The 110,813-nt window shown below is 58.9% G+C and carries 114 protein-coding genes, 4 tRNA genes and 1 pseudogene (2 of these 119 cut by a window edge); 68 read left to right on the plus strand and 51 right to left on the minus strand.

The window, feature by feature from the left end; translation table 11 throughout:
- The 3 genes in view from ACR0JA_RS04760 to ACR0JA_RS04770 are tightly spaced (at most 25 nt apart) and all read right to left on the minus strand, a layout consistent with a single transcriptional unit that may run on beyond the window.
- Positions 1 to 363, minus strand: the 5' portion of a protein-coding gene (locus ACR0JA_RS04760) for a hypothetical protein (RefSeq protein ID WP_480571157.1). The gene continues 252 nt to the left of window position 1, outside the view; the window shows 363 of its 615 coding nt (coding positions 1-363); it begins with the start codon at positions 361 to 363; the stop codon falls past the left edge of the window.
- Between the two features lie 25 nt (positions 364 to 388).
- Complete coding sequence (locus ACR0JA_RS04765) at positions 389 to 1,369, minus strand: alpha/beta hydrolase (RefSeq protein ID WP_480570684.1); 981 nt, start codon at positions 1,367 to 1,369, stop codon at positions 389 to 391.
- Entirely contained in the window at positions 1,369 to 2,118 is a 750-nt protein-coding gene (locus ACR0JA_RS04770) for an alpha/beta fold hydrolase (RefSeq protein WP_480570687.1), read from the minus strand. Before ACR0JA_RS04770 ends, ACR0JA_RS04765 begins: the two co-directional genes overlap by 1 nt.
- 211 nt (positions 2,119 to 2,329) lie before the next feature.
- Between ACR0JA_RS04770 and thrS the strand changes: the two genes are divergently transcribed.
- The 5 genes from thrS to ACR0JA_RS04795 all read left to right on the plus strand — a co-directional run bounded on the left by thrS (position 2,330) and on the right by ACR0JA_RS04795 (position 7,008).
- The gene (gene thrS / locus ACR0JA_RS04775) at positions 2,330 to 4,288 is read left to right on the plus strand and encodes a threonine--tRNA ligase (protein WP_480570690.1); all 1,959 of its coding nucleotides are present in this window, start codon (positions 2,330 to 2,332) and stop codon (positions 4,286 to 4,288) included.
- Between the two features lie 221 nt (positions 4,289 to 4,509).
- The gene (locus ACR0JA_RS04780) at positions 4,510 to 4,797 is read left to right on the plus strand and encodes a BufA1 family periplasmic bufferin-type metallophore (RefSeq protein ID WP_039531480.1); all 288 of its coding nucleotides are present in this window, start codon (positions 4,510 to 4,512) and stop codon (positions 4,795 to 4,797) included.
- 71 nt (positions 4,798 to 4,868) lie between these two features.
- Complete coding sequence (gene bufB / locus ACR0JA_RS04785; RefSeq protein ID WP_480570693.1) at positions 4,869 to 5,726, plus strand: MNIO family bufferin maturase; 858 nt, start codon at positions 4,869 to 4,871, stop codon at positions 5,724 to 5,726.
- On the plus strand, positions 5,723 to 6,484 hold the full coding sequence (locus ACR0JA_RS04790; protein ID WP_480570696.1) for an HvfC/BufC N-terminal domain-containing protein: 762 nt from the start codon (positions 5,723 to 5,725) through the stop codon (positions 6,482 to 6,484). The genes bufB and ACR0JA_RS04790 overlap by 4 nt, the downstream gene beginning before the upstream one ends.
- Positions 6,481 to 7,008, plus strand: coding sequence for a hypothetical protein (locus ACR0JA_RS04795; RefSeq protein ID WP_480570699.1), 528 nt, complete (start codon positions 6,481 to 6,483; stop codon positions 7,006 to 7,008). The genes ACR0JA_RS04790 and ACR0JA_RS04795 overlap by 4 nt, the downstream gene beginning before the upstream one ends.
- 1 nt (position 7,009) lies before the next feature.
- Here ACR0JA_RS04795 and ACR0JA_RS04800 read toward each other — a convergent pair whose 3' ends face one another.
- Entirely contained in the window at positions 7,010 to 7,378 is a 369-nt protein-coding gene (locus ACR0JA_RS04800) for a hypothetical protein (protein WP_480570702.1), read from the minus strand.
- 41 nt (positions 7,379 to 7,419) lie between these two features.
- Positions 7,420 to 7,737 (minus strand): ArsC/Spx/MgsR family protein, encoded by a 318-nt coding sequence (locus ACR0JA_RS04805; RefSeq protein WP_480570705.1) that lies wholly within the window; start codon positions 7,735 to 7,737, stop codon positions 7,420 to 7,422.
- 213 nt (positions 7,738 to 7,950) lie between these two features.
- Between ACR0JA_RS04805 and ACR0JA_RS04810 the strand changes: the two genes are divergently transcribed.
- Complete coding sequence (locus ACR0JA_RS04810; protein ID WP_008758035.1) at positions 7,951 to 8,157, plus strand: cold-shock protein; 207 nt, start codon at positions 7,951 to 7,953, stop codon at positions 8,155 to 8,157.
- Positions 8,158 to 8,233: 76 nt separating this feature from the next.
- Here the strand turns inward: ACR0JA_RS04810 and ACR0JA_RS04815 are convergent, their stop codons facing one another.
- Together ACR0JA_RS04815 and thyX are read right to left on the minus strand one after the other, a co-directional pair.
- Positions 8,234 to 8,542 carry a hypothetical protein gene (locus ACR0JA_RS04815; RefSeq protein WP_480570708.1) on the minus strand — a complete coding sequence of 103 codons (309 nt, stop codon included), beginning with the start codon at positions 8,540 to 8,542 and terminating at the stop codon, positions 8,234 to 8,236.
- Between the two features lie 53 nt (positions 8,543 to 8,595).
- Positions 8,596 to 9,507, minus strand: coding sequence for an FAD-dependent thymidylate synthase (gene thyX, locus ACR0JA_RS04820; RefSeq protein ID WP_480570711.1), 912 nt, complete (start codon positions 9,505 to 9,507; stop codon positions 8,596 to 8,598).
- Positions 9,508 to 9,684: 177 nt separating this feature from the next.
- On the opposite strand from thyX, the gene ACR0JA_RS04825 reads away from it, so the two are divergent.
- A complete protein-coding gene (locus ACR0JA_RS04825; protein WP_480570714.1) occupies positions 9,685 to 10,113 on the plus strand; it encodes a VOC family protein in 429 nt (142 codons plus the stop codon).
- A 39-nt stretch (positions 10,114 to 10,152) separates the two neighbouring features.
- Here ACR0JA_RS04825 and ACR0JA_RS04830 read toward each other — a convergent pair whose 3' ends face one another.
- The 3 genes from ACR0JA_RS04830 to ACR0JA_RS04840 all read right to left on the minus strand — a co-directional run bounded on the left by ACR0JA_RS04830 (position 10,153) and on the right by ACR0JA_RS04840 (position 11,374).
- Positions 10,153 to 10,650: a MarR family winged helix-turn-helix transcriptional regulator gene (locus ACR0JA_RS04830; RefSeq protein ID WP_480570716.1), complete on the minus strand. Its 498-nt coding sequence runs from the start codon at positions 10,648 to 10,650 to the stop codon at positions 10,153 to 10,155.
- Positions 10,651 to 10,727: 77 nt separating this feature from the next.
- Positions 10,728 to 10,985: an FAD assembly factor SdhE gene (locus tag ACR0JA_RS04835; RefSeq protein ID WP_480570719.1), complete on the minus strand. Its 258-nt coding sequence runs from the start codon at positions 10,983 to 10,985 to the stop codon at positions 10,728 to 10,730.
- Positions 10,982 to 11,374, minus strand: coding sequence for a helix-turn-helix domain-containing protein (locus ACR0JA_RS04840; protein ID WP_480570722.1), 393 nt, complete (start codon positions 11,372 to 11,374; stop codon positions 10,982 to 10,984). The genes ACR0JA_RS04835 and ACR0JA_RS04840 overlap by 4 nt, the downstream gene beginning before the upstream one ends.
- Positions 11,375 to 11,465: 91 nt before the next feature.
- Here ACR0JA_RS04840 and ACR0JA_RS04845 point away from each other — a divergent pair, with 91 nt between their 5' ends.
- Together ACR0JA_RS04845 and ACR0JA_RS04850 are read left to right on the plus strand one after the other, a co-directional pair.
- A complete protein-coding gene (locus tag ACR0JA_RS04845; RefSeq protein WP_480570725.1) occupies positions 11,466 to 12,668 on the plus strand; it encodes a pyridoxal phosphate-dependent aminotransferase in 1,203 nt (400 codons plus the stop codon).
- 16 nt (positions 12,669 to 12,684) lie between these two features.
- Complete coding sequence (locus ACR0JA_RS04850; protein ID WP_480570728.1) at positions 12,685 to 13,086, plus strand: hypothetical protein; 402 nt, start codon at positions 12,685 to 12,687, stop codon at positions 13,084 to 13,086.
- Between the two features lie 6 nt (positions 13,087 to 13,092).
- On the opposite strand, the gene ACR0JA_RS04855 is transcribed toward ACR0JA_RS04850, so the two are convergent.
- The 3 genes from ACR0JA_RS04855 to ACR0JA_RS04865 all read right to left on the minus strand — a co-directional run bounded on the left by ACR0JA_RS04855 (position 13,093) and on the right by ACR0JA_RS04865 (position 16,305).
- Entirely contained in the window at positions 13,093 to 14,445 is a 1,353-nt protein-coding gene (locus ACR0JA_RS04855) for an MATE family efflux transporter (protein ID WP_480570731.1), read from the minus strand.
- Positions 14,446 to 14,587: 142 nt separating this feature from the next.
- Positions 14,588 to 15,517 (minus strand): polyphosphate kinase 2, encoded by a 930-nt coding sequence (gene ppk2 / locus ACR0JA_RS04860; RefSeq protein ID WP_480570734.1) that lies wholly within the window; start codon positions 15,515 to 15,517, stop codon positions 14,588 to 14,590.
- Positions 15,518 to 15,696: 179 nt separating this feature from the next.
- Entirely contained in the window at positions 15,697 to 16,305 is a 609-nt protein-coding gene (locus ACR0JA_RS04865; RefSeq protein ID WP_480570737.1) for a carboxymuconolactone decarboxylase family protein, read from the minus strand.
- Between the two features lie 216 nt (positions 16,306 to 16,521).
- Here ACR0JA_RS04865 and ACR0JA_RS04870 point away from each other — a divergent pair, with 216 nt between their 5' ends.
- The 3 genes from ACR0JA_RS04870 (at position 16,522) to ACR0JA_RS04880 (ending at position 19,954) form a co-directional block, all read left to right on the plus strand.
- Complete coding sequence (locus ACR0JA_RS04870; RefSeq protein ID WP_480570740.1) at positions 16,522 to 16,980, plus strand: NYN domain-containing protein; 459 nt, start codon at positions 16,522 to 16,524, stop codon at positions 16,978 to 16,980.
- A 126-nt stretch (positions 16,981 to 17,106) separates the two neighbouring features.
- Positions 17,107 to 19,065, plus strand: coding sequence for a DNA topoisomerase IV subunit B (gene parE / locus ACR0JA_RS04875; protein WP_480570743.1), 1,959 nt, complete (start codon positions 17,107 to 17,109; stop codon positions 19,063 to 19,065).
- A gap of 82 nt (positions 19,066 to 19,147) precedes the next feature.
- Positions 19,148 to 19,954 carry a hypothetical protein gene (locus ACR0JA_RS04880; protein WP_480570746.1) on the plus strand — a complete coding sequence of 269 codons (807 nt, stop codon included), beginning with the start codon at positions 19,148 to 19,150 and terminating at the stop codon, positions 19,952 to 19,954.
- Between the two features lie 462 nt (positions 19,955 to 20,416).
- Here the strand turns inward: ACR0JA_RS04880 and ACR0JA_RS04885 are convergent, their stop codons facing one another.
- Positions 20,417 to 21,187, minus strand: coding sequence for an alpha/beta hydrolase (locus tag ACR0JA_RS04885; RefSeq protein ID WP_480570749.1), 771 nt, complete (start codon positions 21,185 to 21,187; stop codon positions 20,417 to 20,419).
- Between the two features lie 163 nt (positions 21,188 to 21,350).
- Between ACR0JA_RS04885 and ACR0JA_RS04890 the strand changes: the two are divergent.
- Positions 21,351 to 22,106, plus strand: a pseudogene (locus ACR0JA_RS04890) (hypothetical protein); the annotation flags it as partial.
- 7 nt (positions 22,107 to 22,113) lie between these two features.
- Here the strand turns inward: ACR0JA_RS04890 and ACR0JA_RS04895 are convergent.
- On the minus strand, positions 22,114 to 22,788 hold the full coding sequence (locus ACR0JA_RS04895; RefSeq protein ID WP_480570752.1) for a TIGR04283 family arsenosugar biosynthesis glycosyltransferase: 675 nt from the start codon (positions 22,786 to 22,788) through the stop codon (positions 22,114 to 22,116).
- A gap of 73 nt (positions 22,789 to 22,861) precedes the next feature.
- On the opposite strand from ACR0JA_RS04895, the gene ygfZ reads away from it, so the two are divergent.
- Together ygfZ and ACR0JA_RS04905 are read left to right on the plus strand one after the other, a co-directional pair.
- Complete coding sequence (gene ygfZ / locus ACR0JA_RS04900) at positions 22,862 to 23,599, plus strand: CAF17-like 4Fe-4S cluster assembly/insertion protein YgfZ (RefSeq protein WP_480570755.1); 738 nt, start codon at positions 22,862 to 22,864, stop codon at positions 23,597 to 23,599.
- A 97-nt stretch (positions 23,600 to 23,696) separates the two neighbouring features.
- Positions 23,697 to 24,641, plus strand: coding sequence for an ABC transporter transmembrane domain-containing protein (locus ACR0JA_RS04905; protein ID WP_480570758.1), 945 nt, complete (start codon positions 23,697 to 23,699; stop codon positions 24,639 to 24,641).
- 44 nt (positions 24,642 to 24,685) lie between these two features.
- Here the strand turns inward: ACR0JA_RS04905 and efp are convergent, their stop codons facing one another.
- Positions 24,686 to 25,249: an elongation factor P gene (efp, locus tag ACR0JA_RS04910; RefSeq protein ID WP_170391801.1), complete on the minus strand. Its 564-nt coding sequence runs from the start codon at positions 25,247 to 25,249 to the stop codon at positions 24,686 to 24,688.
- A 218-nt stretch (positions 25,250 to 25,467) separates the two neighbouring features.
- Between efp and ACR0JA_RS04915 the strand changes: the two genes are divergently transcribed.
- Positions 25,468 to 25,788 (plus strand): DUF6280 family protein, encoded by a 321-nt coding sequence (locus tag ACR0JA_RS04915; RefSeq protein WP_170715318.1) that lies wholly within the window; start codon positions 25,468 to 25,470, stop codon positions 25,786 to 25,788.
- Between the two features lie 71 nt (positions 25,789 to 25,859).
- Here the strand turns inward: ACR0JA_RS04915 and ACR0JA_RS04920 are convergent, their stop codons facing one another.
- On the minus strand, positions 25,860 to 26,429 hold the full coding sequence (locus ACR0JA_RS04920) for a cobalamin biosynthesis protein CobQ (RefSeq protein WP_480570761.1): 570 nt from the start codon (positions 26,427 to 26,429) through the stop codon (positions 25,860 to 25,862).
- 60 nt (positions 26,430 to 26,489) lie between these two features.
- On the opposite strand from ACR0JA_RS04920, the gene ACR0JA_RS04925 reads away from it, so the two are divergent.
- Entirely contained in the window at positions 26,490 to 27,947 is a 1,458-nt protein-coding gene (locus ACR0JA_RS04925; protein ID WP_480570764.1) for a cobyric acid synthase, read from the plus strand.
- A gap of 3 nt (positions 27,948 to 27,950) precedes the next feature.
- Here the strand turns inward: ACR0JA_RS04925 and ACR0JA_RS04930 are convergent, their stop codons facing one another.
- The 3 genes from ACR0JA_RS04930 to ACR0JA_RS04940 all read right to left on the minus strand — a co-directional run bounded on the left by ACR0JA_RS04930 (position 27,951) and on the right by ACR0JA_RS04940 (position 30,949).
- The gene (locus ACR0JA_RS04930) at positions 27,951 to 28,706 is read right to left on the minus strand and encodes a hypothetical protein (RefSeq protein WP_480570767.1); all 756 of its coding nucleotides are present in this window, start codon (positions 28,704 to 28,706) and stop codon (positions 27,951 to 27,953) included.
- A 75-nt stretch (positions 28,707 to 28,781) separates the two neighbouring features.
- Entirely contained in the window at positions 28,782 to 30,200 is a 1,419-nt protein-coding gene (locus ACR0JA_RS04935; protein ID WP_480570770.1) for a TolC family outer membrane protein, read from the minus strand.
- A gap of 95 nt (positions 30,201 to 30,295) precedes the next feature.
- On the minus strand, positions 30,296 to 30,949 hold the full coding sequence (locus ACR0JA_RS04940; protein WP_480570773.1) for a protein-L-isoaspartate O-methyltransferase family protein: 654 nt from the start codon (positions 30,947 to 30,949) through the stop codon (positions 30,296 to 30,298).
- Positions 30,950 to 31,170: 221 nt separating this feature from the next.
- On the opposite strand from ACR0JA_RS04940, the gene ACR0JA_RS04945 reads away from it, so the two are divergent.
- Positions 31,171 to 31,244 (plus strand) — tRNA-Cys (locus tag ACR0JA_RS04945).
- Between the two features lie 932 nt (positions 31,245 to 32,176).
- On the opposite strand, the gene ACR0JA_RS04950 is transcribed toward ACR0JA_RS04945, so the two are convergent.
- Positions 32,177 to 32,875 (minus strand): Crp/Fnr family transcriptional regulator, encoded by a 699-nt coding sequence (locus ACR0JA_RS04950; RefSeq protein WP_480570776.1) that lies wholly within the window; start codon positions 32,873 to 32,875, stop codon positions 32,177 to 32,179.
- A 181-nt stretch (positions 32,876 to 33,056) separates the two neighbouring features.
- Here ACR0JA_RS04950 and hemA point away from each other — a divergent pair, with 181 nt between their 5' ends.
- Positions 33,057 to 34,280: a 5-aminolevulinate synthase gene (hemA, locus tag ACR0JA_RS04955; RefSeq protein WP_480570779.1), complete on the plus strand. Its 1,224-nt coding sequence runs from the start codon at positions 33,057 to 33,059 to the stop codon at positions 34,278 to 34,280.
- 160 nt (positions 34,281 to 34,440) lie between these two features.
- Here the strand turns inward: hemA and ACR0JA_RS04960 are convergent, their stop codons facing one another.
- The 5 genes from ACR0JA_RS04960 to ACR0JA_RS04980 all read right to left on the minus strand — a co-directional run bounded on the left by ACR0JA_RS04960 (position 34,441) and on the right by ACR0JA_RS04980 (position 40,301).
- The gene (locus ACR0JA_RS04960; protein ID WP_480570782.1) at positions 34,441 to 36,363 is read right to left on the minus strand and encodes a nitric oxide reductase activation protein NorD; all 1,923 of its coding nucleotides are present in this window, start codon (positions 36,361 to 36,363) and stop codon (positions 34,441 to 34,443) included.
- A 9-nt stretch (positions 36,364 to 36,372) separates the two neighbouring features.
- Positions 36,373 to 37,188 (minus strand): AAA family ATPase, encoded by an 816-nt coding sequence (locus ACR0JA_RS04965; protein ID WP_480570784.1) that lies wholly within the window; start codon positions 37,186 to 37,188, stop codon positions 36,373 to 36,375.
- Positions 37,188 to 38,555: a cbb3-type cytochrome c oxidase subunit I gene (locus ACR0JA_RS04970; protein ID WP_480570787.1), complete on the minus strand. Its 1,368-nt coding sequence runs from the start codon at positions 38,553 to 38,555 to the stop codon at positions 37,188 to 37,190. Before ACR0JA_RS04970 ends, ACR0JA_RS04965 begins: the two co-directional genes overlap by 1 nt.
- Before the next feature lie 16 nt (positions 38,556 to 38,571).
- Complete coding sequence (locus tag ACR0JA_RS04975; protein ID WP_480570790.1) at positions 38,572 to 39,021, minus strand: c-type cytochrome; 450 nt, start codon at positions 39,019 to 39,021, stop codon at positions 38,572 to 38,574.
- 98 nt (positions 39,022 to 39,119) lie between these two features.
- Complete coding sequence (locus tag ACR0JA_RS04980) at positions 39,120 to 40,301, minus strand: NnrS family protein (protein WP_480570794.1); 1,182 nt, start codon at positions 40,299 to 40,301, stop codon at positions 39,120 to 39,122.
- 235 nt (positions 40,302 to 40,536) lie between these two features.
- Here ACR0JA_RS04980 and ACR0JA_RS04985 point away from each other — a divergent pair, with 235 nt between their 5' ends.
- From ACR0JA_RS04985 to ACR0JA_RS05080, 20 genes are all read left to right on the plus strand, one after another.
- Positions 40,537 to 42,213, plus strand: coding sequence for a cytochrome D1 domain-containing protein (locus ACR0JA_RS04985; protein ID WP_480570797.1), 1,677 nt, complete (start codon positions 40,537 to 40,539; stop codon positions 42,211 to 42,213).
- 123 nt (positions 42,214 to 42,336) lie between these two features.
- Entirely contained in the window at positions 42,337 to 44,118 is a 1,782-nt protein-coding gene (locus tag ACR0JA_RS04990) for a NapC/NirT family cytochrome c (RefSeq protein ID WP_480570799.1), read from the plus strand.
- 54 nt (positions 44,119 to 44,172) lie between these two features.
- A complete protein-coding gene (locus tag ACR0JA_RS04995; RefSeq protein ID WP_480570802.1) occupies positions 44,173 to 44,577 on the plus strand; it encodes a cupredoxin domain-containing protein in 405 nt (134 codons plus the stop codon).
- 188 nt (positions 44,578 to 44,765) lie between these two features.
- Positions 44,766 to 45,527: a uroporphyrinogen-III C-methyltransferase gene (cobA, locus tag ACR0JA_RS05000; RefSeq protein WP_480570805.1), complete on the plus strand. Its 762-nt coding sequence runs from the start codon at positions 44,766 to 44,768 to the stop codon at positions 45,525 to 45,527.
- Positions 45,520 to 45,894: a c-type cytochrome gene (locus ACR0JA_RS05005; protein WP_480570808.1), complete on the plus strand. Its 375-nt coding sequence runs from the start codon at positions 45,520 to 45,522 to the stop codon at positions 45,892 to 45,894. Before cobA ends, ACR0JA_RS05005 begins: the two co-directional genes overlap by 8 nt.
- Positions 45,891 to 47,036, plus strand: a complete 1,146-nt coding sequence (locus ACR0JA_RS05010; RefSeq protein WP_480570810.1) for a cytochrome D1 domain-containing protein — start codon at positions 45,891 to 45,893, stop codon at positions 47,034 to 47,036. Before ACR0JA_RS05005 ends, ACR0JA_RS05010 begins: the two co-directional genes overlap by 4 nt.
- Before the next feature lie 3 nt (positions 47,037 to 47,039).
- Positions 47,040 to 48,029 (plus strand): siroheme decarboxylase subunit beta, encoded by a 990-nt coding sequence (gene ahbB / locus ACR0JA_RS05015; protein WP_480570813.1) that lies wholly within the window; start codon positions 47,040 to 47,042, stop codon positions 48,027 to 48,029.
- A complete protein-coding gene (locus tag ACR0JA_RS05020) occupies positions 48,026 to 48,475 on the plus strand; it encodes an Lrp/AsnC family transcriptional regulator (RefSeq protein ID WP_480570816.1) in 450 nt (149 codons plus the stop codon). Before ahbB (ACR0JA_RS05015) ends, ACR0JA_RS05020 begins: the two co-directional genes overlap by 4 nt.
- On the plus strand, positions 48,472 to 48,954 hold the full coding sequence (gene ahbB, locus ACR0JA_RS05025) for a siroheme decarboxylase subunit beta (RefSeq protein ID WP_480570819.1): 483 nt from the start codon (positions 48,472 to 48,474) through the stop codon (positions 48,952 to 48,954). Before ACR0JA_RS05020 ends, ahbB (ACR0JA_RS05025) begins: the two co-directional genes overlap by 4 nt.
- A 3-nt stretch (positions 48,955 to 48,957) precedes the next feature.
- Positions 48,958 to 50,172: a heme d1 biosynthesis radical SAM protein NirJ gene (nirJ, locus tag ACR0JA_RS05030; protein ID WP_480570822.1), complete on the plus strand. Its 1,215-nt coding sequence runs from the start codon at positions 48,958 to 48,960 to the stop codon at positions 50,170 to 50,172.
- A 76-nt stretch (positions 50,173 to 50,248) separates the two neighbouring features.
- Positions 50,249 to 51,772, plus strand: a complete 1,524-nt coding sequence (locus tag ACR0JA_RS05035; RefSeq protein WP_480571160.1) for a cytochrome D1 domain-containing protein — start codon at positions 50,249 to 50,251, stop codon at positions 51,770 to 51,772.
- 31 nt (positions 51,773 to 51,803) lie between these two features.
- Positions 51,804 to 51,992, plus strand: coding sequence for a hypothetical protein (locus ACR0JA_RS05040; RefSeq protein ID WP_480570825.1), 189 nt, complete (start codon positions 51,804 to 51,806; stop codon positions 51,990 to 51,992).
- Positions 51,993 to 52,096: 104 nt separating this feature from the next.
- Complete coding sequence (locus ACR0JA_RS05045; protein WP_480570828.1) at positions 52,097 to 52,561, plus strand: hypothetical protein; 465 nt, start codon at positions 52,097 to 52,099, stop codon at positions 52,559 to 52,561.
- Positions 52,562 to 52,605: 44 nt separating this feature from the next.
- A complete protein-coding gene (locus ACR0JA_RS05050) occupies positions 52,606 to 54,669 on the plus strand; it encodes a 4Fe-4S binding protein (protein WP_480571164.1) in 2,064 nt (687 codons plus the stop codon).
- 75 nt (positions 54,670 to 54,744) lie between these two features.
- On the plus strand, positions 54,745 to 56,652 hold the full coding sequence (gene nosZ, locus ACR0JA_RS05055) for a TAT-dependent nitrous-oxide reductase (RefSeq protein WP_480570831.1): 1,908 nt from the start codon (positions 54,745 to 54,747) through the stop codon (positions 56,650 to 56,652).
- 1 nt (position 56,653) lies between these two features.
- The gene (locus ACR0JA_RS05060) at positions 56,654 to 57,910 is read left to right on the plus strand and encodes a nitrous oxide reductase family maturation protein NosD (protein WP_480570834.1); all 1,257 of its coding nucleotides are present in this window, start codon (positions 56,654 to 56,656) and stop codon (positions 57,908 to 57,910) included.
- Positions 57,900 to 58,793 (plus strand): ABC transporter ATP-binding protein, encoded by an 894-nt coding sequence (locus ACR0JA_RS05065; protein ID WP_480570837.1) that lies wholly within the window; start codon positions 57,900 to 57,902, stop codon positions 58,791 to 58,793. Before ACR0JA_RS05060 ends, ACR0JA_RS05065 begins: the two co-directional genes overlap by 11 nt.
- Positions 58,790 to 59,611 (plus strand): ABC transporter permease, encoded by an 822-nt coding sequence (locus tag ACR0JA_RS05070; protein ID WP_480570840.1) that lies wholly within the window; start codon positions 58,790 to 58,792, stop codon positions 59,609 to 59,611. Before ACR0JA_RS05065 ends, ACR0JA_RS05070 begins: the two co-directional genes overlap by 4 nt.
- Complete coding sequence (locus tag ACR0JA_RS05075) at positions 59,608 to 60,123, plus strand: nitrous oxide reductase accessory protein NosL (RefSeq protein ID WP_480570844.1); 516 nt, start codon at positions 59,608 to 59,610, stop codon at positions 60,121 to 60,123. The genes ACR0JA_RS05070 and ACR0JA_RS05075 overlap by 4 nt, the downstream gene beginning before the upstream one ends.
- The gene (locus tag ACR0JA_RS05080; RefSeq protein ID WP_480570847.1) at positions 60,120 to 61,022 is read left to right on the plus strand and encodes an FAD:protein FMN transferase; all 903 of its coding nucleotides are present in this window, start codon (positions 60,120 to 60,122) and stop codon (positions 61,020 to 61,022) included. The genes ACR0JA_RS05075 and ACR0JA_RS05080 overlap by 4 nt, the downstream gene beginning before the upstream one ends.
- Before the next feature lie 68 nt (positions 61,023 to 61,090).
- Here the strand turns inward: ACR0JA_RS05080 and ACR0JA_RS05085 are convergent.
- A tRNA-His gene (locus tag ACR0JA_RS05085) sits at positions 61,091 to 61,167 on the minus strand.
- A gap of 47 nt (positions 61,168 to 61,214) precedes the next feature.
- On the minus strand, positions 61,215 to 61,697 hold the full coding sequence (locus ACR0JA_RS05090) for an N-acetyltransferase family protein (protein ID WP_480570850.1): 483 nt from the start codon (positions 61,695 to 61,697) through the stop codon (positions 61,215 to 61,217).
- 78 nt (positions 61,698 to 61,775) lie between these two features.
- On the opposite strand from ACR0JA_RS05090, the gene ACR0JA_RS05095 reads away from it, so the two are divergent.
- On the plus strand, positions 61,776 to 61,964 hold the full coding sequence (locus ACR0JA_RS05095; RefSeq protein ID WP_480570853.1) for a DUF6324 family protein: 189 nt from the start codon (positions 61,776 to 61,778) through the stop codon (positions 61,962 to 61,964).
- A 4-nt stretch (positions 61,965 to 61,968) separates the two neighbouring features.
- Here the strand turns inward: ACR0JA_RS05095 and ACR0JA_RS05100 are convergent, their stop codons facing one another.
- Positions 61,969 to 62,400 carry an MmcB family DNA repair protein gene (locus tag ACR0JA_RS05100; RefSeq protein ID WP_480570856.1) on the minus strand — a complete coding sequence of 144 codons (432 nt, stop codon included), beginning with the start codon at positions 62,398 to 62,400 and terminating at the stop codon, positions 61,969 to 61,971.
- A 113-nt stretch (positions 62,401 to 62,513) separates the two neighbouring features.
- Between ACR0JA_RS05100 and ACR0JA_RS05105 the strand changes: the two genes are divergently transcribed.
- Positions 62,514 to 62,834, plus strand: a complete 321-nt coding sequence (locus tag ACR0JA_RS05105; protein ID WP_480570859.1) for an ArsR/SmtB family transcription factor — start codon at positions 62,514 to 62,516, stop codon at positions 62,832 to 62,834.
- The gene (locus tag ACR0JA_RS05110; protein WP_480570862.1) at positions 62,831 to 63,256 is read left to right on the plus strand and encodes an SRPBCC family protein; all 426 of its coding nucleotides are present in this window, start codon (positions 62,831 to 62,833) and stop codon (positions 63,254 to 63,256) included. The genes ACR0JA_RS05105 and ACR0JA_RS05110 overlap by 4 nt, the downstream gene beginning before the upstream one ends.
- 227 nt (positions 63,257 to 63,483) lie before the next feature.
- Here ACR0JA_RS05110 and ACR0JA_RS05115 read toward each other — a convergent pair whose 3' ends face one another.
- The 5 genes from ACR0JA_RS05115 to ACR0JA_RS05135 all read right to left on the minus strand — a co-directional run bounded on the left by ACR0JA_RS05115 (position 63,484) and on the right by ACR0JA_RS05135 (position 66,702).
- Positions 63,484 to 63,789 (minus strand): hypothetical protein, encoded by a 306-nt coding sequence (locus tag ACR0JA_RS05115; protein WP_480570865.1) that lies wholly within the window; start codon positions 63,787 to 63,789, stop codon positions 63,484 to 63,486.
- 59 nt (positions 63,790 to 63,848) lie between these two features.
- Positions 63,849 to 64,331: a transcription antitermination factor NusB gene (gene nusB, locus ACR0JA_RS05120; protein ID WP_480570868.1), complete on the minus strand. Its 483-nt coding sequence runs from the start codon at positions 64,329 to 64,331 to the stop codon at positions 63,849 to 63,851.
- Positions 64,328 to 64,879 carry a 6,7-dimethyl-8-ribityllumazine synthase gene (locus ACR0JA_RS05125; protein ID WP_480570871.1) on the minus strand — a complete coding sequence of 184 codons (552 nt, stop codon included), beginning with the start codon at positions 64,877 to 64,879 and terminating at the stop codon, positions 64,328 to 64,330. The genes nusB and ACR0JA_RS05125 overlap by 4 nt, the downstream gene beginning before the upstream one ends.
- A 2-nt stretch (positions 64,880 to 64,881) precedes the next feature.
- Positions 64,882 to 66,003 carry a 3,4-dihydroxy-2-butanone-4-phosphate synthase gene (gene ribB / locus ACR0JA_RS05130; RefSeq protein ID WP_480570874.1) on the minus strand — a complete coding sequence of 374 codons (1,122 nt, stop codon included), beginning with the start codon at positions 66,001 to 66,003 and terminating at the stop codon, positions 64,882 to 64,884.
- A gap of 111 nt (positions 66,004 to 66,114) precedes the next feature.
- Positions 66,115 to 66,702 (minus strand): riboflavin synthase, encoded by a 588-nt coding sequence (locus tag ACR0JA_RS05135; protein WP_480570877.1) that lies wholly within the window; start codon positions 66,700 to 66,702, stop codon positions 66,115 to 66,117.
- Between the two features lie 138 nt (positions 66,703 to 66,840).
- Here ACR0JA_RS05135 and ACR0JA_RS05140 point away from each other — a divergent pair, with 138 nt between their 5' ends.
- The 3 genes from ACR0JA_RS05140 to ACR0JA_RS05150 all read left to right on the plus strand — a co-directional run bounded on the left by ACR0JA_RS05140 (position 66,841) and on the right by ACR0JA_RS05150 (position 71,358).
- On the plus strand, positions 66,841 to 68,139 hold the full coding sequence (locus tag ACR0JA_RS05140; protein WP_480570880.1) for a capsule biosynthesis protein: 1,299 nt from the start codon (positions 66,841 to 66,843) through the stop codon (positions 68,137 to 68,139).
- Positions 68,140 to 68,220: 81 nt separating this feature from the next.
- On the plus strand, positions 68,221 to 69,354 hold the full coding sequence (locus tag ACR0JA_RS05145; protein ID WP_480570883.1) for a polysaccharide biosynthesis/export family protein: 1,134 nt from the start codon (positions 68,221 to 68,223) through the stop codon (positions 69,352 to 69,354).
- 3 nt (positions 69,355 to 69,357) lie between these two features.
- A complete protein-coding gene (locus ACR0JA_RS05150) occupies positions 69,358 to 71,358 on the plus strand; it encodes a capsular polysaccharide biosynthesis protein (protein ID WP_480570886.1) in 2,001 nt (666 codons plus the stop codon).
- Here the strand turns inward: ACR0JA_RS05150 and ribD are convergent.
- The 6 genes from ribD to ACR0JA_RS05180 form a co-directional block, all read right to left on the minus strand.
- Positions 71,319 to 72,461: a bifunctional diaminohydroxyphosphoribosylaminopyrimidine deaminase/5-amino-6-(5-phosphoribosylamino)uracil reductase RibD gene (gene ribD, locus ACR0JA_RS05155; RefSeq protein ID WP_480570889.1), complete on the minus strand. Its 1,143-nt coding sequence runs from the start codon at positions 72,459 to 72,461 to the stop codon at positions 71,319 to 71,321. The genes ACR0JA_RS05150 and ribD overlap by 40 nt on opposite strands.
- The gene (gene nrdR, locus ACR0JA_RS05160; protein ID WP_039525240.1) at positions 72,458 to 72,928 is read right to left on the minus strand and encodes a transcriptional regulator NrdR; all 471 of its coding nucleotides are present in this window, start codon (positions 72,926 to 72,928) and stop codon (positions 72,458 to 72,460) included. Before nrdR ends, ribD begins: the two co-directional genes overlap by 4 nt.
- 120 nt (positions 72,929 to 73,048) lie before the next feature.
- Entirely contained in the window at positions 73,049 to 73,462 is a 414-nt protein-coding gene (locus ACR0JA_RS05165; RefSeq protein WP_480570892.1) for a secondary thiamine-phosphate synthase enzyme YjbQ, read from the minus strand.
- 2 nt (positions 73,463 to 73,464) lie between these two features.
- Complete coding sequence (locus tag ACR0JA_RS05170) at positions 73,465 to 73,863, minus strand: hypothetical protein (protein ID WP_480570895.1); 399 nt, start codon at positions 73,861 to 73,863, stop codon at positions 73,465 to 73,467.
- A 78-nt stretch (positions 73,864 to 73,941) separates the two neighbouring features.
- The gene (locus tag ACR0JA_RS05175; RefSeq protein WP_480570898.1) at positions 73,942 to 74,487 is read right to left on the minus strand and encodes a DUF4166 domain-containing protein; all 546 of its coding nucleotides are present in this window, start codon (positions 74,485 to 74,487) and stop codon (positions 73,942 to 73,944) included.
- Between the two features lie 4 nt (positions 74,488 to 74,491).
- Positions 74,492 to 74,953 carry a thiol-disulfide oxidoreductase DCC family protein gene (locus ACR0JA_RS05180; RefSeq protein WP_480570900.1) on the minus strand — a complete coding sequence of 154 codons (462 nt, stop codon included), beginning with the start codon at positions 74,951 to 74,953 and terminating at the stop codon, positions 74,492 to 74,494.
- A 327-nt stretch (positions 74,954 to 75,280) separates the two neighbouring features.
- On the opposite strand from ACR0JA_RS05180, the gene ACR0JA_RS05185 reads away from it, so the two are divergent.
- On the plus strand, positions 75,281 to 76,303 hold the full coding sequence (locus tag ACR0JA_RS05185) for a helix-turn-helix domain-containing protein (protein ID WP_480570903.1): 1,023 nt from the start codon (positions 75,281 to 75,283) through the stop codon (positions 76,301 to 76,303).
- Between the two features lie 179 nt (positions 76,304 to 76,482).
- Here the strand turns inward: ACR0JA_RS05185 and rpoD are convergent, their stop codons facing one another.
- From rpoD to ACR0JA_RS05225, 8 genes are all read right to left on the minus strand, one after another.
- Positions 76,483 to 78,474, minus strand: a complete 1,992-nt coding sequence (gene rpoD, locus ACR0JA_RS05190; protein WP_480570906.1) for an RNA polymerase sigma factor RpoD — start codon at positions 78,472 to 78,474, stop codon at positions 76,483 to 76,485.
- Between the two features lie 114 nt (positions 78,475 to 78,588).
- Complete coding sequence (dnaG, locus tag ACR0JA_RS05195) at positions 78,589 to 80,535, minus strand: DNA primase (protein ID WP_480570909.1); 1,947 nt, start codon at positions 80,533 to 80,535, stop codon at positions 78,589 to 78,591.
- Positions 80,536 to 80,615: 80 nt separating this feature from the next.
- Positions 80,616 to 80,912 carry a hypothetical protein gene (locus tag ACR0JA_RS05200; protein WP_480570911.1) on the minus strand — a complete coding sequence of 99 codons (297 nt, stop codon included), beginning with the start codon at positions 80,910 to 80,912 and terminating at the stop codon, positions 80,616 to 80,618.
- A 35-nt stretch (positions 80,913 to 80,947) separates the two neighbouring features.
- Positions 80,948 to 81,493, minus strand: coding sequence for a sarcosine oxidase subunit gamma (locus tag ACR0JA_RS05205; protein WP_480570914.1), 546 nt, complete (start codon positions 81,491 to 81,493; stop codon positions 80,948 to 80,950).
- Positions 81,486 to 84,419 carry a sarcosine oxidase subunit alpha family protein gene (locus tag ACR0JA_RS05210; RefSeq protein WP_480570916.1) on the minus strand — a complete coding sequence of 978 codons (2,934 nt, stop codon included), beginning with the start codon at positions 84,417 to 84,419 and terminating at the stop codon, positions 81,486 to 81,488. Before ACR0JA_RS05210 ends, ACR0JA_RS05205 begins: the two co-directional genes overlap by 8 nt.
- Positions 84,416 to 84,679: a sarcosine oxidase subunit delta gene (locus ACR0JA_RS05215; RefSeq protein WP_480570919.1), complete on the minus strand. Its 264-nt coding sequence runs from the start codon at positions 84,677 to 84,679 to the stop codon at positions 84,416 to 84,418. Before ACR0JA_RS05215 ends, ACR0JA_RS05210 begins: the two co-directional genes overlap by 4 nt.
- A 56-nt stretch (positions 84,680 to 84,735) precedes the next feature.
- Positions 84,736 to 85,989 (minus strand): sarcosine oxidase subunit beta family protein, encoded by a 1,254-nt coding sequence (locus tag ACR0JA_RS05220; RefSeq protein ID WP_480570922.1) that lies wholly within the window; start codon positions 85,987 to 85,989, stop codon positions 84,736 to 84,738.
- A 218-nt stretch (positions 85,990 to 86,207) separates the two neighbouring features.
- A complete protein-coding gene (locus ACR0JA_RS05225) occupies positions 86,208 to 87,638 on the minus strand; it encodes a Glu/Leu/Phe/Val family dehydrogenase (RefSeq protein WP_480570925.1) in 1,431 nt (476 codons plus the stop codon).
- A gap of 322 nt (positions 87,639 to 87,960) precedes the next feature.
- On the opposite strand from ACR0JA_RS05225, the gene ACR0JA_RS05230 reads away from it, so the two are divergent.
- From ACR0JA_RS05230 to ACR0JA_RS05240, 3 genes are read left to right on the plus strand one after another with little or no spacing between them, the layout of a single operon-like run.
- Complete coding sequence (locus tag ACR0JA_RS05230; RefSeq protein ID WP_480570926.1) at positions 87,961 to 89,784, plus strand: pilus assembly protein TadG-related protein; 1,824 nt, start codon at positions 87,961 to 87,963, stop codon at positions 89,782 to 89,784.
- Positions 89,781 to 90,413, plus strand: coding sequence for a TadE/TadG family type IV pilus assembly protein (locus tag ACR0JA_RS05235; RefSeq protein WP_480570928.1), 633 nt, complete (start codon positions 89,781 to 89,783; stop codon positions 90,411 to 90,413). Before ACR0JA_RS05230 ends, ACR0JA_RS05235 begins: the two co-directional genes overlap by 4 nt.
- A complete protein-coding gene (locus tag ACR0JA_RS05240) occupies positions 90,400 to 90,999 on the plus strand; it encodes a TadE/TadG family type IV pilus assembly protein (protein ID WP_480570931.1) in 600 nt (199 codons plus the stop codon). The genes ACR0JA_RS05235 and ACR0JA_RS05240 overlap by 14 nt, the downstream gene beginning before the upstream one ends.
- 12 nt (positions 91,000 to 91,011) lie before the next feature.
- Here the strand turns inward: ACR0JA_RS05240 and ACR0JA_RS05245 are convergent, their stop codons facing one another.
- Positions 91,012 to 91,491 (minus strand): hypothetical protein, encoded by a 480-nt coding sequence (locus ACR0JA_RS05245; protein ID WP_480570934.1) that lies wholly within the window; start codon positions 91,489 to 91,491, stop codon positions 91,012 to 91,014.
- A 162-nt stretch (positions 91,492 to 91,653) separates the two neighbouring features.
- On the opposite strand from ACR0JA_RS05245, the gene ACR0JA_RS05250 reads away from it, so the two are divergent.
- Positions 91,654 to 92,565 carry a pirin family protein gene (locus ACR0JA_RS05250; protein ID WP_480570937.1) on the plus strand — a complete coding sequence of 304 codons (912 nt, stop codon included), beginning with the start codon at positions 91,654 to 91,656 and terminating at the stop codon, positions 92,563 to 92,565.
- A gap of 23 nt (positions 92,566 to 92,588) precedes the next feature.
- Here the strand turns inward: ACR0JA_RS05250 and ACR0JA_RS05255 are convergent, their stop codons facing one another.
- Positions 92,589 to 93,176 carry a TetR/AcrR family transcriptional regulator gene (locus tag ACR0JA_RS05255; RefSeq protein ID WP_480570940.1) on the minus strand — a complete coding sequence of 196 codons (588 nt, stop codon included), beginning with the start codon at positions 93,174 to 93,176 and terminating at the stop codon, positions 92,589 to 92,591.
- Between the two features lie 99 nt (positions 93,177 to 93,275).
- Between ACR0JA_RS05255 and ACR0JA_RS05260 the strand changes: the two genes are divergently transcribed.
- From ACR0JA_RS05260 to ACR0JA_RS05285, 6 genes are all read left to right on the plus strand, one after another.
- A complete protein-coding gene (locus ACR0JA_RS05260) occupies positions 93,276 to 93,524 on the plus strand; it encodes a hypothetical protein (RefSeq protein ID WP_480570943.1) in 249 nt (82 codons plus the stop codon).
- 138 nt (positions 93,525 to 93,662) lie between these two features.
- Positions 93,663 to 94,949 (plus strand): homoserine dehydrogenase, encoded by a 1,287-nt coding sequence (locus ACR0JA_RS05265; RefSeq protein ID WP_480570946.1) that lies wholly within the window; start codon positions 93,663 to 93,665, stop codon positions 94,947 to 94,949.
- A 70-nt stretch (positions 94,950 to 95,019) separates the two neighbouring features.
- Positions 95,020 to 96,003: a class II fructose-bisphosphatase gene (gene glpX / locus ACR0JA_RS05270; protein ID WP_480570949.1), complete on the plus strand. Its 984-nt coding sequence runs from the start codon at positions 95,020 to 95,022 to the stop codon at positions 96,001 to 96,003.
- A 93-nt stretch (positions 96,004 to 96,096) separates the two neighbouring features.
- Positions 96,097 to 97,839: a single-stranded-DNA-specific exonuclease RecJ gene (recJ, locus tag ACR0JA_RS05275; protein WP_480570952.1), complete on the plus strand. Its 1,743-nt coding sequence runs from the start codon at positions 96,097 to 96,099 to the stop codon at positions 97,837 to 97,839.
- Positions 97,840 to 97,948: 109 nt separating this feature from the next.
- Positions 97,949 to 98,023, plus strand: a tRNA-Glu gene (locus tag ACR0JA_RS05280).
- A 22-nt stretch (positions 98,024 to 98,045) separates the two neighbouring features.
- A tRNA-Glu gene (locus ACR0JA_RS05285) sits at positions 98,046 to 98,120 on the plus strand.
- Between the two features lie 181 nt (positions 98,121 to 98,301).
- On the opposite strand, the gene ACR0JA_RS05290 is transcribed toward ACR0JA_RS05285, so the two are convergent.
- Positions 98,302 to 99,321, minus strand: coding sequence for a LacI family DNA-binding transcriptional regulator (locus tag ACR0JA_RS05290; RefSeq protein WP_480570954.1), 1,020 nt, complete (start codon positions 99,319 to 99,321; stop codon positions 98,302 to 98,304).
- Between the two features lie 135 nt (positions 99,322 to 99,456).
- Between ACR0JA_RS05290 and ACR0JA_RS05295 the strand changes: the two genes are divergently transcribed.
- The 12 genes from ACR0JA_RS05295 to ACR0JA_RS05350 all read left to right on the plus strand — a co-directional run.
- Positions 99,457 to 99,642 (plus strand): hypothetical protein, encoded by a 186-nt coding sequence (locus ACR0JA_RS05295; protein ID WP_480570957.1) that lies wholly within the window; start codon positions 99,457 to 99,459, stop codon positions 99,640 to 99,642.
- A 22-nt stretch (positions 99,643 to 99,664) separates the two neighbouring features.
- Positions 99,665 to 100,810, plus strand: a complete 1,146-nt coding sequence (locus ACR0JA_RS05300) for a TRAP transporter substrate-binding protein (protein WP_480570960.1) — start codon at positions 99,665 to 99,667, stop codon at positions 100,808 to 100,810.
- 112 nt (positions 100,811 to 100,922) lie between these two features.
- Complete coding sequence (locus ACR0JA_RS05305) at positions 100,923 to 101,435, plus strand: TRAP transporter small permease (protein WP_480570962.1); 513 nt, start codon at positions 100,923 to 100,925, stop codon at positions 101,433 to 101,435.
- Positions 101,436 to 101,446: 11 nt separating this feature from the next.
- Entirely contained in the window at positions 101,447 to 102,775 is a 1,329-nt protein-coding gene (locus ACR0JA_RS05310; protein WP_480570965.1) for a TRAP transporter large permease, read from the plus strand.
- Positions 102,776 to 102,787: 12 nt separating this feature from the next.
- Complete coding sequence (hisD, locus tag ACR0JA_RS05315) at positions 102,788 to 104,095, plus strand: histidinol dehydrogenase (RefSeq protein ID WP_480570968.1); 1,308 nt, start codon at positions 102,788 to 102,790, stop codon at positions 104,093 to 104,095.
- Positions 104,088 to 104,849 (plus strand): SDR family NAD(P)-dependent oxidoreductase, encoded by a 762-nt coding sequence (locus ACR0JA_RS05320; protein ID WP_480570970.1) that lies wholly within the window; start codon positions 104,088 to 104,090, stop codon positions 104,847 to 104,849. The genes hisD and ACR0JA_RS05320 overlap by 8 nt, the downstream gene beginning before the upstream one ends.
- Positions 104,846 to 105,826: an alcohol dehydrogenase catalytic domain-containing protein gene (locus ACR0JA_RS05325; protein ID WP_480570973.1), complete on the plus strand. Its 981-nt coding sequence runs from the start codon at positions 104,846 to 104,848 to the stop codon at positions 105,824 to 105,826. The genes ACR0JA_RS05320 and ACR0JA_RS05325 overlap by 4 nt, the downstream gene beginning before the upstream one ends.
- 23 nt (positions 105,827 to 105,849) lie before the next feature.
- A complete protein-coding gene (locus ACR0JA_RS05330) occupies positions 105,850 to 106,260 on the plus strand; it encodes a universal stress protein (RefSeq protein ID WP_480570976.1) in 411 nt (136 codons plus the stop codon).
- Positions 106,261 to 106,308: 48 nt separating this feature from the next.
- Positions 106,309 to 106,815, plus strand: a complete 507-nt coding sequence (gene comD, locus ACR0JA_RS05335; protein WP_480570979.1) for a sulfopyruvate decarboxylase subunit alpha — start codon at positions 106,309 to 106,311, stop codon at positions 106,813 to 106,815.
- Positions 106,812 to 107,366 carry a sulfopyruvate decarboxylase subunit beta gene (gene comE, locus ACR0JA_RS05340; RefSeq protein ID WP_480570981.1) on the plus strand — a complete coding sequence of 185 codons (555 nt, stop codon included), beginning with the start codon at positions 106,812 to 106,814 and terminating at the stop codon, positions 107,364 to 107,366. The genes comD and comE overlap by 4 nt, the downstream gene beginning before the upstream one ends.
- Positions 107,366 to 108,475 carry an alpha-hydroxy acid oxidase gene (locus ACR0JA_RS05345; protein WP_480570984.1) on the plus strand — a complete coding sequence of 370 codons (1,110 nt, stop codon included), beginning with the start codon at positions 107,366 to 107,368 and terminating at the stop codon, positions 108,473 to 108,475. Before comE ends, ACR0JA_RS05345 begins: the two co-directional genes overlap by 1 nt.
- Before the next feature lie 91 nt (positions 108,476 to 108,566).
- Positions 108,567 to 110,813, plus strand: partial view of a fatty acid cis/trans isomerase gene (locus tag ACR0JA_RS05350; protein WP_480570986.1) — the 5' portion only. Its footprint extends 105 nt past the window's final position; 2,247 of the gene's 2,352 nt are visible here — the first part of the coding sequence; the start codon lies at positions 108,567 to 108,569; its stop codon lies beyond the right edge, outside the window.

Consider the following 110,813-nt stretch of genomic DNA (forward strand, 5'->3'; position numbering starts at 1 on the left):
ATACCTGTCTGCAAACCAGGGTACAATGATCGACGCGCCGGCGATCCTTGCATCACCCACACCCCGGTCCCAGATGTGGCACTCCAGCGGATTATCATTTCGCGCGCAGTTCAGCTTGTTTTCATTCCCGAACCGGTTCAGCGACGGCGAACGGTAGCCCGAGCGCACAGCGATGCGACCAAAGGTTTCTTCGAGCGGGTCCAGCAAGGTTTCGCAAAACACCCGGCCAGTCTCGATCGCGAGGTCCGGATTGTCGGGAATATTCTGCACCTGGTGGAAATTGCCGATCTCGGAATACAGAAAATCCCGCATGTAAAAGTGCCGGGACAGACGCACCCGTCCCAGGGTTTCAAGGCTCCACATGCTGGCCGGTTTACGCATCAGATCGCTACTCTATTCCTTGTTCAGCCAGCCATTCGAGTATTCCGGTAACCGTCGCATCGGTTTGCCCCGGTGACATCAATCGCCCGGCCACCACATGCGAGGACGGATCGTCCCCCGGCCCCATCGTTACCAGATGAACCTCGGACGGCGCACCCCATGCTGCGGCGATCTCATGAGTCCGTTCGGGACGCACAACTTGATCCTGATCGGAAAACCAGAACAGCGTCGGCACCCGCGCCTGCGAAAAGTCCAGTCCCAGCACCGCGTAGACCAGCGAGGACATCGGCACCACGGCTTCCCACGGATAGGTCAGGGTCCAGAACCTGCCCTGTTCCGGATTTGTGGCCGAGGCAGTCCGCTCCTGCCCCATCAGCATCGGCAACCAGATCCGGGCCCATGGCAATGTCGGCAGCCATTCTCCAGCGGTGTTCACGCCGAAATTCGGAGAGATCATGACCATCGCCGCAACCCCGTCACTCAGATCAGGGTCGACAGCGGCGGCAGCAGCCAATGTTCCACCGGTCGAGGTTGATATGACAATCACACGATCCCCCACTGCGCGCGCAGCCGCCAGAGCCTCGGCCATATCACGCATCCACCCCGAAGCTGTCGCCTCGGCCATGGCTGCGCCGGTCCGGCCGTGCCCCTGCAACCGGGTGTAGACCAGATTGGCCCCCAGCGCCTCGGCGATCCTGTCAGGTACGGGGCGGATTTCTTCTGAAGTGGCTGAAAACCCATGCACATACAGAACCGAGTACGGCGTTCGGCGCTCTTTGAAATCCGCCTGCCAGATCACTCGCTTCTGCACGCCGGGCCTAATATCGTCATAGGCGGATTCGACTGACTCGAAATAGACCTGCACGCCTTCGCCGAATTTACGAGGTTCGAAGGTCGGCTTCAGATCGACCTGCTCACGCGGGCCGAACAGGTAAACCAATGCCCCAAGCAATAGCACGGCCAGAATGATCCATCCCAGCACCCGCATCATTCAGTCCCGATGACATCCAAAATCGCATCCTCGATCATCGCAAGACAGCACTCGTCTGAAAAGCGGTGATCGGCATCTTTGACCAGCAGCAGCCGCATATCGGGCCCGGCCGCGTGATCCAGCAGCCGTACCGCCGTTTCGGTCAACACCGCCGTATCGGCCGTGCCCTGCAGAAACCGAACCGGAAACGGCAGGTTCAGAGCGTCCCGCAACACCAGTTGCTGCCGCCCGTCTTCGATCAATCGCTTGGTTATGACATAGGGCTCCATATAGTCCGAAGGCAACTCGACCGATCCCACAGATTCCAGAGCGGCCTTCTGCTCGTCACTGAACGACGCCCAATACCCGTCTTCGGTAAAATCCGGTGCGGCCGCGATCGTGACCATGCCCGCAATTCGCTCAGGAAGTGCCTTAGCCAACAACAGTGCCTGCCACCCCCCCATGGACGAGCCGACAATCACCAGTGGCCCGTCCGTCAGGTCAGAAACAGCCGCAATCGTGTCCTGATGCCAGTCGCCGATACTGCCTTCCTCGAATGTTCCTGAACTTTCCCCATGACCTGAGTAATCAAACCGCAGAAACGCCTGCCCGCGCGCCTGCGCCCAGGCCTCAAGATGAACTGCCTTGGTGCCTTCCATATCCGACTTCAGCCCACCCAGAAACACGATGGTCGGCGCCGCCCCCTTGCTTTTGTGATAAGCCAGCCGCCGCCCTTGTGGTGTTTCCAGAAAATCCGCCTCTGCCATGAACCCTCTCCGATTTTTTCCTACATCATGCACGACTGCCCAGCACTCGCAATTCCAACTTCATCTTTTCCGAAATACTCCGGGGAGCGCGAGGGGCAGCGCCCCTCGCTCCGACCCTTGACACAGACACCTCCACCTGCCACATGAGCCGAACACACATAACCCGCAACCGGGCGTTCAGTGGGCGCCAAACCGACGAGGAGAGCCAACCATGGCTTTGGACGCACAGTCAGTCTCCCTTACTTTTCCCGATGGCAATTCCCGATCCTACGACGCAGGCGTGACGCCCGCGCAGGTGGCTGCCGATATCTCGACCTCGCTCGCCAAAAAGGCGATCTCGGCCACTGTGAATGGCCAGCATTGGGACCTGCAATGGCCCATCGAGGCCGATGCGCAGATCGCGCTTCACACCATGAAGGACGAAGAGCAGGCGAACGAGTTGATCCGCCACGATCTGGCGCATGTGATGGCACGTGCGGTGCAGGAAATCTGGCCCGACACCAAGGTCACCATCGGCCCGGTGATCGAAAACGGCTGGTATTACGACTTTGACCGAGCCGAGCCCTTCACCCCAGAAGATCTGGGCAAGATCGAAAAAAAGATGAAGGAAATCATCAACAAGCGCGATCCCGTGACCACCGAGGTCTGGGATCGTCAGCGCGCGATCGATTTCTATACCCGAAACAACGAGCCCTATAAGGTCGAGCTGATCGAGGCCATCCCCGGGGATGAACCGTTGCGCATGTATTGGCATGGCGACTGGCAGGATCTGTGCCGGGGACCTCATTTGCAGCATACCGGCCAATTGCCCGGTGACGCGTTCAAACTAATGTCCATCGCCGGTGCCTATTGGCGCGGCGACAGTGACCGCGCAATGCTACAACGCATCTACGGCGTGGCGTTTACCGGCAAGGAAAAACTCAAAGCGCACCTGCATATGCTGGAAGAAGCTGCCAAGCGCGACCACCGAAAACTGGGCCGTGAGATGGACCTGTTCCACATGCAAGAAGAGGCCCCCGGGCAGATCTTCTGGCATCCGAATGGATGGACTGTCTACACGCAGCTACAGGACTATATGCGTCGTCAGCAGCGCAAGGGCGGATACGTTGAAGTCAACACGCCTCAGGTCGTAGACCGCAAGCTCTGGGAAGCTTCTGGGCACTGGGACAAGTATCAGGAGAACATGTTTATCGTCGAAGTTGACGAGGAACATGCGCGGGAAAAGGCGATCAACGCCTTGAAACCGATGAACTGCCCCTGCCATGTGCAGATTTTCAACCAGGGTCTGAAGTCTTATCGCGATCTGCCTCTGCGCATGGCCGAATTCGGGTCTTGCAACCGATACGAACCGTCAGGCGCGCTGCACGGCATCATGCGCGTACGCGGGTTTACCCAGGATGATGGCCATATCTTCTGCACCGAAGATCAAATCGAATCTGAAACTGCTGAGTTCATTCGGTTCCTGTCCGAGATTTACAAAGATCTCGGGTTCGAAAACTTCTCGGTCAAGTTCTCGGATCGCCCCGAAAAACGCTCGGGTTCGGATGAGGTTTGGGACAAGGCCGAAGCTGCCTTGCTCAGCGCGACGCGTGCGGCTGGCATCGAGCCGGAACTCAATCCCGGTGAAGGGGCGTTCTACGGTCCGAAGCTCGAGTTTGTTCTGACCGACGCCATTGGCAGGGATTGGCAATGTGGTACGCATCAGGTGGACTTTGTCCTGCCCGAACGTCTGGACGCCTCGTACATTGGTGCCGATGGTGGCAAACACCGCCCGGTCATGCTGCATCGTGCAACGCTGGGTTCGTTTGAACGTTTCATCGGCATTCTGATCGAGGAACACGCTGGCAAACTGCCTTTCTGGCTGGCACCGCGCCAGGTCGTCGTCGCGTCGATCACGTCCGAAGCCGACGAGTACGTGGCCGAGGTCGTCGAAACGCTGCGCGCCGCAGGTGTCAGGGCCGAGGCTGATATTCGCAACGAGAAAATCAACTACAAGGTTCGCGAACATTCAGTTGGCAAAGTGCCGATCATTCTGGCCGTTGGTCATCGCGAAGTTGACGAGCGCACGGTCAGCGTTCGGCGCTTGGGTGAGAAACAGACGCAGGTTCAATCGCTTGAGGCTGTAACAAATGAGCTGTCGCAGGCGGCAACCCCACCCGACCTGTTGTAACATTCGGCAGCATATTGCCTGCGATCCGGCCCCGAGAAAGGGGCCGGATTGAAACATTTTCTAATTTTCAATTCAAAAACAGTTTGTTACCCTTCAAGGGGCCATGACGGTCTTTGACGGGGTTGTGAGACACGGGCTCGTGAATTCACCTGCCCGGGTTAAGCAACTACCTTGTCAATGTCACAAGCAGACATACGCAGTCATCAAAAGGGATTACCGAGATGTCGAACACCGCAAAAACCCTGGTTATCGCAAGCGCTGTCGCAGCAGCCGTATCGGGCGCCGCCACAACCGCCTCTGCACAAGCCAAAGAGAAATGCTATGGCGTTTCGCTGGCCGGTCAGAACGACTGTGCCGCAGGTCCCGGCACAACCTGCGCGGGCACATCGACCGTTGATTATCAGGGCAACGCCTGGACCCTGGTCGACGCAGGCACCTGTGCCGATATCGAACTGCCGGACAACCGCAAAGGCTCGCTCGAGCCGCTGGATCGCGACCTGCCGGCATAGGGTCGACCCAACGAACTCATGGGGCGGGCATGATCGCCCGCCCCTTTTCTTCGTGATCAAGGAACTGCCAGATGTTGGATGATGCTCTGAGGTCGAACCGTTTGCCCGCCGCGCCCGGTGTCGGTTACAAACCGCAGCATTTCACGCAGATTCTTGAGCATGCAAAACCCGTTGCATGGCTGGAAATTCACGCCGAGAACTACATGGGCGATGGCGGCAGGCCTTTGGCGCAGCTGCGCCACCTTTCGGAAACATTCCCGATTTCCGTCCACGGTGTTGGCCTCTCGATTGGTGGCGAAACGCCGTTGGACCCCGATCACCTGGCCCGCCTGAAACATCTGGTGGGCTGGTTGAACCCTGCCAGTTTTTCCGAACATCTGGCTTGGTCGACCCATGACAGCCACTTTCTGAACGACCTGCTGCCCTTGCCCTATACCGACACGACACTGGCGCGGGTTTGTGATCATATCGATCAGGTGCAAGAGGTGGTCGGGCGGCAAATGCTGCTGGAAAACCCATCGAGCTATCTGGCGTTCGAGGAAAGCACGTGGTCCGAACCTGATTTTCTGCGCGAAGTTGCGCGTCGCACTGGCTGTGGCCTGTTGCTGGACGTAAACAACGTCTTCGTCTCGGCCACCAATCTGCACTATGCGCCGCAAGGCTATATCGACGACTACCCGCTGGCTTTGGTTAAGGAAATCCACCTTGGCGGACATGACGAAGACGAAGACGATCATGGCCAACCCTTGCTGATCGACAGCCACGGGCGTGAAGTTGTCGACCCGGTCTGGAGCCTGCTGGACTACGTGCTGGCAAAGTCCGGTCCCAAACCCGTCCTGATCGAATGGGACACGGATATCCCTGAGTGGCCGATCCTGCGGGCCGAGGCTGACCGCGCGCAAGCAGCGTTGGACAGGGTCCCGGCATGAGCGTTTCGCAAACCGATTTCCACGCGGCGTTGCTGGATGCCAGGCGCCCTGTTCCTGACGGGTTGCTGGATGCCGAGGCCCAGCCTGCCGGGCGACGTTTCAGTGTCTACCGCAACAACGTGGCCGTTTCGCTGACCGAAGCGCTGCATCAGGCATTCCCGGTCATTGCCAAGCTTTTGGGGCCGCAGAACATGGACGGGTTGGCCGGGATTTTTCTGCGTCAACACCCGCCGTCCTCACCCCTGATGATGTTTTACGGGGAAGAATTCCCTGCGTTTTTGGCCGGCATGGAGCAGCTGTCTCATTTGGGTTATCTGCCGGATGTTGCACGGCTGGAGTTAGCGCTGCGCCGCGCCTACCACGCTGCTGATGAGACCCCGATCAGCCCCGATCAACTGGCCATCGCGCCCGAGGACCTGATGCAGGCGAAACTGACGCTTGCGCCTGCGGTCCAAATCATCTCTTCGGACTGGCCGATCCACTCGATCTGGCAATTCAACACGCAACCCGACGCCCCCAAACCGCAGGCCGGTGCGCAGGATGTTCTGGTTGCGCGGCCCGAATTCGATCCGGCGGCCGATCTTCTACCTGCCGGAGGTGCTGTCTGGATCGGGTTGATCCAGCAGGGGCACACCATTGGGGCCGCGTTCGAAGCCACCTTGACCGATTCACCCGAATTTGACCTTGGACCCACTCTGGCGCTGCTTTTGCAAGGCAGTGCAATAACTTCCGTGACTATCGAAAGGCAGGAGACATGACCGCTCTGATCTCTTTACACAACAACACTCTGGGAAAACTAGAACTGACCTCGGGGTGGCTGACACCGACACTGGCCCGTCTGGTCTTTGCGGCAACCCTGCTGATCTATTATTGGAATTCCGCCACTACAAAGCTCGGCAGCGGGATCTTTGGCTTCCTGTTTCCTTCGGATGGCGCTTATGTACAGATTTTCCCCAAGGCGATGGAGGCTGTCAGCTATGACAGTTCGCAGCTTGGCGTATTTCACTGGGCCATCGCGGTTGCGGGAACATGGGCAGAGTTTTTGCTTCCCGCGCTGCTGCTTGTTGGGCTGTTCTCACGCCTTGCCGCACTGGGCATGATCGGCTTTATCTGGGTGCAGACAATTGTCGACGTCGCCGGCCATGGTGCGCAGTTGGGCAATTTTTTCACTGCCGCGCCCAATATTCTGGATCAGCGGACGATGTGGACATTCCTCATGCTTGTCATTGTGATCAATGGCGCAGGTCCGCTTTCACTTGACCGCATCCTGCGCGTGAAATGACCTAGAAATGTGCCTTGGGCTCGTCCGGTTTTCCTGCGGCCAGCCCAAGCACCCCGGCCACACCGGCAAAGGCGATTGGGAACATGGTAAAGACACCGAAGCCGAAGGCATAATACATGCCCGCCGCCGAGATGAGCAGCAGCACCCCGGCAACCAGAGCGCGCGCATGCGCCATCGCCCCACCAACAAGCGCCAGCAAGGGGGCCAGAATTGATGCAGTTTGAACCAGTTCAGGGTTGGTAACCTGTTCGGCAATGCCATCGATTTCACCGAAACGATCGATGAACTCGACAAAACCATAGCCGAAAAAACCGACGATCATTCCGACCAGCCCGGCGATGACGCCCAATATCATGGCTGCGTTACGCATTCATTCTTCTCCGAAGTTGCGGGCGTTACATATGTAGTCCGTCAGGCAACGCCAAGGCTCTTGCGCGTTTCTTCCGTCCAACCCAGATGCAACTGGCCTTCCGTTTCGATCAACGGGCGCTTCATCAGAGTCGGATGGTTGGCCAACAACTCGGGAACCGGGCGCGCACGCGTCTGCTCATCCAATCCTCGCCAGGTCGTTGAACGGGTATTGAGCAAAGCCTTGCCGAAATCGTCGAGCGCCCGCGCCATCACTTCGGCGGGTACGCCCTGCGCCCGAACGTCAACGAATTCAGCATTCGGAAGTCTTTTCAATGCCTTGCGGCAAGTATCGCAGGTTTTCAACCCGTAAAGGCGCATGGTGGAGAAGCTCCTATAGTTTCTAAAAATTGGGCAAAAACTTTATCTTAGCCCGGTTGTTCTTGATTTTTTACTTCACCGTGCAATGTTGAAAAAGGTGAAACACGCAATTCGGGCCGTCTCGTTTGGGCGAAACAGTGATGTGTTGCGGTCGCGCCAACCACAGCCCCGCCAATTTGCGGGCGAACGTGAAAGAAGAAGGAGACACGGGAAATGCCAACTGGCACCGTGAAATGGTTTAATACCACCAAAGGCTATGGGTTTATCGCCCCCGATGAAGGCGGCAAAGACGTGTTTGTTCATATCTCAGCCGTTGAACGCTCGGGCCTCACCGGGCTCGCAGACAACCAGAAAGTTTCGTACGAATTGCAGGACGGACGCGACGGACGTCAAATGGCAGCTGATTTGAAGCCATTGTAACTGCTTATCCGTCATTGGCGGAGTATTTCAACGAAGGTTAACGGCCAGATTTCGGCCGTTGGCCATCGCCGTATTGTTATCCCCGTGCGGGATCTTTGGGGGTATGGGTAGACCAGTCGTCCCCCATCGCTACGATGCAGGATGTGCCTGTTGCATAGGTCACAACCATGGTCCAGCCCCCGGATCGGTTGGTCCAGATCTCCATGATCTGTTCCGGACCACGTACGCCCGTAGCTGCGCGTTGCGATCCGAACTGGCGCGTCAACTTGTCATGCAAAGCCTCCGTCGGCTCGCAAATCACCTCGGCAATCGGCGACTTTGCCTGCGCTGGCTGGGCCAGTGTCACAGCTAGGCCAATTGCAAGGGTGCGCAAAGGGTTGGTCATGACCCTGTTGTAACAGACTCATGACAAAGCGTATAGACAAATGATATGCGCGATCAGGTCTCGCGGATCACCGCTTCAAACTCGCGCCACTCGCGCGCGGTCATCCCAGAGTTTTCCTGCGTGACGTTTTCTCCGCCCAGCATCCGCCGCAAACAGCTCACCATCTGCGCAGACAGATTCACCGCGCCAAGTCGGTAGTCTTCGAAGGCGCGGTAGGCAAATGGCACCCAGTCGGCTGCAATTTTGCACATGGTGTCGGCGTAAACACGGATCTCATACTGCGCATGCGGGTCTGCACGTAGACGCAGGAAGTGGAACAGATTGTGCAGGTCGACCTTCCAATACCACTGCGTGTAGATATTTGCCGGCAAGTTCATCCGCGCCAGTTCACGCGCCAAACCTTGCTGTCCGTCCTGCCCGATCATGGCCTCGTAATTGTCATAACACCGCGCGCTGTCCGCCTTGAGGATTTCCAGAACGCGCGCGGCCTCTTCCCCTTGCAAGGTATCCCCGCGCCCCTGATTGTTCACCTCGGATTGCGCGGCGACGTGTTCGGGGGCCGGGATATAGAATTCGCGGTCGAGGATGGAATACCGAGCGGAATATTCGTTCACATTGGCGGTGCGGTGTCGAATCCACTGCCGCGCCACGAAGACCGGTAGTTTGACGTGGAGTTTGATTTCGCACATTTCGAACGGCGTTGAATGCCAGTGCCGCATGAGGTAACGGATCAGACCCTCGTCATTCTGGACCGATTTCGTACCCTTACCATAGGACACCCGCGCCGCCTGACAGATTGCTGCGTCGTCGCCCATGTAGTCAATCACACGGACAAACCCATGATCCAGAACCTGGTGCGCGGTGTACAGGTGGTCTTCCATACCTTGGGCGACAACCCGGCGCGTCGGAGTTGTCGACGTGCGTTGTTCTTCGATTTCGGCCAATTGGTCGGACGACAGCGGCATGAAATGGTCCTTTCCAGAAATGAGTCGCCGACCACTATATATCGGCAACTTGCTCACCGGAACCGCAGGATGTGCTGTGATTTGTGTTATTTCGGATTTGTGTCTACCCGACCTCTCGACAGTTCGAGACTGCGCGCTAAGCTGCTGGAAATAACAACCAGCATAAGGAAAGCCACAATGGGGCTGAGATATCTTCACACCATGGTCCGCGTCAAGGACCTGGAAAAGTCGATGGCGTTCTACAAACTGCTCGGGCTTGAGGAAACGCGCCGTTACGAGAGCGAATCCGGCCGGTTCACATTGGTCTTCTTGACCCCGCCCGGCCAAAAGGACGCACCGATCGAATTGACGTATAATTGGGATGGCGATGACGCGCTGCCCAGCGACAGCCGCCATTTCGGACATCTGGCGTATGGCGTCGACGACATTTATGAAGTCTGCCAGCACCTTCAGGACAATGGCGTCGTGATCAATCGCCCCCCTCGGGACGGGCGCATGGCCTTTGTCCGCTCACCCGACAATGTATCGATCGAACTGCTGCAAAATGGTGACGCGCTGCAACCGGCGGAGCCTTGGGCCAGTATGGGCAATACCGGCACCTGGTAAGCAATCCTTTTGGGGTTGGCCGGTTCGGCCAATCCCGCCTCAGTAGATATATCTGATTTGGTCGGTCCAATACCGCTCGACGCGCCGCAGTGAACTTGTGATATCCTCGATCCCTTCGGGACCCAGCACACCTCGGCTTTGCAGACCATCTGCGTGGCGCGCGAACAAATCGGCGACGATATCACGGATTTCCCGGCCTCTCGGCGTCAGGCGGACACGGACCGAGCGTCTGTCGATCTCGCACCTCTGGTGGTGCATATAGCCCATTTCGACAAGTTTCTTGAGGTTATAGCTGACATTGCTGCCCTGATAGTATCCACGGCTTTTCAGTTCGCCAGCGGTTACCTCGTGATCGCCGATATTGAACAAAAGCAGCGCCTGAACGGCGTTGATCTCAAGAACGCCGACCCGTTCGAACTCATCCTTGATGACGTCCAGAAGCAGCCGGTGCAAGCGCTCGACAAGGGCGAGCGCCTCAAGATAGCTGCCCATGAAACCCTTATTGCCCGGCGCCGAGACCTGCATTTCCATACTCATCCGACCCTCCAATTCAGTCGTCCTGTTTCAGGCAGGATGAGTGGAATTCCCCAAAATTCGGTTAAGCGTATTTTTCGTTATTTTTGAAAGGTCTGCGCGATATCTGCAATTAGGTCGGCAAATGGACCCGGTGCAGCAACCTGCTCCGTCACCCATTGATAGAGGTCCTGATCGTTTTCGTGTAACAGCGCGTCAAAGACATCCAGCCCACTCGCATCCATCGCGTCCAGATTGCGATCTGCATAAGCCGACAGGATCAGGTCCATTTCTTTGATGCCGCGTCGCATCGCACGCATTTTCATACGTTTGATGCGAATATCTCTGGGTTCTGTCACGCGGATTGGTCCAGCATCAGGCGCAGCTTTTTCTCAAGGCGGGCAGCGCGTTCGGCAGTCGAGCGCATCTCGCCGCGGATCGAACGCAGTTCCGCTGCAAGGCTGGCCAGTTCCGGGGCTTCCTCGGCCCCATCAAAGGGGCCTTCCATCCCCTCGCCTTCACCCGTCAACAGCCACATGATCGAGACATTGACCATGCCGGCCAGCATCGACAGACGGTTCGCGCGTGGTTCGGACAGGTCGTTTTCCCAGCCGGCAATTGTGGATTTCTTGACGCCAAGACGCCGCGCCAGGTCGGATTGGGTCATTCCAGCCGCCTCGCGCGCACCGGCCAGCCGGTCTCCGAAGGTTGCTGCATCAGGTCCGAACCAGTCGTTCTCGTCGCTCATCAAAGTCTCCGAATCCATTCTCTCTTTGGCTTGATCGTCATTCGGGCGCACCCTATGACAGTCAGGCTGAACATACAAACCGAGGCCACCCATGAGTTTCCTGTCTGCGACATTGTCACGCGTAAAACCCTCGCCCACGATTGCGATGACGGCAAAGGCGGCTGAATTGAAGGCCGCCGGGCGCGATGTGATCGGCCTCAGCGCGGGTGAACCGGATTTCGACACGCCGCAGAACATCAAGGATGCGGCGGTTGCCGCGATTGCCGCAGGCAAGACCAAATATACCGCACCCGATGGCATCCCCGAGTTGAAACAAGCCGCCTGCGCCAAGATGAAGCGCGATCATGGGCTGGACTATACGCCCGCTCAGATTTCGGTGGGCACCGGTGGCAAGCAGACGCTATATAACGCGCTGATGGCCACCATGAACGACGGCGACGAGGTGGTAATCCCCGCGCCCTATTGGGTGAGCTATCCGGATATGGTTCTGCTGGCTGGCGGCACCCCGGTGGTGGTCGAAACCAAGCTGGAGAACAGCTTTAAACTGACCCCGGAACAGCTCGAAGCGGCGATCACGCCGAAAACCAAATGGTTCATCTTCAATTCGCCCTCGAACCCCACCGGAGCTGGGTACAGCCGCGAAGAACTGAAGGAACTGACCGACGTTCTGATGCGCCACCCCCAAGTTTGGATCATGTCGGACGACATGTACGAACATCTGGCCTATGACGGGTTCGAGTTCTGCACCCCAGCCGAGGTTGAACCAGGCCTTTATGACCGCACGCTGACCTGCAACGGCGTCTCCAAGGCCTATGCCATGACCGGCTGGCGGATCGGATACGCGGCGGGACCGGTTGAGATCATTGCTGCCATGCGTAAGATCCAGTCGCAGTCGACCTCGAACCCCTGTTCGGTCAGTCAATGGGCGGCAGTCGAAGCGCTGAACGGAACCCAGGCGTTTCTGGCGCCGAATAATGAGACGTTCAAACGACGGCGCAACCTTGTGGTCGAAATGCTGAATGCCATCAATGGCATCACCTGCCCAACACCCGAAGGCGCGTTTTATGTCTACCCCTCGATCGCCGGTCTGATTGGCAAGACCACGCCTGCGGGTACTGTCATCGAAAACGACGAAGCTTTTGCCACCGCGTTGCTGGAAGAGGCCGACGTCGCCGTAGTCTTTGGCGCTGCTTTCGGGTTGTCACCGAATTTCCGCGTCAGCTATGCAACCTCGGACGAGGCGTTGACCGAGGCCTGCACCCGCATACAGCGTTTCTGCGCGGCGTTAACCTGATCGGAAGGAAGGGACAATGTCCGCAGAGTTGCCCGAGTATTATTTCCGTGTGCGCGAAAACGGTGCGGTCGTGTTCAGGATCGACACCGAAAACCGCCACCGGCGGATCGAAATGGATCAGATCGCGGTCATCAACATTCGCAATGGCGAAGTCAAACCGCACGGTCAACGCACGCTGTCAGAAGCGGATAAGGCCGAGATCGATCGCTGGATAGACGAGCGCAAGACATTGCTGGCGCAGCGTGACATCGACGACATACACCGCGCCGTCGATTATCTGAACCTGACAACGCAATGGGCGCAATCGAAGGCCACGCCGGATCAGCTGGAAGACGTTACCGACCGCCTGCTGATGGCGATGCATGATCTAAGGTCGGTTCTGGTTCGAAAGAAAGCGGACCGCATGCGCGAGGGCTGACCGGGTTCACTCGGCCGGCACACCAACCGTGCGCACGGATCGCATCCAGAACCGTGCCATCAGCATCACTGAGGCACAGGCCAACCCAAGCACAAGCCCCAGCCAGATTCCGATCCCCTCCATGCCCTGCACGAAGCCAAAATAGTACGAGGCCGGAATCCCGATCGCCCAGTAACTGAGGGCCGCCATGATCATCGGAATCTTGGCGTCCTGGAGCCCACGCAACAGACCCAGCGCAATGACCTGCGCGCCATCAACCAACTGGAACAGCGCCGCCATCGCCAGCAACCCGGACCCGATGGCCAGAACCTGCGCCCGCTGCGGGTTGTCAGATTGCATGAACAGGGAAATCAGCGGCTCAGGGAAGACCAAAAACAGTGTGATCGTCACGAAGGAAATGATCAGTGACATGGCGGTCACCGCGATCGCACCTTTTTCAAGATGCGCCCGATCGCGTCTGCCCAGCGCGTTGCCCGCCCGGATCGTCGCCGCGTTGGACAGGCCCAGATGCACCATGAATGCGGCCGAAGCGAGGTTCAGCGCGATGCCGTGCGCCGCCAAGGGCTCTTTCCCGATCCAGCCCATCATGAACGCCGAGGTCGCAAATAAGGAAACTTCGGCCAACAAGGTCAGACCGATGGGAACGCCAAGCTTCAGAACGCTGCTGAACATCTCCCAATCGGGACGCCAAAAGCGTTGAAACAAGCTGTGTTCGGGCAGCGCGCGTATCGCGTAGAACACGACGCAGATCAGCGAAACGAACTGTGTCGCCAGCGACGCGATGGCCGCGCCCATGACGCCCAGTTCCGGCGCGCCCCAGTTGCCGAAGATGAAGGCATAGTTCGTCACGGCATTCACCAGCGCCGCCGCGACCGTGATCCACAGAACGATCTGCGTCCGCTCGAGTGCTGCGAGATAAGACTTCAGAACCATGACCAGCAACGCAGGAAAAAGCCCCCACCCTGCCACGCGCAGATACTGCGAGGCCGTTTGTGCGACGTCCGGCTCTTGCTGTAACGCGATCAGAATAGGATGGGACCACCACAGCAACGGCATCATCACCGATGCGTAGATCAGCGACAGCCACAATCCCATACGGGTAGATCTGCGGATGCTGGTTTCGTTCTCTTCAGCGGCGGCAGTAGCGACCATCGGCATAACGGCCAAACCGAAACCCGCGCCAAACAGAAACAACACAAAGTAGTAGCTGTTGGCCAACGTCACAGCCGCCAACGCTTCGACACCGTACCAGCCCAGCATGACCGTATCGGTCAGGCCGATCGCGAACTGCGCCAGATGCCCGCCGACCAACGGCAGGCCCAGCACGGCAATGGCGCGAAAATGGGCGGGATATGTCATCGTCTTGATCATCGCCCCAGCCTTATTCTCGGCAAGGGCGCGGGACAAGAGCGGATCAAGTGAATTTCAAATTGAGACTCACTTTTTTGTTGGCTGACCGACGTGCTGACCAGCAGCTCGCGTTGCGTAGCGTGCTTTCATACTAATCCGAGCGCGCCTCGGGATGCAGAGCAGTTCCTAGAATGTGGTCCGATCGGTGAATGACATGGTGCGCCTGACCTACGATCAGAGGATCGGGTTCACCAACGATTGCTTCATCCTTGCCGGGATAATCGAGCGTCGACAGAAAATGGCGCATACAATTCAGGCGCGCGCGCTTTTTGTCATTCGATTTCACGATCGTCCAAGGCGCGTCGGCGGTGTCGGTATAAAAGAACATCGCTTCTTTCGCTTCGGTATAGTCCTCCCACTTGTCAAGGCTGGCCTTGTCGATGGGTGAGAGCTTCCACTGTTTCAGCGGATCGGTCTCGCGGCTTGTGAACCGGCGTTGCTGCTCAGGCTGGGTGACGGAAAACCAATATTTGTAAAGCTGGATACCGGACCGCACGAGCATACGTTCAAGCTCGGGCGTCTGGCGCATGAATTCCAGATACTCATTCGGCGTACAGAACCCCATAACACGCTCGACACCCGCGCGGTTGTACCAGGACCGGTCGTAGAACACCATTTCCCCGACCGTTGGCAACTCTTGCACATAGCGCTGATAGTACCATTGCCCCTTTTCTTCCCAGGTAGGCTTGTTCAATGCGACAACGCGTGCCTGACGGGGGTTCAGATGCTCCATGAATCGCTTGATCGTGCCGCCTTTACCCGCCGCGTCACGCCCTTCGAACAGCAACACGAACCGCTGGCCGGTCTCTTGCGCCCACAGCTGAACCTTGAGGAGTTCGGCCTGCAAATTGGCCTTTTGCGCCTCATAATCCTTACGCCCCATCTTGCGGTCATAGGGGTATTTTCCGCTTTCGAAGGCGAGTCGGATCTTTTCGGGACTGGGCGATGGCACCTCGGCCGAGACCGGCGCTGCGAAATTGATCCGGGATGGGGCTTCTGTGGTGTTGGGCGCTGCATCCATGCGTTCATTCTCCTCGGGGTTGCCTTTGCGCCGAACTTTAACAGCCCCCTCGAATGCCCACCTTGATTGGTGTCAAATTGACTTATCTTTACACCCCCAAAATACCCCCCAAAACCCCACCCTTCATCTTTTCAAAAATACTCCGGGGTGCGCGAGGGGCTGGCCCCTAGCTTACTCCCTCACCGATGTCCCCAATCATCAGGATTATCCGAATTGTTGGGCGAAAGCCCCAACACATCCCCTTCGGTTGAACACCCCAATCCCAAAACGGTGCGGTTGGCATAGGAGAAATAGGCGCAAACCTGATTGATCTCCAAAACCTCGCCATCATCCCAACCTGCATCTCGCAGAGCAACGATATCCGCCTCTGTCAATTCCGCCGGAGCTTCGGTCAGAACTTGCGCATACCGCATCGCGGCAACCTGCGCGTTGTCCAGAGGCGCGTCTTCAAGGCGTCTGGCCTCGATCGCTGCGCGGATCGCGTCCCCTCGTTCTGCGTCGTTCAGCAAGCGCTGCAAGCCACTGAAATGATGCTCGACGCAATAGCCACAGCGGTTCAGCGAGCTGACCCAAACCCCAAGAACTTCGAGAAACCATTTCGGAATTTTGTTCGCCGAATGGTGCAGCACAGCCTTGTACATCGCCATGTGCCCTTCCATCGAATGGGGCCGAAGGCTGTGCGCCATCATGATGTTGTCAACGTTGTTTCCGGGGCCTGTCACCCGCTCATAGAGTTTTTTCAGCTTCCCCGTTGCATGTTCGAATGGAATCGTAGCTATCCAGCTCATCTGTGCCTCTCCTATTGGTCCGATGTTGCACGCTTTCGATTTCCGACTTTGCAAACCGAACCCAAACCGTTAGCCCTGTCCTGGCCTTAGCGGTAATTTGTCAGATACCTGCGATACATCAACACTCAATTTTCGAATCGGCCCGACCCTGTGCGCCTATTGTTTTTCGTCTTCATCTTCTCCGCGTGCGGCACACTTGCTGCCTTACTGAATCTGTTGTCAGCTGATTGGCTGTTGCTGTCGGTGCCCTGTGCGCTGGCAAGTGCCCTGATCCTGTTCCAAACATGGCTGCGCAATGTCAGGCAGCCAAAGAACTGGGCGATCATCGACGGATCGAACGTGATGCGCTGGAACGGCGGCACCCCGAATATCGACACCGTTTCCGAAGTCATCTCGACCTTGACCCAAGCTGGGCTTACGCCCGGCGTGGTGTTCGACGCCAACGCAAGGTACAAGCTCTCGGGGCACTACATGAAGGACAGCGCTTTGGCTTCCCACCTCGGACTGCCAATAAGCCGGGTTCTGGTGGCACCCAAGGGCACTCCGGCAGACCCGTTGGTATTGCAGGCCGCAAAGGACCTTGGCGCTGCCATCGTCACCAATGACCGGTTCTGCGATTGGGCTGAAGACTATTCTGATGTACTGGCTACCAAGAAACCGATACGCGGCGGGTAACGTAAAGGCGAGCTTTGGTTGTCGCTCTGACGCGGCTGACAAAAGCACACAACACCTCGCGCCCCTCTTCCCCCGGACCACATCACCTGCCATAATGGGGGAAACTCAAAAACAAGAGCAGCACCCATGCCCGACGATCTGTTGACGCCAGAAGCGACCAATACCTATGACGCCTCGTCCATCGAGGTGCTTGAAGGGCTGGAGCCTGTCCGCAAACGCCCCGGCATGTATATCGGCGGCACGGATGAGCGCGCTTTGCACCATATGGTCGCCGAAATCCTCGACAACTCGATGGACGAAGCGGTTGCGGGCCACGCCAACCGGATCGAGGTTGAGCTGCATGCCGACTACGCCCTGACCGTGCGCGACAACGGGCGCGGCATCCCCATCGACCCACACCCCAAGTTCCCCGACAAATCGGCGCTTGAGGTCATCTTGTGCACCTTGCATGCGGGTGGCAAATTCTCGGGCAAGGCCTACCAGACCTCGGGCGGTCTGCATGGCGTCGGCGCCTCGGTGGTCAACGCTCTGTCGGATTCGATGGTGGTGCAGGTGGCACGCGACAAGCAGCTGTTCGAACAACGGTTTTCGCGCGGTGTCCCGCTGGGTCCTGTCGAAAAAGTCGGCGCCGCCCCCAACCGGCGCGGCACGACGGTGACCTTCCATGCGGATGCCGACATCTTCGGCCACCACAAGTTCAAACCCGCCCGCCTGTTCAAATCCATCCGCTCCAAGGCCTACCTTTTCTCGGGCGTCGAAATCCGCTGGAAATCTGCCATCGACGACGGCGAAACCCCGACCGAAGCCAGCTTCCACTTCCCCGGCGGCCTGTCCGATTACCTGAAAGAGACGATGAACGGCTCCTCCACTTATGCCGAGCAGCCATTTGCTGGCACAGTGGATTTTCAGGAAAAGTTCAACACCCCCGGCAAGGTCGAATGGGCGATCAATTGGACGCCTTCGCGCGACGGGTTCATCCAGTCCTACTGTAACACCGTTCCCACCCCCGAAGGCGGCACCCACGTCGCGGGCTTCTGGGCCGCGATCCTCAAAGGGATCAAGGCGTATGGAGAGCTGATCAACAACAAGAAAGCAGGCCAAATCACCCGCGATGACCTGATCACCGGCGGTTGCGCGCTGGTCAGCTGTTTCATCCGCGAACCGGAATTCGTGGGCCAGACCAAAGACCGTCTCGCCACGGTCGAGGCACAGCGGCTGGTCGAAAACTCGGTCCGCGACCATTTCGACAACTGGCTTGCCGCGGATACGAAATCCGCCGGGGCGATCCTCGACTTCCTCATTCTGAGGGCCGAAGAACGTCTGCGCCGACGGGCCGAGAAGGAAACACAACGCAAGTCCGCCACTAAGAAACTTCGTCTTCCCGGCAAGCTGGTGGACTGTTCAAGTTCAACACGGGACGGAACCGAATTATTCATCGTCGAGGGTGACTCGGCAGGCGGTTCCGCCAAAATGGGCCGCGACCGCAAAACACAGGCCCTGCTGCCCCTGCGCGGCAAAATCCTGAACGTGCTGGGTGCGGCCAGTTCGAAACTGGGCACCAATGCCGAGATCAACGACCTGACCCAAGCGCTGGGTGTAGGCCTTGGCACCAAATTCAACGTCGATGACCTGCGCTATGACAAGATCATCATCATGACCGACGCGGATGTGGACGGGGCGCATATCGCATCCTTGCTGATGACGTTCTTCTTCACCCAGATGCGGCCGATGATCGACGCGGGCCACCTGTATCTGGCCTGCCCGCCCCTCTACCGCCTGACCCAAGGCGCCAAACGCGTCTATTGTCTGGATGAGGCCGAGCGCGACGAATGGCTGGAAAAGGGTCTGGGCGGCAAAGGCAAAATCGACGTGTCCCGCTTCAAAGGTCTGGGCGAGATGGACGCCAAAGACCTGAAAGAAACCACAATGGACCCGGCATCCCGCAAGCTGATCCGCGTTACAATTGATGAAGACGAACCCGGCGAGACCGGCGATCTGGTCGAGCGCCTGATGGGCAAAAAACCCGAACTGCGGTTCCAGTACATTCAGGAGAACGCGCGGTTTGTGGAGGAGTTGGATGTTTGAGTTCATAGTAAGTATTTGATATTTAATAAAACACCCAGATAACAATGTCTCGCCACTTTGGATTCTAAATGGGTTTTCGAAGGTGCTTCTGCGAAATATCGTATTCAGCCTAGGCGCTATTCTGTTTAGCCTTTCGGGCCAAACATCTGGAGCGCAGTCGGATCCCGAAACCGTAGCACTGTGCGCTGAACTTAAACGCCTCGGCGGAAACGTTGAATCTTTGGCAAACAAACTGGCGGACTCTATTCACTATAACCATTTTTGTGATGACGGGGGCGAATGTTACAGCCCTGCATCAAAGCGCATCGATGACTATAGCTTGTTAATAGTAGCCCCAACCGGCGTTGATGTAGGAAAACCGCTAACAAATAGTATTTTGTCGTCGCTCTCGAAACTCAATGAGGTCACCGAGAAACACGCCCAATTGAAAACGCCTGAAACGTTAGATTTTTTGGCGCTGGTATTTGTGGACGAAGCGGATTCGACAGGCGAACATAACGCTACAATTGAAAACATAATCGCCCCCGAAAACTTGGAATTTTCCGAGACACGCAGGAAGATATTCTCAAACTGGCTGGAAAGTAACCTTATTTGCAATGAGATAACCACAGAATACGATATCGGTGCGATCCAGGACGCGCAGATTTGGTTAAAACTGGGGTATTCTGATGAGAATACATTTTCCTGCGTAGAAGCCGCTATGATGAAATCTATGGGCCTTAAGAAGCTCGAAGATGCCAGATATAACAAAGGTGACTTTGGAAACTCATGGCTTGACGCGAACTCGTTAGGTTTAACCGTTCTGTATTCGGACCTCGTGAAACCGGGTCAATCTCGTGCGCAAACTAAGTTGAGACTAAAGGACGTTGTTGAGAACAGTTGCCAATAAATAGGTCTGACTTGAGCAAGCGTAGGATGGGTGTTTACACCCACTAAATTCCTCACAGCAAGATGGGTGTAAACACCCATCCTACATCACCACAATCCACGCACCCGCCCATGGGGGGCGGGTCGGGCACGTGCTTGATGCTTTGCATCAAGCATTGGGTTGAATATCTGCAAGCCTAAATCAGAAACTAAGAGCCAATTGTCCCAAAACCAAGAGTACAGCAAATACCGCTGCACAAAGGTAAACACGTCGAAGAGTTTCGGTGATACTCATCCGGCTCGACCAAACATCCCCGCGCTTTTGGCGTTCGAAAACGAGAGTTCGCACTAAATCCAACTTGGCCGGGTCCGCAAAATAGAAGCCAGACGCCCCCCACCGTAGCCCTGCCATCAACAGAAAGACGATTGATAATCCGAAAGCTACCAGCAGAACAATCAGCATGGGGTCACCCTACTCCGATCCTCAACCCACCTTCTCATCCAACCACTCCGCAATCTGCCCCGCTGGCCCCTCCCACCCTGGCTCCATGAACAGAAAATGCGCGTGGTTTTCGACGGGCAGAAACGTCGCGCGGTCTCCGTAGAGCTTCGACAGCGCGCGGCAGGTGTTGGGGTTCACGGCCCTATCCTCGGTACCGGAAACGATCAAAACCGGGCAATCGACCTGATCGATATCGACCTTCATCGCGTGGTGATCGTCGAACATCCAAAAGAACATCTCGAACATTACCCGACCACTTTCGGGACCAAGCTGGTCGAACACCTCATGCTGCTGCGCCTCGGGCATCTTGTTCAGCGCGAAGGGGGCCATCAGGTCGAAATCGACGCGCATGGGCTGTTTCCAGAACGCCCCACCCTCCATCAACGCACGGGGCACGGCGCGTTCGTCGTCGGTTTCAGGCAGCGTCCCCCAAGGCGCGTTCGGGTTGATCAGGACAATGGCGCTGGTCAAGCCACGAGAGGCGACTTGCTGCGCCACAACGCCCGCGATGGCGTGGCCCAGCAGCACCGGCTTGCTGTCCAGCCCTCGCACGAAGGCGGCAATGTCGTCGGCGTAATCCATCACACTGGTATCGGTCAGGCCCGGATCAGGCTCGGCCTTTGGGTCGCCGCCATGATAGCGCAGCGCGGGTGTGTGCACCGTCCAGCCCCGGTCGCGAAAGAAACTCGCGTAATCTTCCATACACCACGGTCCGGCAAACGCGCCGTGGATCAGCACAATCTCTTTGGTCATGAAATGCTCTCTCTCCCTATCAGTTACCGCCAATATGAGAGACCAAGACGCCGGTCGGCAAGGGCTTAGCAGCGCGGTGACGGGTCCAGCGCGCGGGAACAGCTGACAACAACTGCCTGTGAGGAGTGTTGCCAGCGATGAAGCAGGACGTAAACTCGGCCCCATGACATTTATCGCGGAAAATCAACTGCCCCTGCTGATCCTGTTCTTTCTGGCCGGGCTGGTGGGCACTGCCTTTCTGTTTCGCAAACCCGCGGGGCACCGGGCGTGGAAGCTGGCAGATCTGGTCTGGGTCGTTCTGGGCGGGATCGGTGCGCTGGTTGCGGTTCTGGCCGGGCTTTATACCTCGGACAGTTCCCGGCTGGACCGGCAGATTGACGTGGCTTATGCCGCAACGCTGGCCTTCGACCGTGATGCGGCGCGGTTCCGTCTGCGCTTTTGTGACCCGGCCTATGATCCGGACACCGCCGTACTGTGCGACAAGGTCGAGTTTCTGTCGGCATCAACCGCCAGCAATGCTGATCTGCCGCTGTTCATCGCTGTCACAAACGAAGTCGCCCCTCTGCAGGGGCTTCAGTTCCTGTTCGGGCGCCAGTCCCGCGACGACAAGGAAGAGGCGCGCGGGATGGCGGCCAAGGCCGATGCTTTCGACATAGAGCAGTTTCTCGTTTTCACCTCGCTGGACGACGCGACCCAAGCCGCTATCGACAACATGCGGCGGAAAGTGCCCGCTATCGCTGGCGACTATCTGATTTTGGCACAAAGCTATGACGATCTGATCGAACAGGTCGGCAAGCTGAAGGACGAGTGGGAATACCTGCAGGCCAATGCGCATATTCTGGTGCTGCAGATCATCGCGCTGTGCCTCGTCAGCTTCGCCGCCCCTTTCCGTCTGGGCAAATCCGTGGTCGAGCTGCGCTCGACGCTCAGCGCCGGTACGCCTGCGCCAACCGTTCAGGATCTACACCCAGATAATACAGCGCCAGAGTCCACAGATTCCGCGCCCCCCGGCGCAACCAGCCCTGACGCGCATAACGCGCCGCACTCGTGATGGCATCGACTGAAAGGACCGACGCACGCGGCAGAGCGCGGATCAGGGCGACATCCTCCATCAGCGGTTGATCCGGGTACCCGCCAGCGTCGGTATAGAGCTGCTGTCGGACCAGCAATCCCTGATCCCCGTAGGGCAAACCAAACAGGCGACTGCGCAGATTGGCCCATCCGGCCACCCAGGTCGGACCGAAACCAGTGGCGCGAAACCGCAGCCGAAAGACTGCCGGACGTCCTGTCTGAAGATGATCCCGGACTATCTCGGCCCAACCTGGCTGCAGTTCGGTATCGGCATGCAGGATCAGCAGCCATTCCCCATTGGCGGTCGCGCAACCACGTCGCAACTGGCCACCGCGTGAGGCCGGACCGGAAACGAGCTTGGCCCCAGCTTCATCCGCAATCTCCAATGTCAGATCATCGGACCCGCCATCGCTGACAATCAGTTCGCGTATGAGACCGGCATGCAACCCCTCCATCAGCGCCGGCAGCGTGCGGGGCAGTTCTGCAGCGGCGTTCAAAGTGGGAATCACAATGCTGATCGGCGCGGACACGAACGAAACCCTCTGGTCATGGCGGTGCGAACCCCTATATCACGGGGCCAAGACAAATGATAAGGACCAACCCATGCCCAATCGCCGCATCTTGCGCCTGACCGGGGCGGATACCGAAAGCTTTCTGCAGGGGCTTGTGACCAATGATGTGGACCGGTTGAAGGACGGGCTGGTCTATGCCGCCCTGCTGACCCCGCAGGGCAAGTACCTGGCAGATTTCTTTCTACTTCGCGATGGTGAAGCGATCCTGCTGGACGTCGCAGAGGACCTGGCCGATGGGCTGGTCAAACGCCTTAGCATGTACAAGCTGCGCGCGGATGTCGCGATCGAAGGCACCGATCTGAACCTTCAACGCGGCACCGGGCCTGCGCCGTCAGGTGCCCTGCCCGATCCGCGTCACCCGCAACTGGGTTGGCGGGCCTATTCCACCGACGCTGAACGTGATGACGGCACCGATTGGAACGCGATCCGAGTGCTTCATTGCATCCCGGAAACCGGCATCGAACTGACGCCTGACAGCTATATCCTCGAGTCGGGATTCGAAAAACTGAACGGTCTCGACTTCAAGAAAGGCTGCTATGTTGGGCAAGAGGTCACCGCTCGGATGAAGCATAAAACCGAGCTGCGCAAAGGGCTTCGTCAGGTCGAAATCGAAGGCGACGCCCCGGTCGGATCCGAAATCACCGCCAACGGGAAACCTGCGGGCACCCTGTTCACCCGGGCCGGAGACCGCGCGATTGCGTACCTGAGGTTCGACCGTGCAACCGGAGACATGCAGGCTGGCGAAGCGGTTGTGCGTCTGCTGCCCTGAACGCGGATAATCGCGAAGGCGGCGCAACGGTTCCATCTTTGACCCGGCCGCAACGCGCGGTATCACTTAGGTCAGGTAACCGATTGGATTCTTACGCATGCTTCGCCTCTATACAGCGATATGGCGCGCCAGCGCCGGTCGTCAGATCATCCTTATCCTTCTGTCCATCGCAATCGCAGCACTGGCCGCCGTCCCACTGGAATTCCAGCGCGATATCATCAACCATCTGACCACAAAGGAAATCGAGGCCGAACGGTTGATGCTGTTGGGCGCTGGAATGATGGCCGTCATTCTACTGAGCCTCGTATTGAAGTGGGTCCTGGGCTTTCGCGCCGGAACGCTGGGAGAAGACCTGATCCGCATGATCCGCCAACGCTTGCTGGTCCGGGCAGTGGATGTCGGCGAAGACGGCGAGAACATCCGCAAAGGCACGATGACCACAGCAATCTCGGCCGAGGCTGAGGAGTTGGGTAAATTCGCCGGTGGCGCTTTTTCCGACCCGGTTGTCCAGATCGGAACCCTGGTCAGTGTGATCAGCTATATATCCTCGACCCAACCGGGGCTTGGGGCGATCGCCTTTTCCATGATCCTGCCGCAGATCATCATCGTGCTGATCTCGCAGCGAAAGGTAAACACCTTCGTCGCCGAGCGTGTTCGCATTCTGCGCAATGCCACCGATGAAATGACGCTAGAGGACGTCCAGCAAGTGTCCAAGGACATCGAGGCTCAGTTCGATGAGATTTTCGAGACCCGCCGCAAGATGTTTCTGTGGAAACTCTCTGCCAAATTCCTGCTGAGCGTCATCAACGGTGCCGGAACCGTTGGCGTTCTCATGCTGGGTGGTTGGCTGGTTTTGCAGGGAAAAACCGACGTCGGCACCGTGGTCGCGGCCACTAGCGGCCTGAGCCGTATCCAGGGCCCAACGTCGTTCCTGATCGCCTTTTACCGACAGGTCAGCGCCAATCGGATCAAATACGACCTGATGCTGGAATTGTTCGGCCCCCACCCCGAGCGTTACCGGAAACTGAAGCGCCAGCCATAAAAAAGGGCCGCATTTGCGGCCCATTTTCCTGATTGATCACGCCGTCAGGCGCGCTCGGAATATTCCATGGTCTCGGTGTTCACTACGATCATCTCGTCCTGACCGATGAACGGAGGCACCATGACCTTGACGCCATTGTCCAGAACCGCCGGTTTGAACGAGTTCGCCGCGGTCTGACCTTTGACGACCGGCTCGGTCTCGACGATCTTGCAGGTCACCTTTTGCGGTAATGTCGCGTTCAGCGCCTCGGACTCGTAGAACTCGACCACAATGGTCATGCCGTCCTGCAGAAACGGGCGGCGTTCGCCCAGCAGTTCGGACGGCAGTTCGATCTGCTCATATGTTTCGGAATCCATGAAGACGAGCATGCCGTCGGATTCGTAAAGAAACTGCTGATCCTTCTGTTCAAGCCGCACGCGCTCGACCTTATCGGCAGACCGGAACCGCTCATTCAGCTTGGACCCGTTGCGCAGGTTGCGCAGTTCGACCTGTGCAAATGCGCCGCCTTTACCGGGCTTTACATGGTCCACCTTAACCGCCGCCCACAGCCCGTCGTTATGCTCAAGCACATTGCCGGGGCGAATTTCGTTCCCATTTATCTTGGGCATGACTTAAATCCTTCACAAACGGTTGATGCGTCAGTTCCCGTCCCTATATCTGGCGGGATCACACCTGGCAAGACAACGAGACCTAGTGCTGCACTTGCAGAAAGCCATGCAAATGACGCAACGCAACTATGCATTTTAGCTGTATCCGAATCACACCTAATAGGTCATAAGAACCGTCACGCCGAAAATGCAAGAGCAAGAAGAATAAGGAAGACGAGATGAGAGATTTCGTTGACGGCACTGCCTTTAACAATGAGCAAGGCAATCGTGCACGCAAACTTTTCGCGGCCGTTGTGCTGGCCGCACTTGACGACGCTATCGCCGATGACAAGAAATACGGCAATGGCCCCGAACAGATCGCCCGTTGGGCCCGCTCGCGCGATGGGCGTGAGGTGCTGTCCTGCGCCGGTATCGACCCGAATGAGCGGGTTGTGGACGGGCTGATGGAGTTCGTAGGCCGCGGTGTGCGGACCTCGGTTGCGCTGTCGCGTGAAGAAAGCGAACGCCGCAACGCTGCGCATCAGGCCGAAGCTGCCTGAACGCACCAGTGATCTGGTTGAAAAAGCGCGCTCTTCTTAACAGAGTGCGTTTTTCTTTTGCCCGCTGAGTTCTAGAAAAACAGCAACCATTGCCGCGCCACCCAGAGTTCCGCCGCGAGCAGCATCGTAAAAAACAGCTTTGCCCCCGGCGTCAATCCGCGCTGCCACAACACGACAAATGCCCCGGCGCAGACTGCAATCGAGATCGGCGCAACCCAATTCCCGTGATGCGCACTGTCCCAATAGCTGACCGGGCTGTGAAAAACCCAGTCACTGAACGGCCAGAACTGCGGTCGTCCATCACCTGCGTGCAGCAAAAAGTCCGTCGCCAGATGCAATAGACCTGCCGACGCCGCAACGGTCAGGACCCGCAGGCCAAACCAGATGCCTGCCACCAACGCGACGCTCCAGAGCACAAAGGAGTTGTCGATGGCAAAGACCGTTTGCCACGCAGGCGAAAAGTAGAGCTCGTTAAAAACGACGCTTTCGGGGATACCCAGCAAAAAAACTGAAACTCCTACCATCACATATAGCGACAGGTCCGGCAGCAGCGACCCGATCAGGGCCGCCCAAAGCACAGAACCTCGGGCGGGGCGGGCAAACGCGGCTGCCCCGATCAAAAGATGGGCTGGGGTGTTCAAGTTTAGCTTTTCCTTTACCCGCAAATCAGGTCATCTGCCGGTCAACATAGGAGACAGGCCATGGTTCGGTCCATCATGATTCAGGGCACCGGCAGCAATGTCGGGAAATCGGTTCTCGTGGCCGGTCTGGCGCGCGCCTTCACCCGGCGCAGTTTAAGGGTGGCACCGTTCAAACCTCAGAACATGTCCAATAATGCTGCGGTCACCGAGAATGGTGGCGAGATCGGGCGCGCGCAGGCGCTTCAGGCTCGGGCCGCAAAGCGCCCCACCCACACCGACTTGAACCCGATCCTGTTGAAACCTGAAACCGATACCGGCGCGCAGGTCATCGTACATGGTCAGCGGGCGGGAACGATGCGGGCGGCAGATTATCGCAAGGACAAGTCCAAGCTTCTCAGCGCGGCACTGGAAAGCTTTGACCGGCTTTGCGAAGACGCCGATCTTGTGCTGATCGAAGGGGCCGGCAGCCCGGCGGAAACCAATCTGCGCAAAGGCGATGTGGCAAATATGGGGTTCGCCTGTGCCGCAGGCGTTCCCGTCGTTCTGGTTGGTGACATCCATCGCGGAGGTGTCATTGCTCAGATCGTCGGCACGCAAGCTGTGTTGGATGACGGCGATCTGGCGATGATCAAGGGCTTTGCGGTGAACCGTTTCAAAGGCGATGTGACCCTGTTCGACGAGGGTCGCGACGAAATCGCCACCCGCACCGGCTGGCCCTGTCTGGGCGTGGTGCCATGGTTTGACGATGCGTGGAAGCTGCCCGCCGAAGACATGATGGACATTCGCTCTCATCCCGGTGGTGCCTGCAAGGTTGTGGTACCGCAGTTGGAAAGGATGGCGAATTTCGACGATCTGGATCCGCTATCCGCCGAACCCGGTGTCTCGGTCGAGGTTGTGCCTGCCGGGCGCGCCCTGCCCGGCGATGCCGATCTTGTTCTGTTGCCCGGCAGCAAATCCACGATCGGCGATCTGGCCTATTTCCGGGCCCAGGGCTGGGACGTGGACTTGTACGCGCATGTGCGGCGCGGTGGGCATGTTCTGGGCCTGTGCGGCGGCTACCAGATGCTGGGCAAAACGCTATCGGACCCTGATGGCGTTGATGGGCGGCCAAGCTCGGTGCCGGGGCTGGGGCTGATGGACGTAGACACGGTCATGGCCGGTCAAAAGCAGGTTACCCTGCGCGATGCCGTGGCTCTGCCCGGCGGCGAACCGGTCAGCGGCTACGAGATTCATATGGGGCGCACCGAAGGGCCTGACTGCGACCGCGCATGGCTTGAGATCGAAGGCCGCCCCGAAGGCGCAGCCAGCCCCAACGGGCGCATCCGCGGCAGCTATCTGCATGGTATTTTCTCGTCTGATGCGTTCCGGGCCAGCTTTCTGGCACAACTTGGCGCAACGTCTGAGATTGCCTACGAGGACGGGGTCGAAGAGGTTCTGGATGCCCTGGCAGATCACCTTGAGCGGCACATGGACCTGGATCTGCTGCTTTCGCTGGCGCAAGAACCCCGCAGGCCCTAGGCGCTATTTCGCGTTCTGTTCGGCCAGAGCTTTGTTGATCTCGCGTCGCACCATCTTGCGGATGTTGCGCGTGATCCCCTCGCCCAACGCACCCTGCAATTCCTTGCGGACAATCTGCGCCACCAGCTCGCTCAGCTTGTCTTCGTCCAATGCAACGGGTCCGCTAACGGGCTGAGACGCCGCGTCGGAGCTTCGGGTGAAGATGACAGGTGTTTGGTCTTCGCCCTCTGGCTTTTGCGCTTCGGGTGCGTCTGGCCAATCCACAGCTTTGGTGGGCGTACCGGAATAGGCATCGTCACTCTCACCATCCGGTTCCCACTGATCTTCGGTCCGGGCAATCGCCGCTTCCAGCGCCTCGATCTTGGCGCTCAGACTGCCGGCGAGGTCGCGTTTTCCGTCCGTGTCCGAGGCTTCACCTTCGTTGGAGGTGGTTTTGCCGTCTTCATTCTTGTCCGGACTGGCCGCAGGTTCTGCGGGCTTGACGATATTGCTGGGTTCAAGCCGCATTGGTTCAGGCTTGTTCGCCGCTTTCTCAGTGGCAACCTCTTTCGCGCCAAGCTCGGGAACAAGCTTCAGCGGTTTCGAAGCCTCGGGTTCGGATACCCGCAGCGATTCGGTCAGAACCAGACGGCCCGGTTTGCGGCCGGGCGCGTTCGGGATGAAGATAAACTCAGAGTCTTCGCGCACTTCTTCGCTGACCAATCGCTTGACCGAGGACAATACGTCCCCAACACCGGATTTCACGACATTGTCTGACATTGCTCTCTACCGCTCTTGCCCTTTGGTCCGAGTGTAGCCAATCGGACCAGAGCGAACAACCGGTTGAATTGCCTGTCAGTCGCGACGCAACGCCTTGAGCACCCGATCCAGATCCTTGCTTTGCTTGCTGACCTGCGCCGGCGCCTTTTTTACAAGGTTGTAGTACAGTGTTGGATCGTAGATCTGAACGGCAAGTCCCAGCCGTTCTGCAGTCAAAAGGCCCTGCGCCTGCAACAGCTGGTAAGCCGCCAAAGACCGTTCCGTGCGCGAAGCAACCTCGGCCAATTGCGCGTCCAGCAGGTCCTGCTGAGCTGCCAGCACGTCCAACGTGGTCCGTGCGCCCAGAGTTGCCTCTTCGCGGATACCGTCAAAGGCGACCTGCGAAGCGCGGACCCGTTCCGTCGAAGCTGTCAAACTGGCGGTCGCGGTCTGGAACCGAACAAAAGCATCGGTCACGCCTTGCGTGATATTCTTCTGAACATTCAAGAGATTTGCCCGCGATGCATCCCGTGTCGCCATGGCTCGCCGCACCGATGCGGCCAACCGACCACCCGCATAAAGCGGCTGGGTCAGATCCAGTGAGACCCGTCCAGAGTTGCGGTAGTCGTCGTTGTCATAGCTTTCAGTGATGCCCGCTTCGGCGTTCAGCCGAACATTGGGGCCCAGATTTGCCCGTTGCTGCTGCACGATCAAATCAAGCGCACGCACCTGATGTTGGGCAGACAGAACCGCCGGGTGATTGCGCTGCGCCAGTGACTGCGCCTCGGTCTCGGAACGCGGAAGGTTGGGTAGGCTGGGTTGGCCAGCGGTGCGACCAGGCAACTTGCCGACCGCATTTACATATTCCGCCTGCGCCGTGCTCAGCGCGCCACGGGCGTCAGCCAGATCCGCGCGCGAGCTTGCAAGCTGGGCTTCGGAAAGCGCAACGTCTGTTCGCGTTACCTCGCCCACTTCGAACCTGTCTTGCGAGGCCCGAAGTTCTTCAGCCGAAAGATCGACGTTGTTCTGGCGGATACCCACGGTTTCTTCCTGCAACAGCACGCTCAGATAAGCGGTCGTGGCCCGAAACAGGATCTGCTGTTCGATATCGATCAGGGATTGACGTGTCGAAAGCACAGTCTCTTGTGCGGACTGTTTGCCCAGGATCGACGCGCCGCCGTCATAGATCAACTGACTAAGCGTCAGACCCGTGAAAAACTCGGACGGTTCGTCCGAAGTGACGGTATCATCGATCCGCGCGCGCGAAAAATCCTGACTGACGCGCGCCGTCCAGTTGATGATCGGCCGCAGCGCTGCAAGCGCAATTGCGACGTCCTCGTCCGCTGCACGCAACAGCGCCCGGTTCTGCTCGAGCAGGCCGCTGGTGTTGTATGCCCCAATAAACGCATCCGTCAGATTGTCAGCCCATGCAGGCCGCTCTGGCATCGCTCCCAAAGCAATGCTTGCGGTCAAAGCAAGCACTTTGACGAGCTGTCCCTTCGCCGTCCAACGCATATCGTAATCCTCTCAAACCAATTTTACGCTGCCTCAAGAACAGTTTGCGACAGTGTTTTCAAGTAATCAAGGCGGCAAAACAATTTGCCAAATGACTATAGCGAAAATGCATCCACTACAGAAAATGCGCTCAGAACAGGGGCTGATGCGTTGAATGCATGCCGCCAAGTGACCCGACCACCCGACTTGTGGCCGATTTTCACTGTACCCAATTCGCCGTCCATAAACAAACACGCGATGCGTCCGTGATCCTTGAGCTGATCCACAATCGCCTGGGGCACATGTTCCACACCACCCTGGATCATGATCACGTCATAAGGGCCATGTTCGGCGGCACCTTGTTCGAGCGGGCCAGTGTGGATGATGGCATTATCCACATCCTCTTCCATCAGAACGGTCTGCGCTTCGGCCGCCAGATCTTCGTCATCCTCGACGCCGACGACCAGTTCGGCCATCCGCGCAGCGATCGCGGTCGAGTACCCAAGCGCCGGCGCAATATCCAGAACCATCTCGTCATTCGAGATATTCAACGCGTCCAGTATCTTGGCAAAGGTCCGGGGTTCAAGAATGCAGCGTCCGCCACCCAGATCGATCAGGTCTTCGACATATGCCGCCTCGCGCTGCGCGTCCGGCATGAAATTCTCGCGCTTGACGGTCAGCATGGCGTCGATGATTGGAAACTTCGTCACATCCGATGGCCGTACTTGCGTATCGACCATCGTAAGGCGGCGGGCTGCGAAATCTGTCATGGCATCGCTCGTTCATTATCCGACATTCATCCGGCTTGTGCCACATCCTACCCAACGCGACAACGGGCCGTTCCGAAGATCAAGATGGCACAGTTGCCCGCGATCCAAAATGCAGCATTTAGCCGCCAAAGCGAGTTTTCGCGCCAAACCTCTGGACGTCCACCCGGAAAGCTGCTAGAACCGCCACCACACCACGGCAAGTGATTGATTTTACTTGAAAAGGCGAGTTGGCGGAGTGGTGACGCAGCGGATTGCAAATCCGTGTACACCGGTTCGATTCCGGTACTCGCCTCCAAATAAAGTCAATAACTTAGACAAGTCCGCACCCAAATACTGCTTCCGTCGACCTAATTGAGTAATTCAGGGACGACTCCGCTGTCGCTTCATTCCAAACCTCAATCCTCGGCCCATGGCGCCATCCTCTGTACCTGTTCTCGATCGTGGGAAATGATCAATCGGGTTCCGGGTGGTCAAACAGATGCGCTCAAATTGGGGAAATTCCCTCAGTGTGTTAGTCTAAGTGTCAGTTTGGTAATTATGTGGTGGTGATTGTGTCTCGTACGAGAGTGTTGTCGATTTGCTCTGTTCTGTTTGTTCTTGCTATCGGCGCATGGGTTCTCATTCCTCAAGAGCAAGAGCCGGAGTCTTTCGACCTTCTGACCCCTTCCGAACTGGCGAAACTCAAAATCCAACCCAATGTTGTCGAACCACCAAACCGTGGACTGACGATCACTCAATCAGACGGTCCCGTAGTTCAATTCAATTCGCCGAAGAGGGACGTCGTGCGCTCACCCGTCGACATTGATGTGAACATTAGTCCCAGGGGGGATGCCGCAGTTGATTTGTCTTCCATACGGATCGACTATCGAGTGGGCCCAGCCTGGATCAATGTTACCGAACGGATAATGAAGCACGCTTCGGTCAACGGGTCACGCCTTGTCGCGCGTTCGGCAGAGTTACCTGTTGGTCGGCACAAGATGCGCTTGTCCGTTCAGGATACAAATAGAAAGCGCACGAGGGTGACAGTTTCGTTTGCCGTGCAGTGATCCGACAAAATCGGCAAATGGCCATATTTCGACCAATCGGCAGATTAGCTCTGCGCCATGGCCAGTTCTTTTTCGATCGGAGCCGAACGGACAAAGAGCACCTAGAGCGTGTTGTCGCGACCAAGCTTTCTGGTGCGTTTTTGCTTACGTTTCAGCTTGGTCAAACAGCGACAAATCGGGTCTAGTGCCACTTTTCCGACGGGTCGCTTTCGGCATAATCGCGCAAGGTTTCGATGTCGGATATCTCAGCAAGGTTCCGGCTGATCTTGACGCCAACAGGCTTCAACCGCGAGAAGGCACGGCTCAGGCTTTCCGGTTTCATGCCCAAGCGGCCGGCTATCAGCATTTTATCGTAAGGCAGCTCGACATCACATGCGCCCGCTTTGGTTTCGCAAAGGTTCAGCAGGAATTCCGCGACCCGTTGCGCACCGGTTTGCGCCTTGAGCTGTTCTAGTTGAGCAACCAACGCGTGCAGATGGGTAAATGTGGCTGCAAGAATCGAAACACCTATTTCAGGGTCTTCCTTCATCAGCGACAATAGTATTGGGCTGGGTATGTGCATGACGTCGCAGGACGACACCGCTTCGGCTGAGACCGGGTATGGAACGTTGCGCAGAGCGACGGCTTCGCCAAAACTCTCGCCGCGGGTGAAAACGCTGACGACAGCTTCGGCGCCGGTTGGCGACATGCGAAACAGTTTGACCCAACCTGCAAGCACGACGTGCACGGCCTTGGCCTCTTCTTCCTGAAGAAAGATCGTCTCGCCCCGGTCGTAGGTGCGCCAGATTGCGTGGCTCAGCAAAGTGTCGACATGCTGTTCCGGCAAGCTTCGCAGCAACAAGGATTGTCGCGCTACCGCCTTCTGAGTTTCATGTGCCACGCAGGGGGCCCCTTTCCTTTGCCGGTATTTCTGACCGGTCCGTTCCACTTGGCAACGCTATGACAGGCAGAGCCAAAACGCACCAGTCTTTTCCGAAAGCGCGGCTTGACTATTGTCATGTATCACCTCCGATCCACCCCATAGTCTGAGGCCAAAGCCAGGTGTCCAGGGAGCATCTCAGATGGATTTCGAGCGATTTTTCAGCCAAAGCCTCGACGCATTGCGAGACGAAGGAAACTATCGCGTCTTTATTGACCTTCAACGGCGTCGCGGCGCGTTTCCCAATGCGCGCCAAACCGATGGGGCGGTGCAGCGAGACGTGCGGATCTGGTGTTCGAACGACTATCTGGGCATGGGCCAGCACCCTGCGGTGCTTGGCGCGATGCATGATGCGCTGGATCGCTGCGGCGCGGGTGCAGGTGGGACGCGTAACATTTCAGGCACCACCCATGACCACGTGCTGCTTGAAGCTGAACTGGCCGATCTGCACGGCAAGGAAGCTGCTCTGCTCTTTACATCCGGTTACGTATCGAACTGGGCGGCGCTGGGAACGCTGGCGGCAAAAGTCCCCGGTCTGATCGTGTTTTCTGACGCCTTGAACCATGCGTCCATGATCGAGGGCATTCGCCATTCGCGGGCGCAGAAGGTGATCTGGAAGCACAATGATCTGGATGATCTTGAGGCGAAATTGGCCGCAGCCGATCCCGAATTGCCCAAGATGATCGCCTTTGAATCGGTCTATTCAATGGACGGCGATATCGCTCCGATCAAAGAGATTTGCGATCTGGCCGACAAATACGGCGCGATGACCTATTTGGATGAGGTACACGCCGTTGGGCTTTATGGCCCGCGTGGTGGCGGCATCGCTGAACGCGAAAACCTGATGGACCGATTGACGGTCATTGAAGGCACGCTGGGTAAGGCCTTTGGTGTTGTTGGCGGCTATATTGCCGCTTCTGCCGCGCTGTGTGATTTCGTGCGCAGCTTCGCGAGCGGGTTCATCTTTACGACCGCCCTGCCCCCGTCGGTTGCGGCAGGCGCGGCGGCCTCGATCCGGCATCTGAAACAATCAAACGCCGAACGCGATCTGCAAGAGGCCCGCGTGGCGCAGGTACGCGACAGATTGGATGCCGAAGGCATTCCACATCTGCCAAACCCAAGTCACATCATCCCGGTGATGGTCGGCGATCCGGTGAAATGCAAATTCATCTCGGACACGCTGCTTGAGGAATTCGGCATCTATATCCAGCCGATCAACTATCCGACCGTTCCGAAAGGGACTGAACGCCTGCGGATCACGCCGTCTCCGGTCCATACGGATGAGGATATCGACCATCTGGTTGGCGCATTGTCGGCGTTGTGGCAGCGCTGTCAGATTGCGCGGATGCCGATGGCTGCTCAGTAATCAAAGCACCCCTTTGCTTTGCAGACTGCCGCCCCACTTTGGGGCGGCTTTTTTACAGATCAGGCAGGCGTTTGCCCATCCGGTGATCAGACCCGCACAAAAGACCGGGAGCTCCGCAATCGTCAGCACTCCGCTCAGCAACCTCAGCTAAATTCGTCGCTCATGCGCCGACCAATTGCCGGTAGATCTGGGGCAGCGCCATAGTCAAACGGTGCGGGTCGGGGATAACAGCAAAGCCGCCCTGCCCGAACATGCGCGGAAACCAGCTTTTACCCGCTTTGTCGATGGTAATGCCAAAGACCGATTGCCCGGCGCGGCGCGCTTCGCGCACGGCTTGCCGCGTATCCTCGATGCCGTGGCGGCCTTCGTAGTGGTCTAGGTCGTTGGGCTTGCCATCGGTGATGACCAGAAGCAAACGGCGCTTTCGGGACTGTTCGGCCAAATCAGCCGAGCAATGGCGGATCGCGCCCCCAAGGCGGGTATAGTGACCCGGCCGCAACGAGGCGATGCGTTGTTCGACCTTAGCCCCCATCGGCTCATCAAACCGCTTGCAGCGCTGCACATAGACGCGCTGGCGTTTCAGCGAACTGAAGGCGTGGATGGCGAAATCGTCTCCGCAGGCGTTCAGACCCCACGCCAAAGCGGCCAGAGCTTCGCGCTCGATGTCGATCACTGCACGGCCTGTGACAGCGCTTTCGGTGGACCGGCTTATATCCAGCAGGATCGACACGGCCAGATCGCGGGCTTCAGGACGAGATTGCAACCAGATGCGTTCGGTGCCTTCCCCATTGGCAGAGCGATCTACCTGCGCCCGCACAGCAGCTTCAATATCCAATTGGTCGCCATCCAGATGGCCACGCGTCATCACCCGACCTGGGCGCAGCGCCTCGAACTGGCGTTTCACGGCACGGATGCGGCGGGCGGTGGCGGGATCTTTGCCGAACTCGGCGGCATCTTCGCGGATATCAGCATCGGAGAGCAAAACATTGACGTGATCGGGCAGATACTGCCCTGTCCGCACGTCCCATTCGGGATAGAGGATGCGGCCCGAAAGACGCTCGCGATTCACATCCTCGGGCGCGAGGTCCAGATGCAGTTTCAGCTTGGTGGGCGGCGCTTTCGAGATTTGGCCCAGCCCGATCTCTTCCTGATCGTCAGCCGCCCTTTTGGCGTTGTCGGGATCGTCATCATCAATGCGGCGGTTGATGTTGAGGAATTCGGCCCAGCTGAGGATCGCCTCGAATTTGTGCAGGATGAAACTGTCGCTGCGCGTGGCCTGATCCGATTTACGGCGGCGAGCGCGGTGGGTTCTCTCTCCGGATTCTTCGGGTGGACCTTCGGTATCAGGGTTTTCGACTTCGTTATGTTCCGAGAACCCGACGGCGCGGAGTTCGGGCCACAGGGGGACCGGGCGCATCGGTTGATAGCCACGGGGCGCGATAAGGTCATCGTCTAGCGTCAACATCTGTTCAGCCCGGCCCGACAGCCGTGCAGGATCTCCCAACATGTGACGAACAAGTTCTTCAACCGCAGCCTCAAACGGTGGTAGGCCCGGGATGTCGCGGTGATGCAGTACGCCTTTGCAAAGCTCGGTGTAAAGCGGGCGCAGACCGGGTGCGTCGTCCAACGTCGCCTCGACCATGCTCTGCGCCGCGATCAGCGTGCGCAGATCGGCACGCATTGGGTCATCTTCGTCAACTCGTGCACCGGCATGGGCGGCGGCGGCTGCCAGCCAGACATACAGCGCACCGTTGGCTTCGCGCGCGGGGAACACGGCCAGCCGTTCCGGCAGGCGCAGGACCTCACCATCGAAAGAGGCGCGCGGCATCAGCTCCGCCTCGGTCCCCAGACGGCGGCCCCAACCCAACCGGTGGCGCGAAACCTCGGGTGAGACCGGGCGCAATTCAACGCCCGGACTACCCCCAAGTCCCCGAAAGAGGACGGCCAGCCGCCCCGCGACCTGCGAGAGGTCGACCGCGGCTCCATCATGCACCTGGGGTGCATCAAGGCGGCTGGCAAGGGTGTGCCACAGTTTCCCGATCGTTTCTTCGGGTTCCCATGGCTCAAAATCGATCCTGACCATCGGCCGGCCTCACCCAAAGACAGCCGTGACAAGATCGAGGAGCCCGCGTTTTGTGTCCTCATCATCCGTCAGAGGTTCAATCATGGCGGCAAGGATGGCGCGGTCGGTGGACATGCCCTGTGCAATCAGCGTCGCGGCATAGACGACCAGACGGGTGGAGACGCCTTCCTCAAGATCCTGACCCTTGAGCCCACGCAGCTTGTTCGCCAGCCGGATCAGCGGCTTGCAGCGTTCCAGCGGCAGACCGCTTTCCTGAGCAACGACTTCGGCCTCCATCTCGGGCGATGGGAAGTCGAATTCCAGCGAGATAAAACGCTGCCGGGTCGAGGGTTTCAGGGTTTTCAGGATATTCTGGTATCCAGGGTTGTATGAGGCGACCAGCATGAAACCGGGCGCGGCCTCAAGTTCTTCGCCGGTGCGATCGATAGGCAGGATACGCCGGTCGTCGGTCAGCGGGTGCAGCACGACGGTGACGTCCTTGCGGGCCTCGACCACCTCATCGAGATAGCAAATCGCGCCTTCGCGCACCGCGCGGGTCAGGGGGCCATCGACCCAGACGGTCTCGCCACCTTTCAGCAGATAGCGCCCGATCAGATCGGCGGCGGCCAAATCGTCGTGGCAGGCAACGGTGTAAAGCGGGCGACCAAGCTGCGCGGCCATATGGGCCACAAAGCGGGTCTTGCCGCAGCCTGTCGGTCCTTTCAGCAGAACCGGCAGGTCATTTGTGTAGGCGGCGCAGAACACATCGCATTCATCGCCCTGGGCGAGGTAAAAGGGGGCATTTGCCGCCCCCTCAGTCATTTTCATTGAACCGTCCATATTCATCACTCCGCAGGGGTTTCTGCAGCGCCAGACTCGATGACTTCTTTCCGAGGCACCCAGATCGAGTAGATGAACAAGAGCGCGCCAAGGACCACAACGACACCAGAGCCGAGACGCATCCAGTAGAAGATTGCAATCTGGTCCTGCACGTCCATGAAGTAGTCACCTACGACACGCTGCATATGCGTCTGCACGGTCCCACCGAAGGTCAAGACGAAGGTCATGAAGACCATGCCGCTGCTCATCAGCCAGAAGGAACCCATGTTCAGCACCTGATTATACGGATCACGGTTTTTCAGGATCGGCATCGCATAGCTGAAGATCGCCAGGTTGAGGCAGACATAGGCACCGTAAAAGGCCAGGTGACCGTGGGCGGCAGTGATCTGCGTGCCGTGGGTATAGTAATTCACCCCGTGCAGCGTGTGCAGAAAGCCCCAAACACCGGCACCGAAGAAGGCCAGCGTGGCACAACCCAGCGACCACAGCAGCGCGGCTTTGTTCGGGTGGTCACGACGGCCTTTCCAGACCATGACGAAGGCAAAGGCCATCATCGCGAAGAACGGGATCACTTCGAGGCTCGAGAAGATCGAACCGATCCACTGCCAGTAGGCGGGCGTGCCGATCCAGTAATAGTGGTGGCCAGTGCCAAGGATGCCGGAGAACAGCGCAGCGGCGACGATGACATACAGCCATTTCTCGACCACCTCGCGGTCAACACCGGTCAGCTTGAGCATCAGATAGGCCAGGATCGAGGCCATGATCAGTTCCCACACTCCTTCTACCCACAGGTGAACAACGTACCACCAGTATTGCTTGTCCAAGGACAGGTTGCCTGGGTTGTAGAACGCAAACAGGAACAGCAGCGCCAGACCCCACAGACCCAACAGAAGGATGTTGGTGATCGCGGTCTTCTTGCCTTTCAGAACGGTCATCGACACATTGTAAAGGAAGATCAGCGCGGCCACGACGATACCCGCCTTGACCCATTTGGGTTGCTCAAGGAACTCGCGCCCCTCTTTGCCCAGCAGCCAGTTGCCTTCGAACAGGTTGAACACATAGGTCACAACCACACCCAGCGTGCCGACCACAAGGATGATCAGCTGCAAATAAGCCAGTTTGGGCGAATGAATCTCGCGCTCGGCCTCTTCCGGGATCAGGAAATAGGCTGCGCCGAAGAAACCAAGGATCAACCAGACGATCAAAGAGTTGGTGTGCAGCATCCGCACGATGTTGAACGGCAGAAGCTCGCTCAGGAAATTGGGCGACACATAGATCAGCCCAGCCAGCAGGCCACCGATCACCTGTATCGCGAACAGGGCCATGGCCACCGCAAAGTAAGCGTAGGCAATTTTTTGGGATTCGTATTTCATTGCTCCGTTCCCCTTCTCAGCCCGCCTCGTTGGGCGGCCAGTCCTGAGCGTCGATATTGTCCGTCCAGATCAGGAAGTTGGTCAGATCACGAATTTCTTCGTCACTGAGGTTGAAATTGGGCATCTGTCGGCGACCGGGAACGCCGGTCGGTTGTGCCTCCATCCAGCCTTTGAGCGCTTCAAAAGCTGAATCCGGGTCGTCCAGCACGCCCCACCGGGTCATCACATTGCCAACCTCGGGGGCGAAGTAAGCACCTTCACCAAGGATGGTATGACAGTTGATACAGGCGTGTTTCTCCCAGACGTGCTTGCCCCGCACTACGCTCTCATCAAGCTTTGCAGCGTTTTCCGAATTTACGATGTACAGGTGCGAATGGGCCGACAGGGCCAGAAAGATGAGAATGAAGAACAGGGACCCGCCATAGAAAATGTTGCGAGCCATGCTCTTTGTCATGACTTCTCGCATCGCGCTCTCCTTTGCGCAGATTAGCTAGTCTGGACAGAATGGCGGCTTGGCCGGACTCTCTCCTTAACGAAAGTCAAGACTATGGGCATGAAGCCGGATCAGCCTGCTTTGGCGACCTTCGGACCGGCCAGCGCGGGCCACATGGAGATGAGGTAAAGCGCGAACGCTGCGACCCAAAGCGCGACAGACATCAGCATCGCGGGCAGGTATCCCGTGCTCAGCCCCGCACCGATCCAGCGTGTCAGAGCCGCCGCCGCCATCAAACCATATGCCAGCGCCATCGGCCCTGGCGCAACCAACGCGCGGCCACTATGACCCAGCGCTGCTCGGCTCATGACCGCCAGGGTCATGCCTCCGACGCAACCGATGCCCAGCACATGCAGCGCTGCGATCTCATTGCCGATACCCAGCAGCGACAGGCCCCATAGGATCAGGCCCATGGCCAGCATCAGAAGCCCTATGTGCAAGGCAATGAGTATCGGCTGACGCCACGCCCATCCCAAACGCCACCGCGCCATGCGCAGAATCTGCACAATACCAAGGATCAGGGCAAACGCTCCGGTCACTGGATTGATGCCGAAAAGCAGCGCGCTGAGTGGCAGGATCAGGGCAATGACCATCCCTGCCCTGTCAAGCGCGGCAACGGAGACCGGCCAGGCCTCTTCCGGCGCGCCTGCGCGCTTCATCGCGTTGCGGGTAAAGGCTGGTGTGATACGCCCGCCGAGTATCGCAATCATTGAACACAAGGTCAGCAACCCAACGCGCAGACCGGTGTCGAGCGTTTCACCGGTAAACCCGATCCATTCCAGATGCGTCAGAAGATTGGCGATCCAGATCAGGCTGAGCAGCAGCAGAAAGACCATATTCTGCGGTTTGGGACGGCGGATCAGCTGGGTTGCGATTTTCGCCGCCAGAATCGGCACAAACGCCAGATCAAGCACTGCGACCAGAACCGGAGGCAGCACCCCGGAGAACCACATTGCCATTCGCCCCAGCAACCAAATGCCCGCAGCCAAAGCGATGAACCGCGCGCGTGCATCCGGCGCGCCGGTCCAGTTGGGAACTGCGGTCAGAAGGAACCCGCCAAGCGCAGCCGAAGCATAGCCAAAGATCATCTCGTGCGCGTGCCACATTGGCGGCGTCATACCGTAATCCGGGATCAGATATGGCACCGTCAGCCACAAGCCCCAAACCAGCCCGACAAACAGGCCGTACACGCCTGCTGACAGAAAGAAGACTCGGAACCCCTCACCTAAAACGCGGGCGATCAATGCGGGCATGACTGCTCTCCTTGGGTGTTTTCCCAGTCCTAGCTACGCCCTCACCGGTGCGACTTAACCAAAATCAAACGGGTCAAAAATATGCGTCAAAAACACAGGTTTTCTTGACCCTCCAATCGGCTGGTTTTTCCGTCTTTGCTGGCGATTTGAGCCACCAGCGTTGACTTTCGTCAAGGAGAGAGCCCGCGCGCTGTCTCACCCTTGAACCTGCCTCACCAGCAAACGGAGAGTGATCATGTCACTTGGAATCAGCTACAACAAAACTGGCCGCGCCTTCGGGGTCGGTTTGGCGATGCTGCTGGGCAGCGTTGCCGCGCCAACATTCGCAGAAGGGCCGACACTTAGCGAAGAAGCATTTGAGTCTTCAAAACAACTGTATTTCGAACGCTGCGCCGGTTGCCACGGCGTACTGCGCAAGGGTGCAACGGGTAAAAGTCTGGAACCGTTGGTGAAAACCAAGAATGCCGACGGCACTGTTACCGAGTCCGGGACCCTGAAACTGGGTCAGGATCGGCTTGAGAAAATCATCGCCTGGGGCACCGAAGGCGGGATGAACAACTTCTCGGATGTGATGTCCGAGGACCAGATCCGCGATATGGCGACCTATATCCAGATGGAACCGCCCACACCGCCCGAGATGTCGCTTGAGCAGATGATGGCGACCCGCAAGGTCTATGTTGAGCCCGAGGATTACCCGACCGAGCCTCTGCACGGCCGCAACTGGGAGAACTTTTTTGTGGTGATCGAACGTGATGTGGGCAAGGTAGCCGTAATCGACGGCGACACCAAAGAGGTGCTGGCGCATATCCCGACCGGTTACGCAGTGCACGTTCTGAAAGCCTCGGAACACCACAAACTGGAAGAGCCGGAAAACCCGGGCCGCTTCTGGTACACCATGGGCCGCGACGGCAAGATGACCAAGATCGACCTGTGGCAGAACCCCGAGAACATGCTGGTGGCCGAGGTTACTATTGGTTACGACGCCCGCGATGTGGCCGTATCGGGTGACGGCAAATACGTGATCGGTGGGGCCTATTGGCCGCCGCATTTCGCCATCGTTGATGCCGCAACAATGGAACCGAAAAAGGTTGTCTCGACCCGTGGTTACAACGTGGACGGGGACTATGTGGAAGAAGCCCGCGTGGCCGCCATCTATACCACTCCGAACGAACCCACTTGGATTGTCGCCGTCAAAGAGCTCGGCCAGCTGTGGCAGGTGGATTACTCCGACCTGGACAATCTGCGGATCGACAAGATCGACAGCGCCAAGTTCCTGCATGACGGGTTCTTCGACCCAACCGGTCGTTACTTCCAGATCGCGGCGAACGCGTCGAACAAGATGGTCGTGGTCGATACCGAGACCCACAAGTTGGAGGCCATGATCGACACCGCGCCGCTGCCGCACCCCGGCCCGGGTGCGAACTGGGACGACCCCAATTGCGGACCAGTGGCGGGTACAACCCACTTGGGCGAAGGCACGGTCACCGTTTGGGGCAACGACCCCGAAGGTCACCCGGATCAGGCATGGCAGACCTGCTACGAGGTCGAAACCGATGGTCCCGGTCTGTTCATCCGAACACACCCGGAATCGGACTACATCTGGGCCGACCAGACCAAGCACCCCGAGCCTGAGGTCCAGCAATCGGTGCAGGTCATCGACAAGGCCACCGGTGAGATCGTGAAAACGATCCAGATCACCGAAGAGGAAGGCAATGTCGCGGTCCACTTCGAGTTCAACCAGGATGGTTCCGAGGTTTGGGTTTCCAAGTGGAACCGCTCGACTTCGAAGGAACCAAATGGTGAGATCGTGATCTTCGATGCCAAGACGCTGGAAGAGATCGGTCGCGTGAAAGGACTGTTCGCGCCGACCGGCAAGTTCAACGTCTACAACCGTTCGAACCACGTCACCTAACGGGTTCGCGGCCGAAACCGGAAAGGGCGGGCCCCTCGCCCGCCCTTTCTTCGTTTCCCCCTCAGCCAATCGCACCGGCCTCACACGCCGGGCCAGTCAAGACAGCCAAAACGGAGCCCGGATATGACCTCGGAACCGGAAAAGAAAAAACCGATCTGGCGCCGGTATTTCCTGTGGGGAATGCCTGTGGCCGGTATCGCTGCGGCCTTTGCCGCTGGCATCATCTTCTGGGGCGGGTTCAATACCGCCATGGAAGCGACCAATACCAAGGAATTCTGCGTCTCGTGCCACGAGATGCGCGATTTCGTTTATGAGGAATACACCGGCACCATCCATGACGTGAACCGGTCGGGCGTGGGTGCAGTTTGTTCGGATTGCCACGTACCCAAGGACTGGACCCACAAGATCATCCGCAAGATCAAGGCGTCGAAAGAGCTGTATGGCAAGATGGTCGGCTCGATCAACACGCGCGAGAAATTCGAGGCTAAACGCGTACATCTGGCCATGAACGAATGGGAACGGATGAAGGCCACCGACTCGCGCGAATGCCGAAACTGTCACGATTTTGAATCGATGATGCCCGAGTTCCAGAAACCTCGCGCACGTCAGCAGCACCTGAACGCCATGACGGTCGGCCAGACCTGCATAGACTGCCACAAAGGTATCGCGCACTCGGATGCAAGGGATCGGGCCGACGAAGAGTATCTGGAAGAACTCGAAGCGCCGAACCCCGCCTTTATCCGTGAGATCCCGGTCGAGTATCTGGCAAGTCTGGAACGTGTCGAGGCCAAAGAGGCCGCCGAAGCAGAGGCAGAGAAGGCCGCGAAACAGGCGCAGCTGGACTCCGTTCAGGCTCAGATCGCGGCAGCCGTTGATGCAGCAGTCGCAGAAGAGCGCGCCAAAGCGGCAGGTGACGATACCGCAGCAGCCGCGGGTGGCCGCGATGTTGGTACAGGCATTGACTGGGCGGCGGTTCCCGGTGCTGATCTAAAGCTGTTCTACCCCGGTCAGGCCTCGTTCGAGTGGGTGCAGAATGGCAAATTCCACGGTGGCGCACGCCCCCTGACCAAAGGCGGCGACCAATGCACAACTTGTCACGCCAAAGAACTGGACACGATCGGAAACAAGATCGTTGCTGGTGGTGAGCTTGAACCCACTCCAATCCCCGGCAAGCGCGGGGTGATCGATGCAACGGTTCAAGCGGCGCATGATGATGAAAACCTGTATGTGCGTCTGCAATGGCCGGATACCGGTCACAGCCCTGCGCCCTTTGTCGATGGCGGCAAGATGGACCCGGACAACCAGATCAAAGTGGCGATGATGATCACCGGTTCCGGTATCGAGCTGGGTGATCAGGTCGGCTGCTGGGCGTCGTGTCATGCGGATAACAGCTTTATGCCCTTTGATCCGGGCGCGGATGCGATTGCCGCCAATGGTGATGTTTCAGGCCGCCTGGCTGCCCCGGACACGGTGACCAAATACATCAGTGAAAGCCGCACAGACGTTGAGGTCAAAGGCCGGCGCGGCAAGCAACTGGGCGGATGGGACAAGTTGCAGTCTGCTGATCAGATCCAGAAATACCTGACCGATGGCACCTATCTGGACCTGATGCGGGTCTACGCAGATGGCAGCGCCACCAATGGGTATTTGTTGGAACAGCGTGTGGTCAATGACGGAGAGATCGCCGCGTCGGCCGAACTGGCAGGTGGTGTGTGGACCGTAACCTTCGCCCGCCCGCTGAATTCGGGCGCACCTGGCGATGTACCGCTTGAGCCGGGCCAGACCTACACCGTGGGTTTTGCCATCCACGACGATTTTGCCGCCGCCAGATTCCATCACGTGACGCTGGATACCAGCCTCGCGCTGGATGATGAAACGGCATTCATCAACGTTGTGAAACAGTAACGATTGGGGCCAGGCGATCTGGCCCCTCTTCCAATTCGAACGGAGAAACAGATCATGACCTTTCTACGCCTTCTTCCTGCGGCTTTGCTGGCGCTGTCCGGTCCGGCACTGGCGGACGAGACGGCCATGCTCTGCGCCGAGGCGGAAGAGAGATATGTGGACATGTTCGGACACCCGACGTCGGCAGTTGAGGACGCAAAGATCGTCCTGATGTACAAATACAATTTCTGCCCCGCCGAATTGACCGTGAAAACCGGAACGACAGTTCGCTGGGCAAATGTCGACAAGCGCACCAGCCACAGTGTCTTGCTCAAGGACGGCAGCAGGCCCGAATCCGACCGGATTTTCCCGGAAGAGACTGTCGAGATCACATTCATGACCCCAGGTGCGCAGGACTATCTTTGCGGTCCGCATTGGGAGACGCAGAACATGATCGGTATGATCACCGTCGAACCTTGAAGCGAGGCAAAATCAGGCAAGCAGTCAGCAGCGCGGGGCAAAACCCGCGCTGCTTAACTTTAGTCAAGGAAACCGCGTGCGCAATGCGCAACCCTTGACGTACAACACGCCCGGTTTGCCCAGCAACGTCGCAGAATCATGCAGGAAAACCCGGGTTCCGAAGACATTCAGACCAAGCGAGTTTGCACATGAGCGGTAAGGTTTTTCTGATTGGCGCCGGACCCGGCGATCCCGAATTGATGACCCTGCGCGCCGTGCGCCTGCTGCAAGCGGCTGACGTGGTGGTCTACGACCGCCTCGTTTCGCGCGAAATCCTCGCAATGCATGCCGACGGTGCCCGGCTGATACCTGTGGGCAAGGCCCCCAAGTGCCACACTGTGCCTCAGGACCGGATCAACGCAATCTTGCTGGAAGAGGCACGTGCAGGCCACGCCGTCGCACGCCTGAAGGGCGGCGACCCGATGATCTTTGGCCGCGGCTCGGAAGAGGCCGCTTATCTGAACGTCCATGGCATCCCCATAGAATACGCGCCGGGCATCACTGCGGCGCAAGGGGCGTCCCTTTCCACCGGCATACCGCTGACCCATCGCGGGCTGGCAACTTCGGTCCAATACGTCACGGGCCACAGGCAGGCCGACAAGGTGCTGGATTTGGACTGGAAACGTTTGGCCGACCCGGAGACGACTCTTGTCGTCTATATGGGCGTCGCCAATATCGGCCAGATCGCCATGGGGCTTATGACCGAGAACCTGCCCGGCTCGACCCCGGTTCTGGCGGTCGCCAGAGCGACCACCCCGGACGAGCGCCGATTGCTGTCCCGGCTGGACCAACTCGCCACGGATGTGCGCGAGGCAGGGCTGGAAGCACCCACACTGTTCATCATCGGCAAGGTGGTCACGCTTTATGCGGATCGGCCAGCGTCCGAATTGTTGGAGCAAGCACATGGCTAAGTTTAGTCGCAGATCCGACGCGTCAGAGGTCGTCGCCCTACCCGCACGCGGTTGGTCGCTGCACTCAGTGCTTCTTACATCGGCCGTACTTGTTGCCACGACAGCCATTGCCGCCGATACGCTCGACCCAAACGCACTGAAACGCCTTGTGCATCAGGATTGCGGATCGTGCCATGGGCTGTCGCTCAAAGGCGGGCTTGGCCCCGATCTGCGCGCCAAGACCCTGGAACACTACGACGCGGAGGTTCTGACCGGCGTTATCCTTGACGGTATCCCGGACACCGCGATGCCCCCCTGGCGGCCCCTTGTCAGCGAAGAAGAGGCCGAATGGATCGCCCGTTACCTGTTGGCACAGGAGGCACAATGAAACAGCTCATCCATTCTCTAGCTGCCACTTTGTTGATCACTTCCGCAAACGCTGAACCCACGGCGACCGGCGACCTCGGTCTTGTGATCGAGCGCGCAAGCGGCTCGGTTCTTCTTGTGGACCAATCCGACCGCGCCGCCCTGGCACGGATCGAGGGCTTGGGCGATCTGTCTCACGCCTCGTTGGTCTATTCACCAGATGAACGCTTTGCCTATGTCTTTGGACGTGACGGAGGGCTGACCAAGGTCGACATCGTCTCCCGTCAGATCGTGAACCGTGTTGTGCAGGCCGGTAACGCCATCGGCGGTGCGATTTCGGACGACGGCAAACTGGTCGCCGTGTCGAATTATGAGCCCGGTGGCGTTCGGGTATTCAACTCCGAGACGCTTGAGATGGTCGCCGACATCCCGACCGGCAGCAAAACCATCGGTTTGGTCGATGCGCCCGGCCGTCGGTTTGTCTTTACCATGTGGGATACCGGCGAAACCTGGATTGCCGATTTCGCAAACGGTCGCGCTGAGATCACCAAGATCCCCGGCATGGGCAAGAACCCCTATGACGCGCTGATCACCGCCAATGGCCGAACCTACATCACCGGCCTGTTTGGCGAGGACGGCTTGACCGCGCTGGACCTGTGGGCGGATAACCCCGAACCGATCCGCGTGCTGCCCGACTATGGTCGTGGTCAGGAAGAGATGCCGGTCTACAAGATGCCCCACCTGGAGGGTTGGGCTCTGACGGGTCGCGAGTTTGTCTTGCCTGCCGTCGGCCATCACGAGATTCTCTGGATTGATGCTGACACTCTGGCCGAAACCGAGCGCACCAAAACCCACGGCCAGCCGGTCTTTGCCATGGCCCGGCCCGATGGGCGGCAGGTTTGGGTAAACTTCGCCCACCCGCTGAACGACACGATTCAGGTGATTGATTCACTGACCAAAGAGATCGTCCACGAATTCAAACCCGGCCCGGCAGTGCTGCATATGGAGTTCACCCCGCGCGGACATGAGGTGTGGATCAGCGTACGCGACGCAAACAAGGTCATGGTCTACGACACGCACAGCTTTGAAAAGCTGCGTGAGATCGAGGCCGACAGCCCCTCGGGCATCTTCTTTACCGCGCGTGCGCATAAAACGGGGCTGTAACCGATGGATCAGATCACAGACCCGACCGACCGCCGCCTGCTGGACGAGTTTCAGCGCGACTTCCCCATCACCGACCGCCCGTTTCGGGTTCTTGCCAGCGCGCTGGGTCTGGACGAGGCCGAAGTGCTGGATCGTTTGGCACGGATGCGGGCCGCCGGGCGAATAACCCGCGTCGGTGCAACGATCGCCCCGGGCGTCGTTTCCGCCAGCACTCTGGCCGCTGTCGCCGTACCTGAGGAACGGTTGGAAGAGGTCGCCGCCCTGATCGACGCAGAGGTGGGCGTGAACCACAATTATCAACGTGAAGACGACTGGAACCTCTGGTTCGTTGCCACCGGACCGGACCGGGCGCATGTAAACGATACCTTGGCGCGTATCTCGCGCCGCACCGGGTTGCGTGTACTGGACCTGCGCCTGGTGCGACCTTTCAACGTTGATCTGGGGTTTCGCATGACCGGAGGCACCCGCAGCGTTCCCGGCCCAAGGCAGGTCGATTGCAGGGTAAAACGGAAGGGCGACCGCCAGATATTGCAGGCTCTCAGCTCGGGCTTGGATCTCGTATCGGAACCCTATGCGGCGCTGGCGCGATCCCTGGCGCGTGAAACCGGCGACGTTATGGACCGAATCGAGAGCTTGCACCGGGCTGGAATCATCTCGCGCCTGGGCGTCATCGTTCGCCACCGCGCGTTGGGCTGGTCGGCCAATGCGATGGTGGTCTGGGACATTCCTGCCGAACAGATCGACACCGCAGGACCCGCACTGGCCGCGCATTCCGGCGTAACGCTCTGCTATGAGCGGACCCCGGTCGAAGATGTCTGGCCCTATCGGCTGTATTCCATGATCCACGCGCGGTCGCGCTCCGAAGCGGCAGAGGTTCTGGCCGGTGCCGTCGCCTTGCAGGAGTTATCAGGCGCGCGGCACAAGGTGCTGTTTTCCACCCGCTGCTTCAAGCAGACCGGAGCTTTGATCCAACCGAAAGAGGCCGCCGCATGACTCTGGACGATACCGACCGCGCGATACTGAACCGGATGCAGGATGATCTGCCGCTGACAGCGCACCCATATGCGGCTATTGCCGAGGAACTGGGCGTTCCCGAATGTGACCTCTTGGCGCGGCTTTCGCGGATGAAGGACGCGCGTATCATCACCCGATTTGGCCCTTTCTTCGACGCAGCTGCCATGGGCGGCGCATTCTGCCTGTGCGCGATGGCGGTTCCAGCAGAGAAATTCGAAACGGTCGTGACCAAAGTCAATGCGCACGCTGAGGTCGCCCATAATTATGAACGCACGCATCGGCTGAACATGTGGTTCGTTCTGGCCACCGAAACGCCCGAGGGGATCGGGGCCACTGCCGATGCCATCGAACGCGAGACGGGGATCGAGGTTTTGCGATTTCCCAAATTGCAGGAATTCTTTATCGGCTTTCGGGTGGCAGCATGATCGACGCAAAAGACAGAGAGATCGTTGGGGCATTGCAAGACGGCCTGCCTTTGGTACCTGCACCCTTTGCGCAGGTGGCAGATAGGCTTGGTATCGACGAGGACGCCTTGCTGTACCGTCTTGCCGAACTGAAATCGCGCGGTGTGATCCGCCGCATCGCTGCCGCGCCCAATCACTACAAGCTGGGCATGACCTCGAACGGGATGACCGTGTGGGACGTCGATGACATACGCATTTCCGAACTTGGGGCACAGATTGGCTCGCTGCCTTTTGTCACCCACTGCTACGAACGGCCCCGCGCCCTGCCTGACTGGCCCTACAATCTGTTCGCCATGGTTCATGGCACCGATCAGAAAGAAGTCGAGGATAAGCGCGCGCAGATCGCGGCCATTCTGGGCGATGCCTGCCGGGCCGACGACATCCTCTATTCCACGCGCATCCTGAAAAAGACGGGGTTGCGCCTGAAAGCGAAAGGCTGAGACATGTTCCGCCTGACCGAATACATGCATCAACTGGTTGAGCCGACCCCGGTTCGCAAACGCCGCCCCGGGCCGGTGAAGCCGGTGGTGATCTGGAACCTGACGCGACGCTGTAATCTGAAATGCCGCCATTGCTACACTGTCTCGGCGGACGTGGCCTTTCCCGGTGAGCTCAACCATGAACAAGCGATGGTAACCCTCGAGGATCTGGGCCAGTTTCGCATCCCGGCCCTGATCCTTTCGGGTGGGGAACCGCTGGATCGGTTCGATTTCTTCGACATCGCGCGGCGCGCGCGGGAACTGGTACCGATGCTGGCGCTGTCGACGAACGGCACTCGGATCTACGACGAAACCGCCGACATGATTGCCGATGTGGGCTTCAATTATGTCGGTATCTCGTTGGACGGGATCGGGGCGACCAATGATTGGTTCCGCGGCGTCGAGGGCGCCTTTGCCGACGCCCTGCGCGGTGTCCGCGAATGCAAAAAGCGCGGCATCAAGGTTGGTCTGCGGTTCTGTCTGACCGAGGGCACGCAGCATCACCTGCCTGACCTGTTACAACTGTGCGATGACGAAGGCGTCGATAAGTTCTATTTGTCGCATCTGGTCTATGCCGGGCGTGGCGACAAGAACCGAGGCGAGGATGCAGCACATTTGCGTACGCGTAAAGGCCTGGACTTGTTGCTGGAACGCGCGTGGGAGTCGGCTTCGGGCGGACGAGCGTTGGATATCGTGACCGGGAACAATGACGCGGACGCAGGTTATTTCCTCAATTGGGTTCGCACGCATTTCGGTGATGCCAAAGCCGCCCATATTCGGACGCATCTTTCGGCATGGGGCGGGAACTCCAGCGGGCTTGGCGTGGCCAATATCGACAATCTGGGCCGCGTGCATCCCGACACCTACTGGTCCGATTATACAGTCGGCAACGTGAAGACCAAACCATTCTCAGAGCTTTGGACCAGCGATGACCCGATGCTTGCCATGTTGCGCACCCGCCCGCGTCCGCTGAAAGGGCGCTGCGGGGCCTGTCAGCTGAAGGACGTCTGCGGCGGCAACACCCGTATCCGTGCGCTGCAACTGACCGGTGATCCGTGGGCCGAAGACCCGGCTTGCTATCTGTCCGACCAAGAAATCGGCGTTGCAGATGCAGGCCAACGTCTGCAAGTCACACCGTTCCGGGGGAAAAGCCATGATCCGGCGCATCAGTTCTTTTGAGTCCGTTGGTCCCATTGGCGTGCCCAATGCATGTTCAGGGCCGTCGGGAGCCTCCGGCGGGAGTATTTTGAAAAAGATGAAGATTGTGGCCTTGTGCTCGATCCTGAGCGCGGGTGCCGCATGGGCCGATGCGCAGTCGAATTACGCTGAGCATTGCGCCTCTTGTCATGGCGAGAACCGGTTGGGTGGGGTCGGTCCGGCGCTGATCCCCGAAACGCTGAAACGGATGCGCGGTCCCCGTGTGGCCGCTGTGATCGCCGAGGGGCGTACAGCCACGCAGATGCCAGCGTTTTCACATGTATTGAACGCGTTGCAGATCGAGGAACTAGCGGGGTGGCTGAAATCTCCGTTAGAGACCAATCCCGAATGGGGTGAGGCCGATATCGCGGCCAGCCGTACTCTGGACAAAGACTATGTGCCGGTGGATGCCCCAATATGGGACAGCGATCCGATGAATATCACGCTGGTTGTCGAGACAGGGGATCATCATGTCAGCGTGCTGGACGGAGATACGTTCGACGTTCTGGACCGGTTCGAAACACCCTTTGCCGTGCATGGTGGGCCGAAGTTCAGCCCGGACGGGCGTTATGTGTTCATCATGTCCCGCGATGGCTGGGTCCAGAAATACGATATCTGGGCGCTGAAGCAGGTTGGCCGTGTGCGCGCGGGTCTCAACAGCCGCAACATTGCCATGTCGGGCGATGGCAAATGGGTGGCGGTGGCGAACTACCTGCCAAACAGCCTGACGCTGCTGTCGACCAAGGACCTTTCGGTTACCAGGGTCATCGACATCAAAAGCAAGACGGGCAAATCCAGCCGCGTTTCTGCCGTATACCAGGCCCCGCCGCGCGAAAGTTTTGTGCTGGCCCTGAAGGATGTGCCTGAGATTTGGGAGGTCTTTTACGGCGCCAACCCGCCGCAGTTCGGGTTGGGTCACGATTTCCGCATCGAAGGTCAGTTCAAGAACCCTGATCCGTTCCCCGTGCGCAAGATTACCACGCCCGACTATCTGGACGATTTCTTTATCGACCAGAGTTATGAATACGTCATGGGAGCGTCCCGTGACGGCAAGGGTGGACAGGTCATCGATCTGGTGATCGGACATAAAGTCGCCGATCTGGACCTGCCGGGGATGCCGCATTTGGGTTCGGGGATCACCTGGAAACATGGCGATACACCCGTGATGGCGACACCACATCTGACCGATGGCACGGTGTCGGTGATCGACATGGAGACTTGGGAAACGGTCAAGCGGATCAAGACCGAAGGGCCCGGTTTCTTCATGCGCAGCCATGAGAATTCGCCCTACGTCTGGGCCGATGTGTTCTTTGGCCCCAACAAGGACGCCATGCACGTAATCGACAAGCAAAGCCTTGAGATCGTAAAGACTCTGCGCCCTGCCCTTGGCAAGACGGTTGCCCATGTCGAATTCACCAAGGATGGCAGTCATGCGCTGGTTTCGATCTGGGAAGATGATGGCGCGGTGATCGTTTATGACGCGCAGACGTTGGAAGAAGTCCGCCGCCTGCCGATGCGCAAACCGTCTGGGAAGTACAATGTCTGGAACAAAATCACCTTCTCGGAAGGCACCAGCCACTGAAGGCAAATGGCCGGTTTGGAAACTGGCCATAATGCTATACCCCGCCACGGCGCTGACCGTGGCCATCAACCTGTTTCTGGCAGGTTTGATCGCACATGGCATGGGGTTTGAGGTGATACCGTCTGTTACCGCGATGCTTTGGTCGGTCCCACTGGGTCTGCCTGCATCCTGGCTGGCCGGGCGTTGGCTGCGCGGCTTGATGGATGAGGCAGATGGCTAGCAACCGTGCCGAATTCGCTAAACTTGCGAACACCTGACCTAAGTCAAGTATCAGGCTGACGCGACGCTCTAGAACTCGGGAAAAGACGCCGAGTTGGATTCTCCATGCCCGCCCTCAACCCTCTGCACATCTCCGCAATTCGCGCGTTTCGCGCGATATGTGCCTGTGCGGGCATCTTACTTTTGCTGTTGCAACTGCTGGGCCCGGCGCTGGCGAGTCCCGGGCAAAGCATGTGGGTGGAGATCTGCTCGGAGGCAGGGGCGGTCTGGGTTCAGGTGGACCTTGAGGAGCGGGCCGAAGACCCGACTGCGCCCTGCCCGAAATGTGCCGATTGCGCGTTATGTGCCGTCACCTCGGCAGCGCCCGTCCCAGAGTTTCCGGTACTGACAAGCAACGATTTCGGTCACGCCGAATGCCGCGGGTACGGTGATTTGGCCGCGACCTACAAAGCAAAGCATTTGTGGCCCGAATACCGGGGTCCCCCACGCGTATCACATAATCCAACCGTACGCGCCCAGCGCGCGTCCATGGCGTCCACCAAAACTATCGGAGGTGCGCCGTGGTCGTAAGTCGCGCAATCCATTTCCTGCTGGCTGTTACCCTGTCCTGCCTGATGGCGATCAGCGCCCATGCCGACAGCCTAGCCAGCTTCCTGCCCGAGATTGAACCCGCCGATCTGGCCCCCGGCGCCGATGCTTTTGGCCCGGTCCGAGATGACGTCAAGGTCGCCCCTGTTCTGAAGGGGCGCGAGACCGTGGCTTGGGCCTTCCTGACCTCTGACTTCGTGGGCACCACCGGATATTCGGGCAAGCCGATCCATGTGGTTGCAGCCATCGATGACGATGCAGTGCTGACCGGGGTGCGGCTGGTCAAACACTCGGAACCCATCGTGCTGATCGGCATCCCCAACGCGCGCATGGTTGAACTGACCGAAGGCTATGCCGGGCTCGACCTGAAGGTCGAAGCCGAGACCGGCGGTGAGTGGCATGACCTCGACATTATTTCGGGCGCGACGGTCACGATCATGGTGATCGATGACAGCCTTGTGCGCGGCGGTATCAAAGTGGCCCGCGCGCTGGGGCTGGGTGGGTTAGCACCGGCGCAGGCTGTTGGACCGAAACGCGAGGTCGATCTGGCGCATGACGCCGTCTACGACTGGTCAACGCTGTCGGGTGACGGCTCGGTCCGGCGGCTGACCCTGGATATCGGTCAGGTCAACGCGGCGTTTGAGGCCACGGGCGATCAGCGCGCCATCAAACGACCCGAACCCGGTGAATCCGACGACACCTTCATCGACATGCATATGGCTTTGGTCTCGGTGCCCTCAATCGGCAAGTCACTGCTGGGCGAGGCCGAGTATCAGAACCTTGTGGATTGGCTGGATGAAGGCGAACAGGCCATTCTGGTGCTGGGACGCGGTGCTTACAGCTTCAAAGGGTCGGGCTATGTCCGTGGCGGTATCTTTGACCGAATACAGCTGATCCAGGGCGACAACTCGGTCCGGTTCTTCGACAAACAACAACGGCGTTTGGGTACGGTTGCCGCGCCGGATGCGCCCAGTTTCACCGAATTGGATATCTTCAAAATCCCCGCCAACACAGAATTTGACCCAGCCAAGCCGTTCCGCCTGCAACTGCTGGTCCAACGCGCCGTGGGTGCGGTTGAGAAAACCTTCCTGACCTTCGATCTCGGCTACAAACTGCCCGAACAATATCTGTTACCCGTCGCAGCCCCTACCGTGGTTGATGACGCAACCGATGAAGCCGCTGCCAAAGCCGCCCTGTGGCAGCGCATTTGGAAAGACCGTGTGGTCGAGATCGTGGTTCTGGGCTTTATGCTGCTGGTGCTGACAGCGACCTTCTTCTTCCAGTTCCATGCCACGATGAATGCGCGCGTCTTCTACTGGTTCCGCATCGGGTTCCTGACGATGACGCTGTTCTTCATCGGCTGGTACGCCAATGCGCAGCTGAGCGTGGTGAACCTGATGGCGCTGGCGGGTAGCCTGCGCACGGGCTTTTCCTGGGACGCCTTCCTGCTGGACCCGCTGGTCTTTATCCAATGGTTCGCCGTCGCTGCTGCCCTGCTGTTCTGGGGACGCGGAGCCTATTGCGGCTGGCTGTGCCCGTTCGGCGCCCTGCAGGAACTGACCAATAAGATCGCGCGAGCGTTGCGCGTCCCGCAATGGACCCTGCCCTGGGGTCTGAATGAACGCCTCTGGCCCGCGAAATACATGATCTTCCTCGTGCTGTTCGGGATCAGCTTTGTCTCGATCCCGCTGGCCGAGAAATATGCCGAGGTCGAGCCGTTCAAGACCGCGATCATTCTGAAATTCATGCGCGACTGGCCGTTTGTGGTCTTTGCGCTGTCCTTGCTGGGGATCGGGCTGTTCGTCGAACGGTTCTACTGCCGCTACCTCTGCCCGCTGGGCGGAGCGTTGGCGATCCCCGCCCGTATCCGCATGTTCGACTGGCTGCGCCGCTACAAGGATTGCGGCACGCCATGCCAGACATGCGCCAATGAATGCCCCGTTCAGGCGATCCACCCAACCGGTGAGATCAATCCGAACGAGTGCGTCACCTGCCTGCATTGTCAGGTGCTTTACCAGTCCGAGGACAAATGTCCCGTCGTTATCCGCCAGTTGAAACGGCGGGCCAAGACAGGGTCGGTCCAAATGTAGACCCCACTCGGACAACCACCGGCGGACCATCCAAACGCCAAACCGCAAACCGTTTCCTAAAAAGGAGGGACGATCATGTCGGAACATGACAAGAAACTGAACATCACACGCCGTGGGATGCTGGGGGCAACCGCCACCGGCGCGGTGATCGCGGGGACGGGTCTGGGCTCGACCCTTATGACCGCCAAAGAGGCAAGCGCCGCCGCAAACGCGCATTTGGAGCCGGGTGAGCTGGACGAATATTACGGCTTCTGGTCCTCGGGTCAGACCGGCGAGCTGCGCATCCTGGGCGTGCCCTCGATGCGCGAACTGATGCGGGTGCCGGTGTTCAACCGCTGCTCGGCCACCGGCTGGGGTCAGACCAATGAATCGCTGAAGATCCTGACCGAAGGCCTGCTGCCCGAAACCAAAGAGTTTCTGGCCGCAAACGGCAAGGTCACCTATGACAACGGCGACCTGCACCACCCTCACATGTCCTTCACCGACGGCACCTATGACGGTCGCTTTCTGTTCATGAACGACAAGGCCAACACCCGCGTGGCCCGTGTGCGCTGCGACGTGATGAAATGCGACAAGATCATCGAGATTCCGAACGCGCATGACATCCACGGTCTACGCCCGCAGAAATACCCGCGCACCGGTTATGTCTTTGCCAACGGTGAGCATGAGGCACCGCTGGTCAATGACGGCCAGATCCTCGACGATCCGTCCAAATACGTGAACATCTTCACTGCCATCGACGGTGATACGATGGAGATCGCGTGGCAGGTTATGGTGTCGGGCAACCTCGACAACACCGACTGCGACTATCAGGGCAAATATGCGTTCTCGACCTCGTATAACTCGGAAATGGGCATGAACCTGGCCGAGATGACCGAGAATGAGCTGGACCATGTGGTCGTGTTCAACCTCAAAGGCATCGAGGACGCGATTGCCGCGGGCAACTATCAGGAGCTGAACGGCGTCAAGGTCGTGGACGGGCGCAAAGAGGCAGGTGGCAACCTGACCCGTTACATTCCGATCCCGAACTCGCCGCATGGTGTCAACGCCGCGCCTGACAAGAAACACATCATGATCAACGGCAAGCTGTCTCCGACCGTGTCCGTGATCGATGTTGAGAAGGTCGATGCGCTGTTTGCCGACAACGCTGATCCGCGTTCGGCCATCGTGGCCGAACCGCAGTTGGGTCTTGGCCCGCTTCACACCGCGTTCGACGGCAAGGGCAACGCCTACACCACCCTGTTCCTGGACAGCCAGGTGGTGAAATGGGACATCGCCAAAGCGATCGAGGCCTATGGCGGTGCGGATGTTGACCCGATCCTCGACAAGGTGGATGTGCAGTATCAGCCGGGCCACAACTCGACCTCGATGGGTGAGACCGCTGAAGCCGATGGCAAGTGGCTGATTTCGATGAACAAGTTCTCGAAAGACCGTTTCCTGAATGTGGGTCCGCTGAAGCCTGAGAATGAGCAGCTGATCGACATATCGGGCGATAAGATGAAGGTGGTGCATGACGGCCCAACCTTTGCGGAACCGCATGACTCGATCCTTGTGCATCGGTCCAAGGTGAACCCGGTCAACGTCTGGGATCGCAACGACCCGATGTGGGAAGATGCGCGTAAACAGGCCGAGGCTGATGGTGTCGATCTGGACTATGGCGCGGATGAGCCGATCCGGGATGGCAACAAGGTGCGGGTCTACATGACCTCAGTTGCGCCGGTGTTCAGCATGGAGAAGTTCACTGTCAAACAAGGCGATGAAGTCACTGTCTATGTCACCAACCTTGATGATGTGGACGATGTGACCCACGGCTTCTGCCTGTCGAACTTCGGCGTCGCGATGGAGGTTGCGCCGCAGGCCACCGCCTCGGTTACGTTCATTGCCGACCGCCCGGGCGTGCACTGGTTCTACTGCCAGTGGTTCTGCCACGCGCTGCACATGGAGATGCGCGGCCGTATGTTTGTTGAGCCAAGGAGCGCGTGACATGCGTTGGCCCCTGCTCATACCGCTCCTGCTCGGCTCGCCCCTTTGGGCGGCGGACTGGGATGTGCCCAACCAGGCGGGGGCCATCAACGAGATACTGGCGCAGGCGGCGGATGGAGACACCCTCCGCCTGAGCCCCGGTGTCTACACAGAAACACTGGTTCTGGACCGGCCCGTCACGATTGACGGGCTGGGACAGGCCACCATTGATGGACAAGGTGATGGCAGCGTCATCACCGTGACCGGGCCGGGCGTGACGGTGCGTGGGTTGACAGTGATCGGCTCTGGCTCGGATCATGACGGGATCGACAGCGGTATCCAACTGACCAAGACGGCCCACGCGCCGGTGGTCGAGGATAACGTGCTGCTGGGCAACCTTTATGGCATCGACATCCATGGGGCCAAGGACAGCATCGTGCGCCGCAACCGGATCGAGGGGCGGCAGGACCGCCACATGAACGCGCGCGGCAATGGGGTCTATGTCTGGAACGCTCCCGGAGCAATTGTCGCCGACAATGACATTCAGTTTGGCCGCGATGGGATTTTCGTGAATTCTTCGAAGAAGAATTTGTTCACCGGCAACCTGTTCCGCGATCTGCGTTTTGCTGTCCATTACATGTATGCCGACAATTCCGAGGTCAGCAACAATGTCTCGATTGGCAACGATCTGGGCTATGCGGTGATGTTCACATCGAATGTCAAAGTCACCGACAACGTCTCGATTGATGACCGCGAACATGGCGTGATGCTGAACTATGCCAACAAGAGCGTCATCACTGGCAATGTCGTGATAGGTGCAAAAGAGAAGTGCACCTTCCTTTATAATTCGAACAAGAACGAATTCACCGACAACTGGTTCCAGGGCTGTGGCATCGGCATCCACTTTACCGCCGGCAGTGAGCGTAACCGTATCGTTGGCAATGCCTTTGTCAGCAACCGGACACAGGTGAAATATGTCTCGACCAAGTGGGTCGAGTGGTCCGAAGACGGACGCGGGAACTATTGGTCCGATTTCGCCGCCTATGATGTAGATGGCAACGGTGTGGCCGATGCGCCGTATCGCCCCAACGATTCAATGGACCATGTGCTGTGGACCCAACCCGCAGCCAAACTGCTGCTCGGCTCGCCTGCCGTGCAGCTGGTGCGCTGGTCGCAATCGGCCTTCCCGGCGCTGTTGCCGGGGGGTGTGATGGACAGCAACCCCTTGATGCAAGCCCCTGAACCCCCAGCTATGAAAAAGGTGCCTCATGACGGATAAGGCCCTGACGATAAACAACGTCTGCAAGGACCGAGGGAAAACCCGCGTTCTTGACGATATCACCCTATCCCTTGCCCCCGGTCAGCGCGTGGCGCTGCTGGGCCATAACGGCGCGGGCAAGTCGACGCTGATCAAATCCATCCTCGGCCTGACGCCGATCCACGGCGGAGCCATTCGTATCGGAGACGCCACCCCCGGCAGCGCCCAGGCTCGGCGTGAGACGGCCTATCTGCCCGAGGCGGTGTCATTCCACCCAGCGCTGACGGGACGTGAGCAACTGACGCTGTTCGCGCAGCTTTCAGGCGCGAAAGCCGATGTGCCCGGCCTGTTGAAGCGGGTTGGCCTGAGCGATGCGCTGGACCGTCGGATTGGGGCCTATTCCAAGGGGATGCGGCAACGTCTGGGTCTGGCGCAGGTGCTACTGGGCCAGCCGAAAGTAGCGCTGTTGGACGAGCCCACATCGGGCCTGGACCCGATCTCGCGGCAGGATTTGTACGCCATCATTGATGAGCTGGCGTCGCAGGGCACCGCTGTTCTGATCGCCAGCCACGCGTTGACCGAGGTCGAGGCCCGTACCGACCGCATCGCCATCATGCGCAAGGGTCGGATGGTGGCCGATGACACGCTGACAAACCTGTCGGCGCTGGCCGGTCTGCCGATCCGCCTGAAAGTGCGCGCCAGTGCCAACCCCGATGCGCTGGCCGCCGAACTGGGCGGCAACCGGATCAACGGGGCCTCGGTCGAACTGCTGTGTTCGCTTGATGACAAGATGGAGGCCCTGCGCCGCATCGCTGGCATGGGTGACGCGGTGGCGGATGTGGAAATGACCCCGCCCAAGCTGGAAGACCTTTATCGCCATTACGCACAGGAGGAGAGGCTATGACCCGTTTCCTCGCCATCACCCGCACCGAAATGCTGATCCTGCGCCGCAACCGCTGGCTGCTGGTCGCGACGCTGATCATGGTGCTGTTCGCGCTGGCGCTGACCTTTGCAGGCAGCGCGCCCACCGGCACGCTGGGCGTCGATATGTTGACCGTTTCGGTCGCGTCTATGACCACGCTGTCGGTCTATCTTGCACCCTTGCTGGCGCTGATGATTGCTTTTGATGCCATCGCAGGCGACGTGGATCGCGGCAGCCTGTCACTGCTGCTGTCCTACCCGGCGGGGCGCGGAGAAATCCTGTTGGGCAAGTTCACCGCCCATCTGGCAGCACTGGCCTTTGCCATGACCATCGGTTTCGGCACCGCAGGCGCAGTGGCCGCGTTCTTTGGCGGCGCGGGGCCGGAAAGCCTGATGGCTCTGGCCCGCCTGATCCTCACATCCATCCTACTGGGCGCCGTATTTCTGGCGCTGGGATACCTGCTGTCTGCCCTGGCAAAGGGGGCCACGGCGGCGGCGGGTCTGTCGGCCGGGCTCTGGCTGGTTTTTGTCGTCCTCTATGATCTGGGCCTGTTGGGGGCCGTCGTCATGGACAAGGGCGGCACCTTTACCCAATCCGTCTTCCCATGGGTGATGGTGGCCAACCCGGCCGACGCATTCCGTCTGTGGAACATCGCCGCGGCCGAGGGCGTGGCCATGGCATCCGGCATGACCGGAGCTGCCCACGCCCTGCCCGTCTGGGCAGCGCCTGCGTCGCTGCTGATTTGGCCGGTGATCAGCTTCGCCCTTGCCCGCGCTGCATTTCGGAGGGTTGAGCCATGAGACGCCTTGCCCTGATCGCTCTGGTCGCTCTGACCGCTTGCAAGGAGGAGGTGGCCGAGGCCCCCGACCCGGTCGATCTGACCCCAGATGCCTTGAGCTATTTTTGCCAGATGAACATCGCGGAACATGGCGGCCCCAAGGGGCAAATCCACCTGCAAGGCTACCCTGCACCGTTGTTCTTTGCACAGGTGCGCGACATGGTGGCCTATCTCAAAAGTCCCGAGCGTGATGCCGATGTCATCGCCATCTACGTCAGCGATATGGGCGTGGCGCCCAGTTGGCAAAATCCGGGTCGGTCGAACTGGATCATCGCTGACGGTGCCACGTTTGTTGTCGGTGCGAATGTCGCGGGCGGAATGGGCGCGCCCGAGGTCGTTCCGTTTGCTGATCCTGTCGCCGCCGATGCGTTCATCGACGATTATGGCGGGTCCGCTCTGCCGCTGTCTGACATCCCCGAGATCGAAGTCCTTGGCCCCGTCGATCTGGACCTGAAACTGGAGACCCCCTCATGACCCCATTGCCACGTCGCCGATTTCTGGCCATCTCTGCCGCCTGCGCCGCGCTGCCGTCCGTGGCCTTGTCTGCACCCTCCGCGCATTGGCGCGGTGTGGCGTTGGGCGCTGCGGCCAGTCTGCGATTGGAAGGCCTGACCGACGCGCAGGCTGCACCCATGATCGCGGCGGTGGAAACCGAGTTGGAACGTCTGGAAAACATCTTCAGCCTGTATCGAACCCAATCGCAACTCAGCCGGCTGAACCGCCAAGGTGTCCTGACCGCGCCCGCACCCGAATTGCTCAGCGTTATGAGTTTGTGTTCGGCTCTGCACGCGGCCTCGGACGGGGCATTTGACCCGACCATCCAACCTGTCTGGCAGGCTCTGGCAACGCAAGCCGAAGCGGGTGAGATTTCCGCAGCTCGAAAAACCATCGGTTGGCATAGAGTATTTTTTAATGCGGACAAGGTGGAACTGCCGATGCCAGGTCTTTCGGCGGTGACGCTGAACGGCATCGCGCAAGGGGCGATCACGGATCACGTCGCGGCCTTACTGCGGTCATTTGGACTGAAAGATGTGCTTGTAAACATGGGGGAAATCGCAGCATTTGGACAGCGCGGTGATGGTCAGGACTGGCAAGTTGGCCTGTCAGATCCGCAAGGTTCTGTGCAGCAGAGAATCGCGTTGCGGGATCGTGCCGTTGCGACATCATCAACCACCGGTACGCGGGTCGCCAATAGTCAGGGGCATATCCTGAATCCAACCGGTCACGTCGTGGATACCAGAACCGTATCTGTATCTGCACCCAACGCTGCTTTGGCCGATGGTTTGTCCACAGCCCTGTGCGCCGCGCCTGTCGAACAGATCGAGCGTATAATGCGCAGCTTCCCCTCGGCAAATGTGGAATTGCACGGCTAACAACCTGTGAGCCATCAGAAAATGACCGCGCAGTCCGGGGCTTGATGTCGAACGAATGAATTTGGGAATGGTACCGCCTCCCTGGCTTGAACAGGGGACCTCTGGATCCACAATCCAGCGCTCTAACCAACTGAGCTAAGGCGGCACTTGTGGAGGGCGATTTACCGAACGCGCACGGGGAATGCAAGGGTCTTAAAGCTGAATTCTCCAGCTTTGTTCGACCAGATCGACGCCGAATGAGCGTACCGGTTTGCTGTCAGTCAATTGCCACCCAAAGGCGCGGTACATGCCACAGGCGGCGCGGTGGCTTTCGTGGGTCCAAAGCACCATTTCATTGTACCCAACGCCGCGTGCGAACTCCATGCAGGTTGTCAAAAGCCGTTTGCCCACCCCCTGCCCGCGCGCTTGCGGCACCAGCAGAAACAAGCGCAGCTTGGCCGCCTGATCGCTATGTGCGACGCAAAAGATGCTGCCCAGGCGCGTACCGTCCTGCTCCGCGATCCAGCCGCATTCGCGGGTCGGGTCATGATCCGCAACAAATGCGTCCAGAATACGCGCCACCAACGCGCCAAAGCTGTCGTCGAACCCTTCGTCACGGGCGTAATGCGTGCCGTGTTGCTCTACCAGCCAAGGCGCGTCCTCGGCGCGGAAGGGTCTGAGAATAATGTCGTTCATGGTGCCTATGTTGACACAGGCCGCTTGATTCTCAACCCTTTGCGCGCTAGCACACAGGCTCATTCCCCGGAGGCGCAAATGGGTATCAACACCGAACGCGATATCGAAGCAAACCTGCAGATCGGTCCGACCGATCAGGGCATGGTGCGCCTGTTCATCGAAGGTGCCGGTATCGAGATTCCGATGGATTTCGACCCGGAAGAAGCCGAAGAGATTGCCGAGGAAATCCGCGCCGCAGCACAAGCCGCGCGCGCCGTCAAAGACTGACGCCCTAGACCCTGGGATCGCGGAGCATCTGCAACCGGCGCGCCGCATCGGTTGCAAACTTCTGGATCATCTTCTTCCGTCGCGCAGGGGCGAGTTTAGTTTCGGGCCCCATGCGGATGATTTCTGCGTCATAGGCATCGGCGATGATCAACCCGGTCTCGGGCGGCAGCAAGTCTACCGGAAACTCGGTATCGACAGCCCAGAAGAATCGGTCGCACCACTCCAGATAGCCCTGCCATTTCGAATCCGACTGATAGTCGGCGCGGCCGGATTTGCACTCGATCACCCACAGCTCACCCTTTGGGCCAAGCCCCATAACGTCCACGCGCAAACCGCGCGCGGGGACGAATTCTTCAACTGAAACATAGCCATGCGTGGACAGGTGGCGCGAAACACCACGGGCCAGTTTCTGTCCGGGTTGCAGATCCAAGGTCATTTCCAGAATGTGAACAATTCATGAACAAAAATCAAGCGCCCGCTAGGGCTTGACATGATACCAAACGGTATTGCATCAATGTGATACCAAATGGTATCTCAATGAGGTGATCCATGGAAATACAGACCCAAAACGCGTTCCGCGCCCTAGCCGATCCGACGCGTCGGGACATCGTGCAGATGCTCGCATCCGAAGACATGACAATAGGTCAGTTGACGGATCGGTTCGACATGACCCGCGCCGCCGTCAAAAAGCACCTAACCGTGTTGTCGGATGGCGGGTTGATTACCGTCGAGGCCCGGGGCCGCGAACGCATCAACAAACTTGAACCCAAGGGAATGGCCCCGGTTCTGGACTGGCTCAGCTACTTTGACCGGTTCTGGGATGATCGCCTTGCCCAACTGAAAAAAGCTATTGAAGGACCCAAGAAATGACCCAAGCAGTTTTGCAGAAAACCATCTATCTCCGCGCGGACCCCGAAACGGTTTGGGATTACCTGACCGAGCCGGACAGGCTGGCCGAATGGTTTCACAAGCCAGAACGTCGGCTGGCACAAGGTCAGAAACTGGAGATGTTCGGGACAACCAGCGGCGATCTTCTGATCTGGGGAGAGGTGCGCGAGGCGCGCAGACCCGAATATCTGGAATACACGTTTACGGTAAAACCAATGGGTGATGCGGTCAGCGTGGTCAAATGGACACTGGAACCGGTCGCCGGTGGAACGCGGCTTGGCCTGATGCACGAAGGGCTACCGCAAGGTGCCGAGGCATTTGGCCTGATCCTTGCGCTGGACAATGGATGGGACGACCATTTCGGCAAGATGCGCACAGCGTTGCACGAGCCGGTCGACGCCTGACTCTGACACGAAACCCCTTGTACGAACCCGCCAGACGCCCTACTTAGGCCCGTGGCGGGTTCTGCCCTTCTCGTGACAGGCAGCATTCCGGTGGCCTTAAGCAATTCCGAGGGAGCTGGCTCTGTTCAGGTCCTGGCCTGATTACCTGGCGCCCACCTGTATACACAGGTCCTCGGGAATCAAAGCCCCACGGTTGACTGGTGGTCCCGCCACATTTTTCCAGATTTTCAACGCGATACGCGCGCCTCTTGCTTGATCAGAGCAGGTTTCAGCGCATGCGCGACTGGCGTGCCGCCCCGGGGACCCTTGGGCTTTTCCGCCATGCTCATGATCGCATAGGCGAACTGGACCCCGGCAAAGACGATCCCGTTCATGAACCAGATCATGAACAGGGCAATCAATCCGATTTCGGACCCGGTGATCAGACTGCGCAGATTGGCGACGTTCAGCGCAAGCAGCACACCGACGAATACGGCCGAGATCACAAAGCCCAGCGCAACTTGGGTGATGTAAAGGCGGATGAGTTTGGGCATATTGAACCTCCTTGCGCGTCGACATTCAGTCTAACGCATGTCTGGTCCGGATAAACGTGTCAGAACGCCTCGGGCTTGGCCTCGCGGGCCATATGATCCAGCACCGCGTTGACAAATTTCGGCTCTTTCCCTTCCGGGAAAAAAGCGCGCGCGACGTCCACGAACTCGGTGATGACAACCTTAGGAGGCGTGTCGCTTTGGGTCAGCTCAGCGCCGGCGGCACGGAACACCGCACGCAAGGTCGGATCGATACGCGCGATCGGCCATTTGGCCACCAACGCGCGGTCGGTCATCTGGTCGATGGGAGCCTGATAGTTCACCGCATCATCCACCAATTTGCGAAAGACGCTGATGTCGCCATCCAGCATCTCTTCGCCTTCATAGACAGCACCGAACCTGTGATCCAGAAACTCGTTCACGACTGCTTCGGTCGTCTGACCCGACTGTTCCATCTGGAACAGCGCCTGCACGGCATAAAGCCGGGCAGCGGATTTCATCAGGCGTTTCTGTTTGGCCGGTTTCGGCGCGTCTGTCTGGGTCATGCTGTCGTGGGTCCGTTGTTGTCGCCCGCCACAAGGATGGACTCGGACGGCGGCTTGAAGCCCACGCCCTTTTGGGAAGAGCCCCACTTACGGCTGAGCGCGATCAGATGCAAGGCCGCAGCCGCCGCGCCGCCACCCTTATTCATCTTTTCGGGATTGGCGCGCACCTCGGCCTGATCGTCATTCTCGACTGTCAGGATACCATTGCCAATCAAAAGACCTTGAAGGCCCATCAACTGAATGGCACGGCTGGAGTCATTGCAGACAGTTTCGTAGTGCGTGGTCTCACCGCGGATAACGCAGCCCAACGCAACATAGCCGTCGAAATTGCATTGCTTGTCGGCCATCGCTATTGCGGTCGGTATCTCCAGCGCGCCTGGCACCTCGACCACCTCGCAGGTGCCACCAGCGGCTTCAATCTCGGCCCTCGCCCCCGCAATCAGGTTGTCGGCGATGGCGCGATAGAACGGGGCAGCCACAATCAGAAGCTTGACCGGCTTGTCGAAGCTTGGCGTCGGCAGGATGCCATGTTTGTCTTGTTCAGCCATGATCAGTCTTCCTTGAGGATCGAACGGGTGCCGACGATGGACAGGCCAAAAGCGTCGAGGCCCAGATATTTGGTTTCCGGCGAATCCGTCAGCAGCACGAGCTCCTGAACGCCCATCTTGGACAGAATCTGCGCGCCAAGACCGGTTTGCTTGATGGTGCGCGGGCCTTCGTCCTCGGCCGCATAAAGCGAATTGCGCGGCTGGCGGAACAGGCAGACCACGCCGCGGCCCTCTGCGGCGATCTTTTCCATCGCGCGCGGCAGTTCCTTGGACGATTTCGGACCAAGACCCAGAATATCAGGGGCTTCGTGCAGCGCGTGGGTCCGGGTCAGAACGGGTTCAGCCGTGGTGATATCGCCCTTGATCATCACCACATGTTCAATGCCATGGGTCTGGTCGGTAAAAATCCGCATCTCCCATTCGCCACCGAATTCCGACGTGACGATTTCGCGCGAGGTCTCGACCACAAGGTTGTCATTGCGCGAACGGTAGGTGATCAGATCGCTGATCGTGCCGATTTTCATGTCATGCGTCTTGGCGAACTCTACCAGATCCGGCAACCGCGCCATGGTTCCGTCGGCCTTCATGATCTCGCAGATCACCCCTGCGGGTTTTAGACCTGCGAGCCGAGAGATATCGACGGCGGCCTCGGTATGGCCTGCCCGCACCAACACACCGCCCCGCTTGGCGCGCAAAGGAAAGACATGGCCCGGTGTCGCGATATGCGCCATCGTGTTCTGTTCGTTGATCGCAGTGGCCACGGTCAGCGCCCGATCCGCTGCCGAGATACCGGTGCTGACGCCTTCGCGCGCTTCGATCGAAACAGTAAACGCGGTTTCATGGCGCGACGAATTGTTCACCGCCATCATCGGCAATCCCAGCGCGTCCACCCGTTCGGCCGTCATAGGCAGGCAGATCAAGCCGCGCCCGTGGGTTGCCATGAAGTTGATCGCCTCGGCATCCGCGAACTCGGCCGCGATCACCAGATCACCTTCATTCTCGCGATCTTCGTGATCGACCAGAATGTACATCCGGCCTTTGCGCGCCTCTTCGATGATGTCTTCGATCGGGCTGATCGCGTCACGCAACTGGGCCTCGACCGGTCCGGGGGTTTCAAAGCTCATGGAGCAGCCTTTCACATGGCATGTTTGCACGGCGGGATAGACCAGTCGGACGCCAAATGCCAGAGCACAATCGGCCAGCGCCTCGCAAGCAGGGGCAGTGTCGGCGTAACCTTACGACATTTCGGCAAGTCGCGCGACGTAACGGGCCAGAGTGTCAATTTCGAGGTTGACCCGATCGCCGAGGGCGACATCGCCCCAGGTCGTCACTTCTTTGGTGTGTGGGATGAAGTTTATACCAAAGTCGCACCCCTCGACGTCATTGACCGTCAGCGAGGTTCCGTTCAGCGCGACAGACCCTTTCGGCGCGATGAACCGGGCCAGGTCCTTGGGCGCGCGCAGGGTGACTCGGGTGCTGTCGCCTTCATCCGCGATTGCAACCACCTCAGCCACGCCATCCACGTGACCCGATACGATGTGTCCGCCCAATTCGTCACCCACTTTCAAGGCGCGTTCCAGATTGACCCGCTTACCAGGCGTCCAAGCGTCCAGATTGGTTTTCGACACGGTCTCGGCGCTGATCTGGACGTCGTACCAATCGTTACCCAGCGCGATGACCGTTAGACAAACGCCGTCGCTGGCGATCGAAGCACCGATATCAATGCCAGCTGTATCGTAGCCGGTTTTGATCCGCGCACGCAGATCGCCCTGCTGGTCCAATTCGGTGATTGTTCCGATATCCGTGACGATCCCTGTGAACATTTCGTTAACCCTCTGAGCCTAGCTTCGAATGCCGAGGTAAAGGCCAGAACCCCGACCGGCAAGACCCGGCTTGCCGGGAATGTGACAAACAGGCATAATTTTCGCAATAAACACATGAGCAGTCGCCAATCAGGCCATATGACACAGCGAACCGATCATCCCAGGCAACGCGTGTTCCTGTTCCTTCAGGGTCCGCACGGGCCGTTCTTCAACGCACTGGGGAAAGTGTTGCGCGCAGCGGGGGCGCAGGTTTGGCGCATCGGGTTCAACGCCGGTGATCAGGCGTTCTGGAGGGATACGGACAGCTATATCGCCTTTCGTGCACCGGTCGCGGATTGGCCATCCTTCCTTGCGGACGTGATCCGGGATCGGGGCGTGACCGATATCGTGCTATATGGTGACACCCGCCCGATCCATGCGCGTGCGGTCGAGGTCGCGCGCCGACTCGGCCTGACCGTGCATGTCTATGAAGAAGGCTATCTGCGCCCCTGGTGGGTCACGTATGAGCGTGAAGGGTCCAACGGCAATTCTCGCCTGATGGCGTTGGAGGTCGAGCAAATGCAATCCGCGCTGGCGCAGTCGGATGCACAGACGCCTCCGCCCCCATCACATTGGGGCGACATGCGACAGCATATTTTCTACGGGGCGGCCTATCACGGCTTTCTCATGTTTTTGAACCGTGGGTACCGCAACTTTCGCAGACACCGTGAATTGCCGGTCGCGCGTGAGTTTCAACTGTATTTCAAACGGTTGATGCTGATGCCCCTGCACCGGCTGCAACGCCGCTGGGCCACCGCAATGGTTCGCCGGGGGGGCTTTCCCTATCATCTGGTGCTGTTGCAACTGGGCCATGACAGTTCGGTCCAGTCGCATTCCGAGTTTTCGGGCATGTGCGATTTTCTGGACACGGTCATTGCGGGTTTTGCAACCGGCGCACCCGCGCATCATCGTCTTGTCATCAAGGAACACCCGCTGGAAAACCACCGCGAGCCGCTGCGCAAGCGCGTGCGCCAATTGGCCCGGGACCACGGACTCTCTGACCGTATTCACTATGTCCCCGGCGGGAAACTGGCACGGCTGTTGGATGACGCGCGCTCGGCTGTCACAATCAATTCGACAGCTGGTCAACAGGTGTTGTGGCGCGGCATTCCATTGCGCATCTTCGGACGTTCGGTTTATGACAAACCGCAATTCGTGTCGCAGCAATCTGTCGCTGCGTTCTTTGCCAGACCCGATCCCCCAGACGCAGCCGCCTATCGCGTTTATCGGCGGTTTCTGCTCGAGACCAGTCAGGTGCCGGGCGGCTTTTATTCGCGCCGGGGGCGACAACAACTCTTGCGACGCGCCGTTGATATGATGCTGCGGGATCGGGACCCCTACGAGGCCGCCCTTTCCGGCAACGCGACCAACGCGCCACAGTTAAAACTCGTTGAATGACACGAAGCCAGCTGTTGCTGGATGTTTGTCAGCGAACAGGGTAACTTGCGCAAAAGAACAATAAACTGAGGACATTCGGCAGTGACGCGCATCCCAACCCGATGGATACGGGCGGTCTCCTTTGTGGCGGCCGCTGGACTGCTGGCAGCGTGTCAGCTTCCGAAATCCGGCCCGAACAAGACCGAAATTCTGGCTGGATCCACGGCGAATGGTGGGAATGCCTTTGTTGTCGAGGTGGATGACCGGGTGACTCGTGAGACCGCCGCTATCCCTCAGTTTGGATTCTCGCAAACTTTCCGCAGCGCCCAAAGCGTCGCCTCGGATACAGTGCGCCCAGGTGACGTGCTGGGATTGACGATCTGGGAAAACGTCGAAGACGGCCTGTTGACCTCGCAAGCTGGCACCGCCACGGCGCTGGACGAGGTTCAGGTCGACAATGACGGCTTCATCTTTGTCCCCTATGCCGGACGTCTGCGCGCTGCGGGCAACACGCCCGAACAATTGCGCACGCTGATTTCGGAGAAACTGCAGGAACAAACCCCGGACCCGCAGGTGCAGGTGCGCCGCGTGGCGGGTGATGGCGCGACTGTTTCGCTGACCGGAACGGTCGGTGCGCCGGGTGTCTACCCGATCGAACGCCCGACCGGAAACCTGTCCGGTATGCTGGCCAAGGCGGGCGGCGTGTCCGTGTCGTCGGACATTGCACTGGTCACGGTCATTCGTGGCAGTCACAAAGGTACGGTCTGGTACGACGACCTGTTCCGGTCGCCCCAAACGGATATCGCCCTGCGTGGCGGTGATCGCATTCTGGTCGAGGAAGACAGCCGGTCCTATATCGCGTTGGGGGCGACCGGAGGACAATCGCGGGTGGCGTTCGAAAGCCAGGACCTGTCGGCGCTTGAGGCCATCGCACAGGTTGGCGGGTTGCAATCCCTGTCCTCGGACCCGACCGGCATTTTTGTTCTGCGCAAGGAACGGCAGGACATAGCGCGCAAAGTTATGGGCCGCGCTGACCTGCAGGGTGATCAGCGTATGATCTATCTGCTGAACCTGACCGCGCCCAATGGCCTGTTCATCGCCCGCGACTTTGTCATCCGCGACGACGATACGATCTACGTGACCGAAGCACCTTATGCGCAGTGGACCAAGTCGATCTCGTTGATCGCAGGAGGTTTGACACCAATCGCGAACGTGGCCACTCTGACAGGCAACTAAAGCGTGTTTCCGGACATCGACCCAACGGTTGAAGACGAACGCAAGCGGTTGTTTGTCTATAACGGCGGGTTTCTGACGCAGCGGCGGCTGCGCCGTATCCTCTCGCTATCAGGGTACGACATCCGGCTGGGACTGCCCAATAAGGGTGATCTGGTTGGTATCTGGGGCGATAGCCCAACGGCGCATCGTGGCCTACGGGTCGCCGAGAAACGCGCGGTCCCTGTTCTGCGGATCGAAGATGCGTTTCTGCGATCGCTACATCCCGGCCGCAGCGGAGAAGCCCCATTGGGGCTTTTGTTGGATCGGTCCGGTGTGCATTTCGACCCGTCCCGCGCTAGCGATCTTGAGCAGTTGCTGGCGACGCATCCTCTGGACGACACCGCCTTGCTGGACCGCGCGCGCGGCGCGATGGAGCGGCTGCGCGAACTGCAACTCAGCAAGTATTCGGCCTTTGATCCGGATGTTCTGCCACCCGATCCCGGTTATGTACTGGTCGTCGATCAAACGCAGGGTGACGCGGCGGTCACGGCCAGCGCGGGCGACCTTGCGCGCTTTCGTGAAATGCTGGTCATCGCGCAGGAAGAAAACCCGGGCGCGCGCGTGATTATCAAATCCCACCCCGAAACCCTTTCGGGCTACCGCAGCGGTTTCTTCTCGGATCAGGACCAAAATGATCGCGTTACGGTGCTGAAAGAGCCGATCAGCCCCTGGCCCCTGCTGGAAGGTGCCGTTGGTGTTTACACCCTGTCCTCGCAACTTGGATTCGAAGCGATCCTTGCAGGCCACAAACCGCGCGTGTTCGGACAACCGTTCTACTCCGGTTGGGGGTTGACGCAGGACCAAGACCCCCTGCCCCGCAGGCAACGCACGTTGACACGGGCACAGCTGTTTACCGCAGCAATGATCCTCTATCCCACCTGGTACGATCCCCATCGCGATCAGCTGTGCGAATTGGAAACCGTTCTGGACACGCTCGAGGCCCGGACCCGCGCCTGGCGCGAGGATCGCAAGGGATGGACGGCCTCGGGCATGCGCGTGTGGAAGCGTCGGCATCTGCAACAGATGTTCGGATCACATCACAAGCTGAGGTTCACCAACGAGCCGCCCGCTGAACCGGATCGACCGCATATGGTCTGGGCGCGCCACGCTGGTCAATTGCAAGATGTGACCCGTATCGAGGACGGGTTTCTGCGCTCACGCGGGTTGGGCGCAAAACTTGTACCGCCGCTATCCCTAGTGACGGATGATGAGGGCATCTATTACGACCCGACACGTCCAAGCCGATTGGAGAACCTGATCGCAGCACGGGAGAACCTGCGTCCGGATCAGCAATTGCGCGCTGAACGGTTGGTATCGCGGCTGCTTTCTGAGGGGTTGAGCAAGTACAATGTGGGCCAGGCTGCACCCGATCTGCCCGAGGGTCACCGAATATTGATTCCAGGGCAGGTCGAAGACGATGCCTCAATCTTGTTGGGCGCCAGCGCCACCCGCACGAATCGTGATCTTCTGGTTGCGGCGCGCGAGGCAAATCCCGATGCCATCCTTATCTACAAGCCCCACCCGGATGTCGAAGCCGGGTTGCGTGATGGCGGGATGGATACCGGTGGGCTGGCCGACATGGTGGTCACTGGCACCGACCCTGCCGCGCTACTGCCGCAAGTTCACGAGGTCTGGACCATGACGTCCCTTTTGGGATTCGAGGCGTTATTGCGCGGCGTGAGAGTGACGACTCTGGGGGCGCCATTCTACGCCGGATGGGGGCTGACGACCGATCTGGATATTGTACCGGCGCGGCGCGGGGCGCGGCCTTCCCTGTGGGGGCTGGTCCATGCAACGCTGATCGACTATCCGCGCTATCTGGACCCGGTCACCGGCCTGCCATGCCCGGTCGAGGTCGCTGTTGATCGGTTGGCATCGGGACAGCAACCTGCCACGGGACTTGCGAACCGCTTGCTGTCAAAACTTCAGGGCGTTTTGGCGACGCAATCGCATCTTTGGAGATAGCCCTCGCGGGCCATCCGGCCCCAACGATGCAAAACGTCCGGGCCGATAACCTTTGTGTCGATCAGTTCGAACCGGGGCGCAGCTTCCAGCGACTCGAGCCCTAACGCCCCAACCGCTGACAACCCTTCGGCACCAATTGTCAGCCCGGCGGTAAAGCCCACAAGCTCGTCTACAAGATCTTCGGCCAGTAGTGAGGCTGCCAACCCCGCGCCGCCTTCACAAAACACGCGCGTCAACCCGGCGTGACCCAGTTGCTGTAGCAAGTCCGCCGCATCAATCTGATGCTCATTCAGCGCGCAGGGGATCAGGCGCGCGCCCAAGTCCTCCCATGCCCGCGCCCGTTCTGCGTCGGGGCGGGGCCCGTGGCACAGCCACAGCGGAATCTGAGATGCCGACCGCGCAAGCTGACCTAGCAACGGTAGGTCCAGATGACGCGACACGACGACCCGGACAGGCTGTTGGTCGATCCCAAGATCGCGCACTGTCAGCGATGGATCGTCGGCGCGCGCGGTGCCCGCCCCGACCATCACGGCGTCATGCCGAGACCGCATCGCGTGCACCGCTCTCCGCGCTTTGGGGCCGGTGATCCACTTGCTGTGGCCAGTCTCGGTGGCGATCCTTCCGTCAAAGCTGCTGGCGAGTTTCAAAGTGACAAAAGGGCGGCCCTGTTCGGTTTTCAGGAAAAACCCCGACAAATCCCACGCTGCCTGCTCCATCAGGACACCTGTCGTGACTTCGATGCCGGCGGCGCGCAGCATTTCAAAGCCCTTACCTGCGACCCGTGGATCGCTGTCCTCGATGGCCGAGACGACGCGAGCCACACCTGCGTCGATCAGGGTCTGGGCACAGGGCGGCGTCTTGCCATGATGGGCGCAGGGTTCCAGCGTTACATAGGCAGTGGCACCGCGCGCGGCATCGCCTGCCTGTGCCAACGCCACAGGCTCGGCATGTGGACGACCACCCGGCTGGGTCCAGCCTCGCCCTACGATCCGCCCGTCACGTACGATGACGCAGCCCACGGATGGGTTGGGCCAGCACGTCCCCTGACCGCGTCGCCCCAAGGACAGGGCCAACGCCATATATCGCTTATCTGTTTCGCTCACTCGTCCGTAGAAGGCTGCGGCGGGCGCAGTTCGTGGACAAACTCCTCGAAATCATCGGCCGCCTGGAAATTCTTGTACACGCTTGCAAACCGAACATAAGCGACCGTGTCGATCCGGGCCAGCGCCTCCATGACGATTTCACCGATTTTGTTTGAGGGAATATCCGTATCCCCCATGCTTTCCAGGCGCCGCACGATGCCCGAGATCATCTGATCAATGCGATCCGGGTCGATCGGGCGCTTCTGCATCGAGATGCGGATCGAGCGTTCCAGCTTGTCGCGATCGAAATCCTCGCGCTTGCCGTTGGTTTTGATGACAACCAGATCGCGCAGTTGCACCCGTTCATAGGTGGTAAACCGGCCCCCACAAGCCGGGCAGAACCGGCGCCTGCGGATCGCGACATGATCCTCTGCCGGGCGTGAATCCTTGACCTGAGTGTCGATATTTCCGCAAAACGGGCAGCGCATCCGCCGTCTCCTCGTCCCTAGCTTACCTCTTTTTGTAAGCGCTTCGGCTTACTTATCCACAACTATAGGACAGCCTCTAGGGTTTGGGTAGTCGGAATTTTTCAACGCAATATAAAGGGGTCACACAATATGGGCCGCGACCTTTCGTGTATGCGGTGCCCTGCGATGTTCGAACAGGTATATCCCTTGCCACGTACCCAGTACGGGTTGGCCATTGGCTACGGGAATCGACAGCGAAACCGGCATAACCGCCGCCTTGATATGGGCCGGCATATCGTCGGGTCCTTCGTAGGTATGACGCAGATAAGACATCGCGGGATCGTCCGATGGCGGAACCAACCGGTCAAAGAAGGCTTTGAGGTCGGTTTGAACCTCGGGATCCGCATTTTCCTGAATGAGCAGCGAGCACGAGGTGTGGCGAACGAACAAGGTCAGCAGGCCCGCACCGGACCGTCCTTTGACCCAAGCACGAACAGGCGCCGTAAACTCATAGAGTCCGGCGCCATGCGTATCGATCGAAAACTCGGTCTGCACCTTCAGTTCCTGAAAAACGGCAGATAGTTGCAACGGGCATTCGCACCCTGCACCGACATGCTGTCACCCACCTTGAACGGCGAAAGCGGATTGCTGCCCTGTTGCGGAACATCCGTGGGCATCGTCAACGTGAATTGCACCGCGGTTCTGCGCCCTGTCGTTACGCTTGGGCCATATCCGCGCAATACGTAAATCCTTTGCTGCCAACCCGCACCCAGCTTTCTGCGCGCAAAATCGGCAGCCGCGCACCAATAGCCGTCGACGAACTGATCGGTCCTTGGGATTACCTCGAAATCCGTACCGCTCATGGGTTCGGTCCGATAGCCGTTGGGCGCGGCCGAAACCAGCGCGGGAAGACTCAGCAGCATGGCAAGGGCGGAATATGCAATGATCTGTTTCATAAAATCCATCTTTCCTGTTCTGACATGACACATAGGTTAGGTCACCCCTTTTCGGAATACAGGGCACCTCACAGGTATTTAAGACCGAAGCTGCGCTTCGTGATCACGCGTCAGCCAACCGTGATACCGGATCAACTGACCCAACCCTGGCATTCGGGCAGAAATATCAAAACGGAACCGCCCTAGATCATCTTGCCATTCGCAGGACGAGGATTTCGGCAGCAACGCTTTCGGGCAAGGCACACCCCAAAGCTTTAGCCGGATCACGTCAACGATCAGTCGATCCCCGGCCAAAACCGGGCGTATCCAGATGGTGAGCCCGCCGATCTGTTCCCGAACGCAATTGCGATGCGAGTCGTATGTCAGATTTGACCGCGTCAAATGACCCGCAAAGTCCCGTGACCAGATCCGCCCCTCACCCTTTGGCTGCGTCACCAGCGCGACTGGTAAATCTTGCCCGGACCGGGGGAACCGGCCGACGTGTAGTGCAAAAGCCACCAGCATTCCCTTGCCCCGTTCTATATGGCAACGACCGCAAAACGTTCCCGGCTGATCGTGCAGATCGAAAACGGCTTTCGGCAGCGTGGCCCCCTCCGGCAGAGCGCACAGAAACGGGTCTTTCATCGCTTCAGTACCCGCCCGGCGCAAATCGACCGCGAAGTTCGGGTCCGGGAACCAGACAATTGCGGGCGCGGCCAAACAGCTTGTATCGGTTGCGTGCAATCGACCGATAGACCAGAGTCTTCGCGAAGTCAGGCAGATACCTGCATAAGGCCAATCCGCGCCATGGCCACGGCAGCGCGGCCATCGCCGCCGCAAACGCATCCAGTTTTTGGTGAACCTGCCCATTCACAATGACCAGATAGGTTTCGAAATCGTCTGTTCGCAGCCCTGTGGCCCGATACAGGCGCTGACCAAGCCGGGATTGCGCCGTTGCAAAGCGAAACCGGCGCGCTTTGTCGTGTCGGAGCATGAAGTGAAAGAACCGCGAACACAGCACACATTCGCCGTCAAAGACGATCAGGTCGTGATCGGGCAATGATCCATCTGGCTGCATATCTGCATTCGCCTCGTGCTGTATTTCGCCCATGCTGGCACCCCAGCCATTGCGACCGCAATGCGACATCTCGGACAGGTCAGAAGGATGTGGCGTGCCGGGGAACCCTTTGAAACGGTTTTGGTATTCCGCTCTCCCAGGCTCTGGCCCCATCCCCATAAGGGCGCTGACCCGACAACTCGGCAAATCTAGGCACGTCCCGGGCCCGGGTCTTGGTCTTACGGGACAATTCCTTTCGAGATTCAGCCAAAGGAACCGCGAATACTGGCAAATCCAAGTGGGCACCTGCATGGGATAGCGGCATGGCGTATTTCTCTGCTAGAGTTACAGGAAGATTAACGCGCTGGCGCGGACTGGGCCATGGAAGTCGATATTTCAAGAATTCAATTGCTGACCAAAGTGTTGGAAGATCAGACGGGTGATCCGTCGGTGGTCGATCATGTCTTGCAGACAAGCGGATTGAGCAGACCTGAAATCGAACCCCCTGCCCAAACCTTCAGTGCCCATAACGAGGCCCGTTTCGTGCGTCACGCCTGCGACGCGCTCGAGGATATCACCTTTGGCGCGCAGGCCGGGCTGCAGTTCAACACGTCGTCGAGCGTGACTGCCTATATCAGCAAGTACTCCCGAGATTTGCGGCAGGTTCTGGAAAACACGACCCGGTTTCACCAGATAATCGACCCGTCGCTGGCCCTTACCCTGCGCGTGTCCGGAAACGCAGCCACGTTAGAGGCTGATTGGAAAGACGCCACATTCTCTCGTTACCATCGCAGGACGGAATTTCTGCTGTTTGCCGCGGTTGCCCGGATGCGGGCACTGACTCAGGTCGCGTTTCATCCGTTACAAATACGGTTTCAACACGAGGTTGGCCAACATGCCTCGCAATACGCCAGAATCGGCGGCTTTCCCGTCGAATTCGGAACCGAGAGCCTGGAAATCATAGTGTCCCTTTCGTCTCTTGACCTGCCGGTTCCGACCTATGACCCCAGCTTGCGGGCGCATCTGCTGGAATACGGTGAACGCCTGCTGGCAGAACGGCAGACACCCAAACAGAGAACACGCGCTCAGGTCGAAGGGTTGATCACCCGTTCGATGCCGGGCTGCATCCTTCAGGTCGAAGACGTCGCTGCGCAAATTGGCGTCAGCCCGCGCACCCTGGCGCGACGCCTGAACGACGAAGGCACGACTTATCGCGAGGTGGTCGATGACCTGCGATGTGATTTGGCACAAACCTTCATCAAGAATGGCATGAACCTATCGGAAATTTCCTATTCTCTGGGCTATGCCGACCATGCAGCGTTTTCGACCGCGTTCAAACGCTGGACGGGACAAGCTCCCAGCGCATTTCGCAAGCGGGTCGATCACCCCTTGCATCCGCACTAGGCGTGGCCGGGGGTCAACAGCGCGTCAGCCTCGCCCCGGCCGGTCCATGAGTGGACACCGGCGATATAGAAGGCCCGCCAGAAAAACCCTTTTGAGTTCTCGCCAAATTGATGTGACGTTGAGACAACGTGAGGCGCACCCGCCAAGAAAAAAGGCGCCCCGTTTGGAGCGCCTTGAATTCACTGATCCAGGAAAGACCGCAACTTTCGCGACCTGCTGGGATGTTTCAGCTTGCGCAACGCCTTGGCCTCGATCTGGCGGATACGCTCGCGGGTCACGCTGAACTGCTGGCCCACTTCTTCGAGCGTATGGTCGGTGTTCATACCGATGCCAAAGCGCATCCGCAGAACCCGCTCCTCACGCGGGGTGAGCGAGGCCAGAACCCGGGTCGTGGTCTCTTTGAGGTTTTCCTGAATGGCGCTATCCAACGGCAGCACGGCATTCTTGTCCTCGATGAAATCGCCCAACTGGCTGTCTTCCTCGTCGCCAATCGGCGTTTCGAGGCTGATCGGTTCCTTGGCGATCTTCATCACCTTGCGAACCTTCTCCAACGGCATTTGCAGCTTTTCGGCCAGTTCCTCCGGTGTCGGCTCGCGGCCGATTTCGTGCAGCATCTGGCGACCGGTCCGAACCAGCTTGTTGATCGTCTCGATCATGTGAACCGGAATTCGGATGGTCCGCGCCTGATCCGCGATAGACCGCGTAATCGCCTGCCTGATCCACCAGGTCGCATAGGTCGAGAACTTGTAGCCGCGACGGTATTCGAACTTGTCCACCGCCTTCATCAGTCCGATGTTACCTTCCTGAATAAGATCAAGGAATTGCAGGCCGCGGTTCGTGTATTTCTTGGCGATTGAGATCACCAGACGCAGGTTGGCCTCGACCATTTCCTTCTTGGCCTGCCGCGCCTCTTTCTCGCCCTTCTGAACCTGTTGCACAATGCGGCGGAATTCGGGGATGTCGAGACCGACATACTGGCCGACCTGCGCCATGTCATTGCGCAAGTCTTCCACCTTATCGGTCGAACGCTCGATGAACATCTGCCAGCCCCGGCCCGGCTTTTCGGCCATTTCGGACAGCCAGTTCGGGTCCAGCTCACGCCCGCGATAGGCGTCAATGAACTCACGCCGGTTGATTCGCGCCTGATCCGCCAGTTTCACCATCGCACTGTCCAGCGACATGACGCGGCGGTTGATGCCATAAAGCTGGTCGATCAGCGCTTCGATCCGGTTGTTGTGCAGGTGAAGGCCGTTGACCAGTTCAACGATCTCGGCGCGCAGCTTCTGATAGGTTTCCTCGTCCTCAGCGCTGAAGGTGCCGTCTTCGTTCAGCGTCGCCGAAATCCGGCTGTCCTGCATCTCGCTGAGTTGTGCGAAGTCGGTCGAGATACGCTCGAGCGTGGTCAGAACCTGATCTTTCAGCGCGGCTTCCATTGCAGCCAGCGACATGTTGGCCTGATCGTCTTCATCATCATCGTCATCGTTGGCGATGGGGTTGCCATCGGCGTCCAACTCAGGACCGCTCTCTTCCTTCGCAGGTTTGGCGGCCTGGACGGTCGAGGTATCGACAACCGGTTCTTCGACGTCGCCGTCTTCGTCCAATTGATTGCCGAACGTTGTTTCCAGATCAATAACGTCGCGCAACAGAATGTCTTCGCTCAACAATTCGTCGTGCCAGATCGTGATCGCCTGAAAGGTCAAAGGGCTTTCGCACAGGCCGGCAATCATTGTATTGCGACCGGCCTCGATCCGTTTGGCGATGGCAATTTCGCCCTCACGGCTCAGCAGTTCGACCGATCCCATCTCGCGCAGATACATGCGCACTGGGTCATCGGTGCGATCCAGCTTTTCGGTTGCGGCACCCGCCAGCGCAACCTCGCGCGGGCCTTCGGTGGTCACCAGTTCGGTCGAGCCTTTGTTCTCTTCCTCTTCGGCCTCTTCATCTTCGATGATGTTGATGCCCATCTCGGACAGCATCGACATAACGTCTTCAATCTGTTCCGAACTCACCTGATCAGGCGGCAGAACCTGATTGAGCTGGTCGTAGGTGATGTAGCCTTTCTCGCGGGCCTCGGCGATCATCTTCTTGACCTGGGCCTGGCTCATGTCCAGCGAGATTTCCTGTTCCTGCTCGTCGGATTTGCGGTCTTCGTTCGTATCCTTGGCGGCCATTCAATGCTCCTGCAGGGATGGGTGATTCGTTTGCTCCGAATCATTAGCGCGTGAAACTGATTCGGCCACCCGTTTACCCGTTTTTCTTTTCCAGTGCCTTACGAAAACATCACTTTAGCGACGTTTCCGTTCGAAATTGATGCCGGACATGATCGCCTCAAACGCGTCTTTCTCGTCGCGGTTGATTCGCGCACCATTGTCGGCGATGTCGAAAACGGCCTTGTCCTCATTCTGGCTGCGGCTCGTGCGGTTACGCTCTTCGGCGGCTTGCGCCAGCCGGTATGTCAGCGCCTCATCGGCCAGATCAGACAATTCCTCTGCCGCTTCGGCAATCTCAGCATCCAACCCCCGGAGCGCTTTGATCTTTGCGAGTTCCTCGGCCAGTGTCATCTCGGCCTTTTCGACGTCGCCCGGTTTGTTCACACAGGGGATCACTGCGACATGGCGAAGGGCCAGCAGCTTTTCAAGGGCTTCGCGGCCCAAATTTTGCTCGATGTGATCCTGAAGATTGTCGGGATCGTCAATCGCGTGGCGCAGAACGGCGTCGCGCAGCGCCGCATGGTCGGAGTTCAGGCACTCCATATCCTCAAGCTGATGTTCGAACTGAACAACCACCTGCGGGTTCAGGATTGCGATGGCCAGAATCGCGGCCTCGCGTAGTTGGATATCAGCTTTTTCCGACGAGGCCAGAAACGAGGCCCTTGCGCCCGGCGTTGCTGGCTGCGGCGGCTGCCATTTTCCACGCGGTTGCCAATTGCGGTTCTGAGGCTGCCGCTGCGGGCGGAACAATTGCCAGCGCAGGTCCTTGATCTCTTGCCCGTAGTGAGAACGGATCGAGGGATCGCTGATCAGCTTGATCTTCTCACGCAGGGATTTGTCCAGCGCCGCCTTGCGTTCTGGGCTGTCGAACACCTTGCCCTCGGTCTCGCGCTGCCACAGCAACTTGACCATCGGAATGGCCCCGTCCAGCACGGCCTGCACAGCGCCTGCCCCTTCGGTGCGCAGCAGGTCATCCGGGTCCTTGCCTTCGGGCATCAGCGCAAAGCGCAGGGACTTGCCAGCCTCCAGCAAAGGCAAGGCCAAATCAACCGCCCGCATCGCAGCGCGTAGACCGGCCGTGTCCCCATCCAGCGCAATGATCGGTTCGTTCGAGATTCGCCACAGCAACTGCAACTGATGCTCGGTGATGGCCGTTCCCAAGGGCGCTACCGACGCGCCAAACCCGGCCTCAGCCAGAGCAATCACGTCCATATACCCCTCGGCCACGACCAAAGGCTGGCCCTTCCCGGCCGCCTGACGCGCGGGTCCGTGGTTATACAGGCTGCGACCTTTGTCGAACAACTCGGTCTCGGGCGAGTTCAGGTATTTGGCGTTGTCACTGGGGTCCATCGCCCGCCCACCAAAGGCAATACACCGCCTGCGCGGGTCTCGGATCGGGTACATGATCCGGTTGCGGAACGTGTCATAGGGTTTCTTGCCCTTGTTCGACGGTTTGGCGAGCCCAGCGCCAAGGATCAGATCTTCGGGAACGTTCTTGCCGGTCAAATGATCCCATAGCGCCTGCCAGCCATCGGGGGCAAAGCCGATCTCCCACCGATCCAATGCCTGCGCATCCAACCCGCGACGGGTCAGGTAATCGCGGGCTGCGGACCCCGCCCCGGTCTTGAGCTGAAGGCGAAAGAACTGCACCGCCTGCTCCATGACCTCGGCCAATTGCGAGCGACGATCCTGCTTCTCCTGCGCTTTGGGATCACGGGCCGGCATCGGCATCCCGGCTTCACGCGCCAGAATCTCGACCGCTTCGATGAACGAGACGTTCTCGGTCTCTTTCACAAAGCTGATAGCATCGCCTTTGGCGTGACAGCCGAAGCAATAATAGAATCCCTTTTGGTCATCGACGTGGAACGACGCGGTCTTCTCATGGTGAAACGGGCACGGCGCCCACATGTCGCCCTTGCCCTGATTGGACTTGCGCTGATCCCACATGACCTTGCGCCCCACGACCTGAGACAGGCTGAGGCGCGTGCGCAGTTCATCCAGAAATCCGGGGGGCAAAGACATGCTTCAAACCTGCCAGAAATGAAAACGCGCGCCAAGGGGATGGCACGCGGTTGTCCACAGGGAATTGGTGCGACTGTGGATTACTGCTGCAAACACAGCTCCAACCAGGCCGCGCCAAGGTCCTTTTTGCGCACATCGCGCATTTTTTGCTCATAAACCCAAGGGGTGATCAGCGGGATCGCCGCGTTGTAATTCTCGGGCCATGACGGGCCACTGTCTGCCACCGCCTGCGCTACGTCGCGTTCCTTCACCCGGTCCAGACGAGCCTTCTGAATCGCAGCTACAACATCAGCCTGATACTTGCAGCTTTGTTCCTTGGTTTCCTGAGCAGCCACGGGGGTGGCCAGCAAGGCCGCGACGATGGCGATACGCAACATTGGGGGTCTCCCGGAATCGTTTCTTTCAGCGCAGCTTACCCGCGCGCGGCGACACCTTCCATGGCCCTTTTCAAATCGTGAACCAAGGTCTGAGCCATTGATCGGAACACCATGATCTGGAACGCATTTTCGCCAACGCGCGTGATCGACGCGGTCATGTGAAACAACAGCGTCCGTGCTGTATGACCACGTTTGAAATGAACCGCGCGCAGATCGACAGGCACCAGGCGGGCCAAAACGTCTTCGACCCCGGCCCCTTCAAGCCGAACAACGGCCCAGGCGTCGGACTGGTCTACGACCGCTGCAAGATCCGACAATGTGGCCTCGGGCTCTGGTCCCATCAGCATGGCCTGTTCAGGACCGAACCAAACGGCGCGGGAACCCGTTTTGCCAGTTGCACGATTGGGCGCCGGAAAGGTCATTCCAAGCGCGGCCTTCATGGCGTCCGACACAGCTTTCGTTTGGCCCTTCAGTGGCGAAATCGAATGGATCGACTCCACCTCCACTTCGCTCATCGTCACTGCTCCGACGGTCAGAGGCAACAACCCGTCGCAGGGCGACTTGGCTATCAGCTTATCCACGAACGCGCCCTCCCTCTGGGTCAAAGAAGACCGGGTTCACCACTTCGCACAGCGTTGTCACACCGCGTAGATGATCCACCATCTTGACGATTTCACCATATCTTTCAGGGCCATCGGCCAAGAAGCCAAGGCCCAGCATCGTTTCCAAAGTCGGCGAATAACAAACCGAGGTTATATACCCCTGGTCGTTGGTGCGAACCGGTTCGGCCTCTTCCTTGTAGAGATGTGCGCCGGAGAGTAGCTCCCGGCTCTCGCCGATCGGTTTGAGGCCCACCAGCCGTTCGCGCCCTGCTTCTTCCAGACCGGGGCGTTCGGACATGGTTTTTCCGATACAGTCCTTTTTCTGAGACACCATCCGCCCCATGCCAATATCATATGCAGTCGTGCGTCCGTGGATTTCGGCATGGGTGATGAACCCTTTCTCAATCCGCAGGACATTCAGGGCCTCCATGCCATAGAGCCCACCACCCAAGGCTTCGGCCCACTTGGTCAGGATATCGAACAGACTTGCCCCATAGCGCGCGGGTACGGCGATTTCGTAAGCGTGCTCGCCCGAGAAGGAAATACGGAACAGCCGCCCCTGCACCCCAAACACCGAGACCGGGCCGCAGGCCATGAACGGCCAGCTTTCATCGTCTATTTCCTCGTCCAACAGGCCGTTCAGCACTTCGCGCGATTTCGGCCCGGCGACGGCAAATTGCGCCCATTGTTCAGTGACCGAAGTGAACGAGACGTCCATGTTCGGGCACAGGCCCTGGTGGACGAATTCCAGATGTTTCATCACCTCACCCGCAGCGGCGGTGGTTGTGGTCATCACGTAGTGGGTTTCACCCAGCCGCGCGGTGGTGCCGTCATCCATGACAAACCCATCCTCGCGCAGCATCAACCCATAGCGGGTGCGGCCGACCTTCAGCGTCGAGAACATGTTGGTGTAGATGAAGTCCAGAAACGCCCCTGCATCGGGGCCCTGAACGTCGATTTTGCCGAGGGTTGAGACATCGCACACGCCGACGGACTGTCGCACCATATTGACCTCGCGGTCGCAGGATTGCCGCCACGTAGCCTCGCCATCCTTTGGGAAATAGCTGGGGCGATACCACAGGCCCGCCTCGATCATCGGCGCTTTGCGTGCCAAGGTCGCTGCATGCGACGTGGTGAACCGCTGTGGTTTGAACGCCTGACCTTCGGCCCCCGCACCCAGCGCCGCAATCGCGATCGGAGAGTATGGAGGACGGAACGTGGTGGTCCCGGTTTCAGGTATCCCCCGCCCGGTCGCATCCGCCAAAATGGCCAGCGCCGCCACGTTCGAATTCTTACCCTGATCCGTCGCCATCCCTTGGGTGGTATAGCGTTTCATGTGTTCGACCGAGCGGAAGTTTTCAGTCGCGGCCTGTTTGACGTCCTTCACCGTCACATCGTTCTGGAAATCCAGCCAGGCCCGCCCTTTACCGGGCACCGCCCAGAGCTGCGAAATAGTGTATGGGTCGTCCTCTGCCACCGGAACAGGCACCTTTGGCACCTTCAACCCCAGTTCCGTCACCGAAGCTTCGCCAGCCTTGAGTCCATCGCGCAAGCACGCACCGGTCGAGAATGACCCGTTACAGGCCCCTGCGGTGATCATGCCCGGAACCGATCCGGGAGTGGGAACAAACGCCTCAATGTCGCGGTTCCAGGTCGGGCGGCCGTTCATATGGCATGTCAGGTGCACCGCCGGGTTCCATCCGCCGGTCATCGCCAGACAGTCGGTATGGATACTTTCCTCGCCACTGGCGCGGCGGACAGTAATCGATTCCAGCCCCTTGCGACCAGCGCTGCCACAGACCTGCGCACCGTGCAGCACCTCATAGTCGGCGGACATGGGCGCGTCGTGGCGGCAGTCGATCACGGCAGCCACATGGATACCGGCATCCAGCAGATCCCGTGCGGTGCGATGAATGTCATCCGTGTTGCCAAAGATGGTCACGTTCCGGCCCGGGCTGACACCCCAGCGATTCAGATAGGCGCGCACGGCCCCCGCATTCATTATCCCGGGGCGATCGTTGTCGCGAAAGGCCACAGGACGCTCCAAAGCACCCGCCGCCAGCACGGACCGCTTCGCCACGATCCGCCAATAGGTTTCAATCGGAGCGCCGTGGGGACGATGATCGGTATGGTGCGAAACACGCTCCAACGCGGCATAAGTACCCTGGTCATAGGCGCCTGCAACCGTTGTGCGGGTCATAATGCGGACATTGTCCATCCCTCGCAATTCATCCAGCACCTCGTCAGCCCAGACCGGGCCGGGCTTGCCGTCAATCTCGTAGGTCTCGGCCAACAAACGCCCACCCATGCGGGCATGCTCGTCCACAAGCAAGACATCCGCCCCGGCCCGCCCGGCGACCAGAGCCGCCATCAGCCCAGCAGGCCCGGCACCGATGACCAGAAGATCGCAGAACGCATAAGCGCTTTCGTATTTGTCAGAATTGTCCTGCCCAGACAGCGCGCCCAAACCCGCAGCACGGCGGATCACCGGCTCATAGAGCTTTTCCCAAAAGCTCTTCGGCCACATGAATGTCTTGTAATAAAAGCCTGCCCCCAGAAACGGCGCTGCCAGATCGTTGACCGCCATCAGATCCAGATTGAGGCTGGGCCAGCGGTTCTGGCTGCGCGCCACCAGCCCCGGATAGATCTCCTGCATCGTGGCGCGCACATTCGGGTCCTGTGTGGACCCTTCTCCAACGGTCACCAGCGCATTCGGCTCTTCGCTGCCTGCGGTCAGCACACCGCGCGGGCGATGATATTTGAACGACCGCCCCATCAAGCGAATGCCATTGGCCAGCAGGGCCGAAGCCAGCGTATCGCCCCGGAAACCCGTGTAGGTGACGCCGTCAAAGACAAACGACACCGTCTCGGACCGGTCGATCAATCCTTTGCCCGCGACCCTCATGCGTTCACCCCAGACGCCAGTTCCGAACCCAGCATTTCATGCGTCGTGGTATCCCGGGTTACCACGATCCAGGCGCCACAGCCGCCCTCGTGACACCACAGCTCACGAGTAGACCCAGCCGGATTGTCGCGCAGGTAGACAAAATTGTCCCAGGCGTCCTCGCCCGCATCCGGTGCCGGGCGATTCAGATCAACCGCCGCCCCGCGATAATAAAACTCGCGGCGATCCCGCTCGCCGCAATATGGACAGGTGATCCTCATCTCTGCGCCCCCTGCTTCATCTTTTCACAAATACTCAAACCCGACATCGCCCCAACTCAATGCAGATTGTGTTGAGAGCCTTTGCCCTCTTCATCGATGATCCCGCGCCCGGTGCGGAACCGATCAAGTCGGAAGCCGGTGGCATTTTCATGATACCGATCCGTGGCGATCAGATGCGCAAACACATTGCCCGAGCCCGGCACCGCCTTGAACCCGCCGTAGTTCCAGCCGCAGTTCAGATAGAGCCCTTCGGTTTCCGTTTTGTCGATTATCGGAGAGCCATCGGGCGACATATCCATGATCCCGCCCCATGACCGCAGCACGCGCGCCTTGCCGATCATCGGCATCAGCGCCATCCCGGCCTCCATCACGCTCTCAACCGTCGGCAGGTTCCCCCGCGCCGCATAAGAGGCGTAAAAGTCCAGATCACCGCCAAAGACCAGTCCGCCCTTGTCGGACTGACTGATATAGAAGTGGCCCATCCCGAAGGTCACTACATGATCGATACAGGGCTTCAGCCCCTCGGTCACAAACGCCTGCAAGACGTGACTTTCAATCGGCAAGCGCATTCCAGCCATTGCGGCGACCTGCCCCGACCGACCTGCTGCAACCATCGCAACTTTCTTGGCGAGGATCGGACCGCGAGAGGTCTGAACCCCGCGCACGACACCGTTTTTAATGTCGATCCCGGTCACTTCGCAATTCTGGATCAGGTCAACGCCGCGCTGATCGGCACCGCGCGCGTAACCCCAGGCCACGGCGTCGTGCCGCGCCGTTCCGCCACGCGGGTGATACAGACCACCATAAAGCGGAAAGCGCAGATCATCGAAATTCAGATAGGGCAGCATCGTTTTCAATTCGTCGCGCCCCAAGAGAACGGCATCGTCGCCCTGGCTAATCATCATGTTGCCGCGCCGAGCCGCTGCATCTCGCTGCGCATCGGAATGGAACAGACCGATGATGCCACGCTGCGAGTGCATGACGTTGTAGTTCAGGTCTTCCTCAAGACCCTCCCACAGCTTCAATGAGTGCGAATAGAACTGGGAATTGCCTTCAAGGAAATAGTTTGCCCGCACGATGGTCGTATTGCGCCCGACATTGCCCCCGCCGATATAGCCCTTTTCCAGAACGGCCACGTTGGTCAGACCGTATTCTTTGGCCAGGTAGTAGGCCGTACTCAACCCATGCCCACCGCCGCCGATGATGACGATGTCATATTCGGATTTGGGTTCGGGATCGCGCCAGTGTGGCGTCCAGCCCTTGTTGCCGGTCAGGCCCTCTTTCAGGACACGCAAGCCGGAAAAACGCATTCAAACCTCCCTGCGGGCATCTGCGCAGTACATCTGTCCTGACAATCAGTACCAAGGCGGCACCGACAAACCCCTTCGTTTTCGACAAAGGCTTGTCTGTGCGCGACCAATATCAGCGAAACGCGATGATCCCCCGCTCAGTCAGAAAACTGCCAGCAGAGGACCCAAATGGCAACCGGGCCGTCGTTTCCGGCCCGATCGCTTGCGCGCTAGCGGGCTCACAGACCCTTGGCGCGATAGCTTTTCGACACCCGGTCGATGGCCACCATATAAGCTGCGGTGCGCAGATCATCCACGTCGGACCGGTCATGCCACACCTCGCTCATCGCCTGATAGGCGATCCGCATCGTGTCATCCAGACCCGAGCGCACCAGTTCAAGCTCATCCGCACCCTTGAGGTACTTGGACTTGAAATCCGGTGACATTGACCAGGCATCGCCCAGATAGCGATCCAGCCGCTCCAGCTCGCTGACGATCAGTTCGTGCCGGGATTCTTCCTGCCGACGCTGCATCCGGCCAAAGCGGATGTGGCTCAGGTTCTTGACCCATTCGAAATAGGAAACCGTCACACCGCCCGCGTTCGCATACATGTCGGGGATGATCACGGTGCCCTTCTTGCGCAGGATTTCGTCCGCACCGGCGGTCACCGGACCATTTGCGGCCTCGATGATCAGGGGCGCCTTGATCCGTTCCGCGTTGGACAGGTTGATAACACCTTCAAGCGCCGCCGGGATCAGAATATCGCATTCCTCTTCCAGCACCGCGCCGCCTTCGGCGGTATGCGTGGCATCCGGATAGTCTTTGACGCCGCCATGTTTGACGATCCACTGGCGCACCGATTCAACGTCAATGCCCTCGGGATTGAACAGCGCACCATCCCATTCGATGATGCCAGTGACCAGCGATCCGTCTTCTTCGCTCAGGAATTTGGCGGCGTGATACCCCACATTCCCCAAGCCCTGAACGATCACACGCTTGCCGTCCAAGGTGCCGGACATCCCCGCCTTCTTGACGTCTTCGGGATTGCGGAAAAACTCTCGCAGCGCATATTGCACGCCGCGCCCGGTTGCCTCGACCCGGCCCGCGATACCACCGGCATTCAGCGGCTTGCCCGTCACACAGGCACGCGAGTTGATATCCGTTGTGTTCATCCGCGCGTATTGATCAGCCATCCAGGCCATCTCGCGTTCGCCGGTTCCCATATCCGGGGCCGGAACGTTCTGAGACGGGTTGATCAGGTCTCGCTTGGCCAGTTCATAGGCGAAGCGGCGGGTAATCTGCTCCAACTCGTGCTCTTCATACTTACGTGGGTCGATGCATAGCCCACCTTTGGATCCACCAAAGGGCGCCTCGACCAAAGCACATTTATAGGTCATAAGCGCAGCAAGCGCCTCGACCTCATCCTGGTTCACTGCCAGAGCGTAGCGGATACCGCCTTTCACCGGTTCCATATGCTCGGAATGAACCGACCGGTAGCCGGTGAAAGTCTGGATCTGCCCCCGCAGGCGCACCCCGAACCGGACGGTGTAGGTGGCGTTGCAAACACGGATCTTTTCTTCCAGCCCGGGCGGCAAATCCATCAGGGACGCCGCCCTGTTAAACATCAGATCAACACTCTCTCGAAAGCTGGGTTCATTTGTGCCGGTCATCTGGTCCTCCGTGTTGGCAGGTGACATTCGTCATGACTTTTTGTCGCACCACTGAGCCTTAACTGCAATTCTCATCTGCACTTTTTTTCATCGTTTTGCGAACCCGCCGCGTGAGCAACGGGGTGAGTCGCCATCGCCGGTAACGACCGCGCGATTGTCCGGCCCCAGGAAACAAAGGGGCAAAAAGACCCATAACTAAGGACAATTTTCGCGCAATAAGAGCAGCATAGTGGCTGGCGTGCCCAAATCTCGCCACGATCCATCTCTAAATTATTAACGTTGAAATTATCGACGGTGCATCTGGCCGACAAAGGAATTCGATATGCACAAGTTCAATAGGAAGTCGAAATTCGGAGAATCCAGCAACGCCCCTTTCCATGTGCGGCGACTGCGCAGATTTGCGGAAGAGACTGACGGGTCGATGACCATCCTGACGTTGTTTCTTGTCATCATCGTATTTACCGCTGCCGGGTTCGCCGTGGACACCATGCGGTATGACCGCGAACGCGTAAAGCTGCAATACGCTCTGGACCGCGCAGTATTGGCCGCTGCGGACCTGGACCAGGAACTTTGCCCCAAAGACGTTGTCCGCGACTATCTGGCAAAAGAAAACCTGGATCAGTATCTGATCGAAGACAGCATCGTCGTTACACCCGAAACATGCGGGGCTCAGAATGCAAGGCTTGCGGGCAAGCGCCGGGTTGAGGCGCAGGCGGAAATGCGGGTAAAGACCCATTTCATGCAGTGGAGCGGTGTCGACACGCTGGGCTCGTCTGCCGCAAGCGTGGCCGAGGAATCCATCGGCAACGTCGAGATTTCGCTGGTTCTGGACGTGTCGGGCTCGATGCGCGGTACCAAGCTGACCAATCTGAAAACGGCGGCCATCGATTTTGTGCATGAGATGGACGAAAAGTCAGAAGACGGAAAGCTGTCGATCTCGGTCATCCCCTATTCCGAGCAAGTTTCGGTGCCTGATTTCCTGATGGATGAGTTGAAGACGCTTGGCAGAAACGAAGTTGCCAACTGTATCGATTTCGGTTCCTCGGACTTTACGAAAACCGATTTCACCTATTACGACATCGAAGACGAGAACGGGAATGTGATACAACCCGGCGATTTCGTCCCCCAGACACTGCACTTTGTCGACTATGGTCGAAACGACTACAGATACGACGATGGATTGGTCAACAGCACGACCTGCCGCAAAGAGAGAGCGGGTATTGACGAGCGTGCGATGGCGATCCTGCAGAAGGACCCCGACGTTCTGGAAGATCAGATCGAACTGCTTCAGGCGGACGGTTGGACTTCGATTGATGTGGGTCTGAAATGGGGTCTGACCCTGTTGGATGACAGCGTTCAACCGCTGATCGCGCGCCTGTCCCAGACTTCTGCGATCCCCAGCGAGTTCAACAAGCGCCCAGGGCGCAACAAAACCGCAGATTCGCTGAAGGTTCTGGTCCTCATGACTGACGGCGAAAACACCAGACAGCATAAGGTGAATCCGCCGTACAATACGGGCGAGTCGGATATCTTCTGGAATGAATCCGCCCAAACCTATTCTGTCTATGATGAAGACGACGATCACTATACCTGGTCGGATGTCCGGCGGACAGTTCGCCATGGCGACGGCACGCGCTGGACGCGGAACTATTATCAAGATCACGCATATGGCGCGACCGAGGATGACGGAGTCACTCCACTCAGGTTCAAGCGGTATCGCTGCCTCGACTACTATAACGGCCAATGCTACCGGACTAGCAGTTCGTCGTACTACTACGACAACGGCTATGGAACATCAGAGAATCTGGAATGGCCGGATGTGTGGGCCCATACGCAAAAAGAGGCCGTCTACAACCTGCTCTATAATGCCCGGGGCAGCACCGAGGCCAACGAGTTCTGGAACGACTCCACAACAGAACTGAGACAGTGGAACAAAGACCCGCGCGTTGTCTCGCTTTGCCAAAAGGCGCAAGAAGAGGAAGTTCTCATTTTCTCGATCGCCTACGAGGCACCGGAAGGTGTCAAGCAAATGCTGCGGGACTGCGCGGTCAAGGACAACCGCTACTACGAGGCTACCGGAGCCAAGATCGTGGGCGTCTTCGACTCGATCAGCGCAACCATTCAGAACCTGAGACTGACCCAATGAGACCATCGCTCAAAGCACGCCTGCGGCGGTTTCGCCGCAGCGAAGACGGCAGCGCCTCGACGATCGAGTTCCTGTTCTGGTTCCCGGTCTTCGTCTATTTTGGGTGGTCCGGCATCGACCTGGGGCTGATGTCCTTCAGCCACGCCAACCTCGAACGCTCGCTTGACGAAACAGTGCGTCAGGTCCGTCTGAACCGGTTGCCCGAGGGTGAGGATGACTGGGATCATGATCTGCTGAAACGCATGATTTGCCAGGGGTTCAACAATTCGCCCAGCTGCCTCAATGATCTGGCGCTTGAAATGAAGTCGATCGACCCACGCGTCGGAAATCAGATCAACCCGACACCCTTCTGCGTCGATACTCCTGCGGAAATTCGCGACCCCGACCCGGTGGGACCGGGCGCAATCGCCTTTGATCAGGGGTCTTCAAACGAACTTATGATGCTGCGCGCGTGCCTTGAGGTGTCGCCGGTCTGGGGCTTTACCATGATCGGCGGTCCAGTCAGCGCAGACCCAGAAGGTCAATGGGAACTGCATGCGACAACTGTATTTGTGCACGAACCTTTCGGTGGTGGCGCGGGTACTGCTGGCGAAACACCTACGGTGGAGGTTGCAGATGCAGGGAACTGATCGCTCATTGGCGCGCCGCCTGTCAGCCAGGCTTCGGCTATTCTTCCGCCGCGAAAATGGCAGCATCACTGTTGAATCGTTGCTGATGATACCAATGTTGGTGTGGTCGATTTTTGCCTCATACACCTTTTACGACGGGTATCGGCAAAGCTCTCGGAACATCAAAGCGGCCTACGCGGTTGCCGACATCGTTTCGCGCGAAGACAACGCCCTGAATCAGGCCTACGTCAATACTCTGTATGATCTGCTCGAAACGATGATTGCGACCAGATCGCCAGTCTCGATGCGCATTTCATATGTAATCTACGAAGAACCCACAGAAACTTATGAAGTTGGGTGGTCCTGCATTCGTGGCGAGGCCATTGAAAATCAACTGACTACGGCCAATGCGACTTTCCTGAAGGAAGCGCTTCCGACGATGCCGAACAATGGTAAGATGATTGTTGTGGAAACCACCAAAACCTACCGTGCGCCGTTCAGCATCGGGTTTGGGTTCGATGATTTCGAAATGGGCAGCTTTGTCTTTACGCACCCCCGTATCCACGATCAGTTGTACGGGCCCAGCGACGACCCTCTGTGTGTGTAACTGTCCGCGGCGCTAACGCGCCTCGGGCCGTTCCATCAACAGCATTTTCAGCATATCCGACATGACCTTGGCTTCGGCAGCAGCCGTCATGCCACCAATCCCGATCCGTCGGCCGATACGCCACCACATGCCGGGCTCCCACCGGTTTTGACCTGACGTCCTGGCCAGAACCACGAACCCGTTGGACGGCTTGAAGGCAAAGGCACCGCTGTCAACGGTTTCGATATCCGCAATCTCGCAGATGATGCGACCGGACCGGCTACGCAGGTGCGACCGCGTCAACTCGATCCCGTCCTGCGTGGCAATCCACATGCGATGCGCCAGCCAGAAAGCCGTTGCCCCAGCGGCCAACATGAACACCTGCCACCCCAATTGCGGCGGCGTGGCAAGCGCAGCATAGCTTACCAATGCGCCGACTATGCACAGCGTCCCGACCCCAGCCCAGCGGCGGGGTGGGGAAGCTTGGATTGTAGCCAAAACATCGTCCTGCATGAAATGCTCCTGATCGTCACCTCCGGCTTACCCGTATTGCAAACAGAAGGACAGCGCCCCCCCTGCTCTTCTGATCATCCTTGCACAGTGCCAGTGTGTCTGCGCCAATTGATCGCTTTGCCGCAGGTCCTAAGTTGCGTGTCACACGAACAGGAGGATGCCATGTCTCTGAGACCAACCCTGGAAACCCGCAAGGCTGCTTTGACGCGCGAAGGCGCTGGCGTGAAACTGCACCGTGCGTTCGGGTTTCAGGATCCGTCCGAACTGGACCCGTTTCTGCTGTTCGATGATTTTCGCAATGACAACCCGCAGGATTATCTGGCCGGTTTTCCCTGGCATCCCCATCGCGGGATTGAGACCATCACCTATGTGCTGGCCGGCACGGTCGATCACAGCGACTCGCTTGGAAACAGCGGTTCATTAGGTGCGGGAGACGTGCAGTGGATGACTGCCGGGTCCGGTATTCTGCACCAGGAAATGCCGCAGGGAAACGCCGCTGGCCAAATGCACGGCTTTCAGCTGTGGGGCAATCTTCCCGCAGATCAAAAGATGACAGCGCCGCGATATCAGGATGTCAAAAGCGCCGATATCCCCGAGATCACCGATGACGACGGAACAAAGGTACGGGTCATCGTGGGCGAGTTCTGGGGCAAGACAGGTCCTGTCGATGGCATCGCGGCCGACCCGCAATACCTGGACATCCAAATTCCGGCGGGCGTCAGAAAAACCTTCAAGATCGACACCTACCGTCGCGCCTTTGCCTATGTCTTTGACGGACAGGCGGCCTTTGCGGACGCATCACAACCCACCGGAGTTTTGCTGGAGAAGGAGGTCGCAGGGCAAGAGGTCAACATCCGCGACATGTCGGGCAACCGCACTTTGGTGCGCTTTGGCATGGGTGACGAGATCACCGTGCAGGCCGGGCCAGAAGGAGTTCGGTTTCTGCTGATCTCCGGCGCGCCGATTGACGAACCGGTGGCCTGGCACGGGCCGATTGTGATGAACACCCGCACCGAGCTGGAACAGGCTTTCCGTGACCTGCGAAACGGCACGTTTATTCGACCTGCACATTGATGCGTTATATCGGACTAAAGGGCTCAACCCGTGACCGACCGGTGGACCATGTCCCAATAGATGCCTTCGACCTCGTTCAAAGACAGTCGCCCCTCGGTCCGGTACCAGGTCATGACGCCGTTCAACATGGCAATTACTGCCAGAGTGGCAATTTTGGTATCTGCAACCGAAAACGCCCCTGACCTCCGACCGTTCTTCAGAATGCCCTCCAACCCGTTTTCATATTGTCGGCGCAGCGCTTCGATCCGGGCAAAGTTCTCGGGCGTCAGGTTGCGCAACTCCATATAGGCGATGAACACTTCGTCCGGGCGTTGCAGGTGGAACCGGATGTGAAAACCAACGAACTGTCTGAGCGCATCCGTCGGATCTTGATGCGCAGATAAGTCATCGAAAGCGGTTAGAAGTTCGGTCATATGTTCGTGCATCAGACGGAACAGAAGGCTTTGTTTGTCGGGCGTGTAATTGTACAGCGCACCGGCCTGCACGCCGACTTCGGACGCGATTTGCCGCATGGAAACAGCAGCATAACCGTTCCGGGCAAAAAGGCTTAACGCCGCCTTGCGGATCCGGGGGCCGGTGATATCGGAATGTGAACCTTGGGTACGCGCCATGGCTCCACCGTATCTGAACAATCGTTCAGATAGAACCCCGCTTGAACCGGACCGGCAAAAGGTGCATCACAAGTCAACGCCGCAACCCAAAGGTCCGCAATGAAACCATTGCCGCTGATACTCGTGCTGCTCGTCTGCGCCGCCTGCGCCGATATCCCCGAGCTTGAGGGCAGCGAGGGGCCCGCCCTGCGCAAAGCAGCCTATCCCAAGCTGATCCCGATCTCGGACACCCTCGGCCAGGCCGTCGACCCCGTCAGCGAGGCGGAAGAAGTCGAGGAAGAATTGACGGCGCGCAGTGAAGCATTGGCCGAAAAAGCGCAAGCGCTGCAAGCGGTCGATATCGACTAAGTCGTTCAGCGCACTGGCCTGTGGCATCGCGTTCAGACCCGCCAAGACGGATTGCACCCTTCCGCCGAACCCGCTAAGGCAACCCGCAAAGGGCGTATCGCCCGAACTGCAAATGCAAGCGGAAAGGACCCCAAAAGAATGACACAGGCGCTGAGGCTTGGAATTGCGGGTTTGGGCACCGTTGGCATTGGGGTCGTCAAGATCGTTCGCCGCCACGCAGATCTGCTCGCGGCGCGCACCGGGCATCCCATCGAGATCGTTGCCGTATCGGCGCGCGACGCGCAAAAGGATCGCGGTGTCAGCCTTTCCGGCTATGCGTTCGAGACTGATCCCGTAGCGCTGGCGAAACGCGACGATATCGATGTGTTTGTCGAGCTGATGGGCGGCGAAGACGGGCCGGCAAAGGCGTCAGTCGAAGCGGCGCTGGCCAGCGGTAAAGACGTTGTCACCGCGAACAAAGCGCTTTTGGCGATCCACGGTCAGGAACTGGCAGAACAGGCGGAATCAGCCGGGCGTGTCATCCGGTTCGAGGCCGCCGTAGCAGGCGGCATCCCTGTCATCAAATCGCTGACCGAGGGGCTGGCGGGCAACGAGATCACCCGTGTCATGGGCGTGATGAACGGAACCTGCAACTACATCCTGACCCGGATGCAATCTCAGGGACTGGGCTACAACGCTCTGTTCGAAGAATGCGCCCAATTGGGGTATCTCGAGGCTGACCCGAACCTGGATGTAGGCGGCATCGACGCGGCGCATAAACTGGCGCTGCTGTCCTCGATTGCCTTCGGCACCAAACCCAATTTCGACGGCATTCAGATCGAAGGGATACAGCGCATCAGCCTGGATGATATCCAGCAAGCTGCTGATATGGGCTATCGCATCAAGCTGCTCGGCGTGGCGCAACGCACCGCACGTGGTCTTGAGCAACGGATGCAACCCTGCCTGGTACCCAGCGACTCGCCCTTGGGTCAGCTTGAGGGTGGCACCAACATGGTGGTGATCGAAGGTGACGCTGTCGAACAGGTCGTGCTACGCGGTCCCGGTGCGGGCGAAGGCCCCACGGCAAGCGCCGTCATGGGCGATATCTGCGATCTGGCGCGCGGACTTCACATTCCAACGTTCGGCCGACCGGTCGGCACACTGGAAGCGGCTCAGCCTGCCCAGACCGGATTGCCCGCGCCTTACTATTTACGTCTGGCTTTGCATGACAAACCCGGCGCTCTGGCCAAGGTCGCCGCTATTCTGGGCGACGCAGGTGTTTCGATCGACAGGATGCGCCAATACGCGCATGCCGAAAGTACGGCCCCCGTTCTGATTGTGACACATAAGACCACGCGCTCGATGCTGGATCAGGCGCTGGACGGGCTGCGCGGTACAGATGTCGTCGCCGCAGAGGCCGTCGCGCTGAGAATCGAACAGGTCTGACCCCTTGCGGCCCGCGGCAATCGCGGGCTATTCCGGATCAACGCCCATGCTGACCAAAGGATAACCGAAGATGAACGCTGCCAAGACCGATTTCAATGATCGCCTACTGTCGCTGGGCCTTGCTCGGGTGGCCGAACAGGCCGCGCTCGCCTCGGCCTCGCTGGTTGGCCGTGGCGACGAAAAGGCAGCCGATCAGGCCGCCGTCAACGCCATGCGCGAACAGCTGAACCTGCTGGACATTGCCGGTGTGGTGGTCATTGGTGAGGGTGAGCGCGACGAAGCGCCGATGCTGTATATCGGCGAAGAGGTCGGCACTGGCAACGGCCCGGGTGTCGACATCGCACTGGACCCGCTTGAAGGCACAACCCTGACCGCCAAGGACATGCCCAACGCCTTGACCGTGATCGCGATGGGCCCTCGGGGTTCAATGCTGCACGCCCCGGATGTCTATATGGACAAACTGGCTATCGGCCCGGGCTTTGCCGAGGGTGTGGTCAACCTGGATATGTCTCCGCGCGAACGGGTCGAGGCTCTGGCCAAGGCAAAGGATTGCGAGCCCGCCGACATCACAGTGTGCATCCTCGAACGCCCTCGTCACGAGGCGATGATTGCCGAAGTGCGGGAAACTGGCGCGTCGATCCGCCTGATCACCGACGGCGACGTTGCGGGCGTCATGCATTGTGCAGAAAGTGAAGTGACCGGCATCGACATGTATATGGGTCAGGGTGGCGCGCCCGAGGGCGTTCTGGCCGCCGCCGCGCTCAAATGCATGGGCGGTCAGATCTTTGGTCGACTGCTGTTCCGCAACGATGACGAACGCGGCCGCGCCGGAAAGGCAGGTATCACCGATCTGGATCGCGTCTATAGCCGGGACGAGATGGTTACGGCAGACGTGATCTTTGCCGCGACCGGCGTCACCGGTGGATCACTTCTACCGCGCATCAAGCGCGAGCCGGGCTGGGTCGAAACCACTACGTTGCTGATGCGGTCCAAGACCGGTTCGGTCCGGCGCATGTCCTATCGAACACCGATGTGGTCGCATGACAACGCCTAGCGGCTTGCGCCGCAGCCTCCGGCGGGAGTATTTTTGAAAAGATGAAGAGGCCGGGTCCGTGAGGGCGCGGCCTTGTTTCGCAAAGGGCGTGGGATGAGTTTTCTAGGGGTTGAGCAATCTTTGACAGGTCGGCGCTGGCTTGGGCCCGCCGCTGAAACGGAACGCGCAACAGAAATGTTGGCCCAGCAGACCGACCTGCCCCGCGCCGTGTGTCAGGTGCTGGCGCGGCGCGGCGTTCCGCCGATGGAGGCGCGCGGGTTTCTTGATCCCAAGTTGAAAGAGCTTTTGCCCGATCCACGCGCGATGAAAGATATGGAGGTCGCCGCGCGGCGATTTCTAAAAGCAGTGCGCGACCGGCAAAGGATCGCCGTCTTTGCGGACTATGATGTCGATGGCGGGAGCTCGGCAGCATTGCTGCTGGTGTGGTTGCGCCAGATGGGATTGCAGGCGACGCTGTATGTGCCGGATCGGATCGACGAAGGGTATGGACCCAATGCTCCCGCAATGGCCGAACTGGCTGCGTTACATGACCTGATCATCTGTGTCGATTGCGGCACCCTGAGTCATGAGCCGATTGCCGCGGCAAAAGGGGCCGACGTTATCGTGCTGGATCACCACCTTGGCGGCGAAACGCTGCCGGATTGCGTTGCGGTCGTGAACCCAAATCGCCAGGACGAGAGCGGCGACCTTGGGTATCTCTGCGCGGCGGCGGTCGTTTTCCTGATGCTGGTCGAGGCCGGCAGGCAGTTGCGAGAGGACGGCACCAAAGGCCCGGACCTGATTGCCCTGCTCGATCTGGTCGCGCTGGCCACGGTGGCCGATGTCGCGCCGCTGATCGATGCCAATCGCGCCCTTGTGCGGCAGGGGCTGAAGGTCATGGCCCAGCGAAAAAGACCGGGGCTTGTAGCCCTCTCGGACGTCGCCCGTATGGACACAGCGCCCAACAGCTATCACCTTGGTTTTCTGCTTGGACCGCGCGTGAACGCGGGCGGGCGTATTGGCCAGGCCGATCTGGGTGCACGACTGCTGAGCACTGACTCGGCTTCCGAAGCAGAGGCCATCTCGCAAAAACTGGAAAGTCTCAATACCGAACGGCGTGAGATTGAGAACGCCGTCCGCGCTGCTGCGCTGACTCAGGCGGAAGAGCACGGGTTAGATGCGCCTTTGGTCTGGGCAGCGGGTGAGGGCTGGCATCCGGGCGTTGTCGGTATCGTCGCGTCGCGCCTGAAAGAGGCCGCAAACCGCCCTGCCATCGTCATCGGTTTCGACGGCGACGAAGGCAAAGGGTCGGGCCGGTCGGTCTCTGGCGTCGATCTGGGCGCATCCATTCAACGTCTGGCCACAGAGGGGCTGCTGGTTAAAGGCGGCGGTCACAAGATGGCGGCGGGTCTGACCGTTATGCGCGACCAATTGGAACCGGCGATGGAGCGGCTGAGCGCCCTGGTGGCCAAACAAGGCGCCGGGCAAGGCGGTCCCGCCGACCTGAAGCTTGACGGTGCCCTGATGCCCGGTGCGGCAACCGTCGAGTTGGTGGAACAGATCGAACAGGCTGGCCCATTCGGTGCCGGTGCCCCTGCCCCACGATACGCGCTGCCGGATTTGCAGGTGCGCTTTGCCAAACGTGTGGGAGAGTCGCATTTGAAACTGTCTCTGTCTGATGGAATGAGCGGCGGTCTGGATGCCATTGCCTTTGGCGCCTTTGATGGACCGATGGGGGAACGCCTGTCGAACCATGGCGGCGCGCGGTTTCATTTCGCAGGTCGGCTTGAGGTCAATTCCTGGGGCGGCCGTCAGACCGTACAGCTGAGGCTTGAAGACGCTGCAGAGGCCAATTGACGGCCGAATTGCCCGTAAATCGGGGACGTCAAAAAAGTTTCACAGCCTTGCGTTTTTCGGCTTGCGGGGGTGCAAGGTAAACCGTAAAAGGCCCTCCACAAGCCAGCGTGGCCCGTTCGTCTATCGGTTAGGACGCCAGGTTTTCAACCTGGAAAGAGGGGTTCGATTCCCCTACGGGCTACCACTTGTGCTTGTTTGGTCTGGATGGCCCGTTCGTCTATCGGTTAGGACGCCAGGTTTTCAACCTGGAAAGAGGGGTTCGATTCCCCTACGGGCTACCATTTCTTTCGTCCAACATGAATTGCTCTTTCGGTCGCTGTCGCAGGATCGACAAACCTTCACCCGGCGCGATGCAGACGAAGACGCCCTCTATGGCACTGAAAGCATTTACATTCGTGAAGGGCTTGGGATCAACGCTTTAGTTCGAGCGGCTTGAGAAGCCTCGAATGTTGCACATGCACCTCAGTTTACCCGCCCCAAAGAGTCGCGCATAACGATGCCGGTTTCCAGTCGCAATGACTGCCCCAGCGACGATGTTTCGATCATGCTGATCAACTCAACCGCGGCGGCGCGGCCCATATCCCGGTGTGGAACGTGGATCGTTGTCAGGCCGGGCTGCACGATCCTTGCCAGTTCGATATCGTCAAACCCGGTGATGGATATATCATCGGGCACGCAAAGACCCATTTGACGCGCCTGATGCATCGCGCCAACAGCCAGAACGTCGTTGCCGCATAAAACAGCCGTCGGCGGCTTGTCGCTTGACATCAACTGGCGAAACGCATCGGCCCCGTTTTCGATCTCATAGGTGGTTTCGATGACCGGCAGCGATTCAGGCCGCAGACCGTTCTGCGCCATGGCGTCCCGGATACCCTGCGTCCGCAGCCGGGCTCGGTCGTTTCCCTGACTAAGTCCCGATATCGTTGCGAGGCGTGTGTGGCCGAGGCCGATCACCTGGTCGGCCAGCGCCATCATTGCGCGCCGGTTGTCGAACCCGATCGAAGGAATTTGTTCCCCGGCATCAAACGACCAGGCGACCAACGCAGGTACTTTCTGTCGCGCCAGATAGTCGCAAATGCTCGGATCCCGGTCATGGCCGATCAACAGAAGACCGTCGGCCCCACGGGCGACCAGAGTGCGGATCTGCTCTTCCTCGACCTCTGGTTTGTAGGCAGAGCTGGACACCAGCAGAGTGTACCCGCGCTTGTGGATCTCCTCCTGAAAGGCCTGCAAACCACGGGCGAAGATGGCGTTTTCCATTGTCGGTATGATCGCCCCGATGGTGAACGACCGCTTTGCAGCCATCACCCGTGCCGCGAAATTCGGGGTATATCCCAACGCGTCAACAGCAGCCATCACCCGGTCGCGCGTCGCCTGAACCACGCGCTGCGGATCGTTCAGGCACCGCGATACGGTGGCTGTCGAAACACCTGCCCTCTTGGCGACATCGTCCAGGGTCGGAGCCGACCGGAGATTTGACATTCTCGATCCCGATATTTGCTTTTTCTGAATACTAACCGCTTCTGGGGCGCGAAGAAAGCATCAATGTAAGCGCTTGCATTATCGATGTAAGCGCTTACAAAGGAGATAGGGCTGATTCTACAGGGAGTCCCGGAAATGTTCCTTGCCGCATCCACCATCGTGTTTGTCATCTACTTTGCGAATGTGGCGCTGGGGGCTTTTGCAAACAGCGCATTTCTTGGCGACGTCGGAGAAATGCTGGTCCTGTTCGCGGCGTCGATCCTGTTCGTTGTCGCAATTCTGAAAAAGGAAGCCGATCGCGACGCGAAAAACGGCGGCTGAATTTTGCTTGGGAGGGCAATCTATGAACAACGACAACAACGAACTGGCGTCTGCGGAACGGCGCAACTTTCTGAAGCTCAGCGCAAGTGGTGCCTTTACCGCGGCGCTGGTCGCCGGTGCCAGCGGTGTCCTGTGGTCGTCCGAGGCCGCAGCGCAGACCGCCAAAGAAGAGAGTGAGCGCGAAAAGGCCGCCGATCATATCATGACCGTCGCGACAGCATACGTAATGGGCGCGTCGCGCAGCTATCCGATCATGCAGCTTGATCTGAAGGAAAACATCCAGAACGCGACCAACGGCAAGGTCTATGTCAAACTGGCCCCGGGCGGCCAGTTGGGCGCAGGCGGTGCGCTGGTGCAGAAGGTTCAGGGCGGGACCATTCAGGCCGCGCAACATTCGCTGTCGAACTTTGCGCCGTTTGCTTCGACCGTTGACCTGATCAACATGCCGTACCTGTGCGGTTCGAACCAGCGGTTCACCAATCTGGTACATTCCGACACCTGGCAGAACGAAGTCCACCCCAAAGTCGAGGCCGCAGGGTTCAAGGCGCTGTTCTACGTGGTGATCGACCCCCGTGTCGTTGCTGTGCGTCAGGGCGGCAATCCGATCGTGACACCCGGCGATATGAGCGGTGTGAAGTTCCGCGTTCCGGGCTCGAAAATGCTTCAGCAATACTACCGCATGGTTGGCGCGAACCCGACGCCTGTTGCCTGGGGCGAGACCCCCTCGGCCATCAAGCAGGGCGTGGCAGATGCGCTGGATCCGTCGGTTGGCGCGCTTTACGTGTTTGGGTTCAAGGACATCCTCAGCAACGTGACCTTCACACAAGCGGTGCCGGACAGTCAGGTCTATTCCTGCAACCTCGAGTGGTTCAACTCGATGCCCGCCGACGTTCAGGAAGGCATCATGTGGGGCGCCGAGATGACCAGCCACCAGAACCTGTCCAAGGTTCCCTCGGCACGGGCTTACGCCATGGCCGAATTGAACAAGGCTGGCGTTCAGTTCCAGTCCCTCACCGCGGATCAACTGGCCGAATGGCAGGATGTCGGCGGCTATCAGCGTTCCGAATGGGATCCGTTCAAGACCGAGCTTGCCGGATCGATGGACAACTTTGAGAAACTGGTCGAAGCAGCTGGTACTCAAGGCAAATACTACGTCCACGACGCGTAAGGCCACCATGGTGGGCACCCGATCCGGGTGCCTTCTACATCCACTGACAGTCTAGTCCCAGAGACCCGCCCAAGAAGGTTCGGGACTGGCTGCTTTTTCGCCGAGGGAAGCGATGCCCATTCTTAAAAACATAGACCGCAACGCCGAACGCTGGCTGCTGCTGGTGTTCTACGTGATGCTGGTCATCACCATGGCCATCGAGGTTCTGCGGCGAGAGATCTTTGCTTACTCCTCGATTTGGGGCGAAGAGATCGTTCGCTATTCCTTTATTTATCTTGCCTGGATCGGTGCTGCGGCTGCGGTGAAAGAGCGTGCTCATATCCGCATCGACGTGATCATGCACTACATCGGACAGCGCCCGAAGGCATTGCTGTATATCTTCGGCGATCTGGTGATGTTCGCGGTTGCGATCATCGCGCTGTACTGGTCTTACGAGGCGGTACACGTCTCCGCCAAGTTCGGGTCGGTCACCGATGGCCTGCGGGTTTCCAAAGTCTGGTTCCTGATGGCGGTTCCCACCGGATTTGCGCTGATGATCTGGCGACTGATCCAATCCCTGATGCGCGACCTGAAATCGCTTCGTGACGGCACGCCCGTCTTCGAAGGCGACAAGCTGTTTGACTGAGGAGATCTGAGATGCTCTGGAATTCCCTCAATCAAACGGTCGAGCTTGGCTGGGATTTTTACCTGCCCGTTATCCTGTTTGTCGGCCTGATCGCGCTTGCTGTTCCCGTCTGGGCAGCGATTGGCACGGCGGCGATTGTCATGCTGGTCATGTCCGGCGATCTGCCCCTGAGCCTTGTGGGCGAAAGTCTGTTCACCGGCATCGACGCGTTTGCCCTGACCGCCGTTCCTCTGTTTATTCTGACGGGCGACGTCTTGGTCCGCACCGGACTGTCGCGGAAATTCCTCGACGTGGCCGAGGCGCTGACCTGTTTCGCAAAGGGCGGATTCGGATCCGCCACTGTTCTGGTCTGCGGCATGTTCGCGGCGATCTCGGGCTCGGACGCCGCAGGCGCGGCCGCCGTGGGACGCATGACCATCAACCGTCTGGTCGAAAGCGGCTATCCCCGCCCTTATGCCTGCGCATTGGTGGCCGCCGGTGCCTGTACCGGCATCCTGATCCCACCTTCGATCGCCTATATCATCATCGGTCTTGTGCTGGGTATTTCGGCCTCGACCCTGTTCCTTGCAGCACTGATCCCGGGTCTGGCCATTCTGGTGTCTATCCTGATCACCAACATCATCATGAACCGCATCTATTCCTATGAGGGCGGCGGCATGATGACCATGGGCGAATGGTTTGCCAATCTGGGAAAGGCGCTGAAATCCGGCTGGTACGCTTTCATCGTGCCCGGCATCATCTTCTACGGCATCTTTTCGGGCCGCCTGACCCCGACCGAGGCAGGTGCGACCGCTGTTGTTGTGACCATCATCATGGGTTTCATCATGCGCACGCTGTCGCTGGCCGACTTCCCGTCGATGCTGGTCAGTTCGGCCAAGGTGAACGGTGTGATCCTGCCGATCATCGCTTTCTCGGCCCCCTTGGCCGAGGCGTTGGCCATCATGGGCGTCCCACAGGGTTTCGTTACATCCGTCACCGCACTGACCGATGATCCCTATCTTCTGATCCTGCTGATGATCGGAATTCTGGTCGCTGCGGGCTGCGTCATGGAGACGACGCCGAACATCGTGATCCTTGCACCGATCCTGAAGCCGCTGGCTGACAATATCGGCATGAACGAGATCCAGTTCTGCATCATGATGATCACCGCATTGGGTGTCGGCTTTATCACTCCGCCGCTGGGTCTGAACCTGTTTGTCGTATCTGGCATTACCGGCGAGTCAATTCTGAAGATAGCCGCCCGTGCCATACCTTTCGTATTGACCATGTTGATCGTGGTTCTTCTGATCGCCTATGTTCCGGCGGTTTCGACCACTCTGCTTCCTGCAATCTACCAATAGGATCTGCTGAAAATGCCTCGTGACTATCTGAAAAAGGCAACTTTGACCGCGCAATCTCATGCAACTGAGGTGCATGATACGGTCAAGACTATCCTTGCCGACATCGAAACCGGCGGCGACGCCAAGGCGCTGGAATACGCGGCCAAGTTCGACAAGTTCGAAGGCAACGTCTTGATGACCGCGGAAGAGATCGAAGCGGCCTGCGCCCTGGTGCCAGAGAAGCTGAAGGCTGATATCCGCTTTGCCCATGACAACGTGCGCCGCTTTGCCGAAACGCAAAAGGCGACCGTCTCGGATGTGCAAATGGAGATCGTACCCGGCTTTGTCGCCGGTCAAAAGGCGATCCCGGTGGATGCGGCGGGATGTTATGTACCCGGCGGGCGCTATAGCCACATTGCAAGTGCGATCATGACAGTCACCACAGCCAAAGTCGCTGGTTGCCGCCACATCACGGCCTGTTCCCCACCCCGCCCCGGCGAAGGTGTTGCGCCGGCGATTGTCTACGCAGCGCATATCTGCGGCGCGGACAGCATTCTGGCGATGGGTGGTGTGCAGGGCGTTGCTGCGATGACCTATGGCCTGTTCGGTCTGCCGCGCGCAAACATCCTTGTCGGCCCCGGCAACCAGTTCGTGGCCGAGGCGAAGCGGATCCTCTACGGCAAGGTTGGCATCGACATGATCGCCGGACCGACCGACAGCCTGATCCTTGCGGACGCGACCTCGGACGCGCATGTGGTGGCGACCGATTTGGTGAGCCAAGCCGAACATGGGTACAACTCGCCTGTCTGGCTTGTGACCGACGATCGCGCACTTGCTGAGAAGGTCATGGAATTGGTTCCCGCGCTGATCGAAGACCTGCCCGACCTGAACCGCGAGAACGCCTTTGCCGCGTGGCGCGACTATGCCGAGGTTATCGTCTGCTCGGATCGCGAGGAAATGGCCGCCTGTTCAGACGACTATGCGCCCGAGCACCTCACCGTTCAGGCAGAAGATCTGGATTGGTGGCTGAGCCGCCTGACCTGCTATGGCTCGCTGTTTCTGGGGGAAGAAACCACCGTGTCTTATGGCGACAAGGCCACCGGAACCAACCATGTGCTGCCCACGTCGGGCGCGGCCAGCTATACTGGCGGGTTGAGTGTGCACAAATACATGAAGATCGTGACCTGGCAACGCGCCACGCGCGAAGGGTCAAAATCCATCGCCGAAGCGACCGCCCGTATTTCCCGCCTTGAGGGAATGGAGGGTCACGCCCGTGCGGCAGACGTGCGTCTTGCCAAGTATTTCCCGGACGAACAGTTCGATCTGACCGCTGATGGATGACCCGCGCGCGCTCTTTGATCTGACGGGCAAGGTGGCGTGTATTACGGGTGCCAGTTCCGGGCTGGGTCGGCAGGTCGCCAAAGTCTTGGCGTCCGCCGGGGCCAAAGTGGTTGGTGTTGCACGCCGCGCGGATGGGTTGAACGCGATGTGCGCCGAGATCGGCGACTCCGCCACAGGCGTCGCCGCCGACGTAGCGGATCGCGACAGGATGCCGGATCTGGTTCAGGCGGTCTCGGACAGTTTCGGCGCGCCTGATATTCTTGTGCACGCGGCCGGGGTCAATACCCGCGAGCCTGCAGATGACGTCACCGATCAGGGCTGGGATGCGACACTGGCCCTGAACCTCAGCGCGCCATTCTTTCTGAGCAAGGCGATGGTTCCCGCGATGAAAGAGAAAGGCTGGGGGCGGATCGTCAACTTCGCCTCACTTCAGACAACAAGGGCGTTTCCAGGCGGGATTGCTTACGGTGCAACCAAGGGCGGCATCGGTCAGTTGACGCGAGCCATGGCCGAAGCGTGGACGCCTTTTGGCATCACCGCTAACGCCATTGGTCCGGGATTTTTTCCGACCGAACTGACCCAGGCGGTTTTCGACGACCCGGAACGCGCGGCCCGCAACGCCGCCCAAACCTGTATACAGCGCAACGGGCGGCTCGAGGATATCGACGGCCCGATCCTGTTTCTCTGCTCGACGGCATCCGACTATGTCACCGGGCAGGTGCTGATGGTTGACGGGGGGTTCACGGCAAAATGAAGGCGCTTGTCTATCACGGGGTTGAACGGCTTGAGTTCGAAGACGTTCCGGACGCCACCCCAAATCTGGGTGAGCATCTCATCCGCGTTGATGCCGTCGGGATATGCGGGTCGGATATGCACGCCTATCTGGGCCACGACGCGCGCCGCCCTGCCCCGTTGATCCTTGGCCACGAGGCAGCAGGCGTCATCGTCGACGGCCCTAAGGAGGGGACGCGAGTCACCGTCAACCCGCTGGTATCGTGCGGCGTATGCGCTGCCTGCAAGTCGGGTCGTGAAAACCTCTGCGGCAAGCGGCAGATCATTTCGATGCCACCACGCGAAGGCGCGTTTGCGCAGTTTGTTGCGATGCCCGAGAGAAATCTTGTCGAAGTTCCCGATCACGTTTCGTTGGCAAAGGCGGCGCTGGCGGAACCTCTGGCCGTAAGCTGGCACGCCGTCCGGCTCGCGCTCGAAGCACTGCACCCGGCAATGGACAAGCGCGCACTGGTGATCGGCGGTGGGGCCATCGGACTGGCCGCTGCGCTGGCATTGCATGCCATGGGTGTTGAGGATGTTACGATCACGGAACCCAACGCCTTGCGCCGTGAATATTTGCGCAACCTAGTCAATCTGAATGCGCAGGACCAACCCGGCGGAACCTACCCGATTGTGATCGATGCTGTCGGGTTTTCCGCCACGCGTACGGCAGCCTCGGCCTGTGCGGAACCGGGTGGCGTCATCGCGCATGTGGGGCTGGGCGAAGATACCGGCGGGCTGGACATACGCCGCATGACCTTGCAGGAGATCACGTTCATCGGGACCTACACTTATACGGCCGAGGATTTCAGACAAACCGCCCAGGCGATCTTTGACGGGCGACTGGGCGCGCTGGATTGGGTCGAGGAACGGGCCTTGTCCGATGGTGCGCAGGCCTTTCGTGACATCCGCTCTGGCGCGGTTGCCGCACCAAAGATTATCCTGAACCCATGGGGATAAACCCGCAAGAATTGGAGGCATCCATGTACAAAAAAGTAATTGTCCCGATGGCGCTGGATCATGGCATTTCACAGCACACGTTAGAGGTCGCACGCGCCCTGTCAGAAAAGGGGGCGGAAATCATCGCGCTGCATGTCTATGAACTGCCGCAGGGCTCGGTCAGCACGTTTCTTGACAAATCCGTTGTCGAGGAAGCCTTTCAGCGCTCTCGCGGCAAATTGCTGGAAAAGACCGAAGGGCTCGACGGCGTGAGGCCTGAAATTGTCAAGGGCCACACCGCGCGTACGATCATTGACTACGCAAAGGACAACGATGTCGATTGCATCGTCATCGGATCGCACAAGCCGGGTATCAGCGACTATTTTCTCGGGTCGACCGCCTCGCGTGTCGTCCGCCATGCGCCTTGCGCCGTGCACGTGCACCGCGGGCTTTGAACCGTCAATCGCGCCACTGGCGCCCCATACAGGACTGACAGATCGGACATGAACATAGACAAGAAGATCACCGATGATCTGGTGGCGAACGATATCTCGTTTGTCACCACCGTGCCGTGCAAACAACTGGCCGGCGTGATTGAGGAAATTGACCAGCGCGACGGCATCTATCACATCCCTTCAAATAAAGAAGATGAAGGTATGGGTCTGTGCGCAGGCGCCTGGATGGGCGGCAAACGCCCCGCCATCATCATGCAGAACACTGCAATCGGCGTAACAATCAACACGCTGGCGACGTTGATCCAGTATTACCGGATGCCGTTGCCGATGCTCATCTCGTATCGGGGCGAGCTGCGCGAGCCCATCGCCTGTCAGGTCGAAATGGCCGTGCATACCAAGGCGCTGCTGGCGCAGCTGAACATCCCAACCTATCACTTCCACCACAGGGAAGATGTCGAGGAGCTGGATGCGATCCTGAAATACACCTTCATGTGCAACAAACCGGTCGCCATCCTGACCGATGCCAACTTCTGGGGAGGCTACGGCGACCAATGATCCGTTCTGAGATTCTGAAAGAAATCGCTCCGATCCTGCGGGATCAACTGGTTGTCTGCAACATCGGCATCCCCAGCCAAGAGCTGCACGCCATCGACGACCAGCCCAACAACTTCTACATGCTGGGCACGATGGGGCTTGCGTCATCGATTGGCCTTGGGTTGGCGCTGTCGCAGCCCAAACCGGTTATCGTGATTGACGGCGATGGTTCGATCCTGACCAATCTGGGCACCCTGCCCACGATCGCCAATAATGTGGCCGACAATTATGTTCTATTGATCGTCGACAATGGCTCCTATGGCTCGACCGGAGATCAGCCCACCTATGCCGGCCAGAAGACCTCGCTTGCAAAAATGGCCGAGGCTGCCGGATGTGACCGCGTCATCGAATGTCAGGCCGAAGACACCGGCCGCGTGCTGCAAGAGGCGCTGGACGCCGGGCAGATGACGATCATCGTCAGCAAGTGCGAAAGCGGCAATGCCAAGATGCCTCCGATCACGATGGACCCCGTGGTAATCCGCGATCGCTTTATGAAAGCTGTTCAGGCGTAATGCCGCAAAGCGCCATCCACTGCGCCGAAGACGCCCGCCGCCTTGCGCGGCGGCGTTTGCCGTGGATGGTGTTCGACTATATCGATGGCGCGGCAGGCGCCGAGGTTGGGGCCACCCGGAACCGCGCGGCTATGGATGCGATGACGCTGCGCCCACGTATCCTGCGCGACGTCAGTAAGCGGTCTTTGGAGAGTTCGGTCTTGGGCACTCCGGCAAATGTCCCTTTTGGCATCGCGCCGATGGGTATGTGCAATTTGTCCGCCCCGGGGGCCGACCTGATGCTGGCCCGTCTGGCCGCGTGTCAGTCGGTTCCGCTGGGTGTTTCGACGGTGGCTTCGACCCCAATGGAAGAGCTGTTGGAAGCCGCCGAGGGTAACGCGTGGTTCCAGCTATATTTCAGCGGCGATGGGACCGGCACCTTCAAGCTGGTCGACCGGGCCAAAGCCGCAGGATATGACACGCTGGTGCTGACCGTCGATGTCCCCGAAGTGGGACGCCGTCCGCGCGAATTGCGGCACGGGTTTCGCATGCCCTTTCGAATGGGTCCGCGGCAGGTTCTGGATTTCGCCCTACATCCGCGCTGGTCGCTATCAACGCTGTTTCGGGGCAAGCCGCAAATGGCTAACTTTCTGATGGAGGGCTACGAGTTTGACCGCACGGAAAGCCGTGCCAAGGCGAATTGGGAAACCTTTGCCCGTCTCAGGGATCGCTGGCCCGGAAACCTTGTTGTCAAAGGCGTGCTGGACGTCGAAGACGCTATTGCCCTGAAAGCCGCTGGTGCGGACGCCATTCAGGTGTCGTCACACGGCGCGCGGCAGCTGGAAAGCGCGCCCGAGCCTTTTTTGATGCTGCCAAAGATTCGCGCAGCCTTGGGCGATGATTTTCCCCTGTTCTACGACAGCGGGCTGCGATCGGGCGAGGACGTGATCAAGGCACTGACCAGTGGCGCTGATTTCGTGTTCTTCGGACGTATCATGCAATTCGCCATCGCGGCCGAGGGCGAGTCCGGGCTCAATCAGCTCTGGTCGGTTTTGCGCGACGAGGTCGACATTGCGATGGCGCAGTTGGGTGTCACTGAGATCAACCAATTGAGAGACATGGGCGTCTGACCTGCCACGACTGCTGGCCCGGGGACTCGACTTTGGCCTGAGTGCAAGCAAAACTGAAGACGCTGTGGTTTTTGTCAGATGGGGGGATGCGATGCCCAATGCTGTTCCTTTGGGGGTCCGCGTCGGATCGGCCTTGCTTGCGCTCGTTCTAACGACCATTCTCGGCTTTCCCAACCAAGCACAGGCGCAAGCGACTAACGCCAGCACGACCATATCGGAACCGGAATGGAGCACGGTAAAGTCGATTTTGGATCACCGCTGCGTCGTTTGTCACAGTTGCTATGACGCGCCCTGTCAACTGAAGCTGACCTCGCCCGAGGGTCTGCTGCGCGGGGCCAGCAAGCAGGCGGTCTATCACACCCAGCGGCTGTCTGACGCGCAACCCACACGCCTTGGTATTGATGCGCAAACAATCCCCGAGTGGCGGGGGTTGGGGTTTCATCCGGCACTTGGCTCTGACGGGTCCAAATCGCTGCTGGAAAGTTATCTGAACCTCGGACGCACCGCGCCCCTGCCAGCCGACGCGCCATTGCCCGAAACGCTGGGGCTGGCCCTGGATCGGCCACTTGTTTGCCCGACAACGTCCGAGTTCGACGCGTTTCGCGACAATCATCGGCTTGCAGGTATGCCCTATGGCACTGCACCGCTTACAGAGTCGGAGTATCAAAAGCTGATGTCTTGGGCAGGCAACGGGGCACCTCTGCCATCGGTGCTGCCCGAAATCCCAACGCAGATCCAAGATCAGATTGCAAATTGGGAAGATTTCCTGAACGCCCCCGACCTGCGCACGCAATTGATGAGCCGCTACTTATATGAACATCTGTTTCTGGCCCGGCTGCATTTCGACAATGACGACCCCAGACGGTTCTTTCAACTCGTGCGATCCTCGAGCGCTCCGGGGCAAGAGATCGACATAATCGCCACGCGGCGCCCGTTCGATGCGCCAGGTGTGGATCGGTTCTATTATCGTTTGCAACTGGTAGACGAAACCATCGTGCACAAAGAGCACCTCGTCTACGCCATCGGCCCCGACCGTTTGGCCCGTTTTCAGAGTTTGTTTCTGGACGATGCTTGGTCGGTAACAACCCTGCCCGGTTTTGGGACGTCCGAGGGTGGCGATCCGTTCAGCACCTTCGCCGCGATCCCGGCGCGAAGCCGCTATCAGTTTCTGCTGGATGATGCGCTGTTCTTTGTGCGCAGCTTCATCCGTGGTCCCGTCTGCCACGGTGAAACCGCCGTTGATGTGATCGAAGACAGGTTCTGGGTCAGCTTCCTTGATCCCGACGCCGACCTGTCTGTCACCGATCCCAGTTTCCTTGCCGATGGGGCGGCTTTTTTGGAGTTGCCTGTTTCAAAGGTCAACGACGGGGCTCTGGGTGATCTGCAGGCGTTTTCGCACAAGGCTCAAATCGAATATCTGCAATTCCGGGACGCGCGGTATCGGGACAGCCCGCTGTTTGAATCCGGCTTTGACTATAGCTCGATCTGGGACGGCGACGGCACCAATCCCGATGCACGGATCACGGTGTTCCGCCATTTCGACAACGCCTCGGCCATGAACGGGTTTCATGGCGGTATACCCGAGACCGCATGGGTTATCGATTTCCCAATTTTCGAACGCATCTACTATGATCTTGTGGCGGGCTACGATGTCTTTGGCCGGGTCGAACATCAGCTTTCAACGCGGTTGTACATGGACGAGCTGCGGATGGAGAGTGAGGACCTGTTCCTGACATTCATGCCCCGCAAGATCCGGCGGGATATGCACGCAACCTGGTATCAAGGCACGTTGGCTGAGATTCACACATATTGGCATCGTCGGCAGGTGGACCACGATTTCCCGTCTGGCATTGACTATGAAACCAGTGATCCCAAACGTGAATTCTTGCTGAATTTAATTGGCAGCAACAATGGATTATGGCCCGAAATTGATGCAATCAACAGATGTGCGAACGATGATTGCCAGACCGACGAGCTCACCCCGCTGCGCGCGCTTGCGAATAAGACCGGCCCTTGGGTTAAGTTCCTACCCGATCTTTCTGTTCTGGTGGTTCAGACAAGCGATGGCGAGTCCGAGGTCTATTCGATGGCCCATGACAAGGCACATTTCAACGTTGCCTTCCTGTTTGACGAAGCCGCACGTCGCGACCCCCAAGCGGATGTCTTGACGATCCTGCCGGGCCTCTTCGCCAGTTACCCCAACTTCTATTTTCGGGTCCCACAGGACCAACTGAACGTGTTTGCTGACGCGGTGCAGGCCATCAGTTCTCAGGACGACTGGCTGGACGTCGTTGCGGCCTATGGTGTGCGGCGAACCAGCCCATCCTTCTGGCCGACA

This window comes from Ruegeria sp. AM4, from assembly GCF_056540665.1.

Excerpts from the sequence above, each read along its gene's own strand:
- ACR0JA_RS04765 (WP_480570684.1), bottom strand. The coding sequence starts at position 1,369 with ATGCGGGTGCTGGGATGGATCATTCTGGCCGTGCTATTGCTTGGGGCA.
- ACR0JA_RS04770 (WP_480570687.1), bottom strand. The coding sequence starts at position 2,118 with ATGGCAGAGGCGGATTTTCTGGAAACACCACAAGGGCGGCGGCTGGCT.
- thrS (WP_480570690.1), top strand. The coding sequence starts at position 2,330 with ATGGCTTTGGACGCACAGTCAGTCTCCCTTACTTTTCCCGATGGCAAT.
- ACR0JA_RS04780 (WP_039531480.1), top strand. The coding sequence starts at position 4,510 with ATGTCGAACACCGCAAAAACCCTGGTTATCGCAAGCGCTGTCGCAGCA.
- bufB (WP_480570693.1), top strand. The coding sequence starts at position 4,869 with ATGTTGGATGATGCTCTGAGGTCGAACCGTTTGCCCGCCGCGCCCGGT.
- ACR0JA_RS04790 (WP_480570696.1), top strand. The coding sequence starts at position 5,723 with ATGAGCGTTTCGCAAACCGATTTCCACGCGGCGTTGCTGGATGCCAGG.
- ACR0JA_RS04795 (WP_480570699.1), top strand. The coding sequence starts at position 6,481 with ATGACCGCTCTGATCTCTTTACACAACAACACTCTGGGAAAACTAGAA.
- ACR0JA_RS04800 (WP_480570702.1), bottom strand. The coding sequence starts at position 7,378 with ATGCGTAACGCAGCCATGATATTGGGCGTCATCGCCGGGCTGGTCGGA.
- ACR0JA_RS04805 (WP_480570705.1), bottom strand. The coding sequence starts at position 7,737 with ATGCGCCTTTACGGGTTGAAAACCTGCGATACTTGCCGCAAGGCATTG.
- ACR0JA_RS04810 (WP_008758035.1), top strand. The coding sequence starts at position 7,951 with ATGCCAACTGGCACCGTGAAATGGTTTAATACCACCAAAGGCTATGGG.
- ACR0JA_RS04815 (WP_480570708.1), bottom strand. The coding sequence starts at position 8,542 with ATGACCAACCCTTTGCGCACCCTTGCAATTGGCCTAGCTGTGACACTG.
- thyX (WP_480570711.1), bottom strand. The coding sequence starts at position 9,507 with ATGCCGCTGTCGTCCGACCAATTGGCCGAAATCGAAGAACAACGCACG.
- ACR0JA_RS04825 (WP_480570714.1), top strand. The coding sequence starts at position 9,685 with ATGGGGCTGAGATATCTTCACACCATGGTCCGCGTCAAGGACCTGGAA.
- ACR0JA_RS04830 (WP_480570716.1), bottom strand. The coding sequence starts at position 10,650 with ATGAGTATGGAAATGCAGGTCTCGGCGCCGGGCAATAAGGGTTTCATG.
- ACR0JA_RS04840 (WP_480570722.1), bottom strand. The coding sequence starts at position 11,374 with ATGAGCGACGAGAACGACTGGTTCGGACCTGATGCAGCAACCTTCGGA.
- ACR0JA_RS04845 (WP_480570725.1), top strand. The coding sequence starts at position 11,466 with ATGAGTTTCCTGTCTGCGACATTGTCACGCGTAAAACCCTCGCCCACG.
- ACR0JA_RS04850 (WP_480570728.1), top strand. The coding sequence starts at position 12,685 with ATGTCCGCAGAGTTGCCCGAGTATTATTTCCGTGTGCGCGAAAACGGT.
- ACR0JA_RS04855 (WP_480570731.1), bottom strand. The coding sequence starts at position 14,445 with ATGACATATCCCGCCCATTTTCGCGCCATTGCCGTGCTGGGCCTGCCG.
- ppk2 (WP_480570734.1), bottom strand. The coding sequence starts at position 15,517 with ATGGATGCAGCGCCCAACACCACAGAAGCCCCATCCCGGATCAATTTC.
- ACR0JA_RS04865 (WP_480570737.1), bottom strand. The coding sequence starts at position 16,305 with ATGAGCTGGATAGCTACGATTCCATTCGAACATGCAACGGGGAAGCTG.
- parE (WP_480570743.1), top strand. The coding sequence starts at position 17,107 with ATGCCCGACGATCTGTTGACGCCAGAAGCGACCAATACCTATGACGCC.
- ACR0JA_RS04885 (WP_480570749.1), bottom strand. The coding sequence starts at position 21,187 with ATGACCAAAGAGATTGTGCTGATCCACGGCGCGTTTGCCGGACCGTGG.
- ygfZ (WP_480570755.1), top strand. The coding sequence starts at position 22,862 with ATGCCCAATCGCCGCATCTTGCGCCTGACCGGGGCGGATACCGAAAGC.
- ACR0JA_RS04905 (WP_480570758.1), top strand. The coding sequence starts at position 23,697 with ATGCTTCGCCTCTATACAGCGATATGGCGCGCCAGCGCCGGTCGTCAG.
- efp (WP_170391801.1), bottom strand. The coding sequence starts at position 25,249 with ATGCCCAAGATAAATGGGAACGAAATTCGCCCCGGCAATGTGCTTGAG.
- ACR0JA_RS04915 (WP_170715318.1), top strand. The coding sequence starts at position 25,468 with ATGAGAGATTTCGTTGACGGCACTGCCTTTAACAATGAGCAAGGCAAT.
- ACR0JA_RS04925 (WP_480570764.1), top strand. The coding sequence starts at position 26,490 with ATGGTTCGGTCCATCATGATTCAGGGCACCGGCAGCAATGTCGGGAAA.
- ACR0JA_RS04930 (WP_480570767.1), bottom strand. The coding sequence starts at position 28,706 with ATGTCAGACAATGTCGTGAAATCCGGTGTTGGGGACGTATTGTCCTCG.
- ACR0JA_RS04935 (WP_480570770.1), bottom strand. The coding sequence starts at position 30,200 with ATGCGTTGGACGGCGAAGGGACAGCTCGTCAAAGTGCTTGCTTTGACC.
- ACR0JA_RS04940 (WP_480570773.1), bottom strand. The coding sequence starts at position 30,949 with ATGACAGATTTCGCAGCCCGCCGCCTTACGATGGTCGATACGCAAGTA.
- hemA (WP_480570779.1), top strand. The coding sequence starts at position 33,057 with ATGGATTTCGAGCGATTTTTCAGCCAAAGCCTCGACGCATTGCGAGAC.
- ACR0JA_RS04960 (WP_480570782.1), bottom strand. The coding sequence starts at position 36,363 with ATGGTCAGGATCGATTTTGAGCCATGGGAACCCGAAGAAACGATCGGG.
- ACR0JA_RS04965 (WP_480570784.1), bottom strand. The coding sequence starts at position 37,188 with ATGAATATGGACGGTTCAATGAAAATGACTGAGGGGGCGGCAAATGCC.
- ACR0JA_RS04970 (WP_480570787.1), bottom strand. The coding sequence starts at position 38,555 with ATGAAATACGAATCCCAAAAAATTGCCTACGCTTACTTTGCGGTGGCC.
- ACR0JA_RS04975 (WP_480570790.1), bottom strand. The coding sequence starts at position 39,021 with ATGCGAGAAGTCATGACAAAGAGCATGGCTCGCAACATTTTCTATGGC.
- ACR0JA_RS04980 (WP_480570794.1), bottom strand. The coding sequence starts at position 40,301 with ATGCCCGCATTGATCGCCCGCGTTTTAGGTGAGGGGTTCCGAGTCTTC.
- ACR0JA_RS04985 (WP_480570797.1), top strand. The coding sequence starts at position 40,537 with ATGTCACTTGGAATCAGCTACAACAAAACTGGCCGCGCCTTCGGGGTC.
- ACR0JA_RS04990 (WP_480570799.1), top strand. The coding sequence starts at position 42,337 with ATGACCTCGGAACCGGAAAAGAAAAAACCGATCTGGCGCCGGTATTTC.
- ACR0JA_RS04995 (WP_480570802.1), top strand. The coding sequence starts at position 44,173 with ATGACCTTTCTACGCCTTCTTCCTGCGGCTTTGCTGGCGCTGTCCGGT.
- cobA (WP_480570805.1), top strand. The coding sequence starts at position 44,766 with ATGAGCGGTAAGGTTTTTCTGATTGGCGCCGGACCCGGCGATCCCGAA.
- ACR0JA_RS05005 (WP_480570808.1), top strand. The coding sequence starts at position 45,520 with ATGGCTAAGTTTAGTCGCAGATCCGACGCGTCAGAGGTCGTCGCCCTA.
- ACR0JA_RS05010 (WP_480570810.1), top strand. The coding sequence starts at position 45,891 with ATGAAACAGCTCATCCATTCTCTAGCTGCCACTTTGTTGATCACTTCC.
- ahbB (WP_480570813.1), top strand. The coding sequence starts at position 47,040 with ATGGATCAGATCACAGACCCGACCGACCGCCGCCTGCTGGACGAGTTT.
- ACR0JA_RS05020 (WP_480570816.1), top strand. The coding sequence starts at position 48,026 with ATGACTCTGGACGATACCGACCGCGCGATACTGAACCGGATGCAGGAT.
- ahbB (WP_480570819.1), top strand. The coding sequence starts at position 48,472 with ATGATCGACGCAAAAGACAGAGAGATCGTTGGGGCATTGCAAGACGGC.
- nirJ (WP_480570822.1), top strand. The coding sequence starts at position 48,958 with ATGTTCCGCCTGACCGAATACATGCATCAACTGGTTGAGCCGACCCCG.
- ACR0JA_RS05035 (WP_480571160.1), top strand. The coding sequence starts at position 50,249 with ATGAAGATTGTGGCCTTGTGCTCGATCCTGAGCGCGGGTGCCGCATGG.
- ACR0JA_RS05040 (WP_480570825.1), top strand. The coding sequence starts at position 51,804 with ATGCTATACCCCGCCACGGCGCTGACCGTGGCCATCAACCTGTTTCTG.
- ACR0JA_RS05045 (WP_480570828.1), top strand. The coding sequence starts at position 52,097 with ATGCCCGCCCTCAACCCTCTGCACATCTCCGCAATTCGCGCGTTTCGC.
- ACR0JA_RS05050 (WP_480571164.1), top strand. The coding sequence starts at position 52,606 with ATGGCGATCAGCGCCCATGCCGACAGCCTAGCCAGCTTCCTGCCCGAG.
- nosZ (WP_480570831.1), top strand. The coding sequence starts at position 54,745 with ATGTCGGAACATGACAAGAAACTGAACATCACACGCCGTGGGATGCTG.
- ACR0JA_RS05060 (WP_480570834.1), top strand. The coding sequence starts at position 56,654 with ATGCGTTGGCCCCTGCTCATACCGCTCCTGCTCGGCTCGCCCCTTTGG.
- ACR0JA_RS05065 (WP_480570837.1), top strand. The coding sequence starts at position 57,900 with ATGACGGATAAGGCCCTGACGATAAACAACGTCTGCAAGGACCGAGGG.
- ACR0JA_RS05070 (WP_480570840.1), top strand. The coding sequence starts at position 58,790 with ATGACCCGTTTCCTCGCCATCACCCGCACCGAAATGCTGATCCTGCGC.
- ACR0JA_RS05075 (WP_480570844.1), top strand. The coding sequence starts at position 59,608 with ATGAGACGCCTTGCCCTGATCGCTCTGGTCGCTCTGACCGCTTGCAAG.
- ACR0JA_RS05080 (WP_480570847.1), top strand. The coding sequence starts at position 60,120 with ATGACCCCATTGCCACGTCGCCGATTTCTGGCCATCTCTGCCGCCTGC.
- ACR0JA_RS05090 (WP_480570850.1), bottom strand. The coding sequence starts at position 61,697 with ATGAACGACATTATTCTCAGACCCTTCCGCGCCGAGGACGCGCCTTGG.
- ACR0JA_RS05095 (WP_480570853.1), top strand. The coding sequence starts at position 61,776 with ATGGGTATCAACACCGAACGCGATATCGAAGCAAACCTGCAGATCGGT.
- ACR0JA_RS05100 (WP_480570856.1), bottom strand. The coding sequence starts at position 62,400 with ATGACCTTGGATCTGCAACCCGGACAGAAACTGGCCCGTGGTGTTTCG.
- ACR0JA_RS05105 (WP_480570859.1), top strand. The coding sequence starts at position 62,514 with ATGGAAATACAGACCCAAAACGCGTTCCGCGCCCTAGCCGATCCGACG.
- ACR0JA_RS05110 (WP_480570862.1), top strand. The coding sequence starts at position 62,831 with ATGACCCAAGCAGTTTTGCAGAAAACCATCTATCTCCGCGCGGACCCC.
- ACR0JA_RS05115 (WP_480570865.1), bottom strand. The coding sequence starts at position 63,789 with ATGCCCAAACTCATCCGCCTTTACATCACCCAAGTTGCGCTGGGCTTT.
- nusB (WP_480570868.1), bottom strand. The coding sequence starts at position 64,331 with ATGACCCAGACAGACGCGCCGAAACCGGCCAAACAGAAACGCCTGATG.
- ACR0JA_RS05125 (WP_480570871.1), bottom strand. The coding sequence starts at position 64,879 with ATGGCTGAACAAGACAAACATGGCATCCTGCCGACGCCAAGCTTCGAC.
- ribB (WP_480570874.1), bottom strand. The coding sequence starts at position 66,003 with ATGAGCTTTGAAACCCCCGGACCGGTCGAGGCCCAGTTGCGTGACGCG.
- ACR0JA_RS05135 (WP_480570877.1), bottom strand. The coding sequence starts at position 66,702 with ATGTTCACAGGGATCGTCACGGATATCGGAACAATCACCGAATTGGAC.
- ACR0JA_RS05140 (WP_480570880.1), top strand. The coding sequence starts at position 66,841 with ATGACACAGCGAACCGATCATCCCAGGCAACGCGTGTTCCTGTTCCTT.
- nrdR (WP_039525240.1), bottom strand. The coding sequence starts at position 72,928 with ATGCGCTGCCCGTTTTGCGGAAATATCGACACTCAGGTCAAGGATTCA.
- ACR0JA_RS05170 (WP_480570895.1), bottom strand. The coding sequence starts at position 73,863 with ATGAAACAGATCATTGCATATTCCGCCCTTGCCATGCTGCTGAGTCTT.
- ACR0JA_RS05175 (WP_480570898.1), bottom strand. The coding sequence starts at position 74,487 with ATGAAAGACCCGTTTCTGTGCGCTCTGCCGGAGGGGGCCACGCTGCCG.
- ACR0JA_RS05180 (WP_480570900.1), bottom strand. The coding sequence starts at position 74,953 with ATGGGCGAAATACAGCACGAGGCGAATGCAGATATGCAGCCAGATGGA.
- ACR0JA_RS05185 (WP_480570903.1), top strand. The coding sequence starts at position 75,281 with ATGGAAGTCGATATTTCAAGAATTCAATTGCTGACCAAAGTGTTGGAA.
- rpoD (WP_480570906.1), bottom strand. The coding sequence starts at position 78,474 with ATGGCCGCCAAGGATACGAACGAAGACCGCAAATCCGACGAGCAGGAA.
- dnaG (WP_480570909.1), bottom strand. The coding sequence starts at position 80,535 with ATGTCTTTGCCCCCCGGATTTCTGGATGAACTGCGCACGCGCCTCAGC.
- ACR0JA_RS05200 (WP_480570911.1), bottom strand. The coding sequence starts at position 80,912 with ATGTTGCGTATCGCCATCGTCGCGGCCTTGCTGGCCACCCCCGTGGCT.
- ACR0JA_RS05210 (WP_480570916.1), bottom strand. The coding sequence starts at position 84,419 with ATGAGGGTCGCGGGCAAAGGATTGATCGACCGGTCCGAGACGGTGTCG.
- ACR0JA_RS05215 (WP_480570919.1), bottom strand. The coding sequence starts at position 84,679 with ATGAGGATCACCTGTCCATATTGCGGCGAGCGGGATCGCCGCGAGTTT.
- ACR0JA_RS05220 (WP_480570922.1), bottom strand. The coding sequence starts at position 85,989 with ATGCGTTTTTCCGGCTTGCGTGTCCTGAAAGAGGGCCTGACCGGCAAC.
- ACR0JA_RS05225 (WP_480570925.1), bottom strand. The coding sequence starts at position 87,638 with ATGACCGGCACAAATGAACCCAGCTTTCGAGAGAGTGTTGATCTGATG.
- ACR0JA_RS05230 (WP_480570926.1), top strand. The coding sequence starts at position 87,961 with ATGCACAAGTTCAATAGGAAGTCGAAATTCGGAGAATCCAGCAACGCC.
- ACR0JA_RS05235 (WP_480570928.1), top strand. The coding sequence starts at position 89,781 with ATGAGACCATCGCTCAAAGCACGCCTGCGGCGGTTTCGCCGCAGCGAA.
- ACR0JA_RS05240 (WP_480570931.1), top strand. The coding sequence starts at position 90,400 with ATGCAGGGAACTGATCGCTCATTGGCGCGCCGCCTGTCAGCCAGGCTT.
- ACR0JA_RS05245 (WP_480570934.1), bottom strand. The coding sequence starts at position 91,491 with ATGCAGGACGATGTTTTGGCTACAATCCAAGCTTCCCCACCCCGCCGC.
- ACR0JA_RS05250 (WP_480570937.1), top strand. The coding sequence starts at position 91,654 with ATGTCTCTGAGACCAACCCTGGAAACCCGCAAGGCTGCTTTGACGCGC.
- ACR0JA_RS05255 (WP_480570940.1), bottom strand. The coding sequence starts at position 93,176 with ATGGCGCGTACCCAAGGTTCACATTCCGATATCACCGGCCCCCGGATC.
- ACR0JA_RS05260 (WP_480570943.1), top strand. The coding sequence starts at position 93,276 with ATGAAACCATTGCCGCTGATACTCGTGCTGCTCGTCTGCGCCGCCTGC.
- ACR0JA_RS05265 (WP_480570946.1), top strand. The coding sequence starts at position 93,663 with ATGACACAGGCGCTGAGGCTTGGAATTGCGGGTTTGGGCACCGTTGGC.
- glpX (WP_480570949.1), top strand. The coding sequence starts at position 95,020 with ATGAACGCTGCCAAGACCGATTTCAATGATCGCCTACTGTCGCTGGGC.
- recJ (WP_480570952.1), top strand. The coding sequence starts at position 96,097 with ATGAGTTTTCTAGGGGTTGAGCAATCTTTGACAGGTCGGCGCTGGCTT.
- ACR0JA_RS05290 (WP_480570954.1), bottom strand. The coding sequence starts at position 99,321 with ATGTCAAATCTCCGGTCGGCTCCGACCCTGGACGATGTCGCCAAGAGG.
- ACR0JA_RS05295 (WP_480570957.1), top strand. The coding sequence starts at position 99,457 with ATGTTCCTTGCCGCATCCACCATCGTGTTTGTCATCTACTTTGCGAAT.
- ACR0JA_RS05300 (WP_480570960.1), top strand. The coding sequence starts at position 99,665 with ATGAACAACGACAACAACGAACTGGCGTCTGCGGAACGGCGCAACTTT.
- ACR0JA_RS05305 (WP_480570962.1), top strand. The coding sequence starts at position 100,923 with ATGCCCATTCTTAAAAACATAGACCGCAACGCCGAACGCTGGCTGCTG.
- ACR0JA_RS05310 (WP_480570965.1), top strand. The coding sequence starts at position 101,447 with ATGCTCTGGAATTCCCTCAATCAAACGGTCGAGCTTGGCTGGGATTTT.
- hisD (WP_480570968.1), top strand. The coding sequence starts at position 102,788 with ATGCCTCGTGACTATCTGAAAAAGGCAACTTTGACCGCGCAATCTCAT.
- ACR0JA_RS05320 (WP_480570970.1), top strand. The coding sequence starts at position 104,088 with ATGGATGACCCGCGCGCGCTCTTTGATCTGACGGGCAAGGTGGCGTGT.
- ACR0JA_RS05325 (WP_480570973.1), top strand. The coding sequence starts at position 104,846 with ATGAAGGCGCTTGTCTATCACGGGGTTGAACGGCTTGAGTTCGAAGAC.
- ACR0JA_RS05330 (WP_480570976.1), top strand. The coding sequence starts at position 105,850 with ATGTACAAAAAAGTAATTGTCCCGATGGCGCTGGATCATGGCATTTCA.
- comD (WP_480570979.1), top strand. The coding sequence starts at position 106,309 with ATGAACATAGACAAGAAGATCACCGATGATCTGGTGGCGAACGATATC.
- comE (WP_480570981.1), top strand. The coding sequence starts at position 106,812 with ATGATCCGTTCTGAGATTCTGAAAGAAATCGCTCCGATCCTGCGGGAT.
- ACR0JA_RS05345 (WP_480570984.1), top strand. The coding sequence starts at position 107,366 with ATGCCGCAAAGCGCCATCCACTGCGCCGAAGACGCCCGCCGCCTTGCG.